We start from the raw sequence: 112905 nt of genomic DNA, 5'->3' as shown, positions 1-112905 counted from the left end.
CTCCCCTTGGTAAGGGGGCGGCCGCGAAGCGGCGGGGGTTCGGGTGCCGATAAGCCGGGGCCCACGGTTTGCGCAGCCAACCGTGGGGCGACAGCGCGAATGCGATGTCGCTTCCCCCGACCAACGGTCGGCACCTACCGTCTGACACCCCACCTCCACGCAGCCACCCTCGTCCTGCATAATCAGGCAATGAGCGTCCTGCGTTTTGACAATGTCAGCAAACAATATGCCGGCGGCCACCAGGCACTGGTGGACGTCAGCTTCGATGTCGCGCCCGGGGAAATGCTGTTTGTCACCGGCCATTCCGGTGCCGGCAAGAGCACCCTGCTCAAGTTGATCCACCTCGACGAGCGGCCCAGCCGCGGCGCGGTGATCTTCGATGAGCGCAACCTGCTCAAGGTGCGCGGCGGCAGCATCCCGCGCCATCGCCGCCAGGTCGGTGCGGTCTACCAGGACCACCGCCTGCTGATGGACCGCAGCATCGCCGAGAACGTGGCGCTGCCGTTGATCCTGCGCGGTACCCGGCGTGGCGAGATCGGCAAGCGGGTGCGTTCGGTGCTGGAGCGGATGGGCCTGGGCCACCGCGAGAAGGCGCTGCCCTCGCAGCTGTCGGCCGGTGAGCAGCAACGCGTCGGCATCGCCCGCGCGATCGTCGGCGAGCCCAAGCTGCTGGTGGCCGATGAACCCACCGGCAACCTCGATCCCACCCTGGCGGCGGAAATCATGGCCCTGTTCGCCGAGCTGCCCGAGCGCGGCACCAGCGTGCTGGTGGTCAGCCACGACCTGGCCCTGCTGCGGCACATGCGCAAGCGCGTGCTGATCCTGGACCACGGCAAGCTGATCGACGACATCTCGCCGCAGGACCTGGCCGAATGAGCGCACCCACCAACAAGGATGCTGCGGCACCGTCGCGCCTGGGCGTGTGGCTGCACCACCATGGCCACAGCGTGGTGTTCAGCCTGGGCCGCGCCTGGCGCAAGCCATGGGCCACCCTGCTCACCGTGATGGTGATGGCGCTGGCCCTGGCATTGCCGCTGGGCCTGTCGATCGCGCTGGACAACCTCAAGCATTTCGCCGGCAGCGTGCAGCAGTCGCGCGATATCAATCTGTTCCTGAAGACCGACGTGGCCGCCGCCGCGGCCGGGCAGGTGGCCGACACGCTGCGCGGCCGTGCCGACGTGGCCAATGTCACCGTGCAGACCCCCGAACAGGGCCTGGCCGAACTGCGCGACGGCGCCGGCCTGGGCGAGGCGATCGATGCACTGCACGACAACCCGCTGCCGACCCTGCTGATCGTCACCCCGCGCGCCGGCACCGACGATGCGCGCCTGGCGCAATCGCTGGAAGGCCTGCCGCAGGCCGACCTGGTCCAGCACGACGCACTGTGGCGCAAGCGCCTGGATGCCTGGCTGGGCTTCGGCACGCGGCTGGTGCAGGTGCTGTCGGTACTGCTGGGGCTGGGTGCGGCCCTGGTGGTGGGCAACACCGTGCGCCTGGACATCCAGGCCCGCCGCGAGGAAATCGGCGTGCTGCAGCTGCTTGGTGCCAGCGACGGCTTCATCCGCCGCCCGTTCCTGTACCTGGGCGCGTGGTACGGCCTGGGCGCCGGTGCGCTGGCCCTGGCGCTGATCGGTGCGGCCGGGCTGGCGTTGCGCCCGCCGCTGGCGGCGTTGTCGGAAAGTTATGCCAGCCCGTTCGTGCTGCATGGGCTGGACCTGCTGCATTCATCGTTCGTGCTGGTCGGCACCGTGGTGCTGGGCTGGCTGGGTGCGTGGCTGGTGACGGGACATTTCCTGCGCCAGACCCGGCCTACCGAAACCTGAGGCCCGCATGCGCCCGCAGTCCCTGAAGCACCTGGCCGACGACACACCGCGCGTGATGGTGGTCGATGGCTCCAAGCTGGTCCGCAAGCTGATCGCCGATGTGCTGCAACGCGAACTGCCGGCGGTGGACGTGGTGGGCTGCGCGAGCATCGAAGAGGCGCGCGCGGCGCTGGCGGCCGGCCCGGTCAACCTGGTCACCACCTCGTTGACCCTCAGCGACGGCGATGGCCTGGCATTGGCGCGGATCGTGCGCGACACCGCCGGGCAGGCCTATGTGCCGGTGATCGTGGTGTCCGGCGATGCGCAGCAGCACCTGGAGCAGCGCCGCTTCACCGAGTACGTCACCGACTATTTCGACAAGGCGCTGGGCCATGAAGCCCTGGCCACCTTCATCCGCGGCTACGTGCAGCCGGAAACCATTCCCGGCGCCACCATCCTGTATGTCGAGGACAGCCGGGTGGTCGCCGAGGCGACCAAGCGCATGCTCGAACGCCAAAGCCTGCGGGTGCTGCACGTGATGACCGCCGAGGAAGCCTTCGCGCTGCTCACCGCCGAATCGCTGGGCCGCAGCAGCCACCGCATCGACCTGGTGCTGACCGACGTCACCCTGAAGGGCGAGCTCAGCGGCCGCGATGTGGTCGAGCGGGTGCGGGTGGACTTCGGCTACGGCAAACGCCGCCTGCCGGTGCTGGTGATGACCGGCGACGGCAACCCCCACAACCAGTCCAGCCTGCTGCAGGCCGGCGCCAACGATCTGGTGCAGAAGCCGATCGAAGAGCGCCTGCTGGTGACCAAGGTGCTGTTCCAGCTGCGGCTGGCGCGCCTCAACGACAAACCCGTGGTGCGATGAACGACGACGTACAACCCAGTATCCAGCTGGAACCGAGCTGGAAGGCCCGTGTAGGCGATTGGCTGCTGCGCCCGGAAATGCGCGAGCTTTCCAGCTTCCTGCGCCAGCGCAAGGCCGCCGGCGCGCATGTGTTCCCGCCCGGGCCGCAGATCTTCGCCGCCTTCGATGCCACCCCGTTCGACCAGGTCAAGGTGGTCATCCTCGGCCAGGACCCGTATCACGGCCGTGGCCAGGCCCATGGCCTGAGCTTCTCGGTGATGCCCGGGGTGCCGGTGCCGCCGTCGCTGCTGAACATCTACAAGGAAATCGAGGCCGACCTGGGCATTGCGCGCCCGGACCATGGCTGCCTGCTGCCATGGGCGCGCCGGGGCGTGCTGCTGCTCAACGCGGTGTTGACCGTGGAAGAGGGCCAGGCCGGCGCGCACCAGGGCCGCGGCTGGGAGGGTTTCACCGACCATGTCGTGGATACCCTCAACCGCGAACGCGAGGGCCTGGTGTTCCTGTTGTGGGGCAGCTATGCCCAGCAGAAGGGCAAGGTCATCGACGCCGGTCGCCACCGCGTGCTGAAGGCGCCGCATCCCTCGCCGCTGTCGGCGCATCGCGGCTTCCTGGGCTGCCGGCATTTCTCGGCGGCCAACGACTACCTCGAGCGCCGTCATCTCGGCCGCATCGACTGGTCGCTGCCGCCGCGCGCGGCGCTGGATGTGGCCGGGTAGGTGGAACCAGGCGCGCTGGCTGAACGGTCGACAACCCCATTGGCCTGAATGGGGGTTCGTGGCCAGGCCGTTCAGCGAAAAACCACGCCAGACCGGGCTATTTATCCTGGCAAGTAATTGATTTGTAAGGCGTAGATTAAAATTCCCAGCCTGCTCGCCACTGTCATCATTTCGCGCTATGTTAGACCGGTATTCCGCGCCAGTGTTTCATCAGCAGAACGCTGGAACTTCTTTGTCCTTTAGCAGTCCAAGTTCCCGACTGCTAAGATGAGCCCTATGAGCCAGATCACCTCTACTGCCCTTGTGGCAAACAATCTCCCGGTTCCCAGTGCGCTTGGTTCGCTGGACGCCTATATCGGTGCCGTGCACCAGATCCCGGTGTTGTCGGTCGATGACGAGCAGGACCTGGCCCGCCGTTTCCGCGACGGGCAGGACCTGGACGCCGCGCGCGAACTGGTCCATTCCCACCTGCGCTTCGTGGTGCACGTTGCCCGTGGCTACAACGGCTACGGCCTGGCGCTGGGCGACCTGATCCAGGAAGGCAACATCGGCCTGATGAAGGCGGTCAAGCGTTTCGACCCGGACATGGGCGTGCGCCTGGTGTCCTTCGCGGTGCATTGGATCCGTGCGGAAATGCACGAGTTCATCCTGAAGAACTGGCGCATCGTCAAGGTCGCCACCACCAAGGCGCAGCGCAAGCTGTTCTTCAACCTGCGCAAGTCCAAGACCCGCCTGGGCTGGTTGAACGCGGCCGAAGTCAGCGCGGTGGCCAAGGACCTGAACGTTTCCGAGCGCGAAGTGATGGAAATGGAGTCGCGCCTGTCCGGCCGCGATATCGGTTTCGATGCGCCCAGCGACGAGGACAACGAAAACGCGCCGCCGTCGCCGGCGGCCTACCTGATGGCCGACGCCGAAGACCCGTCGATGGCCTACGAGCGTGCCGACAGCGAAGACAACCAGCTGCAGCTGCTGCGCGAAGGCCTGGCCGAACTGGATGCGCGTTCGCGCGACATCATCCGCCGCCGCTGGCTGGATGCCGACAGCAAGGTGACGCTGCAGGAACTGGCCGACGAGTACGGCGTTTCGGCCGAGCGTATCCGCCAGGTCGAAGCCAACGCGCTGAAGAAGATGAAGGCGCTGTTCACCGCCTGACCGGTGGCACGGCGTAGTAGCGAAAAAGCCCGGCAATGCCGGGCTTTTTCATGCCCGCGCCACGCCAGGGGGCCATGCCCGGCAGCGTGCGGATCCTGCCGATGGCAACCGCATTGGGTACCATCGCGATGGGGTGTTGTGCAGTCGCCTTGGGATTTCCGCCCCCCGTTTTGGAGTCATCCCGATGTCACGCGGTTCATTGGCTGCCCACCATTCGCTGTGCTGGTAAGCCAACCCATGATTTATTGATGGAATCTGCAGAACGAGCCCTTCAACGTCTGCGACACTCTTTGCAAGCATCAGCCCCACGAAGAAAGGGATGCCTGTCATGCATGTTCCTCCGCCTCCTGTTCCAGCAAGATTGCGCGAAATGCTCAAGGACTATCCGGGGCATATCGAGCGATTGCAGGAAGTGCTCATTCGATCTGTGGAGCAATCCCGACGGCTTCCGGTGATGCCGTTTGACGATGCGATCTCGGCACTAGAGGGACGGCTGGGAACGTTCATGGTTGAGGCCCGCGAAGAGCTGGATGTTGCCAAGATGGATGGTGATTCGGAAATGATCTCGCGTGCTGACAGAAAGTTCAGATTGATGTTCAGGGCGCGCTCTGGAAATGGAGGGATGAAAGGGTTGCACGATTTATGGGAGTACTTCGAGAAGAACAAGGAGGTCTTCTAAATGAGCTCGCCAAATGCAGTAGCGCAATCTGGATCGCTCCGGGCGACGAAGGCTGCGGTCGCTACGTCCCCGAAGCCGTCCTCAACCATCTTTGATAGGTTGCTTCAATGAATGGTTCAATGGCGTGCTTTAGGGCGCGGGAAGGTGCCCGCCATGTGCCGTACGCGTTATTCAGCTACCGATTTATTGATGGAGTCGGTAGAACGGTCCCTTCATATCTGCAAGACTCCCTGCAAGTATCAGCTCCATGAAAAGGACATCCGCCATGTTGCTTCCGCCGCCCCCTGTTCCAGCGAAGTTGCGCGAAATGCTCAAGGACTACCCGGGGCATATCGAGCGATTGCAGGAAGTGCTGAATCGATCCGTGGAGCGATCTCTGCGGCTTCCGTTGATGCCGTTTGACGATGCGATCTCAGCACTCGAAGGACGGCTGGAAACGTTTGTCTTTGAAGCTCGCGACGAGTTGAAAGTGGCCGAGATCTCTGGTGATCCCTTGGCCGTTGCTGCCGCCCAGGAGAAGTGGAGGTTGATGCGCATGGCAAGAAGTGGAGGCGGCGGAATGCTCGATATTAGTGACTTGGCTGAGTACTTTGAGCGCCAAAAGGATCGCTTTTGATGCAGCCTCTGAATGGTCGGCTTGACATTGCTACCCATGCGGCGATTTTTGAAGGGCAGATCCTTCCAGATAGCGGCTTGACACGTGCAACGTCGCTGGATAGTCCACGAGCGATTATTCTTGCCGGGCAGCCTGGGGCGGGTAAAGGCGCACTTGTTGACGCCGCAAAAGCCGAGCTGCGAAATGACGTAGTACCCATCGATCCGGACGAGCTTCGCGCTGCTCATCCCGAAGCCAGTAGCTTCCGTCAGAAGCATCCCTACTCTTGGGCTGGGCACACCCATAGTGATGCGAGCCAGTGGGCGAGAGAACTTCGGGCAGCCGCGATTGATGGACGCAAGAACATCATCGTCGACACGACAATGGGCAATGGCCCCGGGGCGGTCGACCTGATCAATGAACTCCGCGGAAAGGGCTACGAGGTTGAGGTTCGTGCGGTAGTAGCGCATCGCATGGAAAGCGAGTTGGGCGTGGACCGGCGCTTTACCGACAAGCTGGGCGACGAAGGCTACGGCCGCTACGTCCCCGAAGACGTCCGCAACCATGTCTACTCGGCACTCCCCGGCAACCTGGACAAGGTTCATGCCGAAACCGGGATTCCGATCCGTCTCTACAGCCGCGAAGGTGCGGAACTGTACGACAGCCGGACCGACCCGCGCCGACCGGGCCCGGTACTGGAAGCCGAACGCGAGGCGCGGCTGCACGACCCGCGGATCACCCATCTCACCCGCGATGGCTGGCGGGACCAAGCCCGATGGCACCAGGACCTGCCCGATACCCTCCAGCAGCATCCCCGGGTCGCCCCACCCACGGCCGCGGCGTTGCTCACCGAGCGCGGCAACCTGCTGGTGGTGGAAGGCGTGGCCCGCGGAACCGCAGAAGCCACGCGCATCGACCACACCGTCCGGGTGCATCCGAACATGGTCCGCGGCGCCACGGTCGGCGGGATCGCCGCTACGGTCTACGAGGCCGGCACCGAAGGCCGCAAGGTGGCCGACCTGTATGCCCGCGACAATGCGACCGGGGCCGAATCGGCGCTGCTGAATTTCGGTGCCCGCAGCGTCGGCGGGTGGACCGGCGCGGTCGTCGGTGCCAAGGCCGGCACGCTGATCGGCATCGAGTCCGGGCCCGGGGCGATCGTCACCGGCATCGTTGGCGCCGGGCTCGGTGCATGGGGCGCCGGTGAAGTGGTGGACTGGATCGAGAAGTACCGGATCAACAACCAGCGCGATACGTTCGGCAATGTCTGGACTTACGACCCCACCCAGCCGGATGCAGGCTGGACGCGCAGCGCGCGCGAAGTGATCGGTACCGTCGGCACCCAGGTGGACCGCCCGATATATGGGGCAACGCAGCACTTTACGGCCGATGCCGGCCTGACCCAGGAACTGAACTACAAGGCATCCAGCCGGGCGGTGGCGCTGCGCCTGTCCGAGCCCGATGTTCCGGTCGATCCCTACCGCATTGCCGGCGACATCACCGATACACCCAGCCTCTACCCCCGCGCCTGGGAGCGCGATGCCGAACGCGGCACCTGGCAGCGCGAAGTGGTCCTGCAGAGCTATGACCGCGGTATCCAGCGGACAACGGTGGAGCTGGCGGGTGCGGACAAGGCGGCCGAGCTGGACGCGTATGCGCAGGCCACCGTCGCGCTCAATGCGGCGCGGAGTTCGGCAGCCTATGTCCAGCAGTACGAACAGGCGTACGCGCAGCAGGGCTGGTCGCAGCACGGCCCGATCCCCGATGCGGTGGCCTGGACGCGCAGCCATCCGGACCACGTCATGGCATCGGACGGGCGCACCTACCAGCGCACGGCCGAGGGCCAGTGGAAGCATGACGGGCTGATCTACGATTCCCACGCCGACGGCAATGTGCGGGATGAGTTGAATGCCACCTATGAGCAGATCCGGGCCCGGTACCTGCAGCCGGAAGCGCCGGCGCCCGACGCGCCAGGGCGGGGCGCCTCGGTACAGACGCTGCAGATGCACGAGGGGCAAGCGTCGGCCGCACCCGGCCCTGCCGTTGCGCCACCGCCTGCACCGACGCCGATGCAGGCCGGCCACCCTGACCACGCGCTCTACCAGCAGGTCCGCGAGGGCGTGGCGGCACTGGACGCCAGGCACGGGCGCGACTTCGACGCCAGCAGCGAGCGGATGACCGCCAGCCTGCTGGTGCTGGCCAGAAGCAATGGGCTGGAGCGGGTGGACCATGTGCTGCTGAGCACTGCCACTCCCCAGCATCCGGCCGCTCACAATGTATTCGTGGTGCAGGGCGAGCCGAACAACCCGGCCCACCAACGCGCGTTGATGCCCATCGAACAGGCCGTCCAGACGCCGGTGGAGGCATCGCTGCACCAGTTGGATGTGGTGGGCCGCGAGCAGCAGCGCCTGCAGGCACAGCAGGTGGAGCAGCAGTCGCACGACCAGCGCGAGCAGCAGGGCATCCAGGCGCGTGGCGCCAGGATGGGCTGAGAGGAAGCCTCAGCCCAGGCCATGGCGCAGCGGCCATCGCTGCAGGGGTTCGGCTGTGTGCAGGCGCGCAGGGTGCGGCCCATGGCCGGACGCGCGGAGCCGCGTCGCCCGGGCGTGGCTCGGACCTACCCGCGTGCGATCGCGCGCCAGCCGATGTCGTTGCGGTGGAACTCATGCGCCCAGGTGATCTTCGCCACGCCGGCATAGGCACTGGCCTGCGCATCGGCGACGCTGTCGCCCAGCGCGGCCACGCACAGCACGCGGCCGCCGGCGCTGACCACCTGGCCCTGCGCGTCCAGCGCGGTGCCGGCATGGAAGACCTTGGCCGCAGCCGGCACCGCCTCCAGCCCGTGGATGACCTCGCCGGTGATCGGGGTTTCCGGGTACGGCGCTGCGGCCATCACCACGCCCAGCGAGGGGCGTGGATCCCACTGGGCCTGTACCTGGTGCAGGCGTTCGTCGATGGCGGCCTCCAGCAGATCCACCAGGTCCGACTGCAGGCGCAGCATCACCGGTTGGGTTTCCGGGTCGCCGAAACGCACATTGAACTCGATCACCTTCGGCGCGCCTTCGGCATCGATCATCAGGCCGGCATAGAGGAAGCCGGTGAACGGAATGCCGTCGGCGATCATGCCCTGCACGGTGGGGTTGACCACCTCGCGCATCACCCGCGCATGCACCGCATCGGTGACCACCGGGGCCGGCGAGTAGGCGCCCATGCCGCCGGTGTTGGGGCCGGTGTCGCCATCGCCCACGCGCTTGTGGTCCTGTGAGGTGGCCATCGGCAGTGCGGTGGTGCCGTCCACCATCGAGATGAAGCTCGCTTCCTCGCCGTCGAGGAATTCCTCGATCACCACGCGCGCGCCGGCATCGCCGAACGCATTGCCCGAGAGCATGTCGCGCACCGCATCCTCGGCTTCGGCCAGGGTCATCGCCACGATCACGCCCTTGCCGGCGGCCAGGCCGTCGGCCTTGACCACGATCGGCGCGCCCTTCTCGCGCAGGTAGGCCAGCGCCGGCGCCAGCTCGGTGTGCACTGCGTAGAACGCGGTGGGGATGTTGTGGCGGGCCAGGAAGTCCTTGGCGTAGGCCTTGCTGCCTTCCAGCTGGGCGGCAGCGGCAGTGGGCCCGAAGATGCGGTGGCCGGCGGCGCGGAAGCGGTCGACCACGCCGGCCACCAGCGGCACCTCGGGGCCGACCACGGTCAGCCCGATGCCTTCGGCGGCGACCAGGGCCAGCAGGCCGTCCAGGTCGGTGACCTTCACGTCCACGTTGCGGCAGCCCGGCTCGGTCGCGGTACCGGCATTGCCGGGGGCGACGATGACCTCGCTGACCTTCGCGGACTGGGCCAGCTTCCAGGCCAGGGCGTGTTCACGGCCGCCGGCGCCGATGACCAGGATCTTCAATGCAGTTCTCGCGTAAGGGGGGCAGAACGGCGATTTTACGCGGTGCCGGCGCAGCCTGCATCGGCCCCGGCGCAGCGGCCGGGTCAGTCCTCGCCGCAGCCTTCGCGCTGCAGATCGCCGGGTACCGGGTAGGTCCGGGTCTGGGGGTCGAAGATCAGGTGGTCATAGGCGTGGGCCGGGCCGGTGCAGTCCTGGCCGGTGGTGCGTACGGTGAGTGGCCAGTAGCCGTCCACCGCGTCGCTGCCGCCCACGGTGGTGGTGAAGTCGACATTGAACGCCGCATCGGCGCAGTCGTCGGGCGCGTCGTCGCAGTGCGGCGTGGCCAGGTTGTCGACGTGCTCGCGCAGCAGGGCGACCTCGCGCAGGCGGTCGTTGTGCACGGCCACGTAGGTGCGCGAGCGCTGCGCATGGCCGCGGCCGGAGCCATCGTGGGTGATGCGGAAGGCGTGGCGCTGTGGACCGAGCCGGTCGATCTGGACCGTACCGGGCGCGCCGTGGCGGCCGTACTCGCCGTGCAGGCGCTGGGCGATCACCAGCAGCGGCCGGCCCGGCGGGCCGAACAAGCCGGCGAAGGGGTGGTCCTTGTCCAGCGCGTGTTCTTCGCCATCGCGCAATACATACAGATCGACCCGGCCGGGTTCGACGCTGGCGGCCTGGTCCAGGGCCTGGCACACCGCCAGCAGGTGCTGCAGGTGGCCGTCGGTGTCGACGGTTTCATGCGCGCAGACCTGCCGGGTGACCGGGCGCAGCGCCTGCACGTCGGTGTCGTCCCATTGGTCCTGCCAGGGCGCATCCAGCCGGGCAGCGGCGCCATAGCGGCTGCGCAGGAAGGCCAGCAGCCGCTGCTCGTGGCTGCCGTCCAGGTGCAGCGTGTCCACTACTTCGGCAGTGCTGTCCAGCACCCGGCGCGGTTTGCCCGGTTCGGGTGCGGGCGCGTGGTTGCCGCAGCCGGCCAGCAGCGCCGCCAGCAGCAGCGCCGCCGTATACCGGCACCGGCGCTGGATGGGCGGGTCACTGCGGCGCATCACGGTCGGCGGTACCTCACCGGCAGCCTTCGCGCTGCAGGGACGCGGGGAAGCTATAGGTCCAGGTCCCGGCGTCCAGGCTGAAGCGATGCTCGCGGCGTACCGGCTTGCCGCCGCACTCGCTGCCGGTCTCTTCGATCAGCAGCGGCCAGATGCGCGCGCTGCGGTCGCTGTCGTCGAAGCGGTAGGAAAAATCGATATTGAATACCCGGGTGCGGCAGTCTTCGGCGAACTCGGCATCGTCGCAGTCGTAGGCCGCGCCGTTGTCGATATGGCTGCGCAGCGAACCGGCATCGACCAGGCCCTTCGGGCCGGGCAGGATCAGCGTCTGCGTTTCCAGCGAATGGCCCTGGCCGAACCAGCCGCTCTCGCTGCGGAAGCCGTAGAAATCGCTGCCGGCGCGGATGACCTGCACGGTGCCGGGGCGGCCGCTGCTGCCGTAGGTGCCGCCGGTGAGTTCGGCCACGACCTCGAAGCCTTCGCCGCTGGGGCGCAGCACGTAGAAATCGACGGTGCCCGGGTCGGCGTGGCCGCCCTCGCTGAGCGTGCCGCACACGGCCAGCAACTGCTGCCAGCTGTCACCGCTGACCACCGGCTGTTCGGCGCAGACCTGCCAGTCGGTGGCGCGGTCTGCGCCGTCCTGGGTCCAGGTGCCCTGCCAGCCCTGCGACAGCGACGCCTCGGCGCCATAGCGTTTGACCAGGAATGCCTGCAGCCGCGCGGTGCGGCTGACATGGGCGGCCGGTTGCGCCGCCGTCGCCTGCCGTGCGGGCGTGGCGGCCGGGGCGGGTTCGGCGGCCGGCTTGCAGCCGGCCAACGCGGCGGTGCCGGCGAGGGCCAGCATGATCAGGGGCTTGCGTGCGATTGCAGACATCCGTGTCGCTCCAGGGTCAATGGCGGAAATGACGTACGCCGGTGAACACCATGGCCAGGCCATGCTCGTCGGCGGCGGCGATCACTTCGCTGTCGCGCATCGAACCGCCCGGCTGGATCACCGCCTTGATGCCGGCGGCCGCGGCCGCGTCGATGCCGTCGCGGAACGGGAAGAATGCATCGGAGGCCATCACCGAACCTTCCACCACCAGGTTGGCATCGGCGGCCTTGATGCCGGCGATGCGCGCCGAATAGACCCGGCTCATCTGCCCGGCGCCGACGCCGATGGTGCGGTTGTCCCTGGCGTAGACGATCGCGTTGGACTTGACGAACTTGGCCACCTTCCAGGCGAACAGCAGGTCGGCGAACTGCTTGTCGGTCGGGGCCAGCTTGCTGACCACCTTCAGCTCGTCGCGCGCCATGCCGCGATTGTCGGCGCTCTGGATCAGCAGGCCCGAGCCCACCCGCTTGGTGTCGTAGTTGTTGCGGCCCTTGCCATGCGGAATGCGCAGCACGCGCACGTTGGCCTTCTTCTGCGCGTATTCCAGCGCGGCCGGCTCGAAGTCCGGCGCGATCAGCACTTCGACGAACTGACGGTCCAGGATCACCCGGGCGGTGGCCGCATCCAGCGGTTGGTTGAACGCGATGATGCCGCCGAAGGCGCTGGTCGGGTCGGTGGCGTAGGCCAGCTCGTAGGCATCGCCGTTGCCGGCGCCCACGGCCACGCCGCACGGGTTGGCATGCTTGACGATCACGCAGGCCGGCGCGTCGAACTGGCGCACGCATTCCCACGCGGCATCGGCGTCGGCCAGGTTGTTGTAGCTCAGCTCCTTGCCTTGCAGCTGCTGGAAGGTCGCCAGCGTGCCCGGCACCGGGTACAGGTCGCGGTAGAACGCGCCGCTCTGGTGCGGGTTTTCGCCGTAGCGCAGGTCCATCACCTTCACGAAGCTGGAATTCATCTGCGCCGGGAACTCGCTGCGCACCGGCACCGCCGCGTCGCTGGCGGCCACCGCCGACAGGTAGTTGCTGATCGCCGCGTCGTACTGGGCCACGCGGTTGAAGGCGGCCACCGAGAAGGCGAAGCGCCTGGCGGCCGACAGCTTGCCGTCGTTGGCCTCCAGTTCGGCCAGCAGTTCGGCGTACTGCGCCGGGTCGGTGGCCACCGCCACGCGGGCGAAGTTCTTGGCGGCCGAACGCAGCATCGCCGGGCCGCCGATGTCGATGTTCTCCACCGCGTCTTCCAGCGTGCAGTCGGCCTTGGCGGTGACCGACTCGAACGGGTACAGGTTCAGCACCAGCAGGTCGATCGCGCCGATGCCGTGTTCGGCCATCACCGCATCATCCAGCCCGGCGCGGCCCAGCAGGCCACCGTGCACCAGCGGGTGCAGGGTCTTGACCCGGCCGTCCATCATTTCGGGGAAGCCGGTGAGCTCGGCCACGTCCTTGACCGCCAGGCCGGCGTCGCGGATGGCCTTGGCGGTGCCGCCGGTGGACAGCAGTTCGATGTTGCGCGCCGCCAGGGCGCGGGCCAGGTCGATCAGGCCGGTTTTATCGGAGACGGACAGGAGGGCCCGGCGAACGGGCAACAGATCAGCAGTCATGGGGACAGGGCAATCGGCAGCGGAGCAGGGCCGATATTGTAGGCGGTGGGGCCCGCTGCCGGGCGCCGCCGGCGCGATATCGCCGTTGGCGGCCCCGTTGGCCAGCCCGCCCGACCGCCCGCCGGGCCGCCGCAAGCCGGCGGCACTGGGGTAGGCTGGGCGCTCTGCCAGGGAATTGCAGGTTCAGCATGGTGTCGACAGCAACATGGAAGGCGCCGCTGCTTGCCGGCATCGTGGCATGGGTCGGGGTCACCGGGCCGGCAGCGGCGCAGCAGGCAGCCGTTGCCGCAGACGCCGTGCCGGCGGTGGAAGTGCTGGTACCGGCCCCGGGCCCGGGCCCCGCCGGCCCGCCCGAAGCGGCCGGATCCGGCAGCGACGAGCTGGAGCGGCAGGCCTATGACGCCTATGAAGCGCAGGACTGGGCGCAGGCCCGGCGCCTGATCGACCAGGCCATCGCGTTGGCGCCTGGCCAGATCAGCCTGTACCGGCTGAAGGCCTATATCGCCGCGGCAAGCGACGACAACGCCGGGGTGCTGGCTGCGGCGGCGCAGGCGCTGCGGCTGGATCCGGATGACGCTGAAAGCCTGCAGCTGCGCGGCACCGCGCGGGCCAAGCAAGGCGACACGCCGGCGGCACTGGCCGACTATGCCGCCGCCCTGCAGGCCGGCGGGCACAGCAGCACCCTGTTCCGCAATTACCTGTTCCTGCTCAACCAGCAGCACGACAACGCGCGGATGCTGGAGGTGCATGCCGCCTACGAGGCGGCGTACCGCAGCGACCCCGAAGGCACCGGGCAGCATGCCGATATTCCGTTCCATGCCGCGCAGGCCTACCACCATCTGGGCCAGCCACGGCGTGCGGTGGAACTGCTGGACCAGGCCATCGCGCAATCGCCGCAGGTGGCCGGCTACTACGGCAACCGCGCACTGGCCCAGCACGCGCTGGGCCGGTCCAGCCAATCGCTGGCCGATGATGGCCGGGCGATGCAGCTCGACCCGACCGAGCCGCTGTATCCCTACAACCGCGGCGTGACCCGGTTGGACATGGGCGACGCGGCCGGGGCGCTGCAGGACTTCAAGGCGGCGGTGGCGCTGGGCAAGGACGATGCCGATACCTGGCTCAACATCGGGGTGGCCGAGGAGCGGCGTGGGCGCACGCGCCAGGCGCTGGCCGCCTATGACCGTGCGCTGGCAAAGGAGCCGGGCAACCCGAGGGTGCTGACCAACCGGCTCTCGCTGCTGGGCAAGGGCGACAGCGCGGCCGTGGCCGCACAGGCCGGTGCGCTGCCGGCCGAAAACCAGGCGCAGCTGCTGTTCAACCAGGGCCAGGCGCAGACCCGGGCAGGGCAGTGGCAGGCCGCGGCGGACCTGTTCGCGCAGGCGGTACGGCTGGATCCCGGCCTGGATACCGCCTGGCTCAACCTGGGCGTGACGCAGGCCAGGCTGGGGCAGCACCAGCGCGCGCTGGATACGCTCAACGACTACATCCAGCGCGCCCCGCTCAAGACCATCGGCCTGCTCAACCGCGCCAATGTGCTGCACGAACTCGGCGATGATGGCGCGGCCGAGAAGGACCTGCTGCGGGCCGCACAGTTGGAGCCGGGCAACCTGGACATCCAGCAGCGCCTGGCCTACCACTACAGCCGCACCGGGCAGACCGACAAGGCACGGCGCCATTACGCACAGCTGGTGAAGTTGCCCGGCAACCTGTCGCCCGATGCCTTCATCAACTACGCGGCCATGCTGCTGCAGCTGGGCGAGACGCGCGAGGCGGCGGTGGTGGCCGGCAACGGCGTGGCACGCTTCCCCGACAACTATGGCCTGCGCCTCAACCAGGGCAGTGCACTGGGTGACAGTGGCCAGCATGCCCTGGCGGTGGACGCCTACCGCGCCGCGATGCGGCTGCAGCCCGCGCGCCTGGATGCGCACTACAACCTGGGCAACCTGTACCTGCAGCAGCTCAGGCAACCGCGCAAGGCCGTGCAGGAATACCGCACCGCGCTGACACTGCAGTCGGCGCCGGACCTGGACGCCGCCGGGCAGCGCGAGCAGCGCATGAGCCTCCATCTCAACCTGGCCAGCGCGCTCACCGACAGTGGCGATGCCGCCGGCGCACGTGCCGCGCTGCAGGCTGCCATCGACGAGGCGCCCGATGACTACCGGCCGTGGTTCAACCGTGCCGCAACCGCGCTGTCGGCAGGCGACCCGGCGGCGGCCAGGCCCGACTTCGAGGCGGCGTGGGTGCGCCTGGACGCCCTGCAACGCGCGCAGCCGGAGCAGGCGCAGCCTGACCCGGCCCTGCTCGAACACGCCGGCTATGTGTTGTTCCACCTGGGCCGCACCGGCGAGGCTGCCCTGCGCATGCAACAGCTGCTGCAGGCGCAGCCGGACAACATCGACGCGCAGCGCAACTATGGGTTCATGCTGCTGGACCTGGGCCGCCCGCAGGATGCCAAGCGCTTGTTCGACCAGGCCTTTACCCGCGAGCCGGACGACGTGGACGGCTGGCTGGGACTGCTCGCCTGCGCGATGCTGGACAGCGATCCGGCGCAGCAGGCGCGCCTGAAGCGTCAGTTCGAGCAGCGTTTTTCCGGCCGTTACCGGCTGGACCAGGCATTGCCGACACAGCTGATGCGCAAGGAAGGCTACTGGTATTCCGAGCGTTTCCTGCAGCTGTGGCGGCAGTTGCTGGTGGCGGGGTGAATAGACGGTCGTCGAGCGTTTCCCTGCCCCTGCGCGGGCAGGTAGATTAGCCACGGTCAGGAGGACGGTACGGCATGTCGATCTATGCATTGAAGGGGCGCTTCCAGGATCTGCTGCGCCCGGGCGTACGCGGCCTGTATCGCGCGGGCGTCACCGCCAACACCGTCACCGTGGCGGCTGCGCTGGTGTCGCTGCTGGTGGCCGCGGCCGTGTGGTGGTGGGCACCGGCTCACCCGCTGCTGTACCTCGCACTGCCCCTGTGGATGCTGCTGCGCATGGCCCTCAATGCCGTGGACGGCATGCTCGCGCGCGAGTTCGGCCAGCAGTCGCGATTGGGGGCCTACCTCAATGAGCTGTGCGATGTGGTCGCCGATGCGGCCTTGTACCTGAGCCTGCTCAGCGTGCCCGGGGCCGATGCCAATGCCTTGTGGACGCTGACGTGGCTGGCCGCGGTTTGCGAGTACGCTGGGGTGCTGGGGCTGATGGTGGGCGCCAGCCGGCGTTATGACGGCCCGATGGGCAAGAGCGACCGGGCCTTTGTGGTGGGAGTGGTGGGCGTACTGCTGGCGCTGGGCTGGATCGATGGCGCGGTGGTGGGCTGGATTGCGTGGGCGGCGGCGGCACTGTGCGTGCTGACCGGCTGGCGACGGGTCCGGCAAGGATTGGCGGAAACCGGCTGACCTGGCCGGATCCCGTCGGATGCACAACGGAGTGATGCATGCGCGTACAGGAACAGCTGCAGTTCCACAGTTTCGATGGCCAACCACTGTTCTACCGGCACTGGCCGGCCAGCGCGGCCGATGCGCCAGCGCGCGCGCTGGTGCTGCTGCACCGCGGGCACGAACACTCGGGCCGGGTGGCGCATCTGGTCGATGAGCTGGACCTGCCCGATACCGCGGTGTTCGCCTGGGATGCGCGCGGCAACGGCCAGTCGCCGGGCGAGCGCGGCGATGCGCCCGGCTTCGAGGCCCTGGTGCGCGACCTGGACAGCTTCATCGCCTGGATCGGCCAGCAGCACGGCATCGCCGTACAGGACATCGTGATCATCGCCCAGAGCGTGGGCGCGGTGGTGGCGGCAACCTGGGTGCACGATTACGCCCCGCCGCTGCGCGCGCTGGTGCTTGCCTCGCCGGCGTTCAAGGTCAAGCTGTACGTGCCGTTGGCGGTGCCTGGCCTGAAGCTGATGCAGAAGCTGCGCGGCAATTTCTTCGTCAACAGCTACGTCAAGCCGCAATGGCTCACCCACGATCCGGCGCGGGTGGAGAGCTACCGCACCGATCCGCTGATCACCCGGCCGATTTCGGTGCGGGTGCTGCTGGGCCTGTACGAGGCGGCCGAGCGCGTGGTCGGCGATGCGCAGGCGATCACCGTGCCGACCCAGTTGCTGGTGTCCGGTGCGGATTTTGTGGTGCACCGCGCACCGCAGGACCGGTTCTACGAGGGTCTGTCTTCGCCGATCAAGGAGCGCCACCTGCTGCCCGGCTTCTTCCACGACACCCTCGGCGAGCGCGACCGCGCCCCGGCGATCGCGGCGATCCGGCGCTTCATCGGCGAGCGCTTCGCCGCGCCCCTGGTACGGCCCAGCCTGCGCCAGGCGCACCGGCACGGGCTCAGCTTCGACGAAGCGGAAATCCTGGCCTGGCCGCCGCAGCGCAACAGCCTGCAGGACCTGTACTGGCGCTTCACCCGCGCCGGCCTGCGCGTTGGCGGGAAGCTGTCCGACGGCATCGCGCTGGGCCTGGAGAGCGGCTTCGACTCGGGCAGCACGCTGGACTACATCTACCGCGACCAGGCCCGTGGGCGTGGCCCGCTGGGGCGGATGATCGACCGCAATTACCTGGATGCGATCGGCTGGCGCGGCATCCGCATCCGCCGTACCCATGTGCGCGAACTGCTGCAGTTGGCCGCGCTGCACCTGCGCGGCGAAGGCCGCCCGGTGCGGGTGCTGGACGTGGCCGCCGGGCATGGTCGCTACGTGCTCGATGCGCTGGCCCAGGGCGAGCACCGTGCAGCGGCGATTACCCTGCGCGATTTCAGTGAGCGCAACGTGGTCGACGGCCGCAAGCTGATCAGCGCCTTCGGCGCCGACGACATCGCCACCTTCGAGCAGGGCGATGCCTTCGACGCGGCTTCGTTGGCCGCATTGCCGGTGGCGCCCACCCTATCCACGGTGTCGGGCCTGTACGAGCTGTTCGCCGACAACGATGCGGTGGCGCGCTCGCTGCAGGGCATTGCCGCGGCGATGCGCGAAGGCGGCTACCTGGTCTACACCGGCCAGCCCTGGCACCCGCAGCTGGAGTTCATCGCGCGCGCGCTGACCAGCCACCGCGAAGGCGCGGCCTGGGTGATGCGCCGGCGTACCCAGCAGGAGATGGACGAACTGGTGCGCCTGGCCGGGTTCGAGAAGGTCACCCAGCGCATCGACCGCTTCGGCATCTTCACCGTATCGCTGGCGCGCCGGGTGGGCCATGACTGAGGACGCGCGTCCGTGGCGGCGTGCGCTGCTGTGGCTGGCGCTGCTGGGGCCGTTCTTCTTCCTCAGCTACGGCCTGGCCAATACCCTGGCCGGGCGGCTGCCGTACGTGCCCAGTATCGTGTTCGACTGGGAGGCCAGGATACCGTTCCAGCCCTGGACGATCGTGCCGTACTGGTCGATCGACCTGTTCTACGTGGCCTCGTTCTTCATCTGCACCCGGCGCGCCGAACTGGACATGCATGCCCGGCGCCTGTTCACCGCGCAGCTGCTGGCGGTGGGGTGCTTCCTGCTGTGGCCGCTGCGCTTCAGCCTGGAACGCCCGGAAACGGCCGGGGTGTTCGGCTGGCTGTTCGATGTGCTGCTGGGCTTCGACAAGCCGTTCAACCAGGCCCCGTCGCTGCACATCGTGCTGCTGGTGGTGCTGTGGGTGCGCTTTGAACAGCACCTGCGGGGCTGGTGGCGCACCGCGCTGCACGTGTGGTTCGCCCTGATCGGCATTTCGGTGCTGACCACCTGGCAGCACCATTTCGTCGACGTGCCCACCGGCGTGGCGGTGGGCTGGCTGTGCGTGTGGCTGTGGCCGGCACACGACCGCTCGCCGTTGCGCCACTGGCGCACCGCGCAGGAGCCGGCGCGCTGGGGCCTGGCGGCGGTGTACGCGCTGGGCAGCGCGCTGTGCACCGGATTGGCGCTGAGCATCGGTGGCTGGGCGTTGTGGCTGGGCTGGCCGGCGCTGTCGCTGCTGCTGGTGGCGCTGGCCTATGCCGGGCTGGGCACGGCGGTCTTCCAGAAGCAGGAGAACGGGCGTCACAGCATGGCGGCGCGCTGGTTGCTGGCCCCGTACCTGTCGGCGGCGTGGTTGAACTCGCGCTGGTGGACACGGCGTGCGCCGGGTCCGCACCGGGTGATCGATGGCGTCTGGCTGGGGCGGATGCCGTCGGCAGGCGCGGCGTTGCCGATGCCCACTGTGGTGGATGTGTGTGCCGAACTGCCGTTCCATGCCAGCGCGCGCCATTACCGCAGCGTACCGATGCTGGACCTGGCCACGCCCTCGCCCGAAGCACTGCACCGTGCCGCCGAGGCGATCGCGCATGGGCAGCGCCGCGGCGAGGTACTGGTGTGCTGCGCCCTGGGGTATTCGCGCAGCGCCGCGGCGGTGGCCACCTGGTTGTGCCGCAGCGGGCACGCCGACAGCGCCGAGGCCGCGGTCCGCCTGCTTGGCCTGGATTGCCCCTGGATCGTGCTGCACGAACGGCACCGGCAGGCGATCGACCAGGCCGTGCAGCTGGGCGCAGCGCAGGGCCTGGCCCCGGTGCGCGCATGACCCCGGTGCTGCAGCTGCGGGTGATGGCGGCCGTGCTGGCGCAGGCGCGGTTGCCGGCGCAGGTGTCGTGGTTGCTGGCCGCCGCCGCGCTGTTGCTGGTGGTACTGGCGCCGCCAGCGGGGAGGGTGGTGGCCGCTGCTGCGTTGTCGTTGCTGGCCGGGTTGGTGCAGGCCTATTACGCGGTGCGCATCGGCCTGGACCGGCACTTGCTGCAGGCGCTGGACGACGCCGACCCGCAGGCCGCGCCGGCGCAGCTGGATGCCGCCCTGCACGTGCTGGGATTGCGCCGCGCCCCGGAACCGACGCGCGGCTGGGACGCGCGCTGGCAGGGCATGCGCGCGCTGCTGCGCGGGCAGTGCCTGTGGCTGGCGCTGCAGGCGCTGGCCTTGCTGGCCGCGTTGCTGTTGCGGAGCCTGGCATGAGTAGCGGCACGATTCCTTCCGGCAGGAGCCTCCGGCATGTTTGCTGACCTGATCGCGCGCGGTTGCAGTGGCGCCATCCGCGCGCTGACCGGCGCGCGCGCCCTGTGGCAGGGCTGCGCGCCGTCCAGCGAGCACCGTGTGTACTACGGCAACCATGCCAGCCACGGCGATTTCGTGCTGATCTGGTCGGCGCTGCCCAACAGCCTGCGCCGCCAGGTGCGGCCGGTGGCCGCGGCCGATTACTGGCAGCGCGACGGCCTGCGCCGCTACCTGATCCACGCGGTATTCAACGGCGTGCTGATCGAGCGCGACCCGGCCAAACGGCATGACGATCCGATCGCCTGCCTGTGCCGGGCGGTGGACGAGGGCAATTCGCTGATCCTGTTTCCGGAGGGCACCCGCAATACCGATGAGGGCGTGCTGCCGTTCAAGAGCGGCATCTACCACCTGGCCCGGCAGCGCCCGGAGCTGGAGTTCGTGCCGGTGTGGATCGACAACCTCAAGCGGGTGATGCCCAAGGGCCGCTGGCTGCCCTTGCCGCTGCTGTGCACCACCACCTTCGGCGAGCCGCTGCGGCTGAAGGCCGATGAAGACAAGGACCGCTTCCTGGAGCGTGCCCGGATGTCGCTTTTGGCCCTGGACCCGCAGCCGCGCAGGCAGCGCGCATGATGCCGCTGCTGTTTTCCGCGTTGGCCAGCCAGGTGGCGCAGCTGTCCACCCATGCGCAGACCCGGCTGCTGTTTGCCGGCATCGCAGCGGTGCTGGTAGTGGCCACGCTGATCGCCGAAACCCTGCGCTGGCGCGCGCGGCATGCGCCGAGCACGGTGCTGGCCAACCTGGTGTCGCGGATCCGCGCGTGGTGGGTGATGGCCGCGGTGGTGGCGCTGGCGTTCTTCTTCGGGCGCACCGGAGTGGTGCTGCTGTTTGCGGTGGTGTCGCTGTTCGCGCTGCGCGAGTTCATCACCCTCACGCCCACCCGCGCCGGCGACTACTACGCGCTGCTGGCCGCGTTCTACGTGGTGCTGCCGTGGCAGTACTGGCTGGTGTGGACCGACTGGTACGGCATGTACGCGCTGCTGATCCCGGTGTATGCGTTCCTGTTCCTGCCGATCCTGGCCACCATCGGTGGCGATACCACCGACTACCTGGAGCGCACGTCCAAGGTGCAGTGGGGGTTGATGATCTGCGTGTTCTGCATTTCGCACGTGCCGGCGCTGCTGAACCTGAAACTGGCCGGGGTGGAGCCGGCGCGCAACCTGCTGCTGTTCGCCTTCCTGGTGATCGTGGTGCAGTCCTCGGACGTGCTGCAGTACATCTGGGGCAAGCTGATCGGCAAACGCCTGATCGCACCAAAGCTGTCGCCATCCAAGACCGTGGAAGGCTTCATCGGCGGGGTGCTGTCGGCCAGCGCGCTGGGTGCGGCGCTGTGGTGGTTGACCCCGTTCACGCCCTGGCAGGCGTTCGGGATGTCGCTGGTGGTCAACCTGATGGGGTTCTGGGGCGGCCTGGTGATGTCGGCGATCAAGCGCGACCGCGGCATCAAGGACTGGGGCCACATGATCGAGGGCCATGGCGGCATGCTCGACCGGTTGGACTCGGTGTGTTTCGCCGCACCGGTGTTCTTCCACCTGGTGCGCTATTTCTGGAGCGCGTGATGTCCGGCGGCGTGCCGACCCACGGTCGGCACCGGCTGCAGGTGCGGCAGGGCGGGCATTGATCGTCGGTGGATGCGACGCCGGCAACCGCGGCATCGTTGGGGGGTGCGTGATCGCGGTAGGCATCGACCGTTGGTCGATGCGCGGCATCAGGTGGTGATGCCGTATTCCTTCAGCTTCTTGCGCAGGGTGGCGCGGTGGATGCCCAGCATCGCCGCGGCGCGGCTCTGGTTGCCCTCGCAGTGGTTGAGCACTTCCACGAACAACGGGATTTCCATTTCACGCAGGACGATCTCGTAGACATCGTCGGCGTCGCATCCATCCAGGTCTCGCAGATAACGCCGGACCGATTGGGCCACATGTTCGCGCAGCGGTGGCTTGGGCGCGCCACGACTATTGTCAGGACGAGAAAGGACAGCGTTCAAGGAGATTCCCGGTGCAGATGCCGGGGCGGACGACAGCCCCTGGCGGAAAAATGGTGGAGGTCAGTCTAGCGCGTGCGCCGGCAACCCGCCACGCTGGGCGGCAGGAAAGCCGGTTACAGGAATTCGAAGGTGAATGCGACGGTGGAGGCGGCCGGCTCGCGTACACGGAAGGCGATCTGCGCGCTCTGGCCCGGTTCCAGCACGCTTTCAGCCTTCACCGCTGGGTCCAGATAGTGCTGGGGCGCGAACATGCCGGTGCCGATCACGCGGCCGTCGGCATCGGACAACGACAGCCGCAGCGACGGCCATGGCTGGGCCCAGCGCGCATCGTTGCGGAAGCTGGCCTGCACCTGCAGTGCCCCGGCCTGGCCGGGCACCGGACGCACATCGCGGCTGATCATGCTGAAGGCAGCCGGTTCATGCCAGGCCGGCAGGCTGCAGCGCAATACGCCGCACAGGCCGGCGATCCACGGCCGGCTGCCGGCATCGGCGGCCAGCCGCGCGCGGTCGGCCACGGCGATCTGCAACAGCAGCAGCGCGACCAGGCCGGCCACCAGGCCCCATTGCCAGCGCGGGGTACGCAGGCGCGCGCCGGGCAGGCGCAGGAAACTGGGCGCGGTGCCGGCGGCACGCAGCGTATCGTCGCGGTCGGCGCTGCGCGTACTGCCTGCCGGCATGGCGTCATCGTCGTTGCAGGGCGCCGGCGACGATGGCTCGGTGGTGGTGAACGCGATGGTTTCACCGTGCTCGTCGCCATGTTCGCCTGGCGGCGGGTCGAACACCGACACCCGGTCGTGGTCGTCCACCTCCTGCTGCGCAAGGGGCAGCCCGGCCATCGCGTCGGGCACCGCTGGATCGGCGGTGGGCGCGGCATCGCTGCTGGCACGCAGGAACGTGGCCAATGGACGGCGTGTTGGAGGCTTGGGCTCGGACATCACGTCAGGACCGGGCGGGGGACGACCTATTCAAGCACGACGGATGCCGGTGATGCGCATCCAGTCGCCGTCCTGTGCCACCTCCAAGTGCTCGAACCACGCCGCGTAGCGTTCCAGCAGTTCGCCTTCCTGCCCGTGCAGGATGCCCGACAGGGCGATGCGGCCACCTGCTGCCACGCGTGCGGCCAGCACCTCGGCCAGCGCGTCCAGCGCCGAGGCCAGGATATTGGCCACCACCACCGGATAGGTCGCCGCCGGTTCGTTCTCGGGCAGGTAGACCTGCACCCGGTCCTGCAGCCCGTTGCGTTCGGCGTTGTCGCCGGTGGCGATCACCGCCTGCGGGTCGTTGTCCACGCCGACCGCATGGCCGGCGCCCAGCTTCAGCGCGGCCAGCGCGAGGATGCCCGAGCCGCAGCCGAAGTCGAGCACGGTCTGCCCGGCCAGCACGCCGTCGGCGCCCAGGCCGTCCAGCCAGCGCAGGCACAGCGCCGTGGTGGGGTGGGTGCCCGAGCCGAACGCCAGGCCCGGGTCGAGCCGGATCACGGCGGCATCGGCGGCCTGCGCGGCCTCGGGCAGCGCATGGTTCCACGGCACGATCCAGGTGCGCTCGCCGAATGCCATCGGCTGGAACTGGTCCAGCCAGGCGCGTTCCCAGTCTTCATCCTGGACCGTGCCGAAGCTGGCATTGGACCAGTCCAGGCCGGGGTCGAAGGCTTCCAGGGCGGCCAGCAACGCCAGCGCATTGGTTTCGGCCGGAAACAGGGCGGTGAGCACCAGGTCGTTCCACAGCGGGGTCTCGCCTACGCCCGGTTCCAGGATCGCGCGCTCGTTGCTGGTGTCTGCGTCGGCATCGAGCAGGGTCACCGCCAGCGCGCCGACGTCGTCCAGCGCATTCTCGTAGCGGGGCTGGGTGGTTTCGGTGCAATGGAGGGTGAGTTCCAGGAACGGCATGGCGGGGAGAGTCCTGCGGAAAACCGTGCATGCTAGACCATTGCGGTGGCGTCCTGCCGGGAGGCGCGTCTCCCGGCGCGGCGAGACGCGGTACGGCGCGGCGCCCAGACAGCGCGCCAAGGCATTGCTAGACTTGGCGTTCCGCTGCCCGCCCGGGCAGCTTCCGGCCCCGCGCATGCCGTTTGTGCCCCTCAAAACCTGGCTGCTGGTGGTGCCGGCCCTGGCTTTGCTGGGGGCGGTGGGCTACCGCGCCGGTGGCACGGTGCGCCAGGAGGCGCCGGTTGCCGTGGAGGCAGAGCCGGTGCAGGGGGTCATGAGTACCGGCGCGCCGCAACAGGCCCGGCAGCTGGCGCGGCAACTGCTCGGCAGCGAACGGGGCAACCAGGTGCCCTCCGGGCTGGCGCTGGACATCCGCGCCGACATCGAAGGCGACACCGATCTGTTCGCCTATGCCCAGCGCCTGCAACTGCAGGCGGCCAACGGCAATGCCGAAGCGGCGTGGATGGCCAGCCGGGTCTACGACTACTGCGCGGTATATGCAATGGACCCTGGCGGCTACCCGTTGGACAACGCACTGCTGGCCGGCATGGGCATGAGCGCATCGGTGCCGATGGTGGCCGCGCGCGAGCGGGTGGCGCGGCGCTGTTCGGGGTTCGTCAGCAGCGACCACCTGGGCCGCGAGCTGATCCTGACCCAGCGCCGGCAGGCGGCCCGGGCCGGCAACCTGGCCGCCGAGGCCTCGCTGTTCGCCGAGGGCCAGCCGCTGCAGGACAGCCCCGGCTATCGCCGCGGCCTGGTCGAGCGCGTGCTGGATTCGCGCGACCCCGAAGCGTACATGGCCTTGTCCACCGGCATGGGCACCCGCGCCAGCGGCGACCGTGCGTTCGACGGACTGGTGGCCGGCGATCAATTCAGCGAACTGGCCTGGCGCCTGGCGGCGTGCGAGCTGGGCATGGCCTGCGGGCCGGACAGCGTACTGATGAACAATTTCTGCGCGAACGGAGGGATCTGTTCGCTCGATGGTGGGCAGGACTTTGGCACATTCGTGTATGACGCCGCGGTATCGCGGCAAGGTGCGGGGAAGATGAAAGCGTTGGTGGAACAACTGATCAAGCAGAGGAAAAGGCGATGAACTACCGTCGAATCCTGCATGGCGCCAAATTCTGGTTCTGGGTGGCGTTGTTTGTGGCGTACTCGGCCGGCGCGGTCGGCCTGGTGATGATCGATACCTATGAGGATCGTTACCGCAGCCTGTCCAAGGTGCAGTTGACCTCGGTGAAGGCCGGTGCCGACGTGCGCCGTGCCGGGGCCAGCCAGGTCGCTGCGGTGTATCGCGCGCAAAGCGGCATGCCGTTCGCCTCGCTGCCGGCCGGCAGCACCTTCCAGGTGGTGTGGCCGGATGGCTCGACCGAAACCATGGTGATCATGGACCCGACTTCGCCGCTGGGCGCCGAGCCGGTCAAGCATTCCCAGGTGACGGCCGCCGACGTCGCGCGTTGACGCGCGATGCCACGGCGGCCCCGCCGGCCGCGCGCCTGCTGCCGCTGGTGCTGCTGCCGGGGCTGGATGCCACCGGCAGCCAGCACGCCGCCTTCAGCGCGGCGATGCGGCGGCATGGCGTGGCGGTCACGGTGATCGCCTATCCGCTGGACCGCGCACTGGACTACGGTGGATTGGCCGGCTTCGTGCAACAGGCGCTGCCGACCGACACCGACTACCTGCTGCTGGGCGAGTCGTTCTCGGGGCCGTTGGCCATGGCGATCGCCGCCACGCCGCCACCGCGCCTGCGCGGCCTGATCCTTTCCACCACCTTTGCGCGCTCGCCCTGGCGGATGTGGCGGCGCCTGCAGGCGCTGCTGCATGTGGCGCCGGTACGGATGCTGCCGATGCCGGCCCTGTCGTGGCTGCTGCTCGGGCGTTGGAGCAGCCCGGCGCTGCGCACCGCGCTGGGAGCCGCACTGGCCAGCGTCGATGCCGATGTACTGCGCAGGCGCGCGATGGCCGCGCTCGGTGTGGATGTCGCCGCACAGGCGCGCGCACTGGCACTGCCGACGCTGTGCCTGCATGCCGCGCACGACCGCCTGCTGCCGGCGCGCTGCCAGCGCCACCTGTCGGCGTTGCTGCCGGCCCAGGCCAGCACCACGCTGGACGGCCCGCACCTGATGCTGCAGGCCCGCCCGGAGGCGGCTGCGACGGTGATTGCCGGGTTCGTGCATAAGGTCTGCGCGATGCCGTCCCCGCAATGAGTTGATCCAAGTGATCGGCGCTGGCGCTTGCGACCTCCACGGAATGCATCGCGTAGACGGAGGCATGAAGAAACACGGAGCGCCACCTGCTCTACCTGCCGCATACGGGAATCCGTCCAGAGGAGGACGGGTAGCCTCGTGCGGGACTGTCGAAAACATGGGTCCGCCGGACAGCGCATGCGAGCACGGCTTCGACAAGCCTACAGGGGTGAAGGCGCATTGCTTGCGAGGCACTGCCTCGCATGCGACTGAACGCCCAGCCGCCAGCGGCTGGGCCGGGCCGCGGAGCGGGATTCACGGCGTGTCCCGCATGGGGCTACCCGTCCTCCTCCCACGCAGAGAGGTAAGACGCTGCTCTTGGCCATGGAGCCAGGAGGTTGCCGGCCAGCGGCCGGCACTACCGGTGCGTTGGACCGATCGCCAGAAAGCAGAAAGGCGGGGAAATCCCCGCCTTTCCGTGGTGCCGCTGAACGTGGCGATCAGGTCAACGCGATCGACTTGTTCTTGCGTTCGGCCAGGCGCTTTTCCAGGTAGTGGATGTTCTGCCCACCGGCCTGGAAGCCCTTGTCGCGCATGATCCGCTGCTGCAGCGCGACGTTGGTCTTGATCCCGTCCACCACCATCTCGCTCAGCGCCACGCGCATGCGCGCGATCGCGGTTTCGCGGTCCGGGCCGTGCACGATCAGCTTGCCGATCATCGAGTCGTAGTTCGGCGGTACGCGGTAGCCGCTGTAGATATGGGTGTCCACGCGCACGCCGGGGCCACCGGGCGGATGGAAGGCGGTGATCTGGCCGGGGCTGGGCACGAAGGTTTCAGCGTCTTCGGCGTTGATCCGGCACTCGATCGCGTGGCCGGTCAGCACCACATCGCTCTGCTTGATGCTCAGCTTCTGGCCGGCGGCGATGCGCAACTGCTCGCAGACCAGGTCGATGCCGGTCACCATCTCCGTCACCGGATGTTCCACCTGCACGCGGGTGTTCATTTCGATGAAGTAGAAACGGCCGTCCTCGAACAGGAACTCGAAGGTGCCCGCGCCGCGATAGCCGATGCGGATGCAGGCTTCCACGCAGACCTTGCCGATCTGCTCGCGCATCTCTTCGCTGATGCCCGGCGCCGGCGCTTCTTCCACCACCTTCTGGTGGCGGCGCTGCATCGAGCAGTCGCGTTCGCCCAGGTGGATGGCGTTGCCCTGGCCGTCGGCCAGCACCTGGATCTCCACATGGCGCGGATTCTCCAGGAACTTCTCCATGTACACCTGGTCGTTGCTGAAGGCGGCCTTGGCTTCGGACTTGGTGGTCTCGATCGCCGCCTTCAACGATGCCTCGGCATGCACCACGCGCATGCCACGGCCGCCGCCGCCACCGGAGGCCTTGATGATGACCGGGTAGCCGATCTCACGGGCGATCTTGGTGTTGGCCACGATGTCATCGGTGAGCGGGCCGCCCGAGCCGGGCACGCACGGCACGCCGGCGGCCTTCATCGCACGGATCGCTTCCACCTTGTCGCCCATCAGGCGGATGGTCTCGGCCCTGGGGCCGATGAAGATGAAGCCGGACTCTTCCACGCGCTCGGCAAAATCCGCGTTTTCCGACAGGAAGCCGTAACCGGGGTGGATCGCCTGGGCGTCGGTGACTTCGGCCGCGGCGATCAGTGCCGGAATGTTGAGGTAGCTCTCCGAGGACGGTGCCGGACCGATGCAGACCGACTCGTCGGCCATGGCCACGTGCTTGAGGTTGCGGTCGACCGTGGAATGCACGGCGACCGTGCGGATACCCAGGGTATGGCACGCGCGCAGGATGCGCAGTGCGATCTCCCCTCGGTTGGCAATGACGACTTTGTCGAGCATGGGCAAATCCTCAGCCGATCACGAACAGCGGCTGGTCGAATTCGACCGGCTGGCCGTTTTCGCCCAGGATGGCGACGATGGTGCCGGAGACGTCGGCCTCGATCGGGTTGAACATCTTCATCGCTTCGATGATCGCCAGCGTTTCGCCGGCCTTGACCGCCTGGCCGACCGACACGAAGGCCGGCTTGTCCGGCGAGGACGAGGCGTAGAAGGTGCCCACCATCGGCGCGCGCAGCACGTGGCCGTCCGGCAGGGCGTTGCCGGCCTTGGCGGTGCCGCCGGTGGAGGCTTCGGTCGGGGACTGCATCGGCATCGCCGGGGCAGCGGCCTGGGCCGGGGCCGGGGCGGGCGCCATCATCATCTGCGGGGCCTGCATCATGCCGTAGCCGGACACCGGGGCGCGCGACAGGCGCACCGATTCTTCGCCTTCCTTGATTTCGATTTCGGCCAGGTTCGACTCTTCCAGCAGGTCGATCAGCTTCTTGATTTTGCGGAGATCCATAGGGGCCTCTTTGGCTCGTGGTGTTAGTAGTGGGAAGCGCGGTGCGCTCGGGTCAAAGCAAGTCGTAGAAATCGCGCAGCTGCCGCGTGCGGTCGCGGGCGTGCGTGATCAGGCAACGCATCTGCGCGCCATTGCGCGCCGTTCCGTCGGAATTGAGGGCGTATACCGCGTCACAGTCGTGGTCGCGCAGCTGCACCCAGGCGCGCTGCGCCTGCACCAGCTGCTGCTCGGCGTTGCCGCACCAGCTGCAGCCGCCGCCGTTGGCCGGGCTGCGCAGCTGCCGGCGCGCCTGCAGATAGACGGCATTGAGTTCGACATCGGCGGCGGCCGCCACGTCCGAGGCGCACAGGTCGCTCTCCATCGTGGTGGTCGGATGCGCGCAGTCGATGCCCTCGTCCTGGCGGTCGAACGCCGCAGCGCTGGCGCACAGGCCGGCCGACAGCACAACGCTGGCAATGACGCGCACGATGGCCATCACGCGACCGCAGCCGCCAGCCGGGTCAACGCGGCGTCCATCGCATAGCGATAGCTGTCCGCGCCGAAACCACAGACCACCCCGACCGCCTTGTCGCTGAAATAGCTGTGCTGGCGGAACGGCTCGCGCGCATGCGGGTTGGACAGGTGGATCTCGATGAAGGGCACGTCCACCGCGGCCAGCGCATCGCGCAGGGCCACCGAGGTATGCGTGAACGCCGCCGGGTTGATCAGGATGAAGGCGGTGCCGTCTTCACGGGCAGCCTGTACCCGGTCCACCAGGGTGTGTTCGGCGTTGGATTGCAGGCGGTCCAGCGTATGCCCGGCAGCCTGCGCCTGGGCCAGCAGGGCCTGGTCGATCTGCGCCAGCGTGGTGTGCCCATACACCCCCGGCTCGCGGCTGCCGAGCAGGTTGAGGTTGGGGCCATGCAGGACCAGCAGTTTCGCCATGGGTGCCGAACAACGGGAAAGGGCGGCAGTCTGGCGGAACCTGCTGATCGTGTCCAGTTCGACGAAGTTGCGCGTGTTTCAAGCGTTCGTTTGAAAGTGTGGCGCATGCCTTGGGGCAGGGCGGTGTCGGCTGGCGCCGGTACCGGCGGCGGGCCGGTCGCCGCCCGCCCGCAGCGGCGATGAATGGGCGGCCCGGCGGCTGTGGTGGCAGGCTCCGGATGTGCCATGCTGCTGCCGTCTCAACCTACTGGAGAATGCCGCAATGGCCAAGAGTCTGGACAAGAAGAAAGAAACCAAGAAGCAGCCCGCCAAGACCATGAAGGAAAAGAAGGCGGAGAAGAACGAAAAGAAGAACGCCCGCGGCTGATCGCCGGGGTGATCGACGCAGGCATGCGCTGCTGCGGGCCGGCGAGGCCGGCCCGCAGTGCGGCGTGCCTGGGCCGGGCGGCTCACGCAAGGTGATGCCACATCGAGGCCCGGCGGCCCAAACGCAGTAGCCGCCGCTGGCCGCAATCGGCCACAGGCTCCAGTACGCAGGTACGGCCGTGAAGGCACCCGAGCCCGTCTTCCGGTCCGGCGTGGCCCTCATCGGCGGCTGGCGATGCAGTAAGGCGCGCAAAGGTTGCCATGACCAACGGCGGTTTCCCGCGCCCGGTCTGTCGACCAGTATCGGCCCGGGGCAAGGCATCGGCCATTGCAGGAAGGCGGCATGATCAGGCGCATCGGCAGTATGTTCATCCTTGGGCTGTGCAGCGCCAGCGCGCTGGCCGCCGGTCCTGGCTATCAACCCACCTTCCACCCGGAACAACTGAAGGGCCCGCCCGCGGGCCGACCCAACCAGGTGCTGGTGCTGGGGTCGCCGCACCTGTCGGCACTCCCGGACAGCTTCGCGCCGGCGCAGCTGGAGCCGTTGCTGGGGCGTCTGGCGGCCTGGAAGCCGGAGGCCATCGCGGTGGAGGCGGTGTCCGGTTTGCAGTGCGACTTCATGCGCCGCCATCCCGCACGGTATGCCGACAGCGTCGGCAGCTACTGCGTGGATACCGGCCCGGCGCAGGCCGCCACCGGATTGGACGTGCCGGCCGCGAACGCCGAGGCCGAGCGGCTGCTGGCGACCTGGCCGGCCACGCCCAGTGCGGCACAGCGGCGGCGGCTGGCTGCGGTATGGCTGGCCGCCGGTGAGCGCAATTCGGCGCTGGTGCAATGGCTGCGCCTGCCCATCGGGCAACGCATCGCCGCCGACGGCCTGAGCGAACCACTGGTGGCCTATCTGGACAAGCGCCTGCAACGGCGCGACGAGTCGGTGCTGGTGGCGGCCACGCTGGCCGCACGGCTGGGACTGGAGCGGGTCTGGGCGGTGGATGACCATACCGCCGATTCGCCCACGCCCAAGGTGCTCGAAAAGGCCGCCGGCGAGGCGATCGCCAAGGCCTGGGACAACCCGTATACCCGGGCCCGCGCCGCTGCGGACATTCCGCTGTACGCCGATCTGGGCAAGCCTGACGGCCTGTTGGCGATCTACCGCGCCTACAACGCAGCGGACGCCGCGTTGCAGGCCTATCACAGCGACTTCGGCGCGGCGCTGGTCGAACCTTCGCCGCAGGGTTTCGGGCGCGGCTACGTGGGTTACTGGGAAACCCGCAACCTGCGCATGGTCGCCAACATCCGCGACGTGCTGGGGCAGGCGCCGGGCACGCGCATGCTGGCCATCGTCGGCGCATCGCACAAGCCCTATTACGAGGCCTACCTCAACCAGATGCACGACGTGCAACTGGTGGACGCCGACGACGTACTGCGCTGAGGCGTACCCGCTCCACGCCTGCCCGCCTATCCCTCCAGCACCAGCGCCATGTCCGGGTATCTGGCGCACATGAAATCCACGAACGCGCGCACTTTCGGCGCGGCCAGGCGCCTGGAGGTGTGCAGCACCCACAGCGCCGGCTCGGCGCCGGTGAGCACGCCCCACTGCACCAGCTCGCCGCGGGCGAGGTGATGGCCGGCGATGGATTGCGGGATCAGCGCCGCGCCGCCACCGGCCAGGGCCGCATCGCGGATCATCAGGAACGAGGAGAACCGCAGCCGCGGAATGGGCTCCAGGATCAGGCGGCCCTGGTCCAGGTTCCACGGGCCGGGCTGGAAGGTGGAGGTGACGATGCCCGGCACTGGCCGGACCGCGCCGGGCGCCGGCACCGCCAGCCCGGGGGCGGCGACCACCACCAGCCGGTCCCGGGCGAAACAGCGGCCCACCAGGCTGCTGTCCGGGCTCGGGTTGATCCGGATCACGGCATCGAACTGCTCCTCCACCAGGTCGACCATGCGGTCCTCTGCCACCACCTCGATGGCCACCTCGGGATAGGCCGCGCAGAAATCGGCGCCGATGCGTCCCATGGCCAGCTGGGAGAACAGCACCGGGGCGGCCACGCGCAGCCGTCCGCGCGGTGAGGACAACCCTTCGCGGGTAGCGGTGATCGCTTCGGCCACCTCGCCCAGCGGGGCTTCAATGCGGCTGGCCAGCATCTGGCCGGCGTCGGTGAGGGTCAGCCCGCGCGCGCTGCGCTCCACCAGGCGCACTCCAAGCTGTTCTTCCAGATCGGCAATCCGGCGCGACAGCGTGGCCTTGGACCTGCCGCTGGCGCGGCTTGCCTTGCCCAGTCCGCCGCTGGCCGCCACCAGCAGGAAATCGCTCAGTTCATTCAGCGCCATGGTGTTCCACATATGAGACGTTGGATCTACATAGTGGCGTCTTCGTTTTGATGGTGCAACGACCTATCGTTTCCCTGCGGCGAAACAACGCCCTGCCGCATCCACCGGCAGGCCGGCATGGCCGGGCTTGTGTTCGTACCCACCCTTGTCCTCCCTTGAATGAAGGAAATACCCATGAGCATTCTCGTCACCGGTGCCACCGGCACCGTCGGTTCCCTGATCACCCAGCGCCTGGCCGAGGCCGGCGCCGACGTCCGGGCGCTGGTCCGTACGCCCGGCAAGGCGTCCTTCCCGGCCGGCGTCAGCGAAGTGGTCGGTGACCTCACCGACGTCGCTTCGATGCGTGCGGCGCTGTCGTCGGTGCGTACTTTGTTCCTGCTCAACGCGGTCACGCCCGACGAGGTGACCCAGGCCCTGATCGCGCTGAACCTGGCCCGCGAGGCCGGTATCGAGCGCATCGTCTACCTGTCGGTGATCCATGCCGACCGCTTCACGCATGTGCCGCACTTCACCGGCAAGCACACCGTGGAACGGATGATCGACAGCCTGGGCATGGCGGCCACCATCCTGCGCCCGGCCTACTTCATGCAGAACGAGCGGTCGGTGCAGCAGGTGATCCAGGACCATGGCGTGTACCCGATGCCGATCGGCACGCAGGGGGTGGCGATGATCGATGCGCGCGACATCGCCGATATCGCCGTTGCCGAGCTGCTGCGCCGCGACCGCGCGCCGGCTGCGCTGGCCGCCGTCACGCTGGACCTGGTTGGCCCGCAGGTGCTGACCGGGACCGCAGCGGCGCAGGCCTGGAGCGCGGCGCTGGGGCGTGCGGTTGCCTACGGCGGTGACGATGTCGCCGCGTTCGAGGCGCAGCTGGCCGCCTACGCCCCGTCGTGGCTGGCCTATGACATGCGCTTGATGATGGCCGGCATCCAGACCTTCGGCATGCAGGCGGCGGACGGCACGGCGGACCAGCTGGCGTCCCTGCTCGGGCGCCCGTTGCGCACCTACCAGGACTTCGTTGCCGAGGCGGTCGCCACCGCGTGATCGGTGCGGGGGCGGTGGGCCGGTGCATTCCCGCGCCCGCCCGCCGCGATGCAGGCCGGCAGGCCCGTCCGCACAGCCGCGCGGTGCACTGGCGTCACAGCACCTGTTGTAACGCCACCGCCGCGGCCACGGCCCACAGCACGACCCATAGCGCCGACACCCGGGCGATGGTCAACAGCGCAAAGCCGACCGCGGCGATGGCGACGTCGGCCGGGGTGTGCACGCCCTGCGTCCATACCGGGTCATGGAACGCGGCAGCCAGCAGGCCGACCACGGCTGCACCGATCCCGGCCATCGCGCTGGCCGCCCAGCGCCGCCGCGCCAGCCCGCTCCAGACCGGCAACACCGCCAGCAGCAACAGGAACCCGGGCAGGAAGAGGGCCAGCAGCGCCACCGCCGCGCCGGCCGCCGCCGGCAAACCCAAAGGCACTTCGGCGCCCAGGAACGCGGCCAGCGAAAACATCGGCCCGGGCATCGCCTGGGCCGCGCCGTAGCCGGCCAGGAATGTATCGGGGCCGACCCAGCCGCTGTCGACCACGGCCTGCTGCAGCAACGGCAACACGACGTGCCCACCGCCGAAGACCAGCGCGCCGGCCTGGTAGAACGCGCCGGCAAGGCTGGCCATCGTGGGTGTCCCGTAGGAAGGCTGGACCAGGGCCGCGCCCAACCCGATCAGGAACAGGAGCAGGAACACCGCTGCGCTTCGGCTGCCATAGCTCACCGGAAACACCGCCGCCGCCGGGGCGCTCACGCGTCTGCAGAGCCAAAGACCCAGTGCGCCGCCGGCCGCAACCGCCGCCAGCTGCGCCCAGCCACTGCCTGTCAGCACGATCAGCGCACATGCGGCGGCAGCGATCAGCGCACGCGGCGCATCCGGCGCCAACTGCCGTGCCATGCCCACCAGGCCATGGGCGACCACCGCCACGGCCACAAGCTTCAACCCATGCACCACCGCTGCACCGATGCCATGGTCCAGGCGCGCTGCCAGGGCGGCAACGCCGAACATCAGCAGCGCCGATGGCAGGGTGAAGGCGACGAAGGCGGCCAGCGCGCCACGCCAGCCCGCGCGGAACAGGCCGATGGCAAGGCCCATCTGGCTGCTGGCCGGCCCCGGCACGCACTGGCAGACGGCCAGCAACTGCGCGAACTGGCCCTCGTCCAGCCAGCGGCGGCGCTGCACCACTTCCTGGCGGAAATAGCCCACGTGCGCGATCGGGCCACCGAATGCGGTCAGCCCCAGCTTGAGAAAGACACCGAATACCTCGGCGGCGGTGCCGGCTGGACGCGCCGTATCGATGGGGCCGGGGGCGGGCGTGGGCGGCGATTCGGTCACGGAAGAAACATTGCCCAGGGCCAGGAGGTGGGTACCGTCGGCCCAGTATTGCCGACCGCGGCGGCGGCGTTCAATTGCGCAACCCCGGCCCGCAGCCGCTTGGTTTCTTTCACATCGCCTGACCTATATTCGGTGCCAACACGCCGCACGCCGCGGCCGGGTAGGGAGATTCCCATGAAAACCGTACGACTGCTGGGCGTTGCATTGACCACGGCGGCGCTGCTGGCCGTTGCCCCGGCCTGGGCCGACCCGCCGCACCATGCCAAGGGCAATGGTCCCCCTGCCCATGCCGGTGGGCCGCACAGCCGCAAGGCGCCGCCGCCGGGCTGGCAGAAGAAGGCGTGGCGCCGTGGTGAGCGCCTGCCCTGGGCCGAGGTCGACCGCCGCTACTGGGTGGACGATTACGCGCACTACAAGCTGCGTGATCCCGGCCGTGGTCAGCGTTGGGTTCGGCAGTCCGACAGCGAGTATCTGCTGGTGGAAATCGCCACCGGCTTGATCATCGACGCGCTGCATCGTTGATCGATAGCCGGCGCGGCCGTGGGTCAACGGATTGATCCCGTCGGTGCAAGTGGCCTGCAGGGAAACGGCATACACGCACGGTAGGGCGGCACGGCTCAGCTCACCTCCGGTGCGGGTCGCCGGCCGGGTGATGCTGCGAACGCACCGCGAAATAGCGGGTGGGCGACAGCCCGAGTGCCTTCTTGAACATCGTGATGAACGCGGTGACCGACTCATAGCCCAGGCTTTCGGACACCCGCTGGACCGGGGCGCCACCGGCAAGCTCGCGGATGGCGACGAGCAGGTGGAGCTGTTGCCGCCACCGGCCAAAGGACAGGCCGGTTTCGCTGGCGATCAGGCGCGTCAACGTCCGCTCCCCCAGCGCCAGGCGCCTGGCCCACTGGGTGATGGTGCTGCGGTCGGCCGGATTGGCCGACAGCGCATCGGCCAGCGCCCGCACCTTTGGGTGATGGCTGATTGGCAGGTACACCCGCTCGGCCGGCATCTGTACCAGTTCGTCCAGCAGCACGCGCGCAAGCCGATCGGTATGCCCGCCGCGCGGATAGTCGAGCGGGGCGTCGGCCAGGTGCAGGATCATCTCCCGCACCATCGGTGACATCGACAACGTCACGCAGTGCCGGGGCAGGGCCGCCGCGCCGGGTTCGACGAACAGATAGCACAGGCGCGCATTGGCGGTGGCGCGGTTGCTGTGCGGCATGCCGCCGGGAATCCACACCCCGCACTGCGGCGGAACGATCCACAGGGCCCGCTCAACCTGGCAGGTCACGGCCCCGTGCAGGGCAAGGATCAACTGCCCCTTGCGGTGCTCGTGTACCGGGATCTCGGCGTCGTGGTCGGCCACCTGCAGCCGGCTGGCGACCGCCGGCCGATCGGTCTGGTCCGGGTCCAGGTCGAAGCCGGGGAGCACAATGCGGGTCACTCCGGTTGGCCTGTTTTAGCGAAACATTGGCATTCTAGCGAAATTCGGCGGGCGGGGCGCTCACTACGATGAGCCCATGCAAACGCCGGCGCCCCCCACTCGTTCCTTCCTCCCGCCGCTGCCCGCGCTGCTGAAGGCGCCGGCGCTGAAGGCCGACCGGGAGGCGGTGTTGTTCTCCCTCAAGTGCCTGGCCGCCGCCATCCTCGGGTTGTACCTGTCGCTGCGGATCGGCCTGGCCCGCCCGTTCTGGGTGATCGGCACCGTCTACCTGGTGTCCCAGCCGCTGTCCGGGGCAACGCTGAGCCGTGGCCTGTACCGTCTGCTGGGAACGATCGGCGGGGCGGTCGCCACGGTGGTGCTGGTGCCGCGCCTGGCCAACGCGCCCCTGGTGCTGAGCGTGGCGCTGGCGGCCTGGATGGGGTTGTGCCTGTACCTGGCAATGCTCGACCGGACCCCACGGTCCTACGCCTTTCTCCTGGCCGGGTACACCACCAGCCTGATCGGGTTCCCCAGCGTGATGGTGCCCGGTGACGTCTTCAGCATCGCCATCACCCGCGTGCAGGAAATATCCATCGGTATCCTTGCCGCCACGCTCGTCCACGGGTTGATCCTTCCGCGCCGGGTCTGGCACCGCGTCCAGGCGCGTGTCGCCGCCATCCTGTCCGACGCCGAACGTTGGACGCAGGATATGCGTGCCGGTGCCAGGGACGCGGTGCTGGCCGAGGACCGCGCCAAGGTGGCGGTGGACCTGCTGGAGCTGCACACGCTTTCCATCCACCTGCGCTTCGATAGTGCCCATGGCCCGGCCCAGGTAGCGATGCTGCGCGCGCTGCACGAGCGGATGCTCGCGGTGCTGATGCTGTCCAGTGCCGTGGACGATTCGCTGGCAGAACTGCGCGCAGCCGAACACGGCACGCCGGCCCACGCCACGGCCGAGCCGAGCGGTTGGCGCGAACTGCTGCAGGCCAATCTGTCCGCGGACCTTTCCGCGCTGGACCGTGCGCACCGCGATTGCCGCGTGCTGGAAGACCAGCTGCGCACCGACAGCCCGAACTGGCGGTGGCCGGTTGCAGCGGAAAAGGCCAACGGCCACGTCCTGCACCGCGATCACCGCCTTGCCCTGCGCGCTGCCTTCGGTGCCTTCATCGGCATCGTGCTGAGCTGCGGGGCGTGGATTGCCACGGCCTGGTCCGACGGTGCCACGGCGGTGTCCATCATCGGGACGGCGTGCGTGCTGTTTGGAACCATCGAGGCCCCTGGCGGCCATCTCATGCGCTATCTGGCCGGGTCGTCCATCGGGGTAGCGGTCGGGCTGCTCTACGGCGTGGCGATCTTCCCGGCCCTGTCCGATTTCATGGGCCTCGCCGCCGCCCTGGCGCCGGTGCTGCTGGTATGCGGTTCGTTGCTGGCGCGCCCGCCCTTCATGATGGCCGCGTTGGGAGTGGTGCTTACCTTCCCGCTGATCGCCGGCCTGGGCGCGACCAATGCCACCCATATCGCAGGCGCCCTCAACAGTAGCGTGGCGCTGTTCGTGGGTACCGCCGCGGCGCTGTGCAGCATGCGCCTGTTCCAGACCCTCGATGCCGATCGCAGCCGTGCCAGGCTGCTGGGTTCGATCAGGCATGAGATCGCGCGCCGCGTTTCCGGGCGCGGGCCGATCACCAGCGACTGGCTGAGCCGCATGCTGGACCGGCTCGGGCTGCTCGCCCCGCGCCTGCGCGGCCAGCCGGGTGCTGCCCGCACCCTGCGAACGATGTTTGCCGACATGCGCGCGGCAAGCGCGGTGGCCGAGCTGCGGGCGCTGGGCCCGGGCCTGCTGGGGCACGGCACCCGCATCTGCCACGCCGCGTTGATCGACGCGGTGGTGGTCCATTTCCGTACCCGTGCCCTTCACCAGCAGGGCCCGGACAGGCGCCTGCTGGACGCGCTTGAGCGCATGCGCGAGGCGGCCGTCGCGGGCCGGGAGCCTGAAAGCAAACGCCTGCTTTCGTTGCTGGCAGATCTGCGCTGCGACCTGCTGGCGCCGCTGATCGCCCACGGGAACTGACGCGATGGTTGCCGATCTTTCCATCGATGGTGTTTTTGTTCCCGGCCTGCTGGTGGTGGCACTGGTCGCGCTGGCGTTGACGTTGATCGCCTCCAGGCTGCTGGCAGGCCTCGGCCTGTACCGGTTCTTCGCCTATCGGTCGCTGGTGGGCCTGTCGCTGTTCGTGATCCTGGTGGAGCTGCTTGTGCAGCTCGCCCCCCTGCTTGAGAAAATGAAATGAAGCACATGCTTGCTGTCATCGGGCGTTGGAGTGCAACGCTTGGCGTGTTCGCCATCGCCGTCATCGCGGCCCTGTCGGTCTGGAGCAGATACGAGCGGCAACCGTGGACACGCGATGGCCGGGTACGCGCGGATGTGGTGCGGGTCGCATCGGACATGGGCGGGCTGGTTACCCGGGTACTGGTGCACGACAACCAGCAGGTGAAAGCCGGCCAGCTGCTGCTGTTGCTGGACCAGCCACGCTCGGCCGCCGCGCTGGAGAAGGCCGATGCAGGGGTGCGCAGCGCGCACGCCACGCTCGACCTGGCCCGCCGCGAATCGAAACGGGACAACGCCCTGGGCGACCTGGTCGCCTCCGAAACGCGCGAGCGCAACGCCGCCAGGGTCGATACCGAACAGGCAGGCCTGGCCCAGGCACACGCGGAGCGGCGGGTGGCGCTGTTGAACCTCAGGCGGACCGAAGTACGCGCCACCACCGATGGCATCGTGACCAACCTGGACCTGCACGCGGGCGACTTCCTGCAACCCGGTGCGCAGGCGATGGCCCTGATCGACGCCAACAGCCTGAGGATCGAAGGTTACTTTGAGGAAACCAAGCTCAACTGCATCAGCGAAGGCGACGCGGCGGTGGCCCGGCTGATGGGCGATGACCGCCAGCTGCGCGGGCATGTGCAGAGCATCGCCGCCGGTATCGCCGACGACCAGCGCTCGAGCACCCACAACCTGCTGCCCGCCGTAGCGCCAACCTATACGTGGGTGCGGCTGGCGCAACGCATTCCGGTCCGCATCCGCATCGATGAGGTTCCCCCGGGAACCCGGCTCATCGTCGGCAGGACCGCGAGCGTGACCATTACCCCGCGTGTGCCGGGGGCCTGCAAATGATCGGCGGGGTTTCCCGCCTCGGCGCGATGGCCATGGTGCTGGCGCTGGCCGGCTGTGTGTCGGGCCCGGACTACCGGCTTCCGGCCAACGCGGTTGCCGCCGCCCCGCAGGCCCGGCGTGCGTTCGTATCGGGCCGGGAGGCGGCATTCACGCTGGCCGAGCCACCGGACCGCTGGTGGCAGCTGTACAACGATCCCAGGCTCGACGCCTACGTTGCCGAGGCGCTGCGGGCCAACACCGACCTGCGCACGGCCGACGCCAACCTCCGGCGTGCCTCGGCGATGGTGCTCCAGTACCGCGCGCAGGGAGCGGTAGGCACCGACGCGAACGCGTCGGCCACGTTGTCCCATGCCGGGGGCTACACGTCGCCTGCGTCCTCGCCACAGATGTACGCGCTCGGCATCAACCTGTCCTATCCGCTGGACCTGGCCGGCGGCATCCGCCGCGGCATCGAAGCCGCAGGCGCCGACGCGCAGGCGGTCGCGGCGGCCCGCGACCACCTCCGGGTGACCGTCGCCGCGGCGGTCACCCGCGCCTACGTCGGTACCTGTTCGGCCAACCTGACCCTGGCGGCCGTGCAGCGGGTGCTGGATACCCAGCGCGCCACGCTGGATGCCACCGGCAGGCTCGCTGCGGGAGGGCGTGGAACCGCGTTCGACGTCAGCCGGGCCCAAGCCGCCGTCAACCGAAGTGCGGCCGCGATACCGCACCTGGTTGCCGAACGGCAGGCGGCCCTGTTCGAACTGGCCGCACTGATGGGGCGGCTGCCGGCGGACTACCCGCCGGACGTGGCCGGTTGCCGGCAGCCGCCTGTCCTGCGGCAGGCCATCCCGGTCGGCGATGGTTGGCAGCTGATCCAGCGCCGCCCTGACATCCGCGCGGCAGAGCGCCGCCTGGCCGCTGCCACCGCAACGATCGGGGTGGAAACGGCGGCGCTTTACCCGCAGGTGAGCATCGGTGCAGCGGCGGGCGTGGCGAACCCGCTCAGGCAGCACCTGTCCGCGGATGCCTTCGGTGCATCCATCGGCCCATTGCTGTCATGGCGTTGGCCCAATCGCAGGGTGGCCAAGGCACGCATCGATGCGGCGGGCGCCGACGCCGATGCCGCATTGGCCTCGTTCGACGGCGCGGTGCTGCAGGCCCTGCGGCAGGCCGAAACCGCGCTTTCGGCCTATTCCCGTGAGGTGGACCGCGAAGGCAGCCTTGCCCGGGCACGCGATGATGCCGCCCGCGCCAGCGGCCAGGCGGGGCAACTGTATCGGTTCGGCAGGACCGGCTTCATCGATGTACTTTCCGCCGAGGCCGCCCTGGCCGACGCCGAATCGGCGCTGGCCGCATCGCGTGCGCAGTTGATCGACCGCCAGGTGGATCTTTTCCTGGCGCTTGGCGGTGGCTGGTCGGAGGACGGTCAGGCCGAAGCGCGTCGATAGGCGCGATCCAGCGCCGGTACATGCCGTCTTCAAGCCTTGGCGGCTTCTGGCCGGGAGCGGACCTATTCATGACGTGGCCAAGGCCGGAGCGGTGCAAGTATGAGAGTGTTGAATGGGGATCTAGTTTCTACTCTGGGCCTGAGTAGAGGTTGGCATGATTTGCGCAGGTTCCCCAATCTACCGCTGCCTTTACTCTATCGCATTGAATCAAAAGCCACCCAGATTTAGGAGAATGGTCTACGGCTGCGCAACCGCGTAAAGCCATGCCCTCCATAGTGGGCACTCAAGCACCGCTATGGAACACGTGCAGATTTCAACGGAGGGCACATTTGTAGGTGGTTGAGGACTGAGCCTTTGAGCAAAGCCATACTGAGTCTAAGTAGATCGAAGCTGTCTAGCCGTCAGTGTTGTCACTAGTCGTTCTGCAAAAACAGAATGGAGCTTTCAGCCATAGCGACGCACGCCATTGCCGCTGGCACCGCCCAAGCAGCGCTGGGGCGCGTAGGTCAAAGGCCCTCCTTCGGAGCGCCTTTGACCTACGCCGGATCTGGGAAGTCAATGTGACAGGTGAGGCACCGGCGTGCTGATCGTACACGTGCTGCTGATACGCCTTGCTTTAGCGGGCTGGCTCCGCTCACCGCTGAACCTCCACAGCGCTGTTACGCCCGCATCTCACTGATTCGTACCCGCGACATTTCAACGACACGCCCCGGCCATTCTCGCCGTTGACGCTTCACCATGCCGGTGAGGAGCACCCGTCGTCGGCCCGACCGTCCGACAGGTAGGCCCGAGGACCCCCAGCCATGAAGCGTAACCGGATCGCACTCGCGGGGGGGCTCTGCTTGGCCGCTGTAATTGTCGGCGCTGCTTGGGTGCGCCTTGCCGAGGACGATGCAGCTCCTGCCCCAGCGGCTGCCCCCGTTATTTCCGTCCGTCTGGTGCGGCCGCTGCACACTCCGCTGCAAGTACGCGCGCCAGTCGCCGGCAGCGTCGCCGCGTGGGAAGAAGCCAGCGTCGGCGCGGAGGCCAACGGCCTGCGCCTGACCGAGGTGAAGGTCAACGTCGGCGACACGGTGCGACGCGGCGAGGTGCTGGCGCGCTTCAGCCCTGACGTGATCCAGGCCGAGCTGGGCGAAGCCGCTGCCGCCGTGGCACTGGCCGATGCAGAGGCAAACGAAGCGGCAGCCAACCTGCAGCGGGCCCAGGTGCTGGACGCCTCCGGCGCGATTGCTCGGCAGCAGTTCAATCAATACCAGGCCGTGGCACTCACTACCCGCGCGCGCCTGGATTCGGCACAGGCAGTAGCGCAGAGGGCCCGCCTGCGGCTGGTGCAGACCCAGGTGCTGGCGCCCAGCGACGGCGTCATCAGTTCCCGCACTGCCACCGTGGGCGCGGTCGTGCCAGCGGGCCATGAACTGTTCCGGTTGATCCGCGATGGGCGCCTGGAGTGGCGTGCGATGGTGTCATCGGCTGATCTGCGCGCGCTGCAGCCCGGCCAGAGGGCGTACATCACCGTGCCGGGTGCCGGAAGCCTGGAAGGGCGCGTGCGTACGCTGGGACCTATGATCGACGCCGCCACGCGCAGTGGGCTGGCCTACGTGGACCTTCCTGCCGACGCACCGCTCCGTGCGGGTGCCTTCGTGCAGGGACATATCGCGGTCGGCGAGGAGAGCGTGCTTACCCTTCCCCAGGCCGCGGTGCTGCTCCGCGATGGCTTCAACTACGTGATGCAGGTGGGGCAGGACGGCAAGGTGCTCACCCGCCGCGTTGAGGTGGGCCGGCGCAGCGATGGCCGGGTAGAGCTGGTTTCAGGTCTGGATCCTTCCGATGCGGTGGTGGCGTCGGGACTGGGCCTCCTCAATGACGGAGACCTCGTGCGGGTGCTCAGCGTGGCCGCTGCCGGCAAGGCGGGGCGCTCTTGAACCTCAATGTATCTGGCTGGTCGATCCGCAATCCGGTGGCGGTGACGCTGCTGTTCGTTGCGCTTGCACTGGTCGGTGCCTTCGGCTTCGCGGCGATGAAGGTGCAGAACTTCCCGGATATCGACTTCCCCATCATCACCATCACCGCGACGCTGCCGGGCGCCTCGCCGGCACAGCTGGAAAACGACGTTGCACGCAGAATCGAGGATGCTCTGGCCAATCGGCAGGGCATCAAGCACATCAAGACCACGCTGGCCGACAGCGTGGCCACCATCAGTGCTGAGTTCCATATCGGCAGGCCAGTGCAGGAGGCGATGGATGACGTGCGCGACGCGGTGGCCGGAGTCCGCGCGGATCTGCCCACTGAACTGCGGGACCCGGTGATCCAGAAGGTGGAGCTGGCCAGCCAGCCGGTGGTGACCTATGCATTGAGCTCAACCACTCTGGACATGGAAGCGCTGTCTTGGTTCGTGGACAGTCAGGTAAGCAAGCGTCTGCTGGGCCAGGCCGGTGTGGGTGCGGTGTCACGCGTGGGCGGCGTGGACCGGGAAGTGCTAGTGGCGCTGGACCCCGGCCGGCTGCTGGCGTTAAACGCCACCGCTGCGGACATTTCCCAGCGACTGCGCCAGCTGCAGCTGGAGGCCTCCGGTGGCCGGGTAGGGCTTGGGCGGGCGGAGATGTCGGTGCGCACCATCGCCACGGTGGATTCTGCCGAACGCATCGCCGACATGGACATCAGCCTGGCCGACGGCCGCCGCATACGACTGAGTGAGGTAGCGGAGGTAAGCGACACCACGGCCGAGCCGCGTACGGCTACCTTGATGGATGGCCGGCCAGTGGTGTCGTTCAATGTGCTGCGCTCGCGTGGGGCAAGCGAACTGGAAGTCGCCAGCGCGGCCAAGTCCGTGATTGCCGACCTGCAGAAGAGCTTCCCGCAGATCCAGTTTGAGCAGGCCGTGGACTACGTGGCCCCCGTAACGGAAAACTACCACGGCTCGATGATGCTGCTGCTGGAAGGTGCAGTGCTGGCGGTGGTCGTGGTGTTCTGCTTCCTGCGCAACTGGCGCGCGACCTTGATTGCCGCCGTTGCCTTGCCGCTTTCGGCCGTTCCGACATTCGCCGTGATGCACCTGATGGGGTTTTCGCTCAATACGGTGTCATTGTTGTCGCTGTCATTGATCGTAGGCGTGCTGGTGGACGATGCGATCGTGGAGATCGAGAACATCGAGCGCCACCTGCTGATGGGCAAGACGCCGCTGCGCGCGGCCGACGAGGCCGCCAGCGAAATCGGCATGGCGGTGATCGCCACCACTCTCACGCTGGTGGCGGTGTTTCTGCCTACCTCACTGATGGGGGGCGTTGTGGGCCAGTACTTCCTTCAGTTCGGCTGGACCACTGCGGTAGCCGTGCTGTTCTCCCTGCTGGTGGCGCGCATGCTCACCCCGACCATGGCGGCATACCTGTTGAAGGCGCCGACGAAGCGGCACAAGGAGCCGCGCTGGGTATTGCGCTATGTGCAGTGGGTGCGAGCCTGCATGCGTCGACCCATGCTGACCTTGACCAGTGCGGTGGCGATGGTGGCGCTGGGCATGCTGGCTGCCGCGCAGCTGCCGGGCGAGTTCATGCCGCCCGATGACGGCAACCACGTGCAGGTCAGCCTGATCCTCCCACCCGGCAGCGTACTGGCGGATACCCTTGCACTGGCCGAAAACGCCCGCGCGATTGCCGCGCGCAGCCCGTTGGTGGCCTCGGTGCACACGTCGATAGGCGGAGGCGGAGGCGGTTCCGGAGACCCGGACGAGTCTGCACCCACGGCAAGCGTGGCCATGGTCGTGCTCACCGCCAACCTGGTTGCGCGCGGCCAGCGCAATGGCTTTACCCGGTCCACCATCGAGGGTCAGCTACGCGCGGAGCTCCAGCAGCTGCCGGGTACGCGGGTCAGCGTAGGTAGTGGCGGAGAGGATTTCGAGTTGGTGCTGAGTGCCGACGATGGTGAGCGCCTCGCCAGCCATGCCCGCGTGGTGGAGCGCGAACTGCGTGGTATCCCGGGCATCGGTGCAGTGGTGTCCTCCGCTGCGCTGGTGCGGCCGGAACTGGTGGTGCGTCCCGACTTCGCACGCGCTGCCGACTTGGGGGTTACCTCCAGTGCGATCGCCGATACCCTGCGCGTGACCACGCTGGGTGACTACGTTCAGGATCTCGCCAAGTTGAACCTGAGCGAGCGGCAGGTGCCGGTGGTGGTGCGCCTAGCCGACAGTGACCTCACTGACCTGGAAACGTTGCGTCGGCTGCCGGTGCCGGGGGCGCGCGGACCGGTGCCGCTGGAAAGCGTGGCTGATCTGGCGTTGCTGTCCGGTCCTGCCGAACTGACCCGCTACGATAGGCAGCGCAACATCAGCCTGAAAATCGCGCTCAACGGGCTGCCACTGGGTGATGTGGAGCGTGCGGCGATGGCACTACCGAGCTTGGCGCGGCTGCCACAGGGTATCGCCCTGGCGCCTGCCGGCGATGCCGAGGCGATGAATGAACTGGTGGCGGGGTTCGGCATGGCGATGGCTGCCGGGGTGCTGTGCGTGTACATGGTGCTGGTGCTGCTGCTGAAGGATTTTGCGCAGCCGCTGACGGTACTGGCGGCGTTATGCCTGGCGATACCAGGAGCGTTCGTAGCGCTGCTGCTGGCTGGGCAGAGCCTGTCGATGCCTTCGATGATCGGCTTGATCATGCTGATGGGAATCACGACGAAGAACGCGATCCTACTGGTGGACTACATCGTGATCGCCCGCCGCGAGCTGGGCATGAACCGCCACCGCGCAGTGATTGATGCCTGCCGCAAGCGCGTGCGACCAATCGTGATGACCACCCTTGCGATGGGCGCAGGCATGTTACCGGTCGCGCTGGGCTTGGGCGCCGACCCGAGCTTCCGCGCGCCGATGGCGATCGTGGTCATCGGCGGCCTGCTGACCTCAACGGTGTTGTGCTTGCTGGTCATCCCGGTGGCTTACAGCGCAATGGATGACTTGGTCGAAGCCCTGCGCAGCCGCTTGCGACCGCGGACCGTGGCCAATGGCGCGGTTCCTTCGTTGGGGGAATCGGCATGAGCTTGGTGATGATGGCGATGGCCGCGCTGCTGGTCTACGTGGCAGTTTGCATCCTCTATGTGTATCGCTTCCGGGGGCGCCAGCGCTATGCCGGGTTTCCTCAGTACCTGCGTAAGAGCTGGCCGGTGTTCGCTCCGCTGAACTGCCTGTTGTACATGGCCACGGCGCGCGAGGCGCGCCGCCCGGTGCTGGAGCCGCACTGCATTGAAGGAATCCATCGGCTGCGCCGCAACTGGCGACGGATCCGCGACGAGGCGATGCAGCTGCACGCATCGGGCGCATTCGAGGCGGCATCAGCGCCCGGGTCGGCTGGGCACCATGACGTTGGTTTCCGTACGTTCTACAAGCGGGGTTGGCGCAAGTTCTACCTCACGTGGTACGCCGATCCACACCGGTCGGCAGAGCGCCTGTGCCCGACCACGGTGCGGCTGCTGGAGGGCATACCAGGGATTCGTGCCGCGATGTTCTCGGTGCTGCCCCCCGGTGCGGAGCTGAGCATGCATTCCGATCCGCTGGCCTGCTCCCTGCGCTATCACCTGGGGCTGGACACGCCGGGTACGGCGAACTGCTACATCTGCGTGGATGGCCACGTCATGCCCTGGCGCAATGGCGAAGACTTCGTGTTCGACGAGACCTACCCGCATTTCGCACGCAACGACAGCAACGCGTTGCGGGTGATCCTGATGTGCGATGTGGAGCGCCCGATGAACCCGCTGGGGCGTGCCTTCAACCGCCTCTACGCGAGCCTCGCTTGGGCGATGACAGTGCCCAATACGCCCGAAGACCGGCAGGGGCCGATCAGCTGGCTATTCGCCCGGCTTGCCCCCGTCCGCGAGCGTGGGTTGGTGCTCAAACACAGGAATCGCCTGCTGTATACGGTGTTGAAGTACCTGCTCAACGCCAGCCTGCTGGTACTCCTCTTTGCAGCGGCGATGGGCGTGCTAGAGTTTCTATCGCGGTTGTTCGACCCACTGGGAATGCCATGAGCCGGAAATCGCTTTCGATCCTGATCATCGAAGACAACGCGCAATTGGCGGCGAACCTGTACGACTTCCTGGAGGCCTGCGGGCACACTCTGGATGCCGCACCCGACGGTCTTTCCGGCCTGCACCTGGCCTCGTCCAAAGATTACGACGCGATCGTGCTGGACTGGAACCTGCCCCGTCTGGACGGCTTGACCGTGCTGCGGCGCCTGCGTGGCGAAGCAAAGAAGCAGGTGCCGGTAATCATGCTCACCGCGCGCGACCATGTGGGTGACAAGATCGATGGCTTCGAGGCGGGGCTGGATGACTACCTGGTGAAACCGGTGGCGCTACCTGAGATCGAGGTGCGGCTGCGTTCGCTGGTGGCGCGGCGCCGCCACGCCGGTGCCGCCGACAACGTGCTGCGGGTGGGCGATCTGGCCTTCGACCTTGGCACCCTGCAGGCGCAGCGGTCAGGCAGGAAGATCACTCTCACCCGCACCGGTCGGCGCCTGTTGGAGCTGTTGATGCGCGAGAGCCCACAGGTGGTGACCCGGGCAAAGTTGGAGCGCGCGGCTTGGGGCGAAGCTTCGCCAGGCACCGATCTACTGCGTTCGCATATGTACGTGTTGCGTCGTGCCCTTGAACAGGACGCGGAAACGCCCCTGCTGCATACCGTGGCCGGTTCCGGCTACAGGCTCGGCGAAGGTGGGTAAGCCGCTGCGCCGACGCGGCGTTCACTGGTGGACCAGCGTTGCCCTGATCCTGCTTGGCTTGTTGGTGCTGTTTGCCATCGCGGTACAGAGCTTTAGTGGTCAGTTGCTGATGGAGGCGCACTACTGGGCGGACCTGACCCGCGCGATCTCCGCCGACCATGCAGAACGGGTGCGCGGCGGCCACGCTGATGAGCTGCCACGCGAAGGACTGGTGCGATCCTGGTACCTGCGCGACGGAATCGCGCCGCCCGAGTTGCCACACCAGCTGGCGCACCTGCCGCCGGGCATCTACAGTTCCGAAGCGTCGTTGTTGGGTGATGCGGTGAACTTGGACGGAGGTGAGACCTATCATGCGGTGGTGGCGGCTCTGTCACATGGCAGGCTGGTGACCGTGGTGGACATTGAGCCCCTTGAGCAGCAGCAGAACCGCTACGCGCGACTGAGCCTGCTGTGGATCCTTTGCTTTGCTGCGGTGATTGCTGGCTTCATCGCCTGGTTGCACGCCAACCTCGTGCGGCCGGTGCGCGACCTGGCTGCACGCATGCAGGCCATCGACCCCAGCGATGCCGGCGCACGCCTGCCCACGGACTACCCGCGGGAAGAAATCCAGGTGATCGCGCAGGCGAGCAATGCCCATCTGGAACGGGTGGAGAAATTCATCCAGCGCGAGCGCAGCCTGCTGGACCAAGCCAGCCATGAGTTCCGCACTCCGATTGCGGTGATTGCTGGGGCTGCCGACGTGCTGCGGCAGCTCCCGCTGCCGGACGCCTCGCAGCCGGTGCTGGCGCGCATCGAACACGCGGTGGAAGACCTCTCCGAAACGATGGTCGCACTGCTCTACCTGGCTCGTGAGGCGCCACCGGGCGGGGAGACTGCAGAGGTCACCTGCCTGCACGACTTTCTGCCGCGTTTGGCGCGCGACCATGAATACCTGCTGCGCGGAAAAGATGCCCAGCTGCGGTTGGGTGTCCTGGAGCCGACCTTCATAGCCGCGCCGGAGGCGATGGTGCGCATTGCGGTGAGCAACCTGATCCGCAATGCGATCGAGAACACCGACGAGGGGTTCGTGGAGATCATGCTTTCGCGGGGAAAGGTGGCCGTGGTCGATTCTGGCAGCGGCTTCAACCCGGTGGAAGCGGCGCGACGCTACCGGGACAGTCTTCGCCAGGCGGCACCGGTGCGGGGCCAGGGACTGGGGTTGTTCCTGATCGGGCGCATCTGCGACCGCTTCCACTGGACGCTGGCCATCGAGTCCGGCACAGACGGTACGCGCGCGACACTGGATGTGTCAGTCAGCGTGGTAGAGGTGCCTTGACGTACAGCAGGTGTTAGTGCGCCACCCTGCACCCGCGACATTTCGGCGACATCGCCACTTCATCCTCACTTTGAACCGGCCGCGTTGGTTTGACGCGGCCTCTCCCGCAACGGCGGGTTCCCTTCCTGGTGAGGTCTGGAGTCTTATGATCAAGTTTCTGTGGCCCGTGCTGGCCTGCGGTTTGTCGTTCACTGCGGTGGCGCAGGAGGGCCCCAGTGGCGGTCCCGGCGACGATGGCCCGCCGCGTTGGGGGCTGGGCCTGGCGGCCGTGGTGGCCGACAGCCCGTACGCCGGTGAAGGCACCCGGGTGCTGCCGATTCCGCTGGTGAATTACCACGGTGAGCGGTTCTACTTCGAAGGGCTGGGTGCGGGTTGGGCGTTCATCAAGAATGATTCCTTCGAGCTGGCGGCCGTGGTCAAAGGGCGCATGGACGGGTTCGATGTGAAGGACCTGGGGCGCAGCGAGCTGGCAAACAACGGCGTGGACTACCACCTGCTCGAAGACCGCGATATGGGTCTTGACTTCGGCGCCAAGATCAAATGGAGCGGCCGCGGCGGCGAGCTGGAGGCTGAACTACTGACCGACGCCACCGATACCAGCGGCGGCCAGGATTTCTCGCTGCAGTACGGCTATGGCTTCGATGTGGGCATGGGACGGCTAACCCCGAACGTTGGGGTTACGTGGCAGTCCAAGGACATGGCCAACTATTATTACGGCACCTTGAAGGAAGAAGTGGCGCGCGGCGTGGTGGACTACAAGCCTGGCGCGGTGACCATTCCGCACGTGGGAGTGAGCTACTTCCGGCCATTGGGCGAGAACTGGATGCTGATGGGGTTTACGCAGTACAAGGTGCTGCCGAACAAGATCACCGACAGCCCGTTGATCGAACGGAATACCAATGGGAGTGCAACCGTGTTCATTGGGTTCTCGCGCGGATTCTGAGTGACGCATGCGCCATGCGGGCAAAGGTATCGCGACGGGAGCCACGAGTCCGTGTTTGGCCGGAAGCGGACGCTGGACTAGGCCGCCGTCGGGTGGGTGGGTGATAGCATCCGCTTCCGATCTCGGGATCCCTGCGCCCGGGCGATCCTGCCGTTGCGGAAATCCCGATGGGGTGGAGCGCGGCGCTGAGGCTTTCTGGAAGCGGCATGGATACGCTGGTGCAGTTGCTTCAGAACGCAGTGAAGGGCGAGCAGTTCCTCCTGCGGTGAGCGCGGTGCTGCCGGCCCTGTGTGGCAGGCGGCAAGTACCGGCCAGGCCGGTCGGTGTTATCGCGGTGCGGCGTCGGCAGCGGTGGCTGCCAGCGCCTGGCGCGCGCGCTTGGCGCGGCGATGGTTGATCCACCACACGATCCCGGGCAGCCCGTACAGCACGGCCCCGACCAGCAGGAAGATCTTGAATGCGGTGCTCATTGCGGTGCCTCGGCGGCTGCGGCTGGCCTGTGCGCTGGAGGGCAACCCGCCCGCCCCCCGGCAACGGCACCAGTTCAGCATCAAGCCCGTGAAGCCACCGTCCACCCCACCAGCATCACGGCCATCCCGGGTCCGATAAATGCGCTGTGCCCGCGCCGCCGAAATGACCGCCGAGCCGTCATCGTGCCGTCGTCTGCGGCCGTTACAACGGACGCTGTGTGCAGCGTGGCGCGGCGGCCGGTGCAGATGCGGCCCTCAAGTCCGGCCACGGCCGGCCGATACCGATGCGTCCTTCCGTCTGGAGTGCGTGATGTCGGCCATCCCCCGCCGCCTGTCCCTGCTGGCCGCCCACTTTTTTGGTGCCCGGCGTGTTTCCCTGCCCGATCCCCGCCGCGGATGGCTGATGCTGCAGCGCCTGAGCGTGGCGCGCAAGCTCAAGGCCTGCCTGGTGGTGTGCGGGTTTGGCCTGGTCAGTGTGGCCGTGGTCCATGCCTGGACCGGCCACAACAGCGCGCGTGCCGCCACTGCCTATGCCGCGCACCAGCAGCAGGCCGCGACGGCGGCGGCGCTGGCCACCCAGGTTGCCGAGGCACGGCGCCTGCAGACCCGCTATGCCATCAGCTTTGCCGATGCCGACCGCGCGGCGCTGCAGCAGGCCCAGCAACGCCTGCAGGCGACGCTGGCGCAGCTGCGGGCGCAGCGGCACGACGCCGGTGCCGCCGGCGCGTTGAAGGCATTGGCTGCGCGCACCGGCGAATTCGCCGAGGGCATTGCCGCGCTGAACGCGCGTGCCGACGAAATGGGCCGTGGCGACGCCGGCCTGCGCGCCCAGCTCGATGCCGCCGCCGAGGCCGTCCAGCAGCCGCTGGATGCCGCCGCGCGCCCGGCGTTGGCGGCGCAGTGGCAGGCGATGCGACGCCAGGAAGCCTTGTTGCTGCTGACCGGCGATGCGGCGCACGCCGACCGTGCCAGCGAGGCCAAGCTGCCGTTCGAGCTGACGCTGTCCGGCGCCGGCCTGCCCCTCCCCGTACAGGACCAGCTGCGGGCGCGGATGGACGACTATCAGGGCGCCTTGCTGGCCTATACCGCCGCGCGGGTCGGGCTGGACGTGGAGGCGCAGGCACTGGCCGACACCGCCGCGCAGATCACCCCGGCGCTGCAGCGGCTGCAGCGCGCCCAGGCCGGGGCGCTGCAGCAGGCACGTCGCCACCAGCAGGCGCAGGCGCGGGCGATGAACGTGGTATTCGCGCTGACCCTGCTGGTGGTGGCGCTGGTGCTGATCGCCAGCCTGGTGCTGGTGCTGCGCGCGGTACGCCAGCCGATCGCCGACACCCTGCGCTTTGCCGAGGACATCGCCGAGGACAGGCTGGACACGCAGTTGACCGTACACAATCCGCACGATGAGATCGGCCAGCTGGCCCAGCGCCTGGTGCACATGCAGCAGCGCCTGCGCGAACGCATCCAGGCCGAACGCGCGGCCGCGCGCGACAACGCACAGGCCCGCCAGGCGCTGGACAGCGCGCAGACCGGGCTGATGGTGCTGGACCCGGACGGCCGTATCGCCCTGCTCAACCGGGCGCTGCTGGCCGAGCTGGCCATCGATGCGGCGCAGTGGTGCGGGCAGCCGGCGTCGGCGCTGCACCCGGTGTTCACCCGGCTGGCGCGGGCACTGCACAGCGCCGATGCCAGCAAGCATGAGATCGAGCACGCCGGCACGCGTTACCAGCTGGTGATCAACCCGATCGTCGATGACGGCCAATGGCTCGGCGCGGCGGTGGAATGGCGCAGCCGCGCGCTGGAGACCACGGTGGAAACCGAAGTGGCCGCGCTGGTCGATGCGGCCGCGCATGGCGACCTGCACGGCCGCATCGTGGTGGACGGCAAGCAGGGCTTCGTGCATACCCTGGCGGTGAGCATCAACGGCCTGCTGGATACCTTCCAGGACAATCTGTCCGGGTTGCAGGCGGTGCTGTCGGCGCTGGCGCACGGCGACCTGCGGGTGCGCATGCAGGGCCGGTTCCAGGGCGTATTCGCGCAGCTGCGCGACGATGCCAATGCCAGCGTGCAGCAGCTGACCGACATCGTCGCGCGCATCCAGCAGGCCTCGGCCGCGATCAACGGCGCGGCCGGCGAGATCGTGGCCGGCAACGCCGACCTGGCCGAACGTACCGAACGCCAGGCTGCGCACCTGGAGGAAACCGCCGCCTCGATGGAGCAGTTGACCACCACCGTGCGCCACAACGCCGAGGCCGCCCAGCAGGCCAACCAGCTGGCCATCGATGCCAGCGGCATCGCCCGCCAGGGCGGTGCCTCGGTGGCGCAGGTGGCGGCCAGCATGCACGACATCGCGCAATCCTCGCGCCGTATCGGCGACATCACCGCAGTCATCGACGGCATCGCCTTCCAGACCAACATCCTGGCATTGAACGCGGCGGTGGAAGCGGCGCGTGCCGGTGAGCAGGGCCGCAGTTTCGCGGTGGTGGCCAGCGAGGTGCGGCTGCTGGCCCAGCGCAGCGCCGACGCGGCACGGCAGATCAAGGGCCTGATCGAGGATTCGGTCGGCACGGTCGCTGCCGGCACCCGCCAGGTCGACCAGGCCGGTGCCACCATGGCCCGCATCGTCGGCAGCGTGCAGCAGGTAAGCACGATCATGGCCGGCATCTCCGCCGCGTCCCAGCAGCAGAGCGCCGGCATCGAACAGGTGGGCCAGACCCTGCTGCAGATGGACGGCAGCACCCGGCACAACGCGGCAATGGTGGAAGCGGCGTCGGCCTCGGCGCAGGCCATGCAGCGCCAGGCGGCGCAGTTGCGCGCCGCGGTGGCTGCGTTCGTGCTGGAAGTACCGGGCGCCGCCGCTGCCGCCGGGCTGGCGCGCGCCGGATAGCGCGGCCGGTACGCCACCGTTGCGCGGCCTTCACTGGCCGCGTGCGGTGGACGCCACTATCCTGCGCGGATGAGCACCCGAAACAAGACCGGCGCCCGTGCCGATGCATCCGGCTATGTCCGCGTCCGTGGCGCGCGCGAGCACAACCTGCGCGATGTGGACGTGGACATCCCGCGCGATGCGCTGGTGGTGTTCTCGGGCATCTCCGGGTCCGGCAAATCGTCGCTGGCGTTCGGCACGCTGTATGCCGAGGCGCAGCGGCGCTACCTGGAATCGCTGTCGCCGTATGCGCGGCGCCTGATCGACCAGGTCGGGGTGCCGGACGTGGATGCGATCGAGGGGCTGCCGCCGGCGATGGCCTTGCAGCAGCAGCGCGGGACCGCCAGCGTGCGCTCCAGCGTGGGCAGCGTGACCACGCTGTCCAGCCTGTTGCGCATGCTGTATTCGCGGGCCGGCACCTATCCGGCCGACCAGCCGATGCTGTACGCCGAGGACTTCTCGCCCAATACTCCGCAGGGCGCCTGCCCGAACTGCCACGGGCTGGGCCATGTGTATGAGGTGACCGAGCAGTCGATGGTGCCCGACCCGTCGCTGAGCATCCGCGAGCGGGCCATTGCCGCCTGGCCGCCGGCCTGGCACGGGCAGAACCAGCGCGACATCCTGGTCACGCTCGGCTACGACGTGGACATCCCCTGGCGCGAGCTGCCGAAGAAGCAACGCGACTGGATCCTGTTCACCGACGAACAACCGGTGGTGCCGGTCTATGCCGGCTTCACCCCGGCGCAGACCCGCGCCGCGCTGCGCCGCAAGCAGGAGCCCAGCTACATGGGCACCTTCAGCGGGGCGCGCCGCTACGTGCTGCATACCTTCGCCAGCACCCAGAGCGCGATGATGAAAAAGCGCGTGGCCCGCTACATGGTCGGCACCGCGTGCCCGGTCTGCGAGGGCAAGCGGCTCAAGCGCGAGGCCTTGTCGGTGACCTTCGCCGGGCACGATATCGGCGCGCTGTCGCAGCTGTCGCTCAGTGCCATGGCCGAGGTGCTGCGCCCGGCCGCCGACGGCCATTTCCAGGCGCCGGCCACGGCGGCGCCGCGCAGCCGCGCCTCGGGGCGCAAGGCCGAGGCGGTGCGGGTCGCCGCCGGTGGCCACCGGCATGCCGGCGGCAGCGACGTGCGCCGCACGCCGGACCTGTCCGCCGAAAAACGCATCGCCGCCCAGCGCATCGCCGGCGACCTGGTCGAACGCATCGGCACGCTGCAGGCGCTGGGCCTGGGCTATCTGTCGATGGACCGCACCACCCCGACGCTGTCGCCGGGCGAGCTGCAGCGGCTGCGGCTGGCCACGCAGATCCGCTCCAGCCTGTTCGGCGTGGTGTATGTGCTCGACGAGCCCACCGCCGGGCTGCATCCGGCCGATGGGCAGGCGCTGTACCGCGCGCTGGACCAGCTCAAGGCGGCCGGCAATACGCTGTTCGTGGTGGAGCACGACCTGGACATGCTGCGCCGTGCCGACTGGCTGGTCGATGTCGGCCCCGGCGCCGGCCAGCACGGCGGGCAGGTGCTGTACAGCGGGCCGCCGGAGGGGCTGCGCACGGTCAAGGCGTCGCTGACCGCGCCGTACCTGTTCGACAGCGGCCGCGGGCAACGGCGCACGCCGCGTACGCCTGCAGGCTGGTTGGAACTGCGTGGCATCCACCGCAACAACCTGCACGGGCTGGATGCGCGGTTTCCGCTGGGCGCGTTCACCGCGGTCACCGGGGTGTCCGGCTCGGGCAAGTCCAGCCTGGTCAGCCAGGCGCTGGTGGAGCTGGTGGGTGCGCACCTGGGCCATGAGCCGGTGGCCGATGAGGTCGACGGCGAGCTGCCGGTGCCCAGCCGCATCGTGCCTACCCGCGGCCGCCTGCACGCCGGCGCCGGCGCGATCAGGCGCCTGGTCAACGTCGACCAGAAACCGATCGGGCGCACCCCGCGTTCCAACCTGGCCACCTATACCGGGTTGTTCGACCATGTGCGCACGTTGTTCGCCGCCACGCCAATGGCGAAGAGCCGCCGTTACAGTGCCGGGCGCTTCTCGTTCAACGTGGCCCAGGGCCGTTGCGCCACCTGCGAGGGCGAAGGCTTTGTACATGTGGAACTGCTGTTCATGCCCAGCGTATACGCGCCGTGCCCGACCTGCCACGGCCAGCGCTACAACGCCAAGACGCTGGAGGTGTCGTGGAAGGGCCACAACATCGCCCAGGTGCTGGCGATGACGGTGGACGAGGCGTTGCTGCTGTTTGCCGACCAGCCACCGGTGCAGCGCGTGCTGCAGCTGCTGCGCGATATCGGCCTGGGCTACCTGCGGCTGGGCCAGCCGGCCACCGAACTGTCCGGCGGCGAAGCGCAGCGGATCAAGCTGGCCACCGAACTGCAGCGCAGCCAGCGCGGCAGCAGCCTGTACGTGCTGGACGAGCCGACCACCGGCCTGCATCCGCCCGACGTGGACAAGCTGATGGCGCAACTGCACGGGCTGGTCGATGCCGGCAACACGGTGGTGGTGGTCGAGCACGACCTGCGCGTGGTGGCCGATGCCGACTGGGTGATCGATGTCGGCCCCGGTGCGGGCGAGCAGGGCGGGGCTATCGTGGCTGCCGGTACGCCGGCGCAGGTAAGCCGTGCCAAGGGCAGCGCCACCGCCGCATTCCTGCGGCGGTGGTTTGAATGAAACCGCCGCAACGCCACCGGTCGCCGCCCCTCAGTGCGCGGCCCAGGCCTCGATCTCACCGGGCCCGAATGGCCCCAGCTTCTGCTTGAGGATGCGCCCGTCGGCGCCGACCAGCACCGAATACGGCAACAGGCCCTGGGTATTGCCCAGCCGCACGCTGGCATCGGCCGGGCCGGGGGTATCCAGCACGATCGGGTAGCCCACCGGTACCCGCGCCAGGAAATCGCGGACGCCATCGCGGCTGTCCAGCGCCAGCCCCAGCACCTGCACGCCGTCGGCCGGTTGCGCGGCGGCGAAGGCGGCCAGGGCCGGCATTTCCTCCACGCACGGGCCGCACCAGCTGGCCCATACATTGATGAGCAACGGGCGGCCGCCGAAACGGGCCAGTTCCACCGGCGTGCCGTCGAGGTCGGGCAGGGTGATCGCCGGCAGCGCATCGCCGGGCCGCGCGGCAGCCACGGCCGGGTGCGGCAGGGGCGCTGCCGCGGGCACGCCACGGTTGAAGAACCACGCGCCGGCCGCCACGCCCAGCAGCGCCGCCAGCACGGCCACCACCACCGTCGGGCGCGGTGGCCAACGGCTCATCGGGCGGTGCGCAGCAGGGCTTCTTCGACGATCGCCTGGGTCAGCACGGTCGGCAGCACGGTCGGCGGGGCGCCGGGGCCGTACACCACGTACAGCGGCACGCCGACCGCCTTGTGCTCCTCCAGGAACGCGGTGATGTCCGGGTCGACATTGGTGTAGTCGCCGCGCATGTACACCGCGTTGGTGCGGCGCAGGGTGTCGTGGAACGCGTTGGTGCCCAGCACCGCGCGTTCGTTGGCCTTGCAGGTCACGCACCAGTCGGCGGTCATGTTGACGAACACCACCCGGTTGTCCTGGCGCAGCCGGTCCAGCAGCGGCGGTGCGTAGGCCACCACGTTGTCGCTGGTCGCCGCCGCCGCCCTGGCCGGCGGCGGCAGGCGGGTCACGCCCCACACCGGGACCAGCGAGGCGATCAGCAGCAGCATGGCCAGTACGCCGGCCACGCGCTGGCTGCGCCAGCGGCTGCGTTCGAACCACCACAGCGCCAGTGCCAGCACTACCAGGCCGCCCAGCACCAGGGTCATCGCGTCCACGCCGCGCTGCTTGCCCAGCACCCACAACAACCAGATCGCCGTGGCATACATCGGGAAGGCCAGCACGTGCTTGAGGGTTTCCATCCAGGCCCCGGGGCGCGGCAGGCGCTTGGCCAGCGAGGGCACAAAGCCGATCAGCAGGAATGGCAGCGCCAGACCCAGGCCCAGCACCAGGAACACCAGCATCGCCGGCAGCGGCGGTGCGGTGAACGCATAGGCTAGCGGCAGGCCCATGAACGGTGCCACGCACGGGCTGGCCACCACGCAGGCCAGCACGCCGGTGAAGAAATCGCCGACCGGGCCGCTGCGTGCGGCCAGCGACTGGCCGACCCCGCCCAGGCTGCCGCCCAGGGTGAACAGCCCGGACAGGCTCAGGCCGACGGCGAACATCAGGTACACCAGCGCGGCGATGAACCACGGGTGCTGCAGCTGGAAGCCCCAGCCGGCGGCCTGGCCGGCCGCGCGCAGGGCCAGCACCAGCGCCCCGATGCCGGCGAAGGCCACCAGCACGCCGGCGGTGTACCACAGCGCATGGCTGCGCGCGCGCTGGCGGCTTTCGCCACTCTGCGCCACGCCCAGTACCTTCAGCGACAGGATCGGCAGGACGCAGGGCATCAGGTTGAGGATCAGGCCGCCGGCCAGGGCCAGCAGCAGCGCGGCCAGCAGGGTGGTGGGCGCGGCACCGTTGCCGGGCGGGCGGGTGCGCTGGGCGTTGTCGGCGCTGGCATCGGGGGTCGTGGCGTTGCCATCGGGCCCGGCTGCGGCGGCCTGGTTGGGGCGGATCAGCATCGGCTGGGTGGACACCCCGGCCGCCTCGCGCGGCTGTGCACGCTTGTCGCGGCCCGGCAGCGGCGCGATCACCTCGTTCCTGGCGGCGGCCTGGCCGGTGCGGGCATTGACCGTGCCGGCCGGCAGCGACAGCTGCACCCGGCGCGTCATCGGCGGGTAGCAGATGCCATCGGTCTGGCAACCCTGGAAGGTGACCACCAGGGTGGTCTCGGCGGCGTCGGCCCGGCTGCGATGCAGCGGCAGCCTGACATCGGCCTGGTCGAAGTAGACCGCCACCTCACCGAAGTGCTCGTCGCGGAGCGACTTGGCGGCCGGCCACTGCAGCTTGCCGGCATCGATGCCGCTGGCGCCTTCCAGTTTCAACGAAGTGCGATCGCGGTACAGGTAATAGCCCGGGGCCGGCGTGAAGCGCAGCAGCACGGTGTTGCCGTTGGCGACGATCGCATCGAAGCCGAAGGCGCGTTCGGACGGCAGTGGCAGTGCCGGTGCATTGGCCGCACCGGGCAGGCGCAGGCCACCGCCGGCATTGCCGGCCAGCGGATTGTTGAACGGCGAGGACGCTGCGCCCGCCAGCGGTGCCGGCGCCATCGCATCGCTGCCGCCGCTGCCGGCGGGCAGCTTGACCTGCACGCTGCGCTTCTGCGGCGGGTAGCACACCCCGGCATCGGCACAGCCCTGGTAGCGCACTTCCAGCGTCACCGTGTCGGCGCCATCGGCGGCCTTGCCCGGCAGCACCGCGGTCAGCCGCTCGCGGTAGGTTTCCACTTCACCGAAGAAATCGTCGTGGTGTTTCTTGCCGGCCGGCATCTGCAGCGCCTGGGCACTGAACCCGGCGGCAGGCTTGACCGTGGTGCGGTGCCGATACAGGTAGTAGCCCGGCGCGATCTTCCAGCTGATCTCGATGCGGTCGCGGTCACGCGCCAGCGCGGTCAGCGCGAACGCCTCGTCCACCGGCAGCAGGTCCTTCTCGCTGACGGCCAGGGCCGGCAGGGACACCACGAGCAGCGCGCACAGCGCGGCAATACGACGGAACAGCGTCATCAATCAGTTTCCTCACGGGTCTGCGCCCGAATCCAATCCAGGTACGCCGGCAGCCCGGCGTGGGTTTCGACCGCGATGCACTCGGGGAGTTCATACGGATGCAGGGCCTGCACGCGGGCGATGGCCGCATCCAGTCGGCCGCCGGTGGTCTTGATCAGCAGCTGGACCTCATGGTCCTCGTTGATCTCCCCGTGCCAGCGGTAAGTGGAGTGCGCCCCGTCCAGGCGGGTGACGCACGCCGCCAGGCGTTCTTCCACCAGTGCGTGCGCCAGCCGCGTCGCGGTGGCCGCGTCGGGGCAGGTGGTGAACAGCAGAAAGACGGGATCGACGGTCGACATGACCGCCGAGTATAGGTCCGTCGGGGCCGCAGGTCCGGCCGGCGCCGCGATGGCGCCGGCCGGGTGGCTCAGTTGGCCAGCTGGCAGGTGGCCGGCTTGGCCGAGGTGAACAGGCCGGGGGTGCCCCATTCGGGGTGGTCGATGAACGGGTTGCGGTTGCCCTGGAAGCTGTAGATCACTTCATTGCGGGCGCGTTCGGCCGCATCCGGCGGATCGGACAGATGCCAGTCGATCAGGGTCGACAGCAGCCCCATGTAGGCCGGCGAGGCGGAGGTCTTGACGATCTTGCTGCGGTCGTCGGTCAGTTCCAGGTCCGGCTCGGACTGGCCGGTCCTGGCATCCTTGCCGCCTTCGTAGCGGATGGCCATGTACAGCACCGCCCGTGCCATGTCGCCCTTACGATGGCCCCACACCTGGAAGCTGCCGGTGTTGCCGTCGGGGGTGCGCACCCAGTTGGAATTGCCCGGGTAGCCGCCACTGCCGCCGCCGGTGCCGTTGTTGGCTTCGGTGGCGCGTTCGCCGCAGTTGCTGTCGCACTTGGCGAACGGCTTGTTGCCGCGGTCGGCGTTCCATTGCGCATCGGTCAGGTACAGCATGTGGGTGTCGGTGTACGGGGCGTACGGCAGGCCCTTGTCGCCGGTGGTGCTGGCAAAGCCCAGCGAGTTCGGCCAGGTGTGCTCGCGGTTGTAGGTCAGCCCGCTGCCGGTGCCGGCGCGGTCGGCCACCTTGGCGTAGCTGCGGTTGCGATAGGCATCCAGGATACGGCCGCTGTTGTTGGGATCCTCGTCGGCGATCTCCAGGATGGTCCAGGTGCTGGTCCCCGTGCCGCTGTACGGGTAGGCGGTGTGGCCCTTGATGGTTTCATGCAGCGAGCAGCGCAGCTGGCTGGGCGAGCTGGTATTGACCCGCGAGTAGTAGCTGCCCGGATCCGGGTCCGGCCCGGTGCCGCCGCTGGCCACGGTGAAGGCGATGCGGGTATCGGCGGCCGGATGGGCGCCCTGCGCATCGGTGACCCGGCTGGCGCGGACGTCGAAGCGGCACGCTTCGCCGGCGACCAGCGCGGTGTTGGTCGACAGGGTGAAGCGGGTTCCGCTGCTGGCGTGGGTCAGCGGCACGCTGCCGGACTGGCCGCAGCTCAGGACCAAGGCGCCGCTGGCCAGGGTGACGGTTTCGCTGAAGGTGACGTCCAGGTCGGCCGCGGCCGGGAAGGTGCTGGCGCCCTGTTCGGGGGTGGTGGTGCGTACCGAGGGCGGGGTGTTGGGGCCGGTGCCGCCGCCACCGCTGAAGCTCTGGCCGGCGTTGCAGGCACCGAAGGTCTGCGCCGCCGAGGCAGCCCAGCTGAAGTGGGTGTACTGGCTGCCGCTGCCGGTGAGCTGCAGGGAGGTGCCCGGGGCGGTGCTGTTGCTCTCGCTGACCGGGATGTTCTGGCTGGTCAGCCCGGCGGCCGGGCCGGCGGCGGCGGTGATGGTGCCTTCGTAACTGATGAACTGGATGACCTTGCCGCTGCCATCGACCAGTGCGATGCCGTCGTTGGCGCCGTTCTGCAGGCCGTTGCTGGGGTAGGTGAGCGTGGCCAGGGTGGCCTTGCCGCAACTGGCGGCGGTGCCGGCAGGGACCGGGTTGTTGGCGTATACGGTGGCCGCCGACGGGGTGCTGCCGTTGTACAGGTACAGCCGATAGCTGCTGAGGTCCTCACCGGCCGTGGCGACGACTTCGATCGCCTCGCCGACGTCGCCGGCGGCGGTGTTGTCGTCGTAATGCAGTTCATTGATGAATACGTCCGCCTGGGCAGCGCCGGCAGCCAATGCCAGCAGGCACCCCAGGGACAGCGGTGTGAGCAACCTCATCTACGTCTCCTTGTGATTGGGTATTGCCGGCCGAATCTAATCAATTCAGATGACACATCTATCGATATGTCGGTATCGGCCGCCAGCATTGAGACGTGCGTCAAGAAAATGACGGTCCAAGGGGCGTTGCGGTGCCTGGACGGCAGGCCAGCCCCGGGGTTGGACGAAGTCTGGCCGGCCGTGCCGCGCTCCGGCCCGGCTCCCTGTGGGTGCGGGCCGGACCTGCGGCATTGGGGCGGAGCAGTAAAAATTTGCCGGCTACCCCTTGAAAGGCTCCCGGCCAGCCTCATCTCTGCTCTGTCCCGCACTGTCGGGTTTTTTCGTGAGCGTGGTTGGCAGTCGCCCCGGGTGACTGCTAACGCCGCCAGACTTTCCAAGACCAATCAACAACTTAAGAGGTCTCACATGAGTATCAAGCCGCTTCATGACCGCGTCGTAGTCAAGCCGATCGAAGCCGACGAAGTCTCGTCCGGTGGCATCTTGATCCCCGATTCCGCCAAGGAAAAGTCGACCAAGGGCGAAGTTGTGGCCGTGGGCCCGGGCAAGCCGCTGGACAACGGCAGCGTGCGCGCGCCGTCGCTGAAGGTCGGTGACAAGGTCATCTACGGCCAGTACGCCGGCAGCAGCTACAAGGCTGAAGGCGTCGAGTACAAGGTCCTGCGCGAAGACGACGTGCTCGCCATCGTTGGCTGAGCCGGTTGAACCGGGCCGTGCCCGGTTCGCCGCTGTCGTTCTTCGTTCCTCATTACATACAGCCGGGCAGCGCCCGGCTCTACAGAAAAGGTAATCGCAATGGCTGCCAAAGATATTCGTTTCGGTGAAGATGCCCGTTCGCGCATGGTGCGCGGCGTCAACGTGCTCGCCAATGCCGTCAAGGCCACCCTGGGCCCGAAGGGCCGCAACGTCGTGCTCGAAAAGAGCTTCGGCGCCCCGACCATCACCAAGGACGGCGTGTCCGTCGCCAAGGAAATCGAACTGGCTGACAAGTTCGAGAACATGGGCGCGCAGATGGTGAAGGAAGTTGCTTCCCGCACCAACGACGACGCCGGCGACGGCACCACCACCGCCACCGTGCTGGCCCAGGCCCTGATCCGCGAAGGCGCCAAGGCCGTCGCTGCCGGCATGAACCCGATGGACCTCAAGCGCGGTATCGACAAGGCCGTGATCGCCGCCGTCGCCGAGCTGAAGAACATCTCCAAGCCGACCACCGACGACAAGGCGATCGCCCAGGTCGGCACGATCTCGGCCAACTCCGACGAATCGATCGGCAACATCATCGCCGAAGCGATGCGCCGGGTGACCAAGGAAGGCGTGATCACCGTTGAAGAAGGCTCGGGCCTGGACAACGAGCTGGACGTGGTCGAAGGCATGCAGTTCGACCGCGGCTACCTGTCGCCGTACTTCATCAACAACCAGCAGTCGCAGACCGCCGACCTGGACGATCCGTACGTGCTGCTGCACGACAAGAAGATCTCCAACGTGCGCGACCTGCTGCCCGTGCTGGAAGGCGTGGCCAAGTCCGGCAAGCCGCTGCTGATCATCGCTGAAGACATCGAAGGCGAAGCGCTGGCGACCCTGGTGGTCAACACCATCCGTGGCATCGTCAAGGTCGTGGCCGTCAAGGCACCGGGCTTCGGCGACCGTCGCAAGGCGATGCTGGAAGACATGGCCGTGCTGACCGGCGGCACCGTGATCTCCGAGGAAATCGGCCTGTCGCTGGAAAAGGCCACGCTCAAGGACCTGGGCCGCGCCAAGAAGGTGCAGGTCTCCAAGGAAAACACCACGATCATCGATGGCGCCGGCGAGAAGGCCAACATCGAAGCGCGCGTGACCCAGATCAAGACCCAGATCGAAGACACCTCCTCGGACTACGACCGCGAGAAGCTGCAGGAACGCGTGGCCAAGCTGGCCGGCGGCGTTGCCGTGATCAAGGTCGGCGCTTCGACCGAAATCGAGATGAAGGAAAAGAAGGACCGCGTCGACGACGCCCTGCATGCTACCCGTGCAGCCGTTGAAGAAGGCGTGGTGCCGGGCGGCGGCGTTGCCCTGGTCCGTGCGGTCACCGCACTGGCCGGCCTGAAGGGTGCCAACGAAGACCAGAACCACGGCATCCAGATCGCCCTGCGCGCGATGGAAGCCCCGCTGCGCGAAATCGTCGCCAACGCCGGCGAAGAGCCGTCGGTCATCGTCAACAAGGTCAAGGAAGGCACCGGCAGCTTCGGCTACAACGCGGCCACCGGCGAATTCGGCGACATGCTGGAATTCGGCATCCTGGACCCGACCAAGGTGACCCGTTCGGCGCTGCAGAACGCCGCCTCGATCGCCGGCCTGATGATCACCACCGAAGCCATGGTGGCCGATGCCCCGAAGAAGGATGACGGCGCCGGCGCAGCTGGCGGTGGCATGGGCGGTATGGGTGGCATGGGCGGCATGGACTTCTGATGCCGTCGCCGGCCGCTGGCCGGCACGCATCGGTCCGGTAGGTGCCGACCGTTGGTCGGCACACACCATCGGCCGCACAAGAAAAACCCCGCCGCAAGGCGGGGTTTTTTTGTGCGTGCATTGCTGGGGTCACCGCGCGCTCGTCGTTGCCTCGGCCGCCCCCGGCGCCACGCCTTGCCGCGACCGGTGCCATCCGGCTACGCTCGGCAGATGCCTACTTCCATGATCGTCGTCGATGACTTCCTCGCTCCGGACGACGCGCAGTCCCTGCGCACTGCCGGGCTGGGACTGACCTATCCCGAGCAGGATGGCGCCTTTCCCGGCCGCAACTCGGTCGAACGGCTGGAAATCGACGGCCTGGACCAGGTCGTCTCGCGGTTGGTCAACGAACCGCTGCGCGCGGTGTCGCCGCGGCAGTCGCATGGCAAGTTCCGCATCACCCTGGCCAATGACGTGGGCCGCGCCAGGGTGCATGTGGACCGTTCGCACTGGTCGGGCATTTTGTACCTCAGCGCGCCGCAGGACTGCCAGGGCGGCACCGAGTTCTTCCGTCATCGCCGCACCGGCACGGAACGGCTGGCGCTGGATGATGCGGAGTTGGCGCGGTACGGCTATGCCGACCGCCCGGCCATGCACCGTGACATCATCGAGCGGGACAGTGCCGACGATGCGCAGTGGGAAATGACCATGCGCGTGCCGATGCACTTCAACCGCCTGGTGCTGCTGCGGCCGTGGCTGTGGCATACCGCCGGCCCGGCATTCGGTGACCGCATGGAGAACGGCCGGCTGGTCTACCTGATGTTCTTCGAATCGGCTTGAGCCGCACGATACAACCCTTTCACAGACGATCTTCCGGGGTTATGATTAGGCGACTAATCACTTATCTGCATCCCGATGCTGGAACCCAAGCACCATGCCTTCCTTGCCGAGATGCAGCGCCGCGGCCATACCGAGCGTGATGGCCTGGCGCAGTGTTTCCAGCTGCTCTCGCTGGCCAGCGCGATCGACCAGGACTGCGCCAACCGGCTCGCACCGCTGGGCCTGAGCGAGGGCCGCTTCGTGCTGCTGTTCCTGCTGCAGGGTGCGGCCGAACCGCTGTCGCCGCACCAGCTTGCCGAGCGCGCCGGCGTCGCCCGTGCCACCGTGACCGGGTTGCTGGATGGGCTGGAGCGCGACGCGCTGCTGGAACGGCACAGCGATGCGCACGACAAGCGTCGCATCAACGTCCGCTTGACCGCCGCCGGCGAAGCCCTCGCGGTGGCGTTGTTCGACCAGCACCGCCAGTGGATCGGCAGCCTGTTCGCCGATCTCGGTGATGCCGAGCGCGCCCTGCTCAGCGGCCTGCTGCAGCGGATCTGGGCGCGCACCGATGCCGGTCGGGCCGGATGAAGACGCCGCCACTGTCGCGCGAACGCCGCGCCCAACTGGATGGCGGCCATGCCGAGGCGACCCATCTGGCCGAAATCCTAGCGCTGGATTTCGCCAGGCTGCTGGCCAGCGTCGCCCCCGCGCTGCCGGCTGCTGCGTTGGCCAGCATGGGCAAGGCCGCCGGCAGTGGCATCACCGTGCGCATGCAGGGCGCAGCCACCCTGCTGCGCGCGCACGCACTGGGCGATGCCGCGCAGTGGCGCGAGCACCGCAGCGACACCGTGCGCGGCTGGGCCTGTTACCTGATCGGCAGCGACCCGCGCCTGTCGCTGGAGCACAAGCTCGATGCATTGCGCGCGCTGGCCGACGACGGTCATTTTGGCGTGCGCGAATGGGCCTGGCTGGCCGTGCGCCCGCACATCGCCGCAGAACCGCTGCGGGTGCTGGCGCATCTGCAGCCGTGGACCGCCGATGCGTCCGCCAATGTGCGCCGCTTCGCCTGCGAAGCGCTGCGCCCCCGCGGCGTATGGGCTGCGCATATCGCCTTGTTCAAGCAGGAGCCGCAGCATGCGCAGGGCCTGCTGGAGGCGCTGTGCTGCGATGAGTCGCGTTATGTGCAGGACGCGGTCGGCAACTGGTTGAATGATGCCGGCAAGAGCCAGCCCGACTGGGTGCGCGCGCTGTGCGCCCGCTGGCAGCAATGCCATGCCGATGATCCGGCCAACACCCATATCCGCAAGCGCGCGTTGCGCTCGCTCTGACCCCAGGAAGCGCCATGTCGTACATGTTGATCGAGCTCTACACCGCCACCCCCGCCTGGACCGCGCTGGATGCGTTGTCGCGTGCGGCCCTGTTCGCCCGCATCGGCGCCGGCATGCAGCACGTGGATCCGGCCCGGATCACGCCGCTGGCGATGGGCCCGCTGGACCAGGACGTGCCGCATACCAGTGCCGAGCAGTTCTATGCGGTCTGGCAGTGCAGCGCGCGCCAGGATGCCGATGCTCTGCTGGCGGCGATCGAAGCGACCGGCTGGCACACCTATTTCACCACCACCCACGTCGCCGGCGCCGCCGGCGGGCTGCAGCAGCACCTGGCCGAGCTGGCGGCGCTGCCCAAGGCATAAGCAGGACGGCGACGGCTGAACATGCGGTTCCAGTTGCGTTTGAAACATTTTGCACTGCGCAGAAGCTGTGCTATCAATACTCCCCAATGAACGCACGCCACGCCAATTCCTACTTTTGGTATTACTTTCCGAAGCCACCGGCGGAGGAAGGCATGCGCTCACCCTGAAGAAAGCTTCAGACGCATACCCGAAAGCCGCCAGCGCACCTGGCGGCTTTTTTGTTGCCGCCGCGCTGGGGACCCCCACTTCCAAGGAGTTTCCCCCGATGCCCCCGCACACCGACGACCTGCGTATCCGCAAGATCGAACCGTTGACCCCGCCGGCCCAACTGCTGGCGATGCTGCCCTGCGATGAGCAGGCCTCCGATACGGTCAGCGCCTCGCGCGCGGCCCTGCACGAGATCCTGCACGGCCGCGACGACCGCCTGGCCGTGGTGATCGGCCCGTGCTCGATCCATGATCCGGTGGCCGCCATCGAATACGCCCAGCGCCTCAAGCCGCTGCGCGATGCCTATGCCGATGAGCTGGAGATCGTCATGCGCGTGTACTTCGAAAAGCCGCGCACCACGGTCGGCTGGAAGGGCCTGATCAACGATCCGGACCTGGACGGCAGCTTCAACATCAACAAGGGGCTGCGCGTGGCGCGCGGCCTGCTGCGCGACATCAACAAGCTGGGCCTGCCGGCCGGCGTGGAATTCCTCGATGTGATCTCCCCGCAGTACATCGCCGACCTGGTCGCCTGGGGCGCGATCGGCGCGCGCACCACCGAAAGCCAGGTGCACCGTGAACTGGCCTCGGGGCTGTCGTGCCCGGTGGGATTCAAGAACGGTACCGACGGCAACATCAAGATCGCCGCCGACGCGATCGGCGCAGCGTCCAATCCGCATCACTTCCTGTCGGTGACCAAGCAGGGCGACACCGCCATCGTAGCCACCGCCGGCAACCCGGATTGCCACGTGATCCTGCGCGGCGGCAAGATCCCCAACTACGATGCCGCCCACGTCGAGGCGACCTGCCAGACCCTGGCCAAGGCGCAGCTGGCACCGCGCATCATGATCGACGCCAGCCACGCCAACAGCAGCAAGAACCCGGAAAACCAGCCCAGGGTCATCGCCGACATCAACGCGCAGCTGGCCGATGGGGAAGAGCGCATCGTCGGGGTGATGATCGAAAGCCACCTGGTGGCCGGGCGCCAGGACCTGGTGGAGGGCCAGCCGCTGGTCTACGGGCAGAGCATCACCGATGGCTGCATCGGCTGGGACGCCTCGCTGGCGGTGCTGGAAAGCCTGGCCGGCGCGGTGCGGGCGCGGCGGGCGGCGCGGGTGAGCCAAGCCGCGTAGTAGGTACCGACCGTTGGTCGGTACACCACCTCACACGACCAACGGTCGGGTGCTACCGGTGCATTGAACGTAGGGCAGGTCACCCGACCAACGGTCGGGTGCTACCGGTGCATTGAACGTAGGGCAGGCCGCCCGACCAACGGTCGGTCGCTACCGGTGCATTGAACGTTCCGTTCAATGCACCTCGTCGCGGTAGACGAACTTGGGCATTTCCCATTTGAAGTGGATCGCCAGCAGGCGCAGCAGGAAGCCGCCGCCCAGGCACCACAGCGTGGCCGCATTGAGCGATACGCCCAGCTCCAGCAGCACCAGCCACGCCGCGCCGGTAAGCAGGGTGATCACCGCGTACAGCTCCTTCTGGAAGATCAGCGGCACCTCGTTGCAGAGCACATCGCGCAGCACCCCGCCGAAGGCGCCGGTCAACATGCCGGCGATCAGCACGATCGGCGCGGCGTGCCCGCCCTCGCGTGCCACCGCGCAGCCGATCAGGGTGAAGCAGATCAGCCCCAGCCCGTCCAGCACCAGGAAGGTGCGACGGAAATGATGCATCCAGCGCGCCACCCAGGTGGCGATCAACGCCGCGCAGATGGTGAAGCCCAGGTACTCGGGGTGCTTCACCCAGCCCAACGGGTAGTGCCCGAGCACGATGTCGCGCAACGAGCCACCGCCCAGTGCGGTGACGCAGGCGATGATGATCACGCCGAACAGGTCCATCCGCCGCCGCCCGGCCGACAGCGCGCCGGTCATGGCTTCGGCGGAAATGGCGATGAGGTAGATCAGGGAGAGCAGCATGGGGAGCATCCGGACACGTCAGGCGGGGACGGAAACACGCAGCCGGCACACCCGTGCGGTGCACGGGCGTGGGGGTGGGATTCCGCTGCCGCTCCCGCTGTCCTTTTGCCTGAGAGTTCGGTGGCCAAGGCCACGTGCCCCTTCGGCGGGTCATTGAAGACCTCTCTCCAGATCGGCGTGTCGGATGCATGGTTGGTGGCGTATCACGCCACCGGCCTGAGCGATTATGGGAGCCTGCGCCTTCGGCGGGCGCCAGCGCGGCGCCTCTCTCCTGCATCCGGGGCGGATTCTAGCAGCCGCCGCGCCCCGGTTGGTCGATAATCCCGGTATGCCCGCTGAACCCACCCCCTGGTATGTGTACCTGCTGGAATGCCGCAACGGCAGCTACTACGCCGGCATCAGCAACGATGTGGAGGCCCGCTTCCAGGCCCACCTGGCCGGCAAAGGGGCCCGCTACACCCGCGCCAACCCGCCGTTGAAGGTGCTGGCGATGCGCGCCTACCCGGACCGGGCGGCGGCGTCGAAGGCTGAGTGGCAGCTCAAGCGCCAGCCACGCGGGCGCAAGCTGGCCTGGCTGCAGCAACCCTGAGGCCGGGCGCTGCCGGGCCCCCGCTTGTTCGCGTCCTGCCCGGCGCACTACCATCGTCCACCTTCCCGCGATCGGCTCACTGAGGCCGTGGAGTGTCATGTCACGCGATCTGGCCCTGTACCCGCAAGACGAAAACGGCGATGTGCTGTGGAACATGCTCCAGGATGGCGACGACCTGAGCATTCCCCGCGAAGTGGATTTTGCGCTGGTCTTTCCCGGCGAAGATGACGCCATCGGCTTTGCGGTGCATCTGCTGCGCAACGAACAGAAGGTGTCGCTGTCGCGGTACGAGGGCAACGAAGCGTTTCCCTGGCAGGTGGTGGTGTACCCGATGATGCTGCCCACGCATGCCAACATCGCCGGCTTCGAGGCCTTGCTGGATGCCGAGGCCGGCCCATACAGTGGCCGCGTCGATGGCTGGGGCTGCATCGCGCAGGGCTGAGCCTGCCCGCAGGCGCCGCTCCAATGCCGGTGCCGGTGTTGTGGCTTCAATCGGGTTGTTCCAACGGAGACCAACGATGTCGATGTTGTCTGTGATGTTCGCGCTGGCGGCGGCAACCACGCCTGCGCCCGCCGTTGCCGATCCGGCCACCGTGTCGGCGATCGAAGCGACCTGCCTGGACTACGTGGACGGCCAGCTCGAAGGCGATCCGGCCCGCGTGGCGCGTTCGCTGCACCCGGACCTGGCCAAGCGCGCGATCCTTGGCGACACCCCGGACGAGCGCCTGGGCCTGCGCCGGATGTCGAAGGAAGAACTGGTGGCGCTTACCCGGCAGGGCGCGTTGAAGACGCCCCGGGACCAATGGAACCGCCGCTGCAAGGTGCTCGATGTCACCGGCAACGCGGCCTCGGTGCGGCTGGAAACGCCCTGGTTCGTCGACTATTTCCACATGGGCCGGTTCGACGGGCGTTGGATCATCGTCAACGCGTTGTGGTACAGCAAACCGAAGGCGCCATAGGCGGTGGGCGCGGCTGGCAAGGCCTGGGCTGGGCTGCTGCTGGCGGTGGTACTGATCGGCGCCTTGCCGGGCGTGCTGTATCTGCTCGGCCTGGCCAGCGTCCACGCGCTGCCGCAGCCGGCCGCCGTTGCACCGACTCACCGCGCCGCCTGCGATGACACGCCGCGAGACGGGGTCGAGGCAATGAATCCCTGGGGCCACACTGTCGAACTGCTTACGCATTCGATGAAGAAAATCGCGCCGGTGCATCGCGAAGCATCATGGGTGGCAGCCCGGCACCTGATGCGTGGGCCGCGTATGCGCATGGGGCAGTGGCACCTGGCCAACGCCGCACTGACCACCTGGATCACCCGGCACTGGACGGCCACGCAGATCGCCGATACCGCCCGGCTGGAGGAATTCTGCCAGGTGCGCAATCGCCCTAGCGCGGCGGCAGCGCGAACATCAGGATGACGCACAGCGCTAGCAGGCCCACCAGCACCCAGCGCAACCCCTCCGGTGGCAGGAAGCCGAACAGGCGCACGTCCTGCCCGTCGAAGCGGTAGCCGCACGTCGGGCAGCGCACCACCATCTGCACGTTTCGGGCAGTGATGGCATTGAAGAACATCGGCACGCCGCTGCGAAACAGAGCCTTGCGCGAATCGAAGCGCGTTGAACAGCGCGGGCAGGTTTCAAGGTTGCTCATGCGGTCGGCCCCTGGTGGGTGTCGGTCGGTTGCCTTGGTCGCCGATCCTCGCGGTCGTCCCCAAAGATGATCCGTGCGCTGCGCTGGTAGCTCCAGTACGCCACGGCCCAGTTCAGCAGCACCACCAGGCGGTTGCGGAAGCCGATCAGGAAGAACACGTGCGCGGCCAGCCAGAACCACCAGGCCAGCACGCCGGACAACTGCAGCCGGCCCAGGTGCACGATCGCGGCCATGCGCCCGATCGTGGCCAGGTTGCCGAAGTCCTGGTACTTGAACGGGCCCGGCGCGGGTTTGTTTTCCAGCCGCGCGCCGATGACCGCCGCCACGTGCCTGCCCATCTGCTTGGCCGCCGGCGCCACGCCGGGCACCGGCCTGCCGTCGGCCTGGCTGAGCGCGGCCAGGTCGCCGGCGACGAAGATCTCCGGGTGGCCGTCGATGGTGAGGTCCGGCTGCACCGGCACGCGGCCGGCGCGGTCCAGCGGCACCTCCAGGGTGCGTGCCAGCGGCGAGGCGGCCACGCCGGCGGCCCAGACCACGGTGCGCGCCGGCACGAACTGGCCGCCGAGCTGGAAGCCGTCGCCGTTGATGTCGCTGACCGGGGTGCCGGTGAGCACTTCCACGCCCAGCTTTTCCAGCTGGCGGCGCGCTTTCAGCGACAGTACCTCGGGGAAGGTCGACAGCACCCGTGGGCCGGCTTCCACCAGCCGCACCTTGGCGCTGGCCGGGTCGATGTGGCGGAATTCGTTACGCAGCGTGTGCCGGGCGATTTCGGCCAGGGTGCCGGCCAGCTCCACCCCGGTCGGGCCGCCGCCGACCACGGCAAAACTCAGCCAGGCCGCCTTGCGCGCCGGGTCCGGTTCGGCCTCGGCGCGCTCGAAGGCCAACAGCAGTTTGCGGCGCAGTGCGATCGCATCGTCGAGGGTCTTCAGGCCGGGCGCGTCGGCGGCCCACTCGTCGTGGCCGAAATAGGCATGGGTGGCGCCGGTGCACAGCATCAAGGTGTCATAGCCGAGCTGGCTGCCGTCGGCCAGGGTGATCTGCCGGGCCTGCTTGTCGATCGCGGTGACCTCGCCCAGGCGCACTTCGACGTTGCGCTGGTCGCCCAGAATGTGGCGCAGCGGTGCGGCGATATCCGGCGCGGACAGCCCGGCGGTGGCCACCTGGTACAGCAGCGGCTGGAACAGGTGGTGGTTGCGGCGGTCCACCAGGGTGATGCGGATGCGCGCCCTGGCCAATGCACGGGTGGCCCAGAGGCCGGCGAAACCACCACCGATGATGACCAGGTGGGGCAGGGGATCGCGGGTCATGCAAGGACTCCTTGGCGGGGGCCGGCCCTCCGGCCCCATGGGTTCATGGTCGACACCGCCTATCCTCGCACGTGAAGCGGGGTGTTCACCTGGATGGCCGATACTGGGTTCAGGGGCCGTCGCGCTTGCCGGCGGCCGATCCATCCCCGTGCTGGAGAGTGATGATGACCGAACCGGAAAAGCGCATCGCCCTGTTGATCGATGCCGACAACGCACCCTCATCCAAGATCGACGTGGTGCTGGCCGAAGTGGCCCGTTACGGGGTGGCCAATGTGCGCCGCGCCTACGGCAACTGGAAGAGTCCGCGGCTGAAGGGCTGGGAATCGGTGCTGCATGCCTATGCGATCCGCCCCATCCAGCAGTTCGCCTACAGCCGCGGCAAGAACGCCTCGGACATGGCGATGGTGATCGATGCGATGGACATGCTGTACGCACGCAACCTGGACGGCTTTGCGATCGTGTCCAGCGATGCGGATTTCACCCCGCTGGTGATGCGGCTGCTCACCGATGGGGTCAAGGTGTATGGGTTTGGCGAGAAGAAGACGCCGGAGCCGTTCGTCAATGCCTGCTCCAAGTTCACCTACCTCGAAGCGCTGGGACAGGGCCACGCCACCGACCCGGAGGTGGAGCAGGACAACGAGGAAACCCGGCCGCGCAAGAGCGGGCCGGAATTGCGCAACGACACCCGGCTGGTGCAGATGCTGCGCCGCGCGGTGACCTCGGCCGAAGCCGAGGATGGCTGGTCGCACCTGGGGCCGGTGGGCAGCCAGATCGGCAACCAGGCCTCGTTCGATTCGCGCAACTACGGCTACGGCAAGCTCAGCGAACTGCTGGCGGCGACCGGGTTGTTCGAGATGAAGAAGGAAGGCAAATCCACCTACGTGCGCGCGCTGCCGAAAAAGAGCGCGGCCAAGCCGGCCAAGTAGGTGCGGCGGGAGCGGCGCAATCCGCCCCTGGTAGGGTCGGTCGCCACACGACTGCCGACAGTCCTGCCGCGCGCGGTGGCGCATGACAACTGTCGACATGGCGCGGGGCGTGCGGCGCCGGCTTCGTTGGCCTGCCGCGCCGACATCGAACGTCGGCCGTGCACCGGCCGGCCAAGGGCCAACCCAACCGTGGGCCGACCGGCGTATCGTAGCGCCATCGCGCGGCCCGGCGCCGCCTACCTTATCCAACCGCGAGAAACCAACCATGCTGAAAATCTGGGGCCGCCACAATTCCAGCAACGTGCGCAAAGTGCTCTGGTGCGCCGAGGAAACCGGGGTGCCGTATGAGTCGATCCAGGTCGGTGGTGCATTCGGCGGCACCCAGTCGCCGGAGTACCGCGCGATGAATCCCAACGGGCTGGTGCCGGTCATCGAAGACCATGGCCTGCCGCTGTGGGAGTCCAACACCATCGTGCGTTACCTGGCCGCGCGCTATGCGCTGGGCACGCTGTACCCGGAGGATGTGGTCGAGCGGGCGCAGTCGGAAAAATGGATGGACTGGACCACGTCGACATTTTCCGGTGTGTTCCGCGACCTGTTCTGGGGCACGCTGCGCACCGCCCCGGCCGACCGCGACGAGGCACGCATCGGTGCGGCCCTGGTGCGGTCGGGCGAGCTGCTGGCGATGGCCGACGCGGCACTGGCACGGCAGCCGTGGCTGTCCGGCGAACGGTTCGCGATGGGCGACATCCCGCTGGGTGCGTTCGCCTATGCGTGGTTCGAAATGCCGATCCAGCGCCCCGACCTGCCGCACCTGGCGGCCTGGTACGAACGCCTCAAGCAGCGCCCGGCCTACCAGCGCGGCGTGATGACCGAATTGACCTGAAGCGCGTGCCGACCAACGGTCGGCACCTACCGGGCCTGCGCTATTCGCATCAATGTGCGCCCGGATCTGTATTGAGGCTCGGCCTCAATACAGATCCGTCGGATCCACATCCAGCGACCAGCGCACCTTGCGCGCCTGCGGCAGCGCATGGATCTGCGGGGTGATCTGGTCGAGCACGGCATGCAGCGGGCGCCGCGAGGGCGCCGACAGCAGCAGCTGGGTGCGCTGGTAGCCGGCGCGGCGCGGCATCGGTGCCGGCATCGGGCCATAGCGTTCCACCGCGGCATCCTCGGCGATCAGCGCGCGCACCGCCGCGAGCATGGCATTGGCATGCTCCACCTGCTGCGCTTCGGCACGCAGCAGGGCCAGGTGCGCGAACGGCGGGAAGCCAGCCGCTTCGCGCTGCTGCAGTTCGGCCTCGGCGAAGGCGTGGTAACCGCCGTTGACCAGGGTCTCCAGCAGCGGATGGCCGGGGTGGTGGGTCTGCAGCCAGACCTCGCCGGGGTCGGTGGCGCGGCCGGCACGGCCGGCCACCTGGATCAACTGCTGGGCCAGTTTTTCGCTGGCGCGGAAATCGGCCGAGAACAGCCCTTCGTCGATCCCCACCACCACCACCAGGGTCAGCTTGGGCAGGTCGTGGCCCTTGGCCAGGATCTGCGTGCCGACCAGGATGCCGGCGCGGTCGCCCAGCGCGGCCAGCTGGGTTTCCAGCGCGTCGCGGCGGTGGGTGGTGCCGCGGTCGATGCGGATCACCGGATAGTCGGCGAACGCCTGCAGCAGATGTTCTTCCAGCCGTTCGGTGCCGATCCCCTGCGGTTGCAGGGCCAGGCTGCCGCAATCGGGGCAGGCCAGCGGGGCCGACTGGCGCGCGCCGCAGTGGTGGCATTGCAGGCGGCGGCCGCCGGCGTGCACGGTCATCGGCGCATCGCAGCGTTGGCAGGGTGCGGTCCAGCCGCAGTCGTGGCACAGCAGCACCGGCGCATAGCCACGGCGGTTCTTGAATACCAGCACCTGGTGGCCGGCCTGCAGGTGGTCGGCGATGCCCTGCAGCACTTCCGGCGACAGCCCGTCGCGCAGCGGCCGCTTGCGCACATCCAGCACCCGCACCCGCGGTGGCCGCGCCTCGCCGGCGCGCACCTTCAGGCGCAGGTGGGCGTAGCGCCCGGCCTGGGCGTTGTGCAGCGATTCCAGCGACGGGGTGGCACTGCCCAGCACCACCGGCACGCCCAGTGCCTTGGCCCGCACCAGCGCGAAGTCGCGTGCGTGGTAGCGGATGCCGTCCTGCTGCTTGTAGCTGCCATCGTGTTCTTCATCGACCACGATCAGCCCGGCATTGGGCAGCGGGGTGAATACCGCCGAGCGCGTGCCGACGATCACCTGCGCCTCGCCACGCGCCGCTGCCGCCCAGACCCGTGCGCGCTCGTTGTCGTTCAAGCCCGAATGCAGCACACGCACGGGAATGCCCAGGCGGTTGCGGAAGCGCGACAGGGTCTGCGGGGTCAGCCCGATCTCCGGCACCAGCACCAGTGCCTGGCGGCCGCGCGCCAGGCAGGCCACGATCGCCTGCAGGTAGACCTCGGTCTTGCCGCTGCCGGTCACGCCATCCAGCAGCAGCGCGGCAAAGCCGTCGGTGGCGGTGATCGCCGCGATGGCGGCGGCCTGTTCGGGGTTGGGGACCGGACCCGGCCGGGTGCTGGGTGGCACGGCCTGGTGTTCCAGCGCGACCCGCTCGACCAGCCCGCGCTTGGCCAGCGCCCGCGCGGCGGTACGCCAGTCGTCGATCACCCCATCCAACTGGTCCTCCTCGACCACGCCCTCGGCCAGGCAGGTGGCCAGCCGCTGCGGGCGGGTGCCGGCGCGCAGGCGGGTGCCCGGGTCGCGCCCGGCGGCGGTCAGCTGCCAGCCCCAGCGGTGGGTGTCGGGCAAGGCCTCGCCGCGCCGCAGCGGCGCCGGCAGCGCGGTGCTGACCACCTCGCCGAGCGGGGCGTGGGTATAGCGCGCCAGCCACTGCAGCGACCCCCACAGCTCGCCGGCCAGCAGCGGCTCGGTATCGATCCAGTCCAGCGCGGCGCGCAGGGTGCCGCCATCGGCCACCACCCCGATATCGGCGACCACCCCGACCAGTTCGCGCGCGCCGAACGGCACCCGCACCCGGCGCCCGACCATGCCCGGATGCGGGGCCTGGCCCGGCGGCGGGGCGTAGTCGAACCACTGCGGCAGCGGGACCGGCAGGGCGACGCGCAGGGTCGGCGCATTCAGCAGGGGCGCGGGGCCGCCGCTGAGCGACAGGAGGGGGGCCGGATCGGAACGGGGCATCGGACCAGTGTAGCGGTCCGACCGGGCCCGGGTTGCGCGTCTGGATGGCGGCCATGCGTCGGGCTGGACAACCTAAATCCCACCTAAATATAGGTTCTGATGGGAGATTCAGGCTTATCCACATCTTCTGTGGATAAGTCTGTGCGCCACTCTCGATCCGGGGGCGCTGGGTCAGGAAGTTCCGACCTTTGGCTCAACTTGGTCAAAAAATCGCCACACAACAATGTTCAATAAAAACAAAGCGATAGCTGTGAAACAAAGTTGAAACACGGCGGCGGGGCAGTACAACCGGGGTTGCCCAGCGGTTTTTCTTGATGCTGTGCACAACCTGCGCCCGTTGCAGCCCCATCGGCAGGTGCCGGCCTTCACGCGCGGCCTACATCGGCATGCCCGGCAGGCAATGCAATCGCTATCATTTCCGCACTTGATGGAGTTGCTATGACGGCTGCGACCGCCCCCGTTTCCTCTACCGCAGCCGGCGCGCTGTCGGCGTTCCTGCGTGGCGTTGAGCGCCGTGCCCTGGTGGTGGCCGAGCTGCAATGCGGCGACCCGACCGTGGCCGAACAGGCCCTGGTCGCGGTGATGCGGGCCTTTGCCGGGATCGCCAGCGACGTGCCGATGGCGCAATGGCCGGACCGTTTCTGGATCCTGCTGGCACACCGCAACCCGGTCCGCAGTCCAGCCGCTGGAGGCCAGTGGCCGCCGGAACTGGCGCACCTGCCGGCGCTGGCGCCGCCGGCCCGGCTGGCCCTGCTGCTGCGTATCGGCGGCGGCCTGGACGAGGCCGCCGCCGCGCAAATCCTGGACCTGCCGGTGGCCGACTACCAGCAGGCACTGGCCGAAGCCTGTCCCCGCGATGCCCACGGGCAGCCCGATGCCGGCCGCTGGCGCGCGCTGGCCGAACAGGTGCAGCAGCGCCTGCGCGAGCTGCCGTTGGCGCGCCTGCAGCGCCTGCAGCAGCCGGTTGCCGCTACGGCTGCGGCGGCGCCCGATGCCGCGTCCTGGCGGACCCCGGCCCGGCCCGCAGCCACGTCGGCCCGGCCCCGTCGACGCGGGCGCGGCCTGCCCTGGAAGGGGATGTTGATCGTGCTGGCCACCGCCGGCGTGCTGCTGGGCGGGGCGGCGTGGTGGAAGCATGCGCACGACGGTGCCGACCCGGCCGCCAGCGTGCCTGAGGGCGCCGTTGGCGATGCCGGCCCGGTGCAGGTGGAGCGCCTGCCGGCCGAAGACCTGCCGGTGACTGCCCCGGCCGACCCGGCGCATGCCGCCAGCGATGCGGCGATGCTGGCCGACCCCGAGCTGGGGCTGGCCCGCGATGCCGACCTGTATGCCTGGTTCGCCGCCGGCGGGCCGGTGCCGGTGGATGAATCGCAACCGCAGCCCAGCCGCCCCGAACCGGCCGCCGCCGGCCTGGAGACCACCGCTGATGAGTAAGCCGCTGCTGCTCGCCCTTGGCCTGGGCATGACGCTGGCCGCGCACGCTGCCCCCGAATCGGTGGCGCTGCCGCTGCCGGTAGCGCAGGGCGTTGCGCCGGCACCGGCCGGGGTGCCGGCGATGCCGGCCACGCCGGCGGTGCTGGACCCGGCCCAGTTGGCCGACCTGCGCCACCGCTATGCCCTCTGGCAGGCCCTGCCTGCCGCCGAACGCGCCGCCGTGCACGCCGCCGCGCAGCGCATGGCGGCCTTGCCACCGGCCCGGCAGCAGGCCCTGCGTGAGCAGTTCGCTAACCAGGACCAGCGCTTCCGCGCCGGCTGGTTGCTGGGCCCGCAGCTGGGCCAGTGGTTCCCCAAGCTGCAGGGCTTGTTCGGTTACCTGCCGGCCGGGCAGCGCGATGCGGCCCTGGCCAGCCTGCGCCAGCTCAACGCAGACCAGTTGGCACAGCTCAGCCTGGTGGCGCAGCGCACGCCCCCGCAGGACCGCGATGCCGTGCGCGCGCAGTTCCTGGCGCTGGCGCCGGGCGCGCGCGATGCATGGTTGCAGCAGAACGTGGGGCACTGACGGCGGGCATCGGGCTCCGTGCGCGGGCCGCCGCCGGGCGCGGCGGTGACGACGCCGGTTGTCGATCACGACAGCGCCGCCGTCCACCCTGCCGCAGCGGCAGGCATTCACCGGCGATCATGGGTTTTGTCACGCCGCACGCGTAAGATGGCCGCCTGCAACCCGGTGCCTGTGCCCTCCGCGCGCGACCGCAGTTGCCGTCCGTGATCCCATGTCCATCGCTACCCCCACTCCGCGCCTTTCCCGGGAAGTGCGCGCCACCGGCCTGCTCGCGCTGCCGCTGGTCCTGGGCCATGTTTCCACCGGCCTGATTTCCTTCGTCGACAACGTCATTGCCGGCCACCACGGCACCCAGACGCTGGCGGCGGTCACCATCGGCACCGCGCTGCTGTGGCTGCCGATGCTGATCCCGATCGGCACCCTGATCTCGCTGACCGCCTCGGTATCGCAGCTGCATGGCGCCGGCCGCGACCGCGAGATCGGCCCGCTGTTCCGCCAGGCGCTGTGGCTGGCGCTGGGCCTGGGGCTGATCATGTTCGCCTTCCTCAGCGTGGTGCCGCCGCTGCTGCCGGCCTTCGGCATCGCCGCGGACATCGTGCCGGGCGCCACCGCTTTCCTGCATGCGGTGCGCTGGGGCGGGCCGGCGCTGACCCTGTACTTCTGCATGCGCTACCTCAGCGAAGGCATGCACTGGACGCTGCCGACCATGATCCTGGGCTTCGGCGGCCTGGTCATCCTGGCGCCGCTGGGCTACATCCTGTGCTACGGCAAGTTCGGTTTCCCGGAAATGGGCGCCGAAGGGCTGGGCATCGCCTCGGCGACGATGATGTGGATCCAGGCGATGTGCTTTGCCGGCTACCTGTGGACGACCAGGCGCTTCGCCCACCTGCAGCTGTTCTCGCACTTCGAGCTGCCGCGCGGGTCGGCGATCTGGGACCTGCTGCGTACCGGCCTGCCGATCGGCATCACCGTGCTGATGGAGGGCGGGTTGTTCATCGTCACCGCGCTGCTGATCGGGCGGCTGGGCGCGACCGAAGCGGCCTCGCACCAGATCGCGATCAACGTGGCCCAGCTGTGCTTCATGATCCCGATGGGCGTGGCCGAGGCCACCACCGTGCGCGTGGGCCATGCGGTCGGCAGCGGCAACGGCCTGGGCGTGCGCCGCGCGGCGATCGCCGGGCTGCTGATCATCCTCGGCACCCAGACCCTGTCGGCGCTGGTGCTGCTGCTGGGCCATGACGCCATCGTCGGGGTGTATACCGCCGACCTGGGCGTGGCCGCGCTGGCCTCCACGCTGCTGCTGTATGCCGCCGCGTTCCAGTTCCCCGACGGCATCCAGGTGCTGTCGGCCGGCGCGCTGCGCGGCCTGAAGGACACCCGCGTGCCGATGTTCATCGCCATGTTCTCCTACTGGGGCCTGGGCATGCCGCTCGGCGCCGGGCTGGGACTGGGGCTGGGCATGGGCCCGCAGGGCATGTGGCTGGGCCTGATCCTGGGCCTGACCGCCGCGGCGATCCTGATGGCTTGGCGGTTGCGCGTCAGCGCCCGCCGTGTCGCAACCACCCCCGACGCCGACGGTGCCGAACCGCACTGCCTGACGACCCCCTGACTTGTGTCCGATGCCGGCCCGCCCGGCAGCGGCTATGCTGGCACCACGGCAAGAAGCCAATTGGAGTTTCCCCCATGAACCAACCCGCGCGTCGCAATCCTGTCGCCAGCTTCTTCATCGGGCTGTGGGATGTGATGAACTTTACCCGCAGGCTGATCCTCAACCTGATGTTCTTCGGCCTGCTGTTGCTGGTGCTGATCCTGTTCGTCGTGGCGATGGGCAAGGGCGCCAGCTCGGGCACCTCGCTGCAGGAGCGCACCACGCTGGTGATCGCGCCGGAAGGGCGGTTGGTCGAGCAGTACAGCGCCGATCCGGTCAGCCGCGCGCTGTCCAAGGCCGTGGGCGACAACAGCGCCGAGGAAGTGCAGCTGCGCGACCTGATCCGTGCGATCGAAGCGGCGCGCGATGACAAGAAGATCGAGCGGGTGGTGCTGGAACTGGACAAGCTGCAGCCCAGCGGCTTCGCCTCGATGCGCGAAGTGGTGGCTGCGTTGCAGGGCCTGCGCGCCTCCGGCAAGCAGGTCGTGGCGTTCAGCGAGAACATGAGCCAGTCGCAGTACCTGCTGGCCGCGCAGGCCAACGAGGTCTACCTGGACCCGATGGGCGGTGTGGTGCTGGAAGGCCTCGGCCGTTACCGCCAGTATTTCCGCGCCGGCCTGCAGGACAAGCTGGGCGTGGACGTGCACCTGTTCAAGGTGGGCGAGTACAAGTCCGCCGCCGAGCCGTACGTGCTCGACGCCGCCTCGGCGCAGGCCAAGGAAGCGGACCTGTTCTGGATGAACGATGTGTGGCAGCGCTACCTGGGCGACATCGCCAAGGCCCGCAAGCTGGACGCCGCGCAGCTGGGCGCCGGCATCGACACCATGCCCGAGGGCATCGCCGCCGCCGGTGGCGACCTGGCCAAGTTCGCCCTGCAGCAGAAGCTGGTGGACGGCCTGAAGACCCGCGAGGAAGTCGAGGACCTGCTTGCCGACCGTGGCGTGGCCGATGAAGACGCCGATGGCGGTTTCCGCAGCGTCAACCTGGATGCCTATCTGTCCGTGCTCGATACCCGCCGTTCGCCGGTGGATTCGCGTCCGCAGGTGGCGGTGATCGTGGCCGCCGGCGAAATCGCCGGTGGCGACCTGCCGGCCGGCCGTGTCGGCGGCGTGTCGACCTCGGCGCTGCTGCGCGAAGCGCGCGACGACAAGGACGTGAAGGCGGTAGTGCTGCGGGTGGATTCGCCGGGCGGCGAAGTGTTCGCCTCCGAGCAGATCCGCCGCGAAGTGGTGGCGCTGAAGGCTGCCGGCAAGCCGGTGGTGGTGTCGATGGGTGATCTGGCCGCCTCCGGTGGTTACTGGATCAGCATGAACGCCGACCGCATCTATGCCGACCCGTCGACCATCACCGGTTCGATCGGTATCTTCGGCATGATCCCGAACGTGGCCCGTTCGCTGGACAAGATCGGCGTGCACACCGACGGCGTGGGCACCACCCGCTTTGCCGGCGCCTTCGATATCACCCGCCCGATGGACCCGGCCGTAGGCCAGGTGATCCAGTCGGTGATCAACAAGGGCTACGCCGATTTCACCGGCAAGGTCGCCGATGCGCGCAACAAGCCGGTCGAAGCGGTCGATGAAGTGGCCCGTGGCCGCGTGTGGAGCGGTGCGCAGGCCAAGGAGCGCGGCCTGGTGGACGAATTCGGTGGGCTCAAGGCGGCCGTCGCCGATGCGGCCAAGCGCGCCAAGCTGGGCGGCGTCGACAAGGTCCGCGTGCGTTACATCGAGAAGGCGGCCACGCCGTTCGCGCAGTTCATGAGCGGCTTTGCCGGCAGCCGTGCCGGTGCCTGGATGCTGGGCGAATCGGGCATGGCCCGGCTGATGCTGGCCCGTTCGATGCCCGAACTGGATACCCAGCTGCGCTTCGTCGAAGATGCCGCCCGCGACCCGCGCAGCAGTGCACCGGTCAAGGCACTGGCCTATTGCTTCTGCGGGTTCTGATCGCGGCAGGCCACGACCGTGGGTCGTGGTCCACCCAGCAGGCATGAAAAAGCCCGGCCAATGCCGGGTTTTTTTGTGGGCGTGTCCGCCGTCGCCGGGATGGCGTTGGCTCGGTAGCGCCACGCCATGGGTGGCTGCTCTTCGATCACGCACCGCGCGCAGCCACCCATGGGGTGGCTCTACCGGGAGGCCTCGCCTTCGGCTTCGTCGGCCGCGCGGGTGTCCGGCGCCTTTTCCAGCGTCTCGCGCGCGGCCTTGGCCTTGTCCAGCGGCTGCTGCATGGCATCGCGCAGCGCCCCGGCCTGCGGTTCCGGCGGTTTGTCCGGTGCCGGCGGCACCGGGCGGTTGCAGCCAGCCAACGCCAGCAAGGTGGCCAGTGGCAGGACAGCTCGGATGTTCATGGCACGCTCCTCGATGGGCCGGGGAGCGCAGTTTCGCACCGTTGCGCCAGCCGGTGTGTGATGGGCGTGGCGGCCGTGGCCGACCCTGCGCGGGCGCTGCGCTATCCTGACCATCGCGCGGTGCATGGTGTGCCGCGCAGGCACCGCGGGGCCGGGGCCCCACGCAGGAGAAGCATGTGAGCGCGCAACGTTGGCGGTTGGACGGACAGACCGCATTGATCACCGGCGCCAGTGCCGGCATCGGCCTGGCGATCGCACGGGAACTGGTCGGCCTGGGCGCCGATCTGCTGATCGTCGGCCGCGACGCCGATGCGTTGGAGATGGCCCGCGACGAACTGACCGATGCCCATCCCGACCGCCAGATCCATGGCCTGGCCGCGGACGTGTCCGATGACGAGGACCGTCGCGAGATTCTGGACTGGGTCGAAGACCACAGCGATGGCCTGCACCTGCTGATCAACAACGCCGGCGGCAACATCAGCAAGCCGGCCACCGAATACACCGAAGACGAGTGGCGCGGCATTTTCGAGACCAACCTGTTCTCGGCCTTCGAGCTGTCGCGCTACGCGCACCCGATGCTGGCCCGGCATGCCGCCTCGGCGATCGTCAACGTCGGCAGCGTATCCGGCCTGACCCATGTGCGCAGCGGCGCGGTGTACGGCATGACCAAGGCGGCGATGCACCAGATGACCCGCAACCTGGCGGTGGAGTGGGCCGAGGACGGGATCCGGGTCAACGCGGTGGCGCCCTGGTATATCCGCACCCGACGCACCTCCGGCCCGCTGTCGGACCCGGACTACTACGAGCAGGTGATCGACCGCACGCCGATGCGCCGTATCGGCGAGCCGGAGGAAGTGGCTGCCGCGGTGGCCTTCCTGTGCCTGCCGGCGTCGAGCTATGTCACCGGCGAATGCATCGCGGTGGACGGCGGATTCCTGCGTTACGGGTTCTGACCGCAGCGCCCGGCAGCGACCGGGCGTGGGCGCGCGGGCAGGAACCGCCCTTGGTCGGCGCGGGAACGATGACGGTAGGAACCGACCGTTGGTCGGTTCGCGTTGCCGGTAACACGGCGCTACCGCAGGCGCGTCACCCGCCGCCGGTTCCGCCTCAATCGGGAACCGCGCAGTCGCTGGCGGCCAGTAGTGCCTGCAGCCGTTCGCGCTCGGTGGTGGCGGCCGGGCGGTTCTCCGGTGCGGCGAAACGTTCGCTGCCGCGGGCATCGCGGAAGCGTTGCTGCCAGCTGCTGCAGCGTTGCGGCTCGGGCACCGCCTGGCACTGATCGCGGATCACCTCGCAGCCGGCGGCGTTGGCGGGGGTGTTGCCGCCCAGGCCGGTGACCTGCATCAGCACGCAATGCGGCGGCGCCGGCTCGCGTTCGTGCAGGTAGCGGCTGCCGTCGGCGCCCTGGCACTGGTAGATCTCCGGCAGCGGCAGCTTGGCCGGGGCATCGGCCGGGGCCGCTGGCGCGGCCTGCTGCCGGGCCTGGCGGCGCAGCACGTCGCTGTCGAGGATGGCGTTGCCCGCATCGGCTGGGTTGGCGTCCGCGCCGGCCTGCAGCGCCGGCAGCGCGGTGGGTTCCAGCGTGGTCGCGGTGCTGGTGGCCGGTGCCTGCACCGGGGGCGCGGGCAGCCGCTGGATGCGCTGGCTGCTGCCGGGCGGACAGGGCGTGTTCTGGATGGTCAGCGCGTCGTTGGCGGCGGTGCAGCGAAAGAACACCACCTCCTCGGCCGAGGCCGGCAGGCAGACACAGATCAGCAGGAGCCACCACGGTTTCATCGGCGCAGTGTAGAACGCCGCGCTAGTTGCAGTCGCGTTGCAGCCGCGCGTCGATGCCGCGTTGTTCGCGGTCCAGCGTGGTGCGTTCGCTCTGCAGCGCGCTGTTGTAGCGCCGGATCAATTCCCAGCGGCGGTCGCGCAGGCGCGAGCAGACGTCAGTGGGCGGCAGCAGCGTGCACTGGTCGCGGACCAGCACGTTGCCGGCCGGCACCGCCACGCCGCTGTAGCTGCCCGGGTAGGCCTGGCCGCCACCCTGCCAGCGGGTACTGCCGCTGCCGATGCTGACACTGCCGCCTACCTGCGCGCCGCCGCCGGAAACCGACAGCGCGCCGCCGCTGGAGGTGACCGAGCCGCTGCCCATCGGCATGATCGGCGGCAGCGGGCGCGGCGGTGGCGTGCCGCCGCCTTCGGGCGGCGGCGGACGGTGGTGGTGGCCGTGGCCGGGGCCATAGGGCCGGTACACGTTGGTCCAGATCGCCACCCAGCGCGGGTTGCCCTCGCCGTTGTCGCTGGTGTAACGGCTGCCGTCGTCGCGGGTGCACTCGTACATCGGCTGTGGCGGCTGCACATAGACGTGGCGTACTTCGCGTTGCGGCGCGGCCGGTGCCGGCGGGCTGGCCGGGTCGGCGTCGCTGCGCACCGCCCGCGGCGGCGGATCGCGCGGGCGCTGCATGTCGCGCACTTCCTGGCGCCCATTGCTGCATGGCGCATCCTGCAGCGATACCGTGCCGGTGCTGCTTACGCAGCGGTAGATGCGTACATTGCCGGCGTCCTGGGCAGCCAGCAGCGGCGGGCTGGCTGCGATCAGCAGCAGGGACAGGCACAGGGCAGGATGACGGGGCATGGCCGCAGTGTGCAGCTTTATCGACACCCACGCAAAACCCGGGCCGGGCTCAACTGCGCAGGATCTGCCCGGTGAGCGCGTCGCGGATCGGGGTGGGCTGGGCCAGGCCGCCGGTCTGCCCGTCCAGTACGCCATCGAGCAGCGGCAGCAGGGCCGGGTCCAGCCCGGCGCGGGTCAGTGCCGGTGGCTTGCCGGCCAGGTTGGCGCTGGTGGACACCAGCGGGCCGCCCCAGGCCCGGCACAACGCCGCCACCAGCGGGTGGGCGCTGATCCGCACCGCAATGCCGCTGTGCGCGCCGCTGATCCAGCGCGGTGCCTGCGGGCCGGCCGGCAGGATCCAGGTATGCGCGCCGGGCCAGCTGGCCAGCACGTCGGCCTGGCGTGCCGGCGGCAGCGCCTGCAGGCGCACCCAGCCCTCCAGTTGCGACAGCTCGGCGGCGACCAGGATCATGCCCTTCTCGACCGGGCGCTGCTTGAGCTGCAGCAGTTTCATCACCGCCGCTTCGGCGCCCGGATCGCAGCCCAGCCCCCAGACCGCTTCGGTTGGGTAGGCGATCACGCCGCCGGCACGCAGCACGGGCAGGGCGGTGTCCAGGGTCAATAGGTTCATGGCGGTAGCAGGCCGGGTGGGGCCTGCATTATCCGCCTGCGCGGTGCAAAGCGCAGAGGCGCGGCTTCGACGAGCGTTCAACGTCGGTTGCGATATGTGGCCGTGAGGCCCGGCTGCAGGAGGTTGTGCCGCGCGGCGCGCGGTCTCCACGCGCGGCGTGGATCTACCCTCATTGCTACGTGCAGCCAGGCACGGCTGGTGATCCTGCCGCGGCTTCGTCAGGCGCCGTAGATCCACGCCATGCGTGGATGCTCGGTTTCCGTCAGGCCTTCTTTTTTACCGCCTTCTTGGCAACGCTTTTCTTGGCCACCTTCTTGGTTGCGGCCTTTTTGGCCGGGGCCTTCATGGCGGCGGCCTTCTTCGGCGCGGCTTCCTTCTTCACCGCGGCCTTCTTGGCCACCACCTTCTTGGCGGCCTTCTTGCCGAAGCCCTTGCGCACGGGCTTGCCGGTTTCTTCCATCAGCTGCTGCACTTCGGCCAGGGTCAGCGAGGCCGGCTCACGGTCCTTGGGGATCTTGCCGTTCATCTTGCCGTCGCTCAGGTACGGGCCGAAACGGCCGTTCAGTACCTGGATCTCGCTGCCGTCGAATTCCTTGATGATCCGGTTGCGCGCGATCTCTTCCTTCTCTTCGATCAGGAACACCGCCCGCGCCAGGTCGATGGTGTAGGGATCGTCCTCCTTCTTCAGCGAGGCATAGGTGCTGCCGCGTTTGGCGAACGGCCCGAACCGGCCGATCCCGACGCTGACGTCCTCATCCTTGTCCTGGCCCAGCGCGCGCGGCATCAGGAACAGTTCCAGCGCGTCTTCCAGGGAGATGGTGTGCATCGACTGGCCGGGGCGCAGCGAGGCGAACTTGGGCTTGTCCTCGGCGTCCTCGGCGGTGCTGCCGATCGCCGCGTACGGCCCGAACCGGCCCAGCCGCACGCTGACCGGCTTGCCGGTCTTGGGGTCGGTGCCGAGTTCGCGCGCGCCACTGGCTTCGGCGCGGTCGACCGACTCGTTCTTCTCTTCGACCAGCTTGTGGAACGGTTCCCAGAAGCGGGCCATCAACGGGATCCAGTCTTCTTCGCCACGCGATACCGCATCGAGCTCGTCTTCGAGCTTGGCGGTGAAGTCGTAGTCCACGTACTGGGTGAAATGGCTGGACAGGAACTTGGACACCGCCCGGCCCACGTCGGACGGACGGAAGCTGCGGCCTTCCATTTCCACGTACTTGCGGAACAGCAGGGTCTGGATGATCGAGGCGTAGGTCGACGGACGGCCGATGCCATATTCTTCCAGCGCCTTGACCAGCGCCGCTTCGGTGAAGCGCGGCGGCGGCTGGGTGAAGTGCTGGTCGGTGACGATGCGGTCGAGCGGCACGCGGTCGCCGGGCTTCATCGCCGGCAGCTTGCGGCCTTCGTCGTCGTCCTCGGCGCTCTTGGTGTCCTTGCCCTCTTCGTAGACGGCCAGGAAGCCGGGCACCACCACGGTGGTGCCGCTGGCGCGGAACACGTGTTCGCTGCCGGCCGACAGGTCCACGCTGACCGTGTTGAGCGTGGCCGGGATCATCTGGCAGGCCACCGCACGCTTCCAGATCAGCTCGTACAGCTTGCGCTCGTCATCGGTGAGGAAGCGCGCGACCTGGGCCGGGGTGCGCAACGCCGAGGTCGGGCGCACCGCTTCATGCGCTTCCTGGGCGTTCTTGGACTTGGTCTGGTAGGTGTTGGGCTGGTCGGGCAGCGAGCCGATGCCGTAGTCGCGCGCGATCACGTCGCGGATCTCGGCCAGCGCATCCTGGGACAGGTTGACCGAGTCGGTACGCATGTACGAGATCAGGCCGACGGTGCCTTCTTCCTCGCCGATGGCCATGCCTTCGTACAGCTTCTGCGCCACCTGCATGGCCTTGCGGGTGGTGAAGCCAAGCTTGCGCGAGGCCTCCTGCTGCAGCGTGGAGGTGGTGAACGGCGGTGCCGGGCGGCGCTTGCGCTCCTTGCTGGCCACGTCGGTGACGTGCAGCGCGCCCTGCGCGGCCTGCTGGATGCGCATCCGCGCCGCTTCGGCGGTGTCGCCGTCGGTGACGGTGAACTGCTCGAACTTGTTGCCGTCCAGCTTGATCAGGCGCGCGTTGAACGGCTGCGAAGGATGCGCGCAGGCGGCATCGATGCTCCAGTACTCGCGGGCGATGAAGGCTTCGATCTCCTCCTCGCGCTCGACGATCATGCGCAGTGCCGGGCTCTGCACGCGGCCGGCGGACAGACCGCGCTGCACCTTGCGCCACAGTACCGGGGACAGGTTGAAGCCGACCAGGTAATCCAGCGCGCGGCGCGCCTGCTGGGCATCGACCAGGTCGCCGGCGATCTCGCGCGGGTGGCCCATCGCTTCCTTGATCGCGCGCGGGGTGATTTCGGTGAACACCACCCGCTGCATCGGCTTGTCCTTGACCAGCCCGCGTTCCCTCAGGATCTCGGCGATGTGCCAGCTGATCGCCTCACCCTCGCGATCCGGATCGGTCGCCAGGAAGATGTCGTCGGCGCTTTTGGCCGCCTTGACGATGGCATCGACGTGCTTTTCGTTCTTCTCGATGAGGTCGTAGCGCATCGCGAAGTTGTTGTCCGGATCGACCGCGCCTTCCTTGGGCACCAGGTCACGCACATGCCCATACGAGGCCAGGACGGTGAAGTCCTTGCCGAGGTATTTGTTGATCGTCTTGGCCTTGGCGGGCGATTCGACGATGAGCAGGTGCTTGGGCATGGCATCGATATTCTGTGGGCAGCAGCCCGGGGGAGGGCGCTAGGGTGGAGCAAATGGCCGCATTAGTGAAGGGCAGCGGGCGATATCCATAAGCCGAACGCCCGGGTATGCGCCGGGCGTTCAGCTTTCTTGCATCACAGAGAGATCACGAGCGGGCCGCTTGTGTCAAGCGGCCGGGTGTGAGGACCGCGCCACGACCGTGATGTGGCGCACACCCTGTGCCGGCCGCGTGGCGCCGTTCCCGCCCGATCCGGCTCAGGCCTGCGAGGCGGCCATGATCACGCTGAACACCATCAGGCAGACGTAGCCCACGATCGCCAGGATCGCCAGGCCGATGACCACCAGCGTCACCGTGCCCAGCTCGCGGCGCTGGCGCTCGGGGTATTCGGTGAAGGCCCACTTGTCCACTACCAGCGTGTCCGAGACCAGGTCGTGCAGGGCCTGCTTGCGCATGGTCACGCCGGCCATGATGCCCGAGACCAGGTAGGCGACACCGCAGCTGACCAGGTAGGACAGGAACATGCCGGCCCAGCGGCCGAAGCTGCGCGCGGTGCTCATGCGCTGGCCATCGGTGCGTACCACCTTGATGCCGACCGCGCGCTTGCCCAGCGAGGCCTGGCTGAGCGAGGCTTGGGTCCAGGTGAAATACAGCGCCTGGACGATGATCGGGAAAATGTAGATGCCCACCACCAGGAAGACCATCATGCCGGCCGACGCATCGGGCGAGCCCAGGCCGCCGGCGAAGCTGGCGAAGCCGCCGAACATCAGCACCCCGACCAGGAAGACCACCAGCAGCACGCTGCTCATGATCAGGCCATCGATGCTGGCTGCGGCAAAACGCTTCCAGAACCCGGCATAGACCACTTCATGGCCGTCGACCACGGCCGTTGCGCCGTAGCTGGCGGACGCGGCCGGGGCGGTATACGGCGAATGCAGGCCGCCGCCGGTACCGGGCAACGGCGCGGTGCCATTGTCGATGGCGGTGTAGTCGCCGCGCAGGTCGATGCCGGTGCCGACGTTGTCCGCGGCGGCGGCCAGGGTCTGCAGCTGCAGCTCTTCCACCGCTTCGGACAGCGGCTTCCACTGCGCGTAGCCCTCGCGCCATACCAGCGTGGCCAGGGTGATCTGGGTGCGCTGGAAACGCAGGCGCAGCTCCTCGGCCGTCAACGGTCCCTGGCGTTCTTGGCCATCGGCGTAATACCACTCAGTCATTGCTTTGATCCCCTTTGGGTCTTCCATGGACGTGCGTAAATGATCAGCCGCGGCATTCCAGCGGCAGGTAGGTGTCATCCGGCTCGGCGGTGCATTCCCACTGCTGCTGCTCGCTGTCGTAATCCAGCCACAGCAGCTTGCCGTCCAGCTTGGCTTCGCCCGGCGCGGACAGTTCGGCCTCGATGCCGCAGTGGTGGTTGTCGAAGCGGCCGATGCGGACCGCGGCCAGGCCGTTGCCGGCATAGCTTTCGGCGCTGCCGAAGCCTTCGTCGTCGTTGACCGGGCACTGCCCGTGCGCATCGGCGAAGGCGGCGACCTGGGTCTTGAGCACCGCCAGCGACGCTACCGCGGTACTGGTCTTGGCGCGCAGCGTGTACTGGTTGTAGGCCGGCATGGCGATGGCCGCCAGTACGCCGAGGATGGCCAGCAGCACCACGCCGGCGGCGGCGCCGATGATGGCGGCGATCGCACAGCCGGACAGCCCCTGGCGCGGCGGCACGGCCGCGTGCACCGCAGCAGCCGGGCTGGGCGGGGTGTGGACGGGGATCTGCGGCGGCAGTACCGGTGCCGGGACGGGGTCGGGCGCGGCGGCGGCGACTTCGGCCTCGACGGGGCTGTCGGCGTCGGCTTCCGGGGCGGCAGTGGCCGCTGCCGGCGGGGCGATCACCAGGCCGATCTGGTCGGCCACCTCGCGCAGCGGTTGCCACTGCGCCATGCCGTCACGCCAGACCAGGGTATCGGCCGCGATGCGGCTGGACTGGTACAGCGCGACCAGCTCTTCAGACGCCAGCGGCCCACGCTGCTGGCGGTTTCCTTCTGCATAAAACCACTGGCTCACCGGTCCGCTCCTGAATGCGCAAGGCGCCCAGTGTACGGTCAGTGGAGCGGTTCGGGTTCGTCCACGAACATCTGGGTTTCCATCCAGGCATAGGCCGCCTCGGCGCCGGGCTGGTTGAACAGCACCATCAGCACCACCCACTTGAGGTCGTCCAGGTCCAGTTCGTCCTGGTCCAGGGCCATGGCGCGGTCCAGCACCAGCTCGCGCTGGTTGGCGTCCAGGATGCCGTGCTGTTCCAGGAACATCAGGAACCCACGGCCTTCCACATCAAGCTTGTCCAGCTCCGGGCCATGGAAAATCCGCACCGGGCCATCGACCCGGGCCAGGGTCACCGCCGGGCGCTGCTCTGCCAGGGCGTCGAGCCAGTCGAATGCCTTGTTGATCTCGGTGGGGCTGAATCCGGCCTGGATCAGGCTGTTCTGGAGGGTGTCGCGATCACGGACAAGGTCCGCGTCCTCGCTGAAATAGTGTTCAAACAGGTACAGCAGGACATCCAGAATGCTCTCTTTCATTGCCCCTCGGCCTGCGTCAGCGACGCTGTGGAGGTGAAGAAACTAGGGTTTTCGACAGTAGCGGCCATGCGCGGCAACCACCTTTCCATCCAGTTCCATGACCAGCAGCATGGCCGACAGCCGGGCCGTCGTCAATCCGCTGCGCTGGATCAATGAATCCATACCGGTTGGGTTGTCGTCCAGTGCCTGCCACAAGCACTGGTAGTCCGGGTCGGAACTGGGCGGGGCGCGTCCCGGCGCCGCTCGTGCCTGTTCAGTGGGGGCGCCCAGCCGGGTTCGCAAGGCCTGGCCGAGCACCCGGGCCACCCCTGCCAGCCCGGCGATGACCTCCTCGGGGTGCTCCACCAGCAGGGCCCCGTCGCGGATCAGCCGGTGGCAGCCGTGGGCGCGCGGGTTGCGCACCGAGCCGGGCAGGGCGAACACCTCGCGTCCGGCCTCGGCCGCCAGCCGGGCGGTGATCAGGGCCCCGGAGCGCAGCGCCGCTTCGATCACCACCGTGCCCAGGCCAAGCCCGGCCACGATCCGGTTGCGCGCCGGGAACTGCCCGGGCCGTGGGGCGGTGCCGGGCGGGTACTCGCTGACCAGCGCCCCGCGCGCGGCGATGCGCGCCTGCAGCCCGGCATGGCGGGGGGGATAGGTGAGGTCCAGGCCGGTGGCCACCACCGCCACGGTCAATCCGCCGGGGGTGTCCAGCGCGGCGCGGTGGGCGCGGCCGTCGATGCCGGCCGCCAGCCCGCTGACCACCGACAGCCCGCAACGCGCGAACGCGGCGGCGAAGTCGGCGGCCAGTTCGGCGCCGCTGGGCGAGGGGGTGCGGCTGCCGACCACGGCCACCGCCGGGTGCCAGAGCAGGCTGGGGTCGCCCTGCACGAACAGGCCCAGCGGCGCCGGGTCCAGCGATTGCAGCAGGGCCGGGTAGTCGGCATCGGTACGCGCCAGCAGGTGCTGGCCAGGCCGGGCCTGCCAGTCCAGCCCGCGGCGCAGCGCGGCCGGCTCGGGCCGGGCCAGGCCGGCGCATTGTTCCGGGTTGCAGCCGGCCGCGCGCCAGGCAGCGGGGCCGGCGCGCAGGGCCTGGTCGGCCTGGCCGTGCGCGTCCAGCAGGCGTTGCCGCGGCAGCAGCGGGCCGCCGGCCAGGATCAGGCGCAGCAGGGCTTCCGGATCGTGGGCGGCGGAAGGGGGCATGGGGCTCAGGCTAGGCCTGAAATGCCGACGGCGCCCTGGGGCGCCGTCGGAGTGTTGCGTAGGGATTTGCCGCGTTTATTGTGCGTCGGGGTGCTTGGCCGAATAGCCCACCTGGACCGGCTTGACCCCCTGCATCACCAGCGCATAGCTGACCTTGTCGAAGGTGCGGAACACCATCGCATGGGCGGCGTACTCGTCGGGCATGGCGATCCGGCCGGCACCGTCGGTGAGCGAATCGTCCATCCGCGACGAACCGGGGTACTTCATCTTGTTGGCCACGAAGCGGCCCTGGCGCCACAGCGACACCACCGTGCCGTTGTCCACCCCGTCGGCGCTGCCGGCGGAAATGGCGATCACATCGCGCGGGCCGCCGGCCAGGAACATGTCGGTCACCGCCAGCACGCGGATGTCCAGGCTTTCGGTCTGGGCGGCCGGCACGTGCGGGAAGAACTGCAGGTCGTAGGGGGTGGCCTCGACCGGGACCAGGCGGTCGCCGACGCGGACTTCACGGCCGCCGACCTGGGTTTCCAGGGCGATCGAGGTCACATCCACGCCGCCGGAGGCGACCTTGGTCACCGTGCCGATGTTGACCTGGGCCAGCTCGTAGCCCAGCGTCTGGTTGCGCTTGCTGGGCGCAATGAAGTTCTTCCACAGGTTGCCGCTGCCCGGGGTGACATCGCCGTTGGCGGTCAGGTCCTCGGTCGGCTTGGGCAGGGCATAGCGCACGGTCGGGCGGACCACGGCGTAGCGTTGGCCTACTTCGGCCCCGTCCAGCCCGCGCACATAGGCGGTCTGGCCGCTGGTGGCGCGCAGCCGGTTGTCTTCCAGGCCGGCCACGAACGGCAGCGACTTGACCTCGTCGACCACGCTGAGCTGCTTCAGGAACGGTTCCACCTGATCCAGCGGGATGCCGTTGATCGGGGCGTCCTGGCGCGGGCCGGGCTGGGCCACGACGCGGTCCAGGTAGGCCAGGCTGAGTACGTCGCCGGGGTAGATGAGATGCGGGTTCTTGACCTGCGGGTTGGCCTGCCAGATCTCCGGCCACAGCCAAGGCTTTTTCAGGAAGCGCGCGGAAATGTCCCACAAGGTATCGCCCTTGCGGACGACGTAGGTTTCCGGGTGCCCGCCATTCACTTCAACGGCGGTAGCATAGGTGGCAACGGTCAGCATCGCCACGGCGACGACCGTACGTGTACGTTCAAACATAGATGTAGTGCCTGATTCCCCAACAGGTGTCCGCACTATAGTCCAGAAACCGGGGCGCGGGGCAAGCGTTGGCGATAGAATTGCCACATGCGCCGCATTGACCGGCGCCCCCTACCGGTATTTGCCATGGCTATCCTGCCCATTCTCGAGTTTCCCGATCCGCGCCTGCGCACCAAGGCCGCGTTGGTCGACGCCGCCGACGTGACCACTGCGGCCTTCCAGGAACTGATCGACAACATGTTCCACACCATGTACGACGCCCCCGGCATCGGCCTGGCCGCCAGCCAGGTGGACGTGCACAAGCGGTTCATGGTGATCGACGTCAGTGAAGAAAAGGACACCCCGCGGGTGTTCATCAACCCGGAAATCACCGCCCACGACGGCGGCCAGGTCTACCAGGAAGGCTGCCTGTCGGTGCCGGGCATCTTTGCCGACGTCACCCGCGCCAACCAGATCACCGTGCGCTACCTGGACCGCCAGGGCGTGGCCCAGGAGCTGACCACCGACGGCGTGCTGGCGGTCTGCATCCAGCATGAGATGGACCACCTGGACGGCAAGCTGTTCATCGATTACCTGTCCCCGCTCAAGCGCGAGATGGTGCGCAAGAAGCTGGCCAAGGCGCGCAAGCACGTTGCCTGAGATGGTCACCAGCACGGCCGCGCGGGCTGACCGCGCGCCGCAACGGGTTGTTCGGCGCCGGCCAACGGCGCCGTTTTTCTTTCTGCAAGTGGGGTCGCCATGAAGATTGTGTTTGCCGGTACGCCGGAGTTCGCCGTAGCCAGCCTGCGCGCTGCCGCCCGCCACCACGAAGTGGTGGCGGTCTACACCCAGCCTGACCGTCCGGCCGGGCGCGGCCGTGGCCTGGCGCCCTCGCCGGTGAAGCTGGAGGCGATCGCGCGCGGCATTCCGGTGTTCCAGCCCGAATCGCTGAAGACCCCCGAAGCCCAGCAGCAGCTGCGCGACCTGCAGCCGGACCTGATGGTGGTGGTGGCCTATGGCCTGATCCTGCCCAAGGCGGTGCTGGCGATCCCGACCCACGGTTGCTGGAACGTGCATGCCTCCTTGCTGCCGCGCTGGCGCGGCGCCGCGCCGATCCAGCGCGCGATCCAGGCCGGCGACAGCGACACCGGGGTGTGCCTGATGCAGATGGAGGCCGGCCTGGACACCGGCCCGGTGCTGCTCCAGCAGCAACTGGCGATCGGTGCCAACGAGACCGGCGGCCAGCTGCACGACCGCCTGGCCGCGCTCGGCGCGCAGGTGCTGTCCGACGGCCTGGGCCTGCTGCGGGCGGGGATCAAGCCGATCGCCCAGCCGCAGCCCGAGGCCGGGGTGACCTATGCCCACAAGCTGGACAAGGCCGAGGCGCGGCTGGACTGGGCGCAGGATGCCCAGGCCCTGGAGCGCACCGTGCGTGCGTTCAACCCGTGGCCGATCGCCGAGGCCCAGCTGGCCGGCGAGCGGGTGCGCATCCATGGTGCGGTGGCGCTGGCCGACAACCAGGGCCGTGCCCCCGGCACGCTGCTGGTCGCCGGCCGCGACGGCATCGACATCGCCTGCGGGCAGGGCGCGCTGCGCGTGCGCGTGCTGCAGCGCGAGGGCGGCAAGGCGATCACCGCGGCCGATTACCTCAATGCCCGCCGCGACCTGGCCGTGGGCGCCTGAGATGAGCAACCCGCCCCCTGCAACGCCGGCCAGGCCGGCCGCCCATCTCGCCCCCGGCGTGCCCACCCGCGTGCTCGCCGCCAAGGTGCTGGCCCAGGTGATCGGCCGCGGCCGTTCGCTCAAGGCCGAACTGACCCACGCCTTGCCGCAGCTCGATGACAGCCGCGACCGCGCCCTGCTGGAAGCCCTGTGCTTTGCCGTGCTGCGCCGGCGCAGTGCCTACGACGCGGCCCTGGCGCAATGGATGCCGCGCCCGCTGGGCGTGCGTGAAGACGAACTGCGCGCGCTGCTGCAGGTCGGTTTCGCCCAGCTCGATGCGCTGCAGCTGCCGGCCCACGCCGCGCTGTCGGCCACCGTGGATGCGGCGCGGGCGATGGGCCGCGAGCGCCAGGCCGGCATGGTCAACGCACTGCTGCGGCGTGCCCAGCGCGAAGGCATTCCGCGCGCGCCGGCGCGCGACGCCTTCCCCGACTGGATGGCCGCCAGGATCGACCAGGATTGGCCGGAACAGGCCGAGGCGATCTTCGCCGCCAGCTTGGTGCCCGCGCCGCTGTGGCTGCGGGTCAACCGCCAGCAGGGCACGCGTGAGGCCATGCTGGCGCAGCTGGAAGCGGCCGGCATCGCCGCCGAGGCCGCCGCGCTGGGCAGCGACGCGATCTGCCTGCAGGTACCGGTGGCGGTGTCGGCGTTGCCCGGCTTCGCCGCCGGTGCCCTGTCGGTGCAGGACCTGTCGGCGCAGCAGGTGGCCGATGCGCTGGCCCCGCGCCCGGGCGCGCGGGTGCTCGATGCCTGTGCCGCGCCGGGCGGCAAGGCCGCGCACCTGCTCGAACGCGACCCGACCCTGCAACTGCTGGCGCTGGACATCGACCCGCGCCGGCTCAAGCGCATCAGCGAGACGTTCGCGCGTACCGGCGTGGGCGCCGGCGCGCAGGTGCGGGCCGCCGATGCCGCCGACCCGGACAGCTGGTGGGACGGGCAGCCGTTCGACAGCATCCTGCTCGATGCCCCATGTTCGGCCACCGGCATCATCCGCCGCCAGCCCGACGTGCTGCTGCACCGCCGCCCGGCCGATATCGAGGCGCTGGTCGCGCTGCAGGCGCGGCTGCTGGATGCCTGCTTCAGGATGCTCGCCCCCGGCGGCACCCTGCTGTATGCGACATGCTCGATCCTGCGCGAAGAGAACCAGTTCCAGGTGGAGGACTTCCTGCAACGGACCCCGCGCGCCGGCTTCCTGCCGCTGGACGACGCGTTCGGCCACGACTCCTGGGCCGGGCGCCAGCGCCTGCCGGGGGAAGACGGCGCCGACGGATTCTTCTACGCTCGTCTGCTGAAAAAAGGCTGAGCCACCACCGCCCGACATGCGTCCCATGCTCAACACCCGTGCGTCACGAGAGTTCTGGTTGCTTGCCTTGATGGCCCTGCTGGTACTGGGTACCGGCCTGGGCCTGCGCGATCCCTGGCCCTCGGACGAGCCGCGTTTTGCCCTGGTCGCCAAGCAGATGGTGGACAGCGGGGACTGGCTGTTCCCGCACCGCGGCACCGAGCTGTATTCGGACAAGCCGCCGATGCTGATGTGGTGGCAGGCCAGCCTGTACAGCGTGTTCGGCAACTGGCGGGTGGCGTTCCTGCTGCCGTCGCTGCTGGCCGCGCTGGGCACCCTGGCCTGCGTGTACGACCTGGGCCGCCGGCTGTGGACGCGCCGGGTCGGGGTATACGCGGCCTGGGCCTTGCTGTTTGCGGTGCACTTCAGCTTCCAGGCCAAGAAGGCGCAGATCGACCCGCTGGTGGTGTTGTTCATCACTCTGGCCAACTACGGCCTGCTGCGCCACCTGCTGTGCGGGCCGGCGTGGCGCTGGTGGTGGCTGGGCTGGTTCGCCGCCGGGCTGGGGGTGATCACCAAGGGCGTGGGGGTGATCGCGCTGCTGATGATCGCGCCGGCCGCGCTGGCGTCGCTGCTGGGCTGGCCGCGGGTGCGCCTGCACGTGCGCGACTGGCGCTTCTGGCTGGGACCGCTGGCGTTCGTGCTGGCCACCCTGCTGTGGTTGCTGCCGATGGCCTGGACCGCACTGTCCAGCGGTTCGACCGAATACCGCGCCTACCTGGACGACATCCTGTTCCGGCAGACCGCCAAACGCTACGCGCAGTCCTGGGACCACCACCAGCCGTGGTGGTACTTCCTGGCGACCATGCCGTCGATGTGGGTGCCGGCGATCCTGGCCTTGCCGTGGGCGATCCCGGCCTGGTGGCGGCGCCTGCGCCGGCGCGATCCGCGCTACCTGCTGCTGCTGGGCTGGTGGCTGCTGATCGTGCTGTTCTTCTCGATCCCGCACGGCAAGCGCGATGTCTACATCCTGCCGGCATTGCCGATGTTCTGCCTGGCCCTGGCGCCGCTGTTGCCGGGCCTGCTGCGCCGGCGCGATGTGCAGTGGCTGCTGGGCGCCTTCACCGCCCTGCTGGCGCTGGCGTTGCTGGTGGCCGGGATCGGCATGCTGGCCGGCGACCCGGGTTTCGAGCGCCGGCTGATGGGCCAGCGCGGCGTGGGCACCCACGTGACCGCCGCGCTGGGCTGGGCCGGCATCGCGATGGGCAGTTGGGGGGTGATCGGCCTGCTGGCCTGCGGCCGACGCCGGTTCCACCTGGCCGCTGCCTCCATCCTGGCCGGGGTCTGGGTCACCTACGGGCTGATCGGCTATCCGCTGCTGAACGATTCCAGTTCGGCGCGCGGCCTGATGCAGCAGGTGGGCCAGCGGATCGGGCCGGATGCCGAACTGGGGCTGGTGGCCTGGAAGGAGCAGAACCTGCTGATGGCCGACCGCCCGGCGGCCACCTTCGGCTTCAAGCGCCGCTGGTACCGGCAGTTGCACGATGCCCGCCTGTGGCAGGCGCAGCAGCCGCAGCGCCGTTGGCTGCTGGTGCAGGAGGACGCGGTGCTGGGCTGTATCGACCGCAACGCGGCCGAGCGGGTCGGGGTGGCCAACCGCCGCAGCTGGTGGCTGGTGCCGGCGCCGGCGTTCGGGGGCGCGTGCCGTCCCAGCGCTGCCGAACTGGCGCGGATCGCACGCGAACAGGGCCAGGACGAGGACGAGCAATGAGCGCGGCCTCATGGATCATTACAGGTCGATCAGCGACAATGCCGACCGCCTGCCTGACACCGGGCCGGCCCCGGCATCGCGCCGGTGCGCGCTTCCTGCCGCCCCCCGGCGCAGTGCTGTGCCGGTGATCCCTTCTTCCCGTTGCCCCGCCGCGCCGCCCAGAACGTGACCATGCCTCTTTCCCGCCCTGCCGCCGCCAACCCCGTATTGGCGTGGGCGTTCACGATCGCGCTGGGGCTGTCGCCGGTGCTGTTGATGTCCACCATGGATGGCGGCAGCGCGGGCTATTACCTGTTGATCCTGCTCAGCTTCGTCGTGCTGGCGGTGGTCCGTGCCCCGGCGCCGGGCCATGCCTGGTGCGCCAGCCGCCGCGAGTATGTGTGGCTGGGGCTGGGCATGGCGGTGATGCTGGTGGGGGTATTGGCCAGCCAGCTGTTCCATGGCCTGTGGAAGGGCTCGGAAGTGGAAAAGGCGGTGCGCTTCCTCACCGTGGTGCTGGTGCTGGCGGCGGCGCTGCGGATGCCGCGCGCGACGCTGGCGCATGCGCTGTTCGGCCTGCTGCTGGGTATCTGGTATGCGGTGCTCAACATCGCCTGGCTGGTGCTGAGCACCGGTGGCCGCCCGGCCACGCGCCAGTTCAACGCGGTGACCTACGGCGACCTGACCCTGTTGTTCTCGATGCTGGCATTCCTGCTGCTGGGCTACCGCATCACCCGTTTCCGCCGCACCGAATTCGCGCTCAAGCTGATCACCGGCATTGCCGGGGTCGGCGGCTTCCTGGCCACCCAGACCCGCGGCGGGCTGCTGGCCATTCCCTTCTTCATCTTCATCGCGCTGCTGGTGCAGGGCCGGCGCCTGAACCGCTACAAGGCACTGGCCGCGGCGCTGCTGCTGGGCGTGCTGGGCCTGATCGTGGCCGGCGACGGCACCATGCGCGAGCGCATCCAGCTGGGCGTGAACGAGTTCGACCAATGCCAGGTCACCCACCTGGCCGATACCTCGGTGTGCATCCGCCTGCAGCTGTGGAGCGCGGCCGGGCACATGATCCAGAGCGAGCCGGTGTTCGGCATCGGCGGCGGCGAGCGCTTCCGCCAGGAGCTGCGCAACCTGGCCGAGGCCAAGCTGGTCTCGCCGATGGTCGCGCGCGATTTTGGCGAGACCCACAACGACCTGCTGTACTTCCTGGCCACCTATGGCGTGCTGGGTGGGCTGGGCCTGGTGCTGATGTACCTCTCGCCGGCCTGGGTACTGCTGCGGCGCCTGCGCCTGGACGATGGCCCGGCGCGGCTGTTTGCCGGGGCAGGCTTGATGATCTGCGTCGGCTTCATGGTGTTCGGCTTCACCGAGATGATGTTCCGCGACATGCGCACCGCCTCGTTCTACGCCACCTGGGTGGCGCTGTTCCTGGCCTTGTCCGACCCGGCACGGCTGCGCCGGCCGGCGGCGGCGGGCTGACCTGCGCGCTCAGCGGCGCGGCTGCAGCGCGGCGCGGTAGCTGGCCTCGGTCTGGCGGCTGAAGTCGTCCAGGCCGAACGCACGCAACGCACGCTGGCGCGCGGCCTGGCCCACCGCCGGCAGCTGCTGGCGCTGCTCGTACAACGCAGCTACCTGGGCGGCGATCGCGCCCACGTTGCGCACCGGCACGATCCAGCCGTCCAGCCCGTGCTCGATGTTCTCCGGCAGCCCGGCGTAGTCGCTGACCATCACCGGCTTGCCCATCGCCATCATTTCGCGGCAGGCGAAGGAGATCGTTTCCACGTCGTAGGACAGCACGAAACCGGCATCGCCGCCGGCCACGAACGGCCGGATGTCGTCGACCAGCCCGGCAAAATGCACCTGGGCGGCCAGGCCGAGCGCGGCCACGCGCTCGCGCAGGCCCCGGTCCGGTTCACGCCCGGCGATGGCCACGTGGATATGCGCGCGCAGGGCCGGCGGCAGGGTGGCCAGGGCCTCGACCAGGTCGATCCAGCCCTTGTGCGCGTCGGTGCCGGCATTGCTGACCAGCACTAGCGCGTCGGGATCGCTGGTCCAGCGTGCGCGCAGCGCCTGACCGGCACCGGGTGCCGGCGGGGCGAACTTCTGCAGGTCCACGCCGTTGCGGATCACATCGATCGGGCAGCGCCGGTAGGGGCTGTCCAGCAGCATCTGGCGGGTGTGCGCGGACACGGCGATCACCCGGTCGGTGCCCCAGCGCGCGCGCAGGGCATTGCCCACGGTGTTGCTGGGCTTGCTGTTGTGCTTGGTGAACACCAGTTTGGGGCGGCGGCGCAGCCCGGCCACCGCCTCCATCACCACCCGGTGGTCGCGCGCGCCGTTGGCATGCACGATATCGATGCCCTGCTCCACGACCAGCGCGCGCAGCCGGCGCATGTCGGCCCATTGCCGGCCCAGGGTGGGCAGGCCGCTGCTGAAGGCGATCGGCAGCGCGGTGGCGAGGGCCTCCTCGCCCACCACGCGGATCACCCGGCTATCGGCCGGCGCGGCCATGAACAGCTGGTGGCGCCCGGACAGCGCGCGGGTCAGCGAGACCAGGTAGGTGGTGTGGCCACCGCCATCGCCGGAATGGAAGTTGGTATAGAGGATCTTCATGCGGGCCTTCGGTAAAACGCCCGTGAAGTCTGCCACAGCGATGTTCAGGCGGCGTCGCTGCGCCGCGGCGGGTCGCTGACCGGCTGCCCGTTCTGCAGCATCCACAGCATGATGGTCTTCTGCCGCACGTAGTTGGCCCGCACATAGGCATACACCAGCCCGTGCCAGCCATCGCGGAAGCCGCCGCGCAGCAGCAGGCCGCGCCAGAACCGCCAGCTGGGGGCCAGCACCAGCTTGGCCAGGGTGGCGCGCTTGCCGCGCGCGAATTCGTGCTCGGCCATCATCCGCGCATAGCGCTGGGTCTTGAGCAGCTGCTGCTCCAGCGAGCGGTACGGGTAGTGGATCAGGTCGCCGTGCAGGGTACCCACCGCACCATCGACGCTGGCCGCCTCGTGGATCTCGCGCTTGCCGCGCCAGCCGCCGTGGCGGCGGTCGAACAGGCGCAGCACCCGGTCCGGGTAGGCGTTGCCATGGCGCAGGAACTTGCCGAAGTAGTCCGACAGCCGCGCGAAGCGGTAGCCGTGGTGGCCGGCAAACCCATCGGCCTGGGCGGCCAGGATCGCCGCGCGCAGGTCGTCGCTGATGCGTTCGTCGGCATCCAGGCACAGCACCCAGTCGTGCGTGGCCTGCTCGACGCAGAACGCCTTCTGGCTGCGGAAGCCATCGAAGTGGCGCTGCAGCACCCGTGCCCCGGCGGCGGTCGCGATCGCCACGGTGGCGTCGGTGGAATGGGAGTCCACCACGATGATCTCGTCGCAGAAGGCCAGCGAGGCCAGGCAGTCGCCGATGCGGTCGGCTTCATTGAACGCGATAATGCAGGCCGAGATGCGAGGCCGTTCAGTGGGAGCGGTCGTGGAGGACATGATGGCCGAGTACCTGCTGTTTGCGACGGAGCGTTATGCGCTGCCCATTCTCGCCCCACTGGCCCAGGCGTTGCACGCGTCCGGTCAATCGGTGTCGGCCTGGTTCGCCGACGGCGCGGCCGGATCCAGCCTGCCGGGGGTGCCCAACGTGGACCTCAGGCAAGCCCTGGCGCTGCGGCCGCGGGCGGTGTTCAGCGCCGCCAACTGGGTGCCGCCGTTCATCGCCGGGGCCAAGGTGCAGGTCTTCCACGGCTTCAACGTGCAGAAACGCGACAGTGCGCGTGGCCATTTCCGCGTGCGCGGGCTGTTCGACCTGTACTGCACCCAGGGCCCGGCCACGACCGCGCCGTTCCGTGAGCTGGCTGCGCGCGAGGGCCACTTCGCCGTGGCCGAAACCGGCTGGCCGAAGCTGGACCCGCTGTTCCGCGACGACGGCGGGGCCAGCGCGGCGCTGCGTGCACCGGCCGCCGGGCGCCCGGTGATCCTGTTCGGGTCCACCTTCACCGAGCGCCTGAGCGCGGCCCCGCACCTGCATGCGCAGATCGCCGCCGACATCGCCGGTGGCGAACGTTACTGGCTGCTGACCCTGCATCCCAAGTGCGCGCCGGAACTGTTCGACCGCTACCGCGCGCTGGCCGGGCCGAACGCGGCCTTCGTCGAGCCCGAGCAGGTGATGGCCGCCCAGCGTGCGGCCGATGTGCTGGTGTCGGATACCTCGTCGATCGTGTCCGAGTTCGTGGTGCAGCACAAACCGGTGGTGACCTTCCGCAACCGCGTGCCGCAGCCGCACATGATCGATTTCGACGATGCGGACGCGCTGCCGACGATGCTGGCCCGCGCGCTGGACCCCGAACCGGCGTTGATCGCCGAAATCCAGCGCTATGCCGATGCCATCCATCCTTACCGCGACGGGTATTCCAGCGAGCGGGTGATCGCGGCCACCGAGGATTTCCTGGCCGGCGAGCTGGGTACGCTCAAGCGCAAGCCGTTCGGGGCGTGGACGCGCGGGCTGCAGATCCGCCGTGAGCTGGGGTACTGGGGGCCGGCGAAGCGATGACGGTGTACCGACCCGCGGGATGACGGTGTACCGACCAACGGTCGGTACCTACCAGTGCAGGCGCCGCTGCGCCAGCGCGTGGCCCAGCTGCGCATGCACCGCGCGGGCCTCGGCTTCGGGCAGATAGCGCAGGCACAGGGCGATGCTGCCGGTGGCGCCGGCGGTGTCCAGCCAGACGCTGGCCGTGCCCAGCCAGCGGTCCAGCGGCGAGCGGCTCAGGCGCAGGCTCTGCAGCTTGTCCAGTTCGGCAAAACGCCACCAGCGCTGCCACCAGCCGCCGCGCACCGCCACGTACTGATCGTCCAGGTAATAGCCCATGCGCGCCATCTGCCGGTGCGCGCGCAAGGCCGACCACGGCAGCCACAGCAGCACCAGTGCGCCCCAGGCATGCCCGTTCCATACCGCCGCGGCGGCCACCAGCGGCAGCCACAGCAGCGCGCCCAGGCACAGCCGCCACCAGCCGCGCTGCTGCACCGGCTGCCAGCGCGGCGGTGGCCACTGCAGCTGCGGCAACAGGTGCTGCACCAGCGCATCGCAGGCCTGCGGGGTAGCCAGCGGGGCCAGCTCGCGCAGGTCGCGGCGCTGGTTTTCCACGGCCACCCCGGCGGCGATGTCGATGCGCAACTGGCGCCGCCCGGCCCACCGGTGCAGGGCGCTTTCGCGCAGCGTCCAGGCCTGGATGCGGCGCCGTGCCACGCTGCTGCGCAGGCGGGTCAGCAGGCCGCTGACCACGGTCAGCCGGCGCTCGTGTTCGCTCAGCTGGAAGCCGTGATAGCGCAGCAGCGCCAACGCCACCGACAGCACCCGCAGCAGCAGCCAGAAACCGATCACCGCCAACGCCGCCAGCAGCGCCCATACCCAGGCGGCGGTATGCAGGTGGCTGGCATAGCCGAACGCCTGGCGGCCACCGTTTTCGATCGCCTCGGACACCGCGCCGCGCGGGAAGAACTGGAACATCGCACCCAGCGCGGCCACCACTGCTACCCAGCCGCGGTTGGACAGCAGGCCGATGCGCACCACATCCGCGGTGCGCAGCCGCAGCAGCACCTCATCGTCGGGCGGCGCCGCCGCTTCGCTGGCCTGCGCCGGCGCGGCCAGCGCCTGCCCGCGCTGGCGTACCAGCTGCTCCAGCGCCAGGGCCTGGGACAGTTTGAGTACGCGCATTTCCGCCTCGGGCCGGTGCCCGCCGGCCGATTCCAGGCGCAGTTCGGCCACGCCGAACAGGCGATGCAGCGGGTTCTGGTGCACCACCACGTTGTGGATGCGCGCGAACGGGATCTCGCGCCGGTTGCGCGATACCACGCCGCTGCGCAGGCTGATGCCGTCGCGGCCGATCCGGTAGTGGTAGGTCAGGTACTGCAGGATCGAGACCGCCACCAGCACCGCGATCACGATCACCGCCGCCAGGTAGCTCCACATTTCATCGCGGTCGCCGCGGTTGCCGAACACCACCAGCGCCACCAGCGGCAACAGGAACTGGCGCAGCTGCATCAGCAGCACGAACAGCCACGACCAGGGGTGCAGCCGCTGGTCCGGCGCGGCATCGTCCGGCGTTGCGCTGCTCACAGGGCGTCGTCGTCCTGGTCCAACTGGTGGGCCAGGGTGTCGCGCAGATGCTCGGCATCGGTGCTGTCCAGCCCGCCCAGGGTCACCGCGCTGAAGCGGCTGCCGGCGGTATGCACCACCAGCGTGGCCAGCCGCGCGCCGCGTTCGATCGGGCCGCGGCGCAGGTCCAGGTGTTGCACGCGCGAGATCGGCACATGGGTTTCCAGTTGCCACATCAGGTCGCGGCGCACGCCCAGGCCTTGCCCATCCAGCCGCCAGAACGTGCGGCGCTGGCGGCGGAAGCCGAAGCCGGCGCCAACCAGCGCACCGACCACCAGCATCGCCGCCGCGCCCAGCCAGCGCATCGGCAGCTCCAGCATGACCCAGCCGGCGCCCAGCGCCCCGCCGATCACGATCGCGCCGCTGATCGCGCCGGCCGCCGCGGCAATGGTGGCCGCGCGCAGCGGCAACGGCTGCCAGTCGGCGGCCGCGCCCGGCAGCGGTGGCGGGGAGGGCATCGGCAGGGCGTCGGCAAGGTCGGGCAAGTCAGGGCGCTCGGCGGGAGGAAACAGGCCGGGCGCCATGCTGCAGCGTGGAACGCCCGTGGCGCAGACGGTAGCAGGTTGCCGCGCGCTATTGCGCGGCCTGGATCAGCGCGTCCACATCGAGCAGGTGGCCGGCGCGCTCGGCCTTGGTGCGCAGGTAATGTTCGTTCTCGGCGGTGATGTCGCCGGTGACCGGAATGCAGTCGACCACCTCGATGCCGGCATTGCGCAGGCGCTGGGCCTTGGTCGGGTTGTTGCTGAGCAGCTGCACCCGGCTCACGCCCAGGCCCTGCAGCATCGCCACCGCGCTGCCGTAGCGGCGCTCATCGGCACCGAAACCCAGCTGCGCGTCGGCGTCGATCGTGTCCAGGCCATCGTGCTGGTAGCCATAGGCGCGCATCTTGGCGGCAATGCCGGTGCCACGGCCTTCCTGGTCCAGGTACAGCAGCACGCCGCCGCCCAGTTCGGTGAGCTTGCGCAGGCCGCGCCGCAGCTGGTCGCCGCAGTCGCACTTGAGCGACCCGAACAGGTCGCCGGTCAGGCATGAGGAATGCACCCGCACCGGGACCACCGCCGACAGGTCCGGGTTGCCGACGATGATCGCGACCTGGTCGCGCTGGGCCACCCCGCCGCGGAACACCGCAAATTCGGTCATGCCCACTTCGCGCAGCGGCACCGGCGAGCGCGCCACCAGTTCGTAGGCATGGGCGGCCTGCTCAGCGCCCTGCCGCAGGTCGCACAGCGAGACCTGGGCGCAATCGTCGAAACGGCGGTCCCCGGCGTCCAGCAGCACCCCGACCATGGCCGGCAGCAGCAGCCCGAGCCGGGCGATTTCCACCGCGCCATCATCCAGGGCCTGGCCGGCGCTCCAGCCCGGCGGCATGGTTTCAGGGTCGCGCAGGTAGCTCAGCGAGGGCAGGGCGTCGAAATCCACCCCGGCCAGCGGCACCCGGGCGCCGTGGTCGGCACTGACCCCCAGCACCCGCGCGCGGGTGGCGGTGAGGAACAGGTAGTGGCGCCCCCCCGCGGCCGCGGCGAAGGCGCCGAAGCTGCTGCGGGTGCTGCTGTCCAGCGCGATGAAGGCCAGCCGCTGGCCGCTGCCATCGTCGATCACCACCGGCCGCCCGGCGCGCAGTTCGCCCACCGCGCGTTCGCAGCGGATCGCGGCCGGGTCGCCGAACAGGGAGGAAGCGGGATCAGACATGGCAGGGGCCGTGGGGGGACATCATGGTGTTCACAGTGGGGGCCGGAACCGACAGATTCAATCGAGCGCCGGGATCCAATCGTCGCACCCGCTCTAGTGCGGGTGTTCGGCGGTGGCGTAGGGGTCGACCTCGCCGCTTTCCGGCGGGCGCAGCGTGTACCGCTTGTAGGTCCACTGGTACTGCGCCGGGTCGCGGCGGGCGATGCGCTCGATGCCGGCATTGAGGGCGCTGGCGGCGGTGCGCGGGTCCGGGTCGGCCACGCCGGACGGGGCCGGTTCGATGTGCAGGGCGAACTGCATGTCCGGCCCGATCCGTTCGCACCAGCCATACAGCACGGTCGCCCCGGTGCGCTCGGCCAGCCGGTTGACCAGGGTCATGGTCAGTGCCTCCACGCCGAAGAACGGCGCGAACACCCCGTCGCCGGCCTTGGGCTGCTGGTCGGGCAGGATGCCGGTGGCGCCGCCGTCCTTGAGCACCTTGAACAGCTGGCGCACCGCCGGCCCTTCGGCACGCACCTGGCGCACGTTGTCGCCGCCACGCACCAGCTGCAGGAAGGCATCGCCCACCGCTTCGTCGGGGGCCTTGTAGACGATGGCGATCTGCCCGCGCGAGGCCAGCCACTGGTTGAGCAGCTCCCAGTTGCCATAGTGCGGGGCGGCCACGATCACGCCCTTGCCGGCAGCCAGCGCCGCGTCGTACAGCGCCTCGCCGTGGCGCTGGACCAGGCAGTCCAGGTTGCGCTGCCGCGGCTGGGTCCACAGGCGCAGGGTCTCCACCGCCTGCAGCGCGGTGGAGCGCAGCACGTCGCGGTGCAGGGCCGCGCGCTGCGACGCGCCCAGGTCGGGGTAGGCCAGCTCCAGGTTGCGCCGGGTCACCCGGCTCTCACGGGCGTTGAGACGAATCCACAGCCAGGCCAGCACGGCGGCAAAGCCGCGCAGCCAGGACCAGGGCAGGCGGGTGAACAGGGCGGCGGCGCGGTAGGCCAGGCGGGCGGTGGTATGCGGTTTCATCACGGTGAAGTCTAGCCGCTGGCGGCCCTGCCCGGCGCCGGCCGGGCGCGGTAAGGTAGCCGGCCCCCACCCTTGGAAGCCCCGCCGATGCTCGTGTTGATCCAGCGTGTCACCCAGGCCAGCGTCGCCGTGGACGGTGCCGTGGTCGGCCGGATCGGCCCGGGATTGCTCGCCCTGGTCGGCATGGAGCCGGGCGATGGTGCCGCGCAGATCGCCCGCATGGCCGACCGGCTGCTGGGCTACCGTGTGTTTGCCGATGCTGGCGGCAAAGATGAACCTGTCGCTGGCCGACACCGGCGGCGGGCTGCTGCTGGTCAGCCAGTTCACCCTGGCCGCCGACACCGCCAGCGGCATGCGCCCGGGCTTCAGCACCGCCGCAGCGCCGCCGGAGGCTGAACGCGGATTCAACCAACTGGTGGAGATCTGCCGGCAAAAACACGCCGCAGGGGTGGAAACCGGCCGGTTTGGCGCCCATATGATGGTCAGCCTGGTCAACGATGGTCCAGTGACCTTCCTGCTCAGACCCTGACCGCCGGGACCACCGCCCGGGCCGGCGGGGCGCCGGGCTGGTATAATGCTAGGTTCTATTCCTCTCCCTGCCGGTGGCGCGAGCACTACATGGCCAACGAACGTCCTGCCCAGCAAAACGACATCAAGCTTCTGATCAGCAAGGGCCTGGAACAGGGCTACCTGACCTACGCCGAAGTCAATGACCACCTGCCCGACGACATTGTCGACCCGGAGCAGATTGAAGACATCATCGGCATGATCAACGGCATGGGCATTGATGTCCATGAAGTGGCGCCCGATGCCGAAACCCTGTTGCTCAACGATGGCAACACCGGCAACCGCGAGGTCGATGACACCGCGGCCGAAGAAGCTGCCGCCGCGCTGAGCGCGCTGGATACCGAAGGTGGCCGCACCACCGACCCGGTGCGCATGTACATGCGCGAAATGGGTACCGTGGAGCTGCTGACCCGCGAAGGCGAAATCGCCATCGCCAAGCGCATCGAAGAAGGCCTGGGCCAGGTCCAGGCCGCGCTCGGCACCTTCCCGGTGTCGGTGGAGTCGCTGCTGGCCGACTATGACGCGCACAAGGAAGGCAAGAAGCGCCTGGCCGAAGTGATCGTCGGCTTCAACGACCTGGTCGAGGAAGTGCCGGCCCCGGTCGTCGCTGAAGACACCAGCGACGATGCCGAGGACGACGCCGACGACGAAGAAGACGGCGACGACGTCGAGGAAGAAGCCGGCCCGACCGGTCCGGACCCGGAAGAAGTCGCGCGCCGCATGCAGGCCCTGAGCGACGCGTACACCGCGTTCAAGAAGGCTGCCGCCAAGGGCGACCGCAAGCCGCTGGGCAAGCTGCGCGACGACATGGCCGCGGTGTTTGTGACCCTGAAGCTGCCGTTGCCGCTGACCGATGTGCTGGTCAAGCAGCTGCGCGACGTCATGTCCGACATCAAGTCCCACGAACGCCGCGTGCTGAACCTGGCCACCGTGACCGCGCGCATGCCGCGCAAGGACTTCATCCGTTCCTGGGAAGGCAACCAGACCAACCTGGAATGGGTGGAAGACGCCCTCAAGCGCAAGCAGAAGTGGTCTTCGGCCCTGCGTGACGTCAAGGACCAGATCATCGCCGAACAGCAGGCCACGATCGACATCGAAAAGGCCACCTGGCTGGAACTGGACGAGCTGAAGGAAATCAGCCGTGCCATGGCCTATGGCGAAGCGCGCGCGCGCAAGGCCAAGAAGGAAATGGTCGAGGCCAACCTGCGCCTGGTGATCTCCATCGCCAAGAAGTACACCAACCGCGGCCTGCAGTTCCTCGACCTGATCCAGGAAGGCAACATCGGCCTGATGAAGGCGGTGGACAAGTTCGAATACCGTCGTGGTTACAAGTTCTCCACGTATGCGACCTGGTGGATCCGCCAGGCCATCACCCGTTCGATCGCCGACCAGGCGCGCACCATCCGTATCCCGGTGCACATGATCGAAACGATCAACAAGTTGAACCGCATTTCCCGCCAGATGCTCCAGCAGTACGGCCGCGAGGCCACGCCGGAGGAGCTGGCCAAGGAAATGGACATGCCCGAAGACAAGATCCGCAAGGTGATGAAGATCGCCAAGGAGCCGATCTCGATGGAAACCCCGATCGGCGACGACGAGGATTCCCATCTGGGCGATTTCATCGAGGACACCAACGTGGAGTCCCCGATCGAGAACACCACCAACATCAACCTGTCTGAAACCGTGCGCGACGTGTTGGCCGGCCTCACCCCGAGGGAAGCCAAGGTGCTGCGCATGCGTTTCGGCATCGACATGAACACCGACCACACCCTCGAGGAAGTGGGCAAGCAGTTCGACGTCACCCGCGAGCGCATCCGCCAGATCGAAGCCAAGGCGCTGCGCAAGCTGCGTCACCCGAGCCGGTCCGAGCAGCTGCGCAGCTTCCTGGACATCGATTGATCCCAGGCTGCCCGCGTTGAAGCAACCACAGACCCCGCGCAAGCGGGGTTTGTTTTGTGCGCGACACGCACGTCGGGGTGATGTAGTGCGGTAGGATGCGCGTCGCTTTTTACCACGGGTCAATGGAATGCCGAACAAAACGCTGCTCCTGCTGCTTGCACTGTCTCCCCTCACCGCACTGGCCGACACGCCGCAGCAACCGCCGTGCAACCGGGACGACTTCTTCAGCACCCAGTTCGACTACACCGTCGGCCGTGTCGTGGACACGGGCCAGGTGCTGCTGCTGGGCGAAGGCCCGGGATGCCTCGACGACGAGCGCGCCGGCTGCGCCAGTGGCGATGAGATCGAACCAGGCACCAGCCTGGCGATCGGCAACCGCTGGAACGAGCACTACTGCGTGCAATCGCTGGAGCCGGGCAACGAAGTGGCCGGCTGGGCGCCGGCACAGCGCGTGATGAAAACCGGCCAGAGCGCCGAAAACGAGTTCAGCGACTGGATCGCGCACTGGGAAGGCAGCGGCGGGCGTGCCATCGACATCGTGCTCAAGGGCGGCATGCTCGAGCTGAGCGTGCCCGGCGCCGCGGGCGCGGCGGCCTCGACGCGCATCGGCAGCGCAACGCCGGAAGAAATCAGCGGCGAACTCCTGCTCGAGCAGGGCGATTGCCAGACGCGGGTATCGCTGCAGGGCATGCACCTGGTGGTGGCCGACAACGGTCACTGCCCGGCATCGGCCGCCGCGCTGCGCGGGGTCTACCGCAACCGCGCGCCGATGGAGCGGTTGATGCAGTTGATGGAGCGGTGAGGGCCGGCCCGGCGGTAATGGCCACCGGCAGCGCTTGGCCGGCCCGGCACTGCTGCGCGCAGCGCCCCTGCGGGAACTGGCGGCCGGGAACGCTCGGAGGGCGCAGACGATGGGCCAGCTTGGGGTGACGGCGCCGGTGCAGTGGCAAGCGTCCCTGTGCCTCCACTACACTTGGCAACCGCAAGGGCCTATAGCTCAATGGTTAGAGCAGAGGACTCATAATCCTTTGGTTGAAGGTTCGAATCCTTCTGGGCCCACCAAACAAATCAGGCACTTAGGGTGTCCCCCGAGTGCCTGATAAGAGCTTGCGGAAAAATGGCCGGAAAAATTAGCGGCGCCGTGGAGGTTTCACGATGGGCAGATCGTGGTCATAGCGCCCGGTCGTCGTCGGTGACTGGTGGCCCGCCGCGTCCTGCTTGTCGCCGCGGTTGCCGACCGTATCGGTGACGCCGCGATGCTTCAAACCATGCAGGGAAAAGCGATCCTGTTTCTCGATCACGCCCTCGCGCATGGCCATGGTGATGAAGCGCTGCCACGAACTCTCCAAGGATGACTTGGCCATCGGGTTGCCGGTCTGTTCCACCAACAGCACGCGGTTCTCCGGCCGCAGGGGCACAGCAAAGTTCCGCCCCTCTCGATTCCAGATCGCGCTGCGGCGGGCGGCCAGTTCTTCCCATGCGGCAGTCATCGCTTCATCCCACTCGGTCACGGAGTCCCGAGAACCCTTCCTGCGCTGCCCGTGTACGCCTTCCTGCAGACGGTGGGCATCGGTCAGGGTGCAAACCTCAATGCCGCGCAGGCGCGCACTGTAGGCCAGCACCATGACGGGCGCGATGTAGGGCGGGCAACTGCCTTTCGTATGCGATGGCCGTGCGCCGCGTTCGCGCGCGAACGCCAGCACCTGGTCGAATGCGGCCGGGGTTGGCATCCGGTGCTGCTTGGCTTCCTTGGCTTGGCGGACGCCGGCGGCGGGGTTGTGCGCACACAGGCCGTTGCGGACGCCCCACGCGAGCGTTCTACGCAGGTAGCGGAAAAGGTGGTTTGCCTTGCTTGGGGTCGGCGGCAGCGCGGGTTGATGGCGATTGGCAGGCCGGCCCATGGCGAACACCTCGACTAGACGCTGCACAACCGGGGTCGTGATGCGGTCCACCAGCACGTCGCCAAGACAGCTGCCATCGCGGCGGATGTATGCCGCCAGGGCATCCGCATAGCGCCGGTAATCACCCTGCGTGCCCAGGGTGAGTTCCTTGAACTCCATGGATTCGTGAAAGCGGTCGAACAGGTAGCGCAAGGTGCCTCGTTGATGCCCGTTGACCTGGGCCTCAACGATGGCATGTAGATCCGACAGCCGGGCGCCCTTGTAGGCCACGGTCTTGCGTACAGGCCGCCCGCCTTCGGCGTGAGGCGTGTAGATGAACCAGCGCCCGTCGTGCCAGTAGATCCCGCGCGGAAGGGCGAGCTGGTCGATATGTGCCGGAATATCCGGATTGAACTTGCGCTTCCTGCCGACACCCATCAGATCAAATCCTCTTCCCGTTCCATCTCAGGGCCAGCGTGGCCCAGCCCAAGGGCGGCGTTGAGCGCCGCCTCGGTGGTCCAGATGCCGCCCTGTGCGTCGTACTTGTACCGGATACCTTGGCGGTCTGCCCAGCGGCAGACCGTTGAGGCCCTCGGTACGGGCCCTGCCGGGCGGCATAGCCGCTGCAGGGCTGCGAAGGGAACTACCTCGCGCATCAGGCCGCCCCCCCTGTCAGGCGCAGACCCAACTGCACTACGTTACTCACCGCTGCCGGCACTGCGACATCGCCTGGCCGAAGACTGTGCATTTTGTGCCAATGCGCCCAGGCCAGGTCGAAGCTGGGGCATTTCGGCGTCGTGCTGCAGCGGCATTCGATGAAGTGGCCACCCTTGGACTCCAGCCTGCGCCCGTCGAGCATGTATCGGGCTTTGTGGCCACGCGGGCAGGAAGGCAGCAGCCGAAGTGGCGTTTCTTCTCGCTGGGTCATGCGCGGATCCCCAGGGCCAGGCCCTGCTGGTGGCCAGCTGCGGATGCGCTCGGGCTGATCCACAGGCATTCGGTTCGCAGAGTGCAGCCCCGACCGGCACTGATCCGCGACCGGGTTTCCACCCGACGCCAGTCCTGCAAGGCCGCGTCGTACAGGTCTGTGCGGTACCCGGAGACAACGACCATCCCGCGCAATCCGTTGAGGCAGTCCAGCAGTGCTTGGTGGTCGGTCTCAGTCATTTCATGCCGGTAGTAACCGGCCTTGCCGGCCTGCATCACCCGGGTGCTGTGTACGTACGGGGGATCCACGTAGTGCAGGGTTTGAGCGCCATCGTGCTGCAGCATTACCTCGATCGCCGGCCGGTTCTCGACCAGCACCCCGGCAAAACGCTCCGCGATCGCCGCCAGGCCGCCCGGGAAGCGCGCCCAATGGTGCTGCGCAGTTCCGTAGGCACGTTGGGAATCAATGCGAAAGCCTGTCTTCCCCTTGGTGGCGCCGGCAGATCCGAACCCCATCTGCGCCCTGATCAAAAGCCGGCGTGCCCGCTCAACAGAATCTGGCGTCGGTTCCCACGCCTGTTCGAACTCGGCGCGGGCATACGGGGTGAACACGCATGCCTCGGCCAGGCGTTCGCGCTGCGCCGGGTCTTGCAGCACACGGAAGAAGTTGACCACGTCGCCATCGAGGTCGTTGTAGACCTCTGCGTAGCTGCGCGGCTTGGTGAGCAGAACGCCGGCGGCGCCACCGAAGGGCTCGACGTACGTGCGGTGCGCCGGCAGATGTTGGTGCACCCAGGGCGACAGCCGGAACTTGCCGCCGTGGTAGCGGAATGCTGGGGCGGTAATCATGCGGCCACCGCCAGCGGCATTTCCACCGGGTCCAGGTTGGCCACCGCCACGGCGAACAGCGGCGGTGGGCTGACGCTGTTGCCGACCATGCGCACTGCGGCGCTGATGGTGAGCGGCGTGCCGTCGGCGGTGCGATCGATGATGTAGCCGGCCGGGAAGCCCTGGGCCCGGAACAGTTCGTGCGGCTTGAGCATCCGCAGCCCGATATCCACGATGACGTAGGGCGTGCCCTTGATCACGACGGTAACCAGCGCCAGCCGGTCCTTGGTGGTGACGGTGTCCAGCGGGTCGCGCGGGTCCACGGCGATGCCGCTGCCGTAGTACTTCACTAGGAACGCCGCCACGCGCAGGGCGCCTTCCTGATGCTCAGGCGAAAGCTGGGCCACGTCGGCGGTGACCAGCTGCTGCTGGCTCCCGCTGGCAGTGATCGTGCTGACCGGGTCGCGCGCATCGCGCCCGCCGCCCTCGTAAAACCCACCGTTGGCCTGCTCAAGGAAAGCGGTCATCAGGCCTTGGCCGCCGCCGCTGGCAACGATGGTTCCGATCGGCCCTTGGATATCGTTGATACCGTGGCTGAAGCGCTTGCCCGGGGTTTTTCCTTCGCCGTGTCCCATCTGCACCAGGCATGGAGCAGCCACCGCGTGCTTCACCCCACCGGCGACCACGGTGCCCAACGGCTGCTGCAGGTCCAACGCACGCGGCGCCTGGCCCGCGCGTT

101 protein-coding genes, 1 tRNA gene, 1 pseudogene and 2 riboswitches (1 of these 105 cut by a window edge) are annotated in these 112905 nt (G+C 68.6%); of the genes and pseudogenes, 61 read left to right on the top strand and 42 right to left on the bottom strand.

Annotated features, from left to right (window positions below):
- The first annotated feature begins 189 nt into the window (after positions 1 to 189).
- The 8 genes from ftsE to AC3ITM_RS17395 all read left to right on the top strand — a co-directional run bounded on the left by ftsE (position 190) and on the right by AC3ITM_RS17395 (position 8307).
- Positions 190 to 876: a cell division ATP-binding protein FtsE gene (gene ftsE / locus AC3ITM_RS17430; protein ID WP_228885921.1), complete on the top strand. Its 687-nt coding sequence runs from the start codon at positions 190 to 192 to the stop codon at positions 874 to 876.
- The gene (gene ftsX, locus AC3ITM_RS17425) at positions 873 to 1823 is read left to right on the top strand and encodes a permease-like cell division protein FtsX (protein ID WP_489266820.1); all 951 of its coding nucleotides are present in this window, start codon (positions 873 to 875) and stop codon (positions 1821 to 1823) included. Before ftsE ends, ftsX begins: the two co-directional genes overlap by 4 nt.
- A 7-nt stretch (positions 1824 to 1830) precedes the next feature.
- Positions 1831 to 2673 carry a response regulator gene (locus AC3ITM_RS17420; protein ID WP_489266818.1) on the top strand — a complete coding sequence of 281 codons (843 nt, stop codon included), beginning with the start codon at positions 1831 to 1833 and terminating at the stop codon, positions 2671 to 2673.
- The gene (gene ung, locus AC3ITM_RS17415; RefSeq protein ID WP_489266816.1) at positions 2670 to 3389 is read left to right on the top strand and encodes a uracil-DNA glycosylase; all 720 of its coding nucleotides are present in this window, start codon (positions 2670 to 2672) and stop codon (positions 3387 to 3389) included. The genes AC3ITM_RS17420 and ung overlap by 4 nt, the downstream gene beginning before the upstream one ends.
- A gap of 276 nt (positions 3390 to 3665) precedes the next feature.
- Positions 3666 to 4541 carry an RNA polymerase sigma factor RpoH gene (rpoH, locus tag AC3ITM_RS17410; RefSeq protein ID WP_228885925.1) on the top strand — a complete coding sequence of 292 codons (876 nt, stop codon included), beginning with the start codon at positions 3666 to 3668 and terminating at the stop codon, positions 4539 to 4541.
- Between the two features lie 370 nt (positions 4542 to 4911).
- Positions 4912 to 5220 carry a hypothetical protein gene (locus AC3ITM_RS17405; protein WP_489266814.1) on the top strand — a complete coding sequence of 103 codons (309 nt, stop codon included), beginning with the start codon at positions 4912 to 4914 and terminating at the stop codon, positions 5218 to 5220.
- A gap of 265 nt (positions 5221 to 5485) precedes the next feature.
- On the top strand, positions 5486 to 5836 hold the full coding sequence (locus AC3ITM_RS17400) for a hypothetical protein (protein WP_489266812.1): 351 nt from the start codon (positions 5486 to 5488) through the stop codon (positions 5834 to 5836).
- Positions 5836 to 8307, top strand: a complete 2472-nt coding sequence (locus tag AC3ITM_RS17395) for a zeta toxin family protein (RefSeq protein WP_489266810.1) — start codon at positions 5836 to 5838, stop codon at positions 8305 to 8307. Before AC3ITM_RS17400 ends, AC3ITM_RS17395 begins: the two co-directional genes overlap by 1 nt.
- A gap of 125 nt (positions 8308 to 8432) precedes the next feature.
- Here the strand turns inward: AC3ITM_RS17395 and purD are convergent, their stop codons facing one another.
- From purD to purH, 4 genes are all read right to left on the bottom strand, one after another.
- Positions 8433 to 9713, bottom strand: coding sequence for a phosphoribosylamine--glycine ligase (purD, locus tag AC3ITM_RS17390; RefSeq protein ID WP_489266808.1), 1281 nt, complete (start codon positions 9711 to 9713; stop codon positions 8433 to 8435).
- An 83-nt stretch (positions 9714 to 9796) separates the two neighbouring features.
- Positions 9797 to 10738 carry a hypothetical protein gene (locus tag AC3ITM_RS17385; protein ID WP_489266806.1) on the bottom strand — a complete coding sequence of 314 codons (942 nt, stop codon included), beginning with the start codon at positions 10736 to 10738 and terminating at the stop codon, positions 9797 to 9799.
- 16 nt (positions 10739 to 10754) lie between these two features.
- Positions 10755 to 11612 carry a hypothetical protein gene (locus AC3ITM_RS17380; RefSeq protein WP_489266805.1) on the bottom strand — a complete coding sequence of 286 codons (858 nt, stop codon included), beginning with the start codon at positions 11610 to 11612 and terminating at the stop codon, positions 10755 to 10757.
- A 16-nt stretch (positions 11613 to 11628) separates the two neighbouring features.
- A complete protein-coding gene (gene purH, locus AC3ITM_RS17375; protein ID WP_489266803.1) occupies positions 11629 to 13212 on the bottom strand; it encodes a bifunctional phosphoribosylaminoimidazolecarboxamide formyltransferase/IMP cyclohydrolase in 1584 nt (527 codons plus the stop codon).
- 191 nt (positions 13213 to 13403) lie between these two features.
- On the opposite strand from purH, the gene AC3ITM_RS17370 reads away from it, so the two are divergent.
- From AC3ITM_RS17370 to AC3ITM_RS17340, 7 genes are all read left to right on the top strand, one after another.
- On the top strand, positions 13404 to 15914 hold the full coding sequence (locus AC3ITM_RS17370; protein WP_489266801.1) for a tetratricopeptide repeat protein: 2511 nt from the start codon (positions 13404 to 13406) through the stop codon (positions 15912 to 15914).
- A gap of 74 nt (positions 15915 to 15988) precedes the next feature.
- Positions 15989 to 16594 (top strand): CDP-alcohol phosphatidyltransferase family protein, encoded by a 606-nt coding sequence (locus tag AC3ITM_RS17365; RefSeq protein WP_489266800.1) that lies wholly within the window; start codon positions 15989 to 15991, stop codon positions 16592 to 16594.
- Positions 16595 to 16632: 38 nt separating this feature from the next.
- The gene (locus tag AC3ITM_RS17360) at positions 16633 to 18390 is read left to right on the top strand and encodes a bifunctional alpha/beta hydrolase/class I SAM-dependent methyltransferase (RefSeq protein WP_489266798.1); all 1758 of its coding nucleotides are present in this window, start codon (positions 16633 to 16635) and stop codon (positions 18388 to 18390) included.
- On the top strand, positions 18383 to 19714 hold the full coding sequence (locus tag AC3ITM_RS17355) for a phosphatase PAP2/dual specificity phosphatase family protein (RefSeq protein WP_489266797.1): 1332 nt from the start codon (positions 18383 to 18385) through the stop codon (positions 19712 to 19714). Before AC3ITM_RS17360 ends, AC3ITM_RS17355 begins: the two co-directional genes overlap by 8 nt.
- Positions 19711 to 20136, top strand: a complete 426-nt coding sequence (locus AC3ITM_RS17350; protein WP_489266795.1) for a hypothetical protein — start codon at positions 19711 to 19713, stop codon at positions 20134 to 20136. Before AC3ITM_RS17355 ends, AC3ITM_RS17350 begins: the two co-directional genes overlap by 4 nt.
- Positions 20137 to 20172: 36 nt before the next feature.
- Complete coding sequence (locus AC3ITM_RS17345) at positions 20173 to 20805, top strand: lysophospholipid acyltransferase family protein (protein ID WP_228885941.1); 633 nt, start codon at positions 20173 to 20175, stop codon at positions 20803 to 20805.
- Complete coding sequence (locus AC3ITM_RS17340; protein WP_228885942.1) at positions 20802 to 21791, top strand: phosphatidate cytidylyltransferase; 990 nt, start codon at positions 20802 to 20804, stop codon at positions 21789 to 21791. Before AC3ITM_RS17345 ends, AC3ITM_RS17340 begins: the two co-directional genes overlap by 4 nt.
- Before the next feature lie 149 nt (positions 21792 to 21940).
- On the opposite strand, the gene fis is transcribed toward AC3ITM_RS17340, so the two are convergent.
- The 3 genes from fis to prmA form a co-directional block, all read right to left on the bottom strand.
- A complete protein-coding gene (gene fis, locus AC3ITM_RS17335) occupies positions 21941 to 22216 on the bottom strand; it encodes a DNA-binding transcriptional regulator Fis (RefSeq protein ID WP_123730002.1) in 276 nt (91 codons plus the stop codon).
- A 113-nt stretch (positions 22217 to 22329) separates the two neighbouring features.
- A complete protein-coding gene (locus AC3ITM_RS17330; RefSeq protein ID WP_489266793.1) occupies positions 22330 to 23151 on the bottom strand; it encodes a DUF3426 domain-containing protein in 822 nt (273 codons plus the stop codon).
- A 30-nt stretch (positions 23152 to 23181) separates the two neighbouring features.
- Entirely contained in the window at positions 23182 to 24102 is a 921-nt protein-coding gene (gene prmA, locus AC3ITM_RS17325) for a 50S ribosomal protein L11 methyltransferase (protein WP_489266792.1), read from the bottom strand.
- 175 nt (positions 24103 to 24277) lie between these two features.
- Between prmA and AC3ITM_RS17320 the strand changes: the two genes are divergently transcribed.
- The 3 genes from AC3ITM_RS17320 to AC3ITM_RS17310 are packed head-to-tail and all read left to right on the top strand — an operon-like array spanning position 24278 to position 26348.
- Complete coding sequence (locus AC3ITM_RS17320; protein ID WP_489266791.1) at positions 24278 to 25234, top strand: hypothetical protein; 957 nt, start codon at positions 24278 to 24280, stop codon at positions 25232 to 25234.
- Positions 25231 to 25602 carry a hypothetical protein gene (locus AC3ITM_RS17315; RefSeq protein WP_228885946.1) on the top strand — a complete coding sequence of 124 codons (372 nt, stop codon included), beginning with the start codon at positions 25231 to 25233 and terminating at the stop codon, positions 25600 to 25602. The genes AC3ITM_RS17320 and AC3ITM_RS17315 overlap by 4 nt, the downstream gene beginning before the upstream one ends.
- A complete protein-coding gene (locus AC3ITM_RS17310) occupies positions 25599 to 26348 on the top strand; it encodes a serine aminopeptidase domain-containing protein (protein ID WP_489266790.1) in 750 nt (249 codons plus the stop codon). The genes AC3ITM_RS17315 and AC3ITM_RS17310 overlap by 4 nt, the downstream gene beginning before the upstream one ends.
- Before the next feature lie 479 nt (positions 26349 to 26827).
- On the opposite strand, the gene accC is transcribed toward AC3ITM_RS17310, so the two are convergent.
- The 4 genes from accC to aroQ are packed head-to-tail and all read right to left on the bottom strand — an operon-like array spanning position 26828 to position 29621.
- Positions 26828 to 28195: an acetyl-CoA carboxylase biotin carboxylase subunit gene (gene accC / locus AC3ITM_RS17305; RefSeq protein WP_228885948.1), complete on the bottom strand. Its 1368-nt coding sequence runs from the start codon at positions 28193 to 28195 to the stop codon at positions 26828 to 26830.
- Positions 28196 to 28205: 10 nt separating this feature from the next.
- Positions 28206 to 28697: an acetyl-CoA carboxylase biotin carboxyl carrier protein gene (gene accB, locus AC3ITM_RS17300; protein WP_489266789.1), complete on the bottom strand. Its 492-nt coding sequence runs from the start codon at positions 28695 to 28697 to the stop codon at positions 28206 to 28208.
- Positions 28698 to 28749: 52 nt separating this feature from the next.
- Positions 28750 to 29172 (bottom strand): lysozyme inhibitor LprI family protein, encoded by a 423-nt coding sequence (locus AC3ITM_RS17295; protein ID WP_489266788.1) that lies wholly within the window; start codon positions 29170 to 29172, stop codon positions 28750 to 28752.
- Positions 29172 to 29621: a type II 3-dehydroquinate dehydratase gene (aroQ, locus tag AC3ITM_RS17290; protein ID WP_489266787.1), complete on the bottom strand. Its 450-nt coding sequence runs from the start codon at positions 29619 to 29621 to the stop codon at positions 29172 to 29174. Before aroQ ends, AC3ITM_RS17295 begins: the two co-directional genes overlap by 1 nt.
- Positions 29622 to 30330: 709 nt before the next feature.
- Here aroQ and AC3ITM_RS17285 point away from each other — a divergent pair.
- Entirely contained in the window at positions 30331 to 31419 is a 1089-nt protein-coding gene (locus tag AC3ITM_RS17285) for a DUF5694 domain-containing protein (protein WP_489266786.1), read from the top strand.
- Positions 31420 to 31445: 26 nt separating this feature from the next.
- On the opposite strand, the gene AC3ITM_RS17280 is transcribed toward AC3ITM_RS17285, so the two are convergent.
- Positions 31446 to 32321 (bottom strand): LysR family transcriptional regulator, encoded by an 876-nt coding sequence (locus AC3ITM_RS17280; RefSeq protein WP_489266784.1) that lies wholly within the window; start codon positions 32319 to 32321, stop codon positions 31446 to 31448.
- A gap of 174 nt (positions 32322 to 32495) precedes the next feature.
- Between AC3ITM_RS17280 and AC3ITM_RS17275 the strand changes: the two genes are divergently transcribed.
- A complete protein-coding gene (locus tag AC3ITM_RS17275) occupies positions 32496 to 33365 on the top strand; it encodes an SDR family oxidoreductase (protein ID WP_489266782.1) in 870 nt (289 codons plus the stop codon).
- Positions 33366 to 33459: 94 nt separating this feature from the next.
- On the opposite strand, the gene chrA is transcribed toward AC3ITM_RS17275, so the two are convergent.
- Entirely contained in the window at positions 33460 to 34698 is a 1239-nt protein-coding gene (chrA, locus tag AC3ITM_RS17270) for a chromate efflux transporter (RefSeq protein WP_489266781.1), read from the bottom strand.
- A gap of 174 nt (positions 34699 to 34872) precedes the next feature.
- Between chrA and AC3ITM_RS17265 the strand changes: the two genes are divergently transcribed.
- On the top strand, positions 34873 to 35220 hold the full coding sequence (locus AC3ITM_RS17265) for an RcnB family protein (protein ID WP_489266779.1): 348 nt from the start codon (positions 34873 to 34875) through the stop codon (positions 35218 to 35220).
- Between the two features lie 100 nt (positions 35221 to 35320).
- On the opposite strand, the gene AC3ITM_RS17260 is transcribed toward AC3ITM_RS17265, so the two are convergent.
- Positions 35321 to 36139 (bottom strand): AraC family transcriptional regulator, encoded by an 819-nt coding sequence (locus AC3ITM_RS17260; RefSeq protein ID WP_489266778.1) that lies wholly within the window; start codon positions 36137 to 36139, stop codon positions 35321 to 35323.
- A gap of 76 nt (positions 36140 to 36215) precedes the next feature.
- Here AC3ITM_RS17260 and AC3ITM_RS17255 point away from each other — a divergent pair, with 76 nt between their 5' ends.
- The 10 genes from AC3ITM_RS17255 (at position 36216) to AC3ITM_RS17210 (ending at position 49673) form a co-directional block, all read left to right on the top strand.
- A complete protein-coding gene (locus tag AC3ITM_RS17255; RefSeq protein ID WP_489266776.1) occupies positions 36216 to 38186 on the top strand; it encodes an FUSC family protein in 1971 nt (656 codons plus the stop codon).
- Between the two features lie 4 nt (positions 38187 to 38190).
- Positions 38191 to 38406, top strand: a complete 216-nt coding sequence (locus AC3ITM_RS17250) for a DUF1656 domain-containing protein (RefSeq protein ID WP_489266774.1) — start codon at positions 38191 to 38193, stop codon at positions 38404 to 38406.
- Positions 38403 to 39287 carry an HlyD family secretion protein gene (locus tag AC3ITM_RS17245; RefSeq protein WP_489266773.1) on the top strand — a complete coding sequence of 295 codons (885 nt, stop codon included), beginning with the start codon at positions 38403 to 38405 and terminating at the stop codon, positions 39285 to 39287. Before AC3ITM_RS17250 ends, AC3ITM_RS17245 begins: the two co-directional genes overlap by 4 nt.
- Positions 39284 to 40717, top strand: coding sequence for an efflux transporter outer membrane subunit (locus tag AC3ITM_RS17240; protein WP_489266771.1), 1434 nt, complete (start codon positions 39284 to 39286; stop codon positions 40715 to 40717). Before AC3ITM_RS17245 ends, AC3ITM_RS17240 begins: the two co-directional genes overlap by 4 nt.
- Positions 40718 to 41520: 803 nt before the next feature.
- Complete coding sequence (locus AC3ITM_RS17235) at positions 41521 to 42639, top strand: efflux RND transporter periplasmic adaptor subunit (RefSeq protein WP_489266769.1); 1119 nt, start codon at positions 41521 to 41523, stop codon at positions 42637 to 42639.
- Positions 42636 to 45737 (top strand): efflux RND transporter permease subunit, encoded by a 3102-nt coding sequence (locus AC3ITM_RS17230; protein ID WP_489266767.1) that lies wholly within the window; start codon positions 42636 to 42638, stop codon positions 45735 to 45737. The genes AC3ITM_RS17235 and AC3ITM_RS17230 overlap by 4 nt, the downstream gene beginning before the upstream one ends.
- Positions 45734 to 46723, top strand: a complete 990-nt coding sequence (locus AC3ITM_RS17225; RefSeq protein WP_489266766.1) for an aspartyl/asparaginyl beta-hydroxylase domain-containing protein — start codon at positions 45734 to 45736, stop codon at positions 46721 to 46723. The genes AC3ITM_RS17230 and AC3ITM_RS17225 overlap by 4 nt, the downstream gene beginning before the upstream one ends.
- Positions 46720 to 47415, top strand: a complete 696-nt coding sequence (locus AC3ITM_RS17220) for a response regulator transcription factor (RefSeq protein ID WP_489266764.1) — start codon at positions 46720 to 46722, stop codon at positions 47413 to 47415. Before AC3ITM_RS17225 ends, AC3ITM_RS17220 begins: the two co-directional genes overlap by 4 nt.
- Positions 47408 to 48730: a sensor histidine kinase gene (locus AC3ITM_RS17215; RefSeq protein ID WP_489266762.1), complete on the top strand. Its 1323-nt coding sequence runs from the start codon at positions 47408 to 47410 to the stop codon at positions 48728 to 48730. Before AC3ITM_RS17220 ends, AC3ITM_RS17215 begins: the two co-directional genes overlap by 8 nt.
- Before the next feature lie 145 nt (positions 48731 to 48875).
- Positions 48876 to 49673, top strand: coding sequence for a MipA/OmpV family protein (locus tag AC3ITM_RS17210; RefSeq protein WP_489266761.1), 798 nt, complete (start codon positions 48876 to 48878; stop codon positions 49671 to 49673).
- Positions 49674 to 49999: 326 nt separating this feature from the next.
- Here AC3ITM_RS17210 and AC3ITM_RS17205 read toward each other — a convergent pair whose 3' ends face one another.
- Positions 50000 to 50143 (bottom strand): hypothetical protein, encoded by a 144-nt coding sequence (locus AC3ITM_RS17205; protein ID WP_489266759.1) that lies wholly within the window; start codon positions 50141 to 50143, stop codon positions 50000 to 50002.
- Positions 50144 to 50453: 310 nt separating this feature from the next.
- Between AC3ITM_RS17205 and AC3ITM_RS17200 the strand changes: the two genes are divergently transcribed.
- Together AC3ITM_RS17200 and AC3ITM_RS17195 are read left to right on the top strand one after the other, a co-directional pair.
- Entirely contained in the window at positions 50454 to 53027 is a 2574-nt protein-coding gene (locus AC3ITM_RS17200) for a methyl-accepting chemotaxis protein (RefSeq protein WP_489266757.1), read from the top strand.
- 69 nt (positions 53028 to 53096) lie between these two features.
- A complete protein-coding gene (locus AC3ITM_RS17195; protein WP_489266755.1) occupies positions 53097 to 55730 on the top strand; it encodes an excinuclease ABC subunit UvrA in 2634 nt (877 codons plus the stop codon).
- Between the two features lie 30 nt (positions 55731 to 55760).
- Here AC3ITM_RS17195 and AC3ITM_RS17190 read toward each other — a convergent pair whose 3' ends face one another.
- The 4 genes from AC3ITM_RS17190 to AC3ITM_RS17175 form a co-directional block, all read right to left on the bottom strand.
- Entirely contained in the window at positions 55761 to 56315 is a 555-nt protein-coding gene (locus tag AC3ITM_RS17190) for a TlpA family protein disulfide reductase (protein WP_489266753.1), read from the bottom strand.
- Positions 56312 to 58678 carry a protein-disulfide reductase DsbD family protein gene (locus AC3ITM_RS17185; protein WP_489266751.1) on the bottom strand — a complete coding sequence of 789 codons (2367 nt, stop codon included), beginning with the start codon at positions 58676 to 58678 and terminating at the stop codon, positions 56312 to 56314. The genes AC3ITM_RS17190 and AC3ITM_RS17185 overlap by 4 nt, the downstream gene beginning before the upstream one ends.
- Positions 58678 to 59016, bottom strand: coding sequence for a divalent-cation tolerance protein CutA (cutA, locus tag AC3ITM_RS17180; protein WP_228885972.1), 339 nt, complete (start codon positions 59014 to 59016; stop codon positions 58678 to 58680). The genes AC3ITM_RS17185 and cutA overlap by 1 nt, the downstream gene beginning before the upstream one ends.
- Positions 59017 to 59084: 68 nt before the next feature.
- On the bottom strand, positions 59085 to 60863 hold the full coding sequence (locus AC3ITM_RS17175) for an endonuclease (protein ID WP_489266749.1): 1779 nt from the start codon (positions 60861 to 60863) through the stop codon (positions 59085 to 59087).
- 405 nt (positions 60864 to 61268) lie between these two features.
- On the opposite strand from AC3ITM_RS17175, the gene AC3ITM_RS17170 reads away from it, so the two are divergent.
- The 7 genes from AC3ITM_RS17170 (at position 61269) to aroG (ending at position 67135) form a co-directional block, all read left to right on the top strand.
- Positions 61269 to 61556 carry a co-chaperone GroES gene (locus tag AC3ITM_RS17170; RefSeq protein ID WP_228885974.1) on the top strand — a complete coding sequence of 96 codons (288 nt, stop codon included), beginning with the start codon at positions 61269 to 61271 and terminating at the stop codon, positions 61554 to 61556.
- Positions 61557 to 61655: 99 nt separating this feature from the next.
- The gene (groL, locus tag AC3ITM_RS17165; protein WP_489266747.1) at positions 61656 to 63305 is read left to right on the top strand and encodes a chaperonin GroEL; all 1650 of its coding nucleotides are present in this window, start codon (positions 61656 to 61658) and stop codon (positions 63303 to 63305) included.
- 222 nt (positions 63306 to 63527) lie between these two features.
- Complete coding sequence (locus tag AC3ITM_RS17160; protein ID WP_489266746.1) at positions 63528 to 64124, top strand: DUF6445 family protein; 597 nt, start codon at positions 63528 to 63530, stop codon at positions 64122 to 64124.
- A gap of 75 nt (positions 64125 to 64199) precedes the next feature.
- Positions 64200 to 64694, top strand: a complete 495-nt coding sequence (locus AC3ITM_RS17155) for a MarR family winged helix-turn-helix transcriptional regulator (RefSeq protein WP_489266744.1) — start codon at positions 64200 to 64202, stop codon at positions 64692 to 64694.
- Positions 64691 to 65434, top strand: a complete 744-nt coding sequence (locus tag AC3ITM_RS17150) for a DNA alkylation repair protein (protein WP_489266742.1) — start codon at positions 64691 to 64693, stop codon at positions 65432 to 65434. Before AC3ITM_RS17155 ends, AC3ITM_RS17150 begins: the two co-directional genes overlap by 4 nt.
- Positions 65435 to 65448: 14 nt before the next feature.
- The gene (locus AC3ITM_RS17145) at positions 65449 to 65796 is read left to right on the top strand and encodes a DUF6616 family protein (protein ID WP_489266740.1); all 348 of its coding nucleotides are present in this window, start codon (positions 65449 to 65451) and stop codon (positions 65794 to 65796) included.
- A gap of 265 nt (positions 65797 to 66061) precedes the next feature.
- Positions 66062 to 67135 (top strand): 3-deoxy-7-phosphoheptulonate synthase AroG, encoded by a 1074-nt coding sequence (gene aroG / locus AC3ITM_RS17140; protein ID WP_489266738.1) that lies wholly within the window; start codon positions 66062 to 66064, stop codon positions 67133 to 67135.
- 174 nt (positions 67136 to 67309) lie between these two features.
- Here the strand turns inward: aroG and AC3ITM_RS17135 are convergent, their stop codons facing one another.
- Positions 67310 to 67927 (bottom strand): trimeric intracellular cation channel family protein, encoded by a 618-nt coding sequence (locus AC3ITM_RS17135; protein WP_228885980.1) that lies wholly within the window; start codon positions 67925 to 67927, stop codon positions 67310 to 67312.
- An 89-nt stretch (positions 67928 to 68016) separates the two neighbouring features.
- Positions 68017 to 68108, bottom strand: a riboswitch (glycine riboswitch).
- A gap of 8 nt (positions 68109 to 68116) precedes the next feature.
- Positions 68117 to 68211: riboswitch (glycine riboswitch) on the bottom strand.
- 44 nt (positions 68212 to 68255) lie between these two features.
- Here AC3ITM_RS17135 and AC3ITM_RS17130 point away from each other — a divergent pair.
- From AC3ITM_RS17130 to AC3ITM_RS17115, 4 genes are all read left to right on the top strand, one after another.
- Positions 68256 to 68516, top strand: coding sequence for a GIY-YIG nuclease family protein (locus AC3ITM_RS17130; RefSeq protein ID WP_489266736.1), 261 nt, complete (start codon positions 68256 to 68258; stop codon positions 68514 to 68516).
- 97 nt (positions 68517 to 68613) lie between these two features.
- A complete protein-coding gene (locus tag AC3ITM_RS17125; protein WP_489266734.1) occupies positions 68614 to 68958 on the top strand; it encodes a ribonuclease E inhibitor RraB in 345 nt (114 codons plus the stop codon).
- A 76-nt stretch (positions 68959 to 69034) separates the two neighbouring features.
- Complete coding sequence (locus tag AC3ITM_RS17120) at positions 69035 to 69475, top strand: nuclear transport factor 2 family protein (protein WP_489266733.1); 441 nt, start codon at positions 69035 to 69037, stop codon at positions 69473 to 69475.
- A 3-nt stretch (positions 69476 to 69478) separates the two neighbouring features.
- The gene (locus tag AC3ITM_RS17115) at positions 69479 to 69928 is read left to right on the top strand and encodes a hypothetical protein (RefSeq protein WP_489266731.1); all 450 of its coding nucleotides are present in this window, start codon (positions 69479 to 69481) and stop codon (positions 69926 to 69928) included.
- Here AC3ITM_RS17115 and AC3ITM_RS17110 read toward each other — a convergent pair.
- Entirely contained in the window at positions 69897 to 70160 is a 264-nt protein-coding gene (locus AC3ITM_RS17110; RefSeq protein ID WP_489266730.1) for a hypothetical protein, read from the bottom strand. The genes AC3ITM_RS17115 and AC3ITM_RS17110 overlap by 32 nt on opposite strands.
- The gene (locus AC3ITM_RS17105; protein WP_489266729.1) at positions 70157 to 71467 is read right to left on the bottom strand and encodes an NAD(P)/FAD-dependent oxidoreductase; all 1311 of its coding nucleotides are present in this window, start codon (positions 71465 to 71467) and stop codon (positions 70157 to 70159) included. The genes AC3ITM_RS17110 and AC3ITM_RS17105 overlap by 4 nt, the downstream gene beginning before the upstream one ends.
- A 164-nt stretch (positions 71468 to 71631) precedes the next feature.
- Here AC3ITM_RS17105 and AC3ITM_RS17100 point away from each other — a divergent pair, with 164 nt between their 5' ends.
- The gene (locus tag AC3ITM_RS17100) at positions 71632 to 72393 is read left to right on the top strand and encodes an NYN domain-containing protein (RefSeq protein ID WP_489266728.1); all 762 of its coding nucleotides are present in this window, start codon (positions 71632 to 71634) and stop codon (positions 72391 to 72393) included.
- 265 nt (positions 72394 to 72658) lie between these two features.
- Positions 72659 to 73279, top strand: a complete 621-nt coding sequence (locus AC3ITM_RS17095) for a glutathione S-transferase family protein (RefSeq protein ID WP_489266726.1) — start codon at positions 72659 to 72661, stop codon at positions 73277 to 73279.
- Positions 73280 to 73363: 84 nt separating this feature from the next.
- On the opposite strand, the gene AC3ITM_RS17090 is transcribed toward AC3ITM_RS17095, so the two are convergent.
- Positions 73364 to 75538 (bottom strand): primosomal protein N', encoded by a 2175-nt coding sequence (locus AC3ITM_RS17090; RefSeq protein WP_489270130.1) that lies wholly within the window; start codon positions 75536 to 75538, stop codon positions 73364 to 73366.
- A 495-nt stretch (positions 75539 to 76033) separates the two neighbouring features.
- Here AC3ITM_RS17090 and AC3ITM_RS17085 point away from each other — a divergent pair, with 495 nt between their 5' ends.
- The 4 genes from AC3ITM_RS17085 to sppA all read left to right on the top strand — a co-directional run bounded on the left by AC3ITM_RS17085 (position 76034) and on the right by sppA (position 81182).
- Complete coding sequence (locus AC3ITM_RS17085) at positions 76034 to 77029, top strand: hypothetical protein (RefSeq protein WP_489266725.1); 996 nt, start codon at positions 76034 to 76036, stop codon at positions 77027 to 77029.
- Positions 77022 to 77594 carry a DUF3106 domain-containing protein gene (locus AC3ITM_RS17080; protein WP_489266724.1) on the top strand — a complete coding sequence of 191 codons (573 nt, stop codon included), beginning with the start codon at positions 77022 to 77024 and terminating at the stop codon, positions 77592 to 77594. Before AC3ITM_RS17085 ends, AC3ITM_RS17080 begins: the two co-directional genes overlap by 8 nt.
- A 211-nt stretch (positions 77595 to 77805) precedes the next feature.
- The gene (locus AC3ITM_RS17075) at positions 77806 to 79203 is read left to right on the top strand and encodes an MATE family efflux transporter (protein ID WP_489266722.1); all 1398 of its coding nucleotides are present in this window, start codon (positions 77806 to 77808) and stop codon (positions 79201 to 79203) included.
- 74 nt (positions 79204 to 79277) lie between these two features.
- Complete coding sequence (gene sppA, locus AC3ITM_RS17070; RefSeq protein WP_489266721.1) at positions 79278 to 81182, top strand: signal peptide peptidase SppA; 1905 nt, start codon at positions 79278 to 79280, stop codon at positions 81180 to 81182.
- Positions 81183 to 81361: 179 nt separating this feature from the next.
- On the opposite strand, the gene AC3ITM_RS17065 is transcribed toward sppA, so the two are convergent.
- Positions 81362 to 81583: a hypothetical protein gene (locus AC3ITM_RS17065; RefSeq protein ID WP_489266720.1), complete on the bottom strand. Its 222-nt coding sequence runs from the start codon at positions 81581 to 81583 to the stop codon at positions 81362 to 81364.
- Between the two features lie 176 nt (positions 81584 to 81759).
- On the opposite strand from AC3ITM_RS17065, the gene AC3ITM_RS17060 reads away from it, so the two are divergent.
- The gene (locus AC3ITM_RS17060) at positions 81760 to 82536 is read left to right on the top strand and encodes an SDR family oxidoreductase (protein WP_489266719.1); all 777 of its coding nucleotides are present in this window, start codon (positions 81760 to 81762) and stop codon (positions 82534 to 82536) included.
- Between the two features lie 154 nt (positions 82537 to 82690).
- Here AC3ITM_RS17060 and AC3ITM_RS17055 read toward each other — a convergent pair whose 3' ends face one another.
- The 9 genes from AC3ITM_RS17055 to AC3ITM_RS17015 form a co-directional block, all read right to left on the bottom strand.
- The gene (locus AC3ITM_RS17055) at positions 82691 to 83359 is read right to left on the bottom strand and encodes a hypothetical protein (RefSeq protein WP_489266718.1); all 669 of its coding nucleotides are present in this window, start codon (positions 83357 to 83359) and stop codon (positions 82691 to 82693) included.
- A gap of 22 nt (positions 83360 to 83381) precedes the next feature.
- Positions 83382 to 84203, bottom strand: a complete 822-nt coding sequence (locus AC3ITM_RS17050; RefSeq protein WP_489266717.1) for a DUF4124 domain-containing protein — start codon at positions 84201 to 84203, stop codon at positions 83382 to 83384.
- 49 nt (positions 84204 to 84252) lie between these two features.
- On the bottom strand, positions 84253 to 84813 hold the full coding sequence (gene tsaC / locus AC3ITM_RS17045; RefSeq protein ID WP_489266715.1) for an L-threonylcarbamoyladenylate synthase type 1 TsaC: 561 nt from the start codon (positions 84811 to 84813) through the stop codon (positions 84253 to 84255).
- Between the two features lie 262 nt (positions 84814 to 85075).
- On the bottom strand, positions 85076 to 87547 hold the full coding sequence (locus AC3ITM_RS17040) for a DNA topoisomerase I (RefSeq protein WP_489266714.1): 2472 nt from the start codon (positions 87545 to 87547) through the stop codon (positions 85076 to 85078).
- A gap of 255 nt (positions 87548 to 87802) precedes the next feature.
- Positions 87803 to 88759, bottom strand: a complete 957-nt coding sequence (locus tag AC3ITM_RS17035) for an RDD family protein (protein ID WP_489266712.1) — start codon at positions 88757 to 88759, stop codon at positions 87803 to 87805.
- Between the two features lie 43 nt (positions 88760 to 88802).
- The gene (locus AC3ITM_RS17030; protein ID WP_489266710.1) at positions 88803 to 89597 is read right to left on the bottom strand and encodes a GYF domain-containing protein; all 795 of its coding nucleotides are present in this window, start codon (positions 89595 to 89597) and stop codon (positions 88803 to 88805) included.
- A gap of 38 nt (positions 89598 to 89635) precedes the next feature.
- A complete protein-coding gene (locus AC3ITM_RS17025) occupies positions 89636 to 90109 on the bottom strand; it encodes a DUF494 family protein (RefSeq protein ID WP_228886001.1) in 474 nt (157 codons plus the stop codon).
- A 42-nt stretch (positions 90110 to 90151) separates the two neighbouring features.
- Positions 90152 to 91291 (bottom strand): DNA-processing protein DprA, encoded by a 1140-nt coding sequence (gene dprA / locus AC3ITM_RS17020; RefSeq protein WP_489266708.1) that lies wholly within the window; start codon positions 91289 to 91291, stop codon positions 90152 to 90154.
- A 75-nt stretch (positions 91292 to 91366) separates the two neighbouring features.
- Positions 91367 to 92497 carry a LysM peptidoglycan-binding domain-containing protein gene (locus AC3ITM_RS17015; RefSeq protein WP_489266706.1) on the bottom strand — a complete coding sequence of 377 codons (1131 nt, stop codon included), beginning with the start codon at positions 92495 to 92497 and terminating at the stop codon, positions 91367 to 91369.
- Positions 92498 to 92623: 126 nt separating this feature from the next.
- Here AC3ITM_RS17015 and def point away from each other — a divergent pair, with 126 nt between their 5' ends.
- The 5 genes from def to AC3ITM_RS16990 all read left to right on the top strand — a co-directional run bounded on the left by def (position 92624) and on the right by AC3ITM_RS16990 (position 98706).
- On the top strand, positions 92624 to 93136 hold the full coding sequence (def, locus tag AC3ITM_RS17010; protein ID WP_489266704.1) for a peptide deformylase: 513 nt from the start codon (positions 92624 to 92626) through the stop codon (positions 93134 to 93136).
- Positions 93137 to 93235: 99 nt separating this feature from the next.
- Positions 93236 to 94159: a methionyl-tRNA formyltransferase gene (gene fmt, locus AC3ITM_RS17005; RefSeq protein ID WP_489266703.1), complete on the top strand. Its 924-nt coding sequence runs from the start codon at positions 93236 to 93238 to the stop codon at positions 94157 to 94159.
- Between the two features lies 1 nt (position 94160).
- Positions 94161 to 95501 (top strand): 16S rRNA (cytosine(967)-C(5))-methyltransferase RsmB, encoded by a 1341-nt coding sequence (gene rsmB / locus AC3ITM_RS17000; protein WP_489266701.1) that lies wholly within the window; start codon positions 94161 to 94163, stop codon positions 95499 to 95501.
- 25 nt (positions 95502 to 95526) lie between these two features.
- Positions 95527 to 97251: an ArnT family glycosyltransferase gene (locus AC3ITM_RS16995; protein ID WP_489266699.1), complete on the top strand. Its 1725-nt coding sequence runs from the start codon at positions 95527 to 95529 to the stop codon at positions 97249 to 97251.
- Positions 97252 to 97422: 171 nt separating this feature from the next.
- Positions 97423 to 98706 carry an O-antigen ligase family protein gene (locus AC3ITM_RS16990; protein WP_489266698.1) on the top strand — a complete coding sequence of 428 codons (1284 nt, stop codon included), beginning with the start codon at positions 97423 to 97425 and terminating at the stop codon, positions 98704 to 98706.
- 9 nt (positions 98707 to 98715) lie between these two features.
- On the opposite strand, the gene AC3ITM_RS16985 is transcribed toward AC3ITM_RS16990, so the two are convergent.
- Together AC3ITM_RS16985 and AC3ITM_RS16980 are read right to left on the bottom strand one after the other, a co-directional pair.
- A complete protein-coding gene (locus tag AC3ITM_RS16985; RefSeq protein WP_489266696.1) occupies positions 98716 to 99840 on the bottom strand; it encodes a glycosyltransferase in 1125 nt (374 codons plus the stop codon).
- 44 nt (positions 99841 to 99884) lie between these two features.
- A complete protein-coding gene (locus tag AC3ITM_RS16980; protein WP_489266695.1) occupies positions 99885 to 100703 on the bottom strand; it encodes a glycosyltransferase family 2 protein in 819 nt (272 codons plus the stop codon).
- On the opposite strand from AC3ITM_RS16980, the gene AC3ITM_RS16975 reads away from it, so the two are divergent.
- On the top strand, positions 100702 to 101760 hold the full coding sequence (locus tag AC3ITM_RS16975) for a CDP-glycerol glycerophosphotransferase family protein (RefSeq protein WP_489270129.1): 1059 nt from the start codon (positions 100702 to 100704) through the stop codon (positions 101758 to 101760). The genes AC3ITM_RS16980 and AC3ITM_RS16975 overlap by 2 nt on opposite strands.
- A gap of 48 nt (positions 101761 to 101808) precedes the next feature.
- On the opposite strand, the gene AC3ITM_RS16970 is transcribed toward AC3ITM_RS16975, so the two are convergent.
- The 4 genes from AC3ITM_RS16970 to AC3ITM_RS16955 form a co-directional block, all read right to left on the bottom strand.
- Complete coding sequence (locus tag AC3ITM_RS16970) at positions 101809 to 103326, bottom strand: PH domain-containing protein (protein WP_489266693.1); 1518 nt, start codon at positions 103324 to 103326, stop codon at positions 101809 to 101811.
- The gene (locus AC3ITM_RS16965; RefSeq protein ID WP_429000376.1) at positions 103323 to 103889 is read right to left on the bottom strand and encodes a PH domain-containing protein; all 567 of its coding nucleotides are present in this window, start codon (positions 103887 to 103889) and stop codon (positions 103323 to 103325) included. The genes AC3ITM_RS16970 and AC3ITM_RS16965 overlap by 4 nt, the downstream gene beginning before the upstream one ends.
- Positions 103890 to 103938: 49 nt before the next feature.
- A complete protein-coding gene (gene ribA, locus AC3ITM_RS16960; protein ID WP_228886012.1) occupies positions 103939 to 105054 on the bottom strand; it encodes a GTP cyclohydrolase II RibA in 1116 nt (371 codons plus the stop codon).
- Positions 105055 to 105147: 93 nt separating this feature from the next.
- On the bottom strand, positions 105148 to 106065 hold the full coding sequence (locus AC3ITM_RS16955; RefSeq protein ID WP_489266691.1) for a lauroyl acyltransferase: 918 nt from the start codon (positions 106063 to 106065) through the stop codon (positions 105148 to 105150).
- 87 nt (positions 106066 to 106152) lie between these two features.
- Between AC3ITM_RS16955 and dtd the strand changes: the two are divergent.
- The 4 genes and pseudogenes from dtd (at position 106153) to AC3ITM_RS16935 (ending at position 109593) form a co-directional block, all read left to right on the top strand.
- A pseudogene (gene dtd, locus AC3ITM_RS16950) lies at positions 106153 to 106594 on the top strand (D-aminoacyl-tRNA deacylase).
- A gap of 89 nt (positions 106595 to 106683) precedes the next feature.
- Positions 106684 to 108531 carry an RNA polymerase sigma factor RpoD gene (gene rpoD / locus AC3ITM_RS16945; RefSeq protein WP_228886015.1) on the top strand — a complete coding sequence of 616 codons (1848 nt, stop codon included), beginning with the start codon at positions 106684 to 106686 and terminating at the stop codon, positions 108529 to 108531.
- 127 nt (positions 108532 to 108658) lie between these two features.
- Positions 108659 to 109333: a hypothetical protein gene (locus AC3ITM_RS16940; protein WP_489266689.1), complete on the top strand. Its 675-nt coding sequence runs from the start codon at positions 108659 to 108661 to the stop codon at positions 109331 to 109333.
- Positions 109334 to 109517: 184 nt separating this feature from the next.
- Positions 109518 to 109593, top strand: a tRNA-Ile gene (locus tag AC3ITM_RS16935).
- Positions 109594 to 109661: 68 nt separating this feature from the next.
- Here AC3ITM_RS16935 and AC3ITM_RS16930 read toward each other — a convergent pair.
- The 3 genes from AC3ITM_RS16930 to AC3ITM_RS16920 form a co-directional block, all read right to left on the bottom strand.
- The gene (locus AC3ITM_RS16930) at positions 109662 to 110849 is read right to left on the bottom strand and encodes a site-specific integrase (RefSeq protein ID WP_489266687.1); all 1188 of its coding nucleotides are present in this window, start codon (positions 110847 to 110849) and stop codon (positions 109662 to 109664) included.
- A gap of 486 nt (positions 110850 to 111335) precedes the next feature.
- On the bottom strand, positions 111336 to 112187 hold the full coding sequence (locus AC3ITM_RS16925) for a DNA adenine methylase (protein ID WP_489266685.1): 852 nt from the start codon (positions 112185 to 112187) through the stop codon (positions 111336 to 111338).
- Positions 112184 to 112905, bottom strand: the 3' end of a protein-coding gene (locus tag AC3ITM_RS16920) for a DNA cytosine methyltransferase (RefSeq protein WP_489266683.1). It continues 1276 nt past the right edge of the window; the window shows 722 of its 1998 coding nt (coding positions 1277–1998); its start codon lies off the right edge, out of view; the stop codon is at positions 112184 to 112186. The genes AC3ITM_RS16925 and AC3ITM_RS16920 overlap by 4 nt, the downstream gene beginning before the upstream one ends.

It is taken from the genome of Stenotrophomonas sp. KH_029, from assembly GCF_057839765.1.
Note: the sequence above shows the minus strand (reverse complement) of the source record. Positions and strands in the feature narration are given on the sequence as shown.

Excerpts from the sequence above, each read along its gene's own strand:
- AC3ITM_RS17210 (WP_489266761.1), top strand. The coding sequence starts at position 48,876 with ATGATCAAGTTTCTGTGGCCCGTGCTGGCCTGCGGTTTGTCGTTCACT.
- AC3ITM_RS17385 (WP_489266806.1), bottom strand. The coding sequence starts at position 10,738 with ATGCGCCGCAGTGACCCGCCCATCCAGCGCCGGTGCCGGTATACGGCG.
- AC3ITM_RS17320 (WP_489266791.1), top strand. The coding sequence starts at position 24,278 with ATGCCGTTTGTGCCCCTCAAAACCTGGCTGCTGGTGGTGCCGGCCCTG.
- AC3ITM_RS17220 (WP_489266764.1), top strand. The coding sequence starts at position 46,720 with ATGAGCCGGAAATCGCTTTCGATCCTGATCATCGAAGACAACGCGCAA.
- AC3ITM_RS17235 (WP_489266769.1), top strand. The coding sequence starts at position 41,521 with ATGAAGCGTAACCGGATCGCACTCGCGGGGGGGCTCTGCTTGGCCGCT.
- AC3ITM_RS17160 (WP_489266746.1), top strand. The coding sequence starts at position 63,528 with ATGATCGTCGTCGATGACTTCCTCGCTCCGGACGACGCGCAGTCCCTG.
- AC3ITM_RS17330 (WP_489266793.1), bottom strand. The coding sequence starts at position 23,151 with ATGTCCGAGCCCAAGCCTCCAACACGCCGTCCATTGGCCACGTTCCTG.
- AC3ITM_RS17315 (WP_228885946.1), top strand. The coding sequence starts at position 25,231 with ATGAACTACCGTCGAATCCTGCATGGCGCCAAATTCTGGTTCTGGGTG.
- AC3ITM_RS17040 (WP_489266714.1), bottom strand. The coding sequence starts at position 87,547 with ATGCCCAAGCACCTGCTCATCGTCGAATCGCCCGCCAAGGCCAAGACG.
- ribA (WP_228886012.1), bottom strand. The coding sequence starts at position 105,054 with ATGTCTGATCCCGCTTCCTCCCTGTTCGGCGACCCGGCCGCGATCCGC.
- accC (WP_228885948.1), bottom strand. The coding sequence starts at position 28,195 with ATGCTCGACAAAGTCGTCATTGCCAACCGAGGGGAGATCGCACTGCGC.
- prmA (WP_489266792.1), bottom strand. The coding sequence starts at position 24,102 with ATGCCGTTCCTGGAACTCACCCTCCATTGCACCGAAACCACCCAGCCC.
- def (WP_489266704.1), top strand. The coding sequence starts at position 92,624 with ATGGCTATCCTGCCCATTCTCGAGTTTCCCGATCCGCGCCTGCGCACC.
- AC3ITM_RS16940 (WP_489266689.1), top strand. The coding sequence starts at position 108,659 with ATGCCGAACAAAACGCTGCTCCTGCTGCTTGCACTGTCTCCCCTCACC.
- sppA (WP_489266721.1), top strand. The coding sequence starts at position 79,278 with ATGAACCAACCCGCGCGTCGCAATCCTGTCGCCAGCTTCTTCATCGGG.
- rpoD (WP_228886015.1), top strand. The coding sequence starts at position 106,684 with ATGGCCAACGAACGTCCTGCCCAGCAAAACGACATCAAGCTTCTGATC.
- AC3ITM_RS17155 (WP_489266744.1), top strand. The coding sequence starts at position 64,200 with ATGCTGGAACCCAAGCACCATGCCTTCCTTGCCGAGATGCAGCGCCGC.
- AC3ITM_RS17250 (WP_489266774.1), top strand. The coding sequence starts at position 38,191 with ATGGTTGCCGATCTTTCCATCGATGGTGTTTTTGTTCCCGGCCTGCTG.
- AC3ITM_RS17125 (WP_489266734.1), top strand. The coding sequence starts at position 68,614 with ATGTCACGCGATCTGGCCCTGTACCCGCAAGACGAAAACGGCGATGTG.
- AC3ITM_RS17120 (WP_489266733.1), top strand. The coding sequence starts at position 69,035 with ATGTCGATGTTGTCTGTGATGTTCGCGCTGGCGGCGGCAACCACGCCT.
- ftsX (WP_489266820.1), top strand. The coding sequence starts at position 873 with ATGAGCGCACCCACCAACAAGGATGCTGCGGCACCGTCGCGCCTGGGC.
- AC3ITM_RS17380 (WP_489266805.1), bottom strand. The coding sequence starts at position 11,612 with ATGTCTGCAATCGCACGCAAGCCCCTGATCATGCTGGCCCTCGCCGGC.
- AC3ITM_RS17245 (WP_489266773.1), top strand. The coding sequence starts at position 38,403 with ATGAAGCACATGCTTGCTGTCATCGGGCGTTGGAGTGCAACGCTTGGC.
- AC3ITM_RS16990 (WP_489266698.1), top strand. The coding sequence starts at position 97,423 with ATGCCTCTTTCCCGCCCTGCCGCCGCCAACCCCGTATTGGCGTGGGCG.
- AC3ITM_RS17400 (WP_489266812.1), top strand. The coding sequence starts at position 5,486 with ATGTTGCTTCCGCCGCCCCCTGTTCCAGCGAAGTTGCGCGAAATGCTC.
- AC3ITM_RS17100 (WP_489266728.1), top strand. The coding sequence starts at position 71,632 with ATGACCGAACCGGAAAAGCGCATCGCCCTGTTGATCGATGCCGACAAC.
- AC3ITM_RS17255 (WP_489266776.1), top strand. The coding sequence starts at position 36,216 with ATGCAAACGCCGGCGCCCCCCACTCGTTCCTTCCTCCCGCCGCTGCCC.
- AC3ITM_RS17345 (WP_228885941.1), top strand. The coding sequence starts at position 20,173 with ATGTTTGCTGACCTGATCGCGCGCGGTTGCAGTGGCGCCATCCGCGCG.
- AC3ITM_RS17240 (WP_489266771.1), top strand. The coding sequence starts at position 39,284 with ATGATCGGCGGGGTTTCCCGCCTCGGCGCGATGGCCATGGTGCTGGCG.
- AC3ITM_RS16985 (WP_489266696.1), bottom strand. The coding sequence starts at position 99,840 with ATGAAGATCCTCTATACCAACTTCCATTCCGGCGATGGCGGTGGCCAC.
- AC3ITM_RS16975 (WP_489270129.1), top strand. The coding sequence starts at position 100,702 with ATGATGGCCGAGTACCTGCTGTTTGCGACGGAGCGTTATGCGCTGCCC.
- AC3ITM_RS17295 (WP_489266788.1), bottom strand. The coding sequence starts at position 29,172 with ATGGCCATCGTGCGCGTCATTGCCAGCGTTGTGCTGTCGGCCGGCCTG.
- purH (WP_489266803.1), bottom strand. The coding sequence starts at position 13,212 with ATGACTGCTGATCTGTTGCCCGTTCGCCGGGCCCTCCTGTCCGTCTCC.
- AC3ITM_RS17055 (WP_489266718.1), bottom strand. The coding sequence starts at position 83,359 with ATGAAACCGTGGTGGCTCCTGCTGATCTGTGTCTGCCTGCCGGCCTCG.
- AC3ITM_RS17050 (WP_489266717.1), bottom strand. The coding sequence starts at position 84,203 with ATGCCCCGTCATCCTGCCCTGTGCCTGTCCCTGCTGCTGATCGCAGCC.
- AC3ITM_RS17360 (WP_489266798.1), top strand. The coding sequence starts at position 16,633 with ATGCGCGTACAGGAACAGCTGCAGTTCCACAGTTTCGATGGCCAACCA.
- dprA (WP_489266708.1), bottom strand. The coding sequence starts at position 91,291 with ATGCCCCCTTCCGCCGCCCACGATCCGGAAGCCCTGCTGCGCCTGATC.
- AC3ITM_RS17075 (WP_489266722.1), top strand. The coding sequence starts at position 77,806 with ATGTCCATCGCTACCCCCACTCCGCGCCTTTCCCGGGAAGTGCGCGCC.
- AC3ITM_RS17265 (WP_489266779.1), top strand. The coding sequence starts at position 34,873 with ATGAAAACCGTACGACTGCTGGGCGTTGCATTGACCACGGCGGCGCTG.
- AC3ITM_RS17170 (WP_228885974.1), top strand. The coding sequence starts at position 61,269 with ATGAGTATCAAGCCGCTTCATGACCGCGTCGTAGTCAAGCCGATCGAA.
- AC3ITM_RS17130 (WP_489266736.1), top strand. The coding sequence starts at position 68,256 with ATGCCCGCTGAACCCACCCCCTGGTATGTGTACCTGCTGGAATGCCGC.
- AC3ITM_RS17225 (WP_489266766.1), top strand. The coding sequence starts at position 45,734 with ATGAGCTTGGTGATGATGGCGATGGCCGCGCTGCTGGTCTACGTGGCA.
- AC3ITM_RS17350 (WP_489266795.1), top strand. The coding sequence starts at position 19,711 with ATGACCCCGGTGCTGCAGCTGCGGGTGATGGCGGCCGTGCTGGCGCAG.
- AC3ITM_RS17405 (WP_489266814.1), top strand. The coding sequence starts at position 4,912 with ATGCTCAAGGACTATCCGGGGCATATCGAGCGATTGCAGGAAGTGCTC.
- AC3ITM_RS17175 (WP_489266749.1), bottom strand. The coding sequence starts at position 60,863 with ATGAGGTTGCTCACACCGCTGTCCCTGGGGTGCCTGCTGGCATTGGCT.
- AC3ITM_RS17065 (WP_489266720.1), bottom strand. The coding sequence starts at position 81,583 with ATGAACATCCGAGCTGTCCTGCCACTGGCCACCTTGCTGGCGTTGGCT.
- rsmB (WP_489266701.1), top strand. The coding sequence starts at position 94,161 with ATGAGCAACCCGCCCCCTGCAACGCCGGCCAGGCCGGCCGCCCATCTC.
- AC3ITM_RS17095 (WP_489266726.1), top strand. The coding sequence starts at position 72,659 with ATGCTGAAAATCTGGGGCCGCCACAATTCCAGCAACGTGCGCAAAGTG.
- AC3ITM_RS17105 (WP_489266729.1), bottom strand. The coding sequence starts at position 71,467 with ATGACCCGCGATCCCCTGCCCCACCTGGTCATCATCGGTGGTGGTTTC.
- AC3ITM_RS17025 (WP_228886001.1), bottom strand. The coding sequence starts at position 90,109 with ATGAAAGAGAGCATTCTGGATGTCCTGCTGTACCTGTTTGAACACTAT.
- AC3ITM_RS17395 (WP_489266810.1), top strand. The coding sequence starts at position 5,836 with ATGCAGCCTCTGAATGGTCGGCTTGACATTGCTACCCATGCGGCGATT.
- rpoH (WP_228885925.1), top strand. The coding sequence starts at position 3,666 with ATGAGCCAGATCACCTCTACTGCCCTTGTGGCAAACAATCTCCCGGTT.
- AC3ITM_RS17280 (WP_489266784.1), bottom strand. The coding sequence starts at position 32,321 with ATGGCGCTGAATGAACTGAGCGATTTCCTGCTGGTGGCGGCCAGCGGC.
- AC3ITM_RS17205 (WP_489266759.1), bottom strand. The coding sequence starts at position 50,143 with ATGAGCACCGCATTCAAGATCTTCCTGCTGGTCGGGGCCGTGCTGTAC.
- aroG (WP_489266738.1), top strand. The coding sequence starts at position 66,062 with ATGCCCCCGCACACCGACGACCTGCGTATCCGCAAGATCGAACCGTTG.
- AC3ITM_RS17185 (WP_489266751.1), bottom strand. The coding sequence starts at position 58,678 with ATGACGCTGTTCCGTCGTATTGCCGCGCTGTGCGCGCTGCTCGTGGTG.
- accB (WP_489266789.1), bottom strand. The coding sequence starts at position 28,697 with ATGGATCTCCGCAAAATCAAGAAGCTGATCGACCTGCTGGAAGAGTCG.
- AC3ITM_RS17355 (WP_489266797.1), top strand. The coding sequence starts at position 18,383 with ATGACTGAGGACGCGCGTCCGTGGCGGCGTGCGCTGCTGTGGCTGGCG.
- ftsE (WP_228885921.1), top strand. The coding sequence starts at position 190 with ATGAGCGTCCTGCGTTTTGACAATGTCAGCAAACAATATGCCGGCGGC.
- tsaC (WP_489266715.1), bottom strand. The coding sequence starts at position 84,813 with ATGAACCTATTGACCCTGGACACCGCCCTGCCCGTGCTGCGTGCCGGC.
- fmt (WP_489266703.1), top strand. The coding sequence starts at position 93,236 with ATGAAGATTGTGTTTGCCGGTACGCCGGAGTTCGCCGTAGCCAGCCTG.
- AC3ITM_RS17085 (WP_489266725.1), top strand. The coding sequence starts at position 76,034 with ATGACGGCTGCGACCGCCCCCGTTTCCTCTACCGCAGCCGGCGCGCTG.
- AC3ITM_RS17365 (WP_489266800.1), top strand. The coding sequence starts at position 15,989 with ATGTCGATCTATGCATTGAAGGGGCGCTTCCAGGATCTGCTGCGCCCG.
- AC3ITM_RS16925 (WP_489266685.1), bottom strand. The coding sequence starts at position 112,187 with ATGATTACCGCCCCAGCATTCCGCTACCACGGCGGCAAGTTCCGGCTG.
- ung (WP_489266816.1), top strand. The coding sequence starts at position 2,670 with ATGAACGACGACGTACAACCCAGTATCCAGCTGGAACCGAGCTGGAAG.
- AC3ITM_RS16930 (WP_489266687.1), bottom strand. The coding sequence starts at position 110,849 with ATGGGTGTCGGCAGGAAGCGCAAGTTCAATCCGGATATTCCGGCACAT.
- AC3ITM_RS17150 (WP_489266742.1), top strand. The coding sequence starts at position 64,691 with ATGAAGACGCCGCCACTGTCGCGCGAACGCCGCGCCCAACTGGATGGC.
- AC3ITM_RS17420 (WP_489266818.1), top strand. The coding sequence starts at position 1,831 with ATGCGCCCGCAGTCCCTGAAGCACCTGGCCGACGACACACCGCGCGTG.
- AC3ITM_RS17145 (WP_489266740.1), top strand. The coding sequence starts at position 65,449 with ATGTCGTACATGTTGATCGAGCTCTACACCGCCACCCCCGCCTGGACC.
- AC3ITM_RS17080 (WP_489266724.1), top strand. The coding sequence starts at position 77,022 with ATGAGTAAGCCGCTGCTGCTCGCCCTTGGCCTGGGCATGACGCTGGCC.
- AC3ITM_RS17190 (WP_489266753.1), bottom strand. The coding sequence starts at position 56,315 with ATGAGCCGTTGGCCACCGCGCCCGACGGTGGTGGTGGCCGTGCTGGCG.
- AC3ITM_RS17110 (WP_489266730.1), bottom strand. The coding sequence starts at position 70,160 with ATGAGCAACCTTGAAACCTGCCCGCGCTGTTCAACGCGCTTCGATTCG.
- groL (WP_489266747.1), top strand. The coding sequence starts at position 61,656 with ATGGCTGCCAAAGATATTCGTTTCGGTGAAGATGCCCGTTCGCGCATG.
- AC3ITM_RS17340 (WP_228885942.1), top strand. The coding sequence starts at position 20,802 with ATGATGCCGCTGCTGTTTTCCGCGTTGGCCAGCCAGGTGGCGCAGCTG.
- AC3ITM_RS16980 (WP_489266695.1), bottom strand. The coding sequence starts at position 100,703 with ATGTCCTCCACGACCGCTCCCACTGAACGGCCTCGCATCTCGGCCTGC.
- AC3ITM_RS17135 (WP_228885980.1), bottom strand. The coding sequence starts at position 67,927 with ATGCTGCTCTCCCTGATCTACCTCATCGCCATTTCCGCCGAAGCCATG.
- aroQ (WP_489266787.1), bottom strand. The coding sequence starts at position 29,621 with ATGGCGAAACTGCTGGTCCTGCATGGCCCCAACCTCAACCTGCTCGGC.
- AC3ITM_RS16955 (WP_489266691.1), bottom strand. The coding sequence starts at position 106,065 with ATGAAACCGCATACCACCGCCCGCCTGGCCTACCGCGCCGCCGCCCTG.
- AC3ITM_RS16995 (WP_489266699.1), top strand. The coding sequence starts at position 95,527 with ATGCTCAACACCCGTGCGTCACGAGAGTTCTGGTTGCTTGCCTTGATG.
- cutA (WP_228885972.1), bottom strand. The coding sequence starts at position 59,016 with ATGTCGACCGTCGATCCCGTCTTTCTGCTGTTCACCACCTGCCCCGAC.
- AC3ITM_RS17285 (WP_489266786.1), top strand. The coding sequence starts at position 30,331 with ATGATCAGGCGCATCGGCAGTATGTTCATCCTTGGGCTGTGCAGCGCC.
- AC3ITM_RS17195 (WP_489266755.1), top strand. The coding sequence starts at position 53,097 with ATGAGCACCCGAAACAAGACCGGCGCCCGTGCCGATGCATCCGGCTAT.
- AC3ITM_RS17275 (WP_489266782.1), top strand. The coding sequence starts at position 32,496 with ATGAGCATTCTCGTCACCGGTGCCACCGGCACCGTCGGTTCCCTGATC.
- AC3ITM_RS16965 (WP_429000376.1), bottom strand. The coding sequence starts at position 103,889 with ATGGCGCCCGGCCTGTTTCCTCCCGCCGAGCGCCCTGACTTGCCCGAC.
- AC3ITM_RS17035 (WP_489266712.1), bottom strand. The coding sequence starts at position 88,759 with ATGACTGAGTGGTATTACGCCGATGGCCAAGAACGCCAGGGACCGTTG.
- AC3ITM_RS17015 (WP_489266706.1), bottom strand. The coding sequence starts at position 92,497 with ATGTTTGAACGTACACGTACGGTCGTCGCCGTGGCGATGCTGACCGTT.
- AC3ITM_RS17200 (WP_489266757.1), top strand. The coding sequence starts at position 50,454 with ATGTCGGCCATCCCCCGCCGCCTGTCCCTGCTGGCCGCCCACTTTTTT.